The organism is Terrabacter sp. AAH1 (genome assembly GCF_054456855.1).
Genome location: NZ_JBTJJV010000008.1, coordinates 57,672 through 167,702, shown reverse-complemented (window position 1 = coordinate 167,702; position 110,031 = coordinate 57,672). Strand labels below are relative to the sequence as shown.

Annotated in this window: 113 protein-coding genes (2 of these 113 running past the window's edge); 68 read left to right on the top strand and 45 right to left on the bottom strand. The window is 72.0% G+C overall.

The genetic code is table 11. The features are described from left to right. Positions 1-191: the 5' end (the start) of a hemerythrin domain-containing protein gene (locus tag ACXR8F_RS14055; RefSeq protein WP_045192727.1), read on the bottom strand. The gene continues 442 nt to the left of window position 1, outside the view; only the first 191 of its 633 coding nucleotides appear in the window; its start codon is at positions 189-191; its stop codon lies off the left edge, out of view. Positions 192-362: 171 nt separating this feature from the next. Here ACXR8F_RS14055 and ACXR8F_RS14050 point away from each other — a divergent pair, with 171 nt between their 5' ends. The 3 genes from ACXR8F_RS14050 (at position 363) to ACXR8F_RS14040 (ending at position 3,755) form a co-directional block, all read left to right on the top strand. After that, positions 363-1,787: an esterase/lipase family protein gene (locus tag ACXR8F_RS14050; RefSeq protein WP_458801345.1), complete on the top strand. Its 1,425-nt coding sequence runs from the start codon at positions 363-365 to the stop codon at positions 1,785-1,787. 71 nt (positions 1,788-1,858) lie between these two features. Continuing rightward, a complete protein-coding gene (locus ACXR8F_RS14045; protein WP_458801343.1) occupies positions 1,859-3,277 on the top strand; it encodes an HNH endonuclease signature motif containing protein in 1,419 nt (472 codons plus the stop codon). 67 nt (positions 3,278-3,344) lie between these two features. Continuing rightward, on the top strand, positions 3,345-3,755 hold the full coding sequence (locus ACXR8F_RS14040; RefSeq protein WP_458801341.1) for a VOC family protein: 411 nt from the start codon (positions 3,345-3,347) through the stop codon (positions 3,753-3,755). Positions 3,756-3,788: 33 nt separating this feature from the next. On the opposite strand, the gene ACXR8F_RS14035 is transcribed toward ACXR8F_RS14040, so the two are convergent. Next, on the bottom strand, positions 3,789-4,592 hold the full coding sequence (locus tag ACXR8F_RS14035) for an arylamine N-acetyltransferase family protein (RefSeq protein WP_458801339.1): 804 nt from the start codon (positions 4,590-4,592) through the stop codon (positions 3,789-3,791). A 33-nt stretch (positions 4,593-4,625) separates the two neighbouring features. Next, positions 4,626-5,669 carry a Y-family DNA polymerase gene (locus ACXR8F_RS14030; protein WP_458801337.1) on the bottom strand — a complete coding sequence of 348 codons (1,044 nt, stop codon included), beginning with the start codon at positions 5,667-5,669 and terminating at the stop codon, positions 4,626-4,628. Between the two features lie 205 nt (positions 5,670-5,874). Between ACXR8F_RS14030 and ACXR8F_RS14025 the strand changes: the two genes are divergently transcribed. Continuing rightward, positions 5,875-6,645 (top strand): glycoside hydrolase family 16 protein, encoded by a 771-nt coding sequence (locus ACXR8F_RS14025; RefSeq protein ID WP_458801335.1) that lies wholly within the window; start codon positions 5,875-5,877, stop codon positions 6,643-6,645. Positions 6,646-6,675: 30 nt separating this feature from the next. Here the strand turns inward: ACXR8F_RS14025 and ACXR8F_RS14020 are convergent, their stop codons facing one another. Beyond that, positions 6,676-7,686: a patatin-like phospholipase family protein gene (locus ACXR8F_RS14020; RefSeq protein ID WP_458801334.1), complete on the bottom strand. Its 1,011-nt coding sequence runs from the start codon at positions 7,684-7,686 to the stop codon at positions 6,676-6,678. Between the two features lie 26 nt (positions 7,687-7,712). After that, complete coding sequence (locus ACXR8F_RS14015; protein ID WP_458801332.1) at positions 7,713-8,699, bottom strand: sigma-70 family RNA polymerase sigma factor; 987 nt, start codon at positions 8,697-8,699, stop codon at positions 7,713-7,715. A gap of 138 nt (positions 8,700-8,837) precedes the next feature. Here ACXR8F_RS14015 and ACXR8F_RS14010 point away from each other — a divergent pair, with 138 nt between their 5' ends. The 7 genes from ACXR8F_RS14010 (at position 8,838) to ACXR8F_RS13980 (ending at position 17,321) form a co-directional block, all read left to right on the top strand. Beyond that, on the top strand, positions 8,838-9,176 hold the full coding sequence (locus tag ACXR8F_RS14010) for a VOC family protein (protein ID WP_458801330.1): 339 nt from the start codon (positions 8,838-8,840) through the stop codon (positions 9,174-9,176). A gap of 259 nt (positions 9,177-9,435) precedes the next feature. After that, positions 9,436-10,527 (top strand): LacI family DNA-binding transcriptional regulator, encoded by a 1,092-nt coding sequence (locus ACXR8F_RS14005; RefSeq protein ID WP_458801328.1) that lies wholly within the window; start codon positions 9,436-9,438, stop codon positions 10,525-10,527. Positions 10,528-10,572: 45 nt separating this feature from the next. Next, positions 10,573-11,859: a sugar ABC transporter substrate-binding protein gene (locus tag ACXR8F_RS14000; protein ID WP_458801326.1), complete on the top strand. Its 1,287-nt coding sequence runs from the start codon at positions 10,573-10,575 to the stop codon at positions 11,857-11,859. A 4-nt stretch (positions 11,860-11,863) separates the two neighbouring features. Beyond that, complete coding sequence (locus tag ACXR8F_RS13995) at positions 11,864-12,871, top strand: carbohydrate ABC transporter permease (protein ID WP_458801324.1); 1,008 nt, start codon at positions 11,864-11,866, stop codon at positions 12,869-12,871. Between the two features lie 2 nt (positions 12,872-12,873). After that, entirely contained in the window at positions 12,874-13,794 is a 921-nt protein-coding gene (locus ACXR8F_RS13990) for a carbohydrate ABC transporter permease (protein ID WP_082080975.1), read from the top strand. Between the two features lie 35 nt (positions 13,795-13,829). Beyond that, positions 13,830-15,449: a glucoamylase family protein gene (locus ACXR8F_RS13985; protein ID WP_458801322.1), complete on the top strand. Its 1,620-nt coding sequence runs from the start codon at positions 13,830-13,832 to the stop codon at positions 15,447-15,449. A 45-nt stretch (positions 15,450-15,494) separates the two neighbouring features. Beyond that, the gene (locus ACXR8F_RS13980) at positions 15,495-17,321 is read left to right on the top strand and encodes a glycoside hydrolase family 3 protein (RefSeq protein WP_458801320.1); all 1,827 of its coding nucleotides are present in this window, start codon (positions 15,495-15,497) and stop codon (positions 17,319-17,321) included. A gap of 150 nt (positions 17,322-17,471) precedes the next feature. Here the strand turns inward: ACXR8F_RS13980 and ACXR8F_RS13975 are convergent, their stop codons facing one another. Then, positions 17,472-17,720, bottom strand: coding sequence for a DUF2630 family protein (locus ACXR8F_RS13975; protein ID WP_045191583.1), 249 nt, complete (start codon positions 17,718-17,720; stop codon positions 17,472-17,474). Between the two features lie 64 nt (positions 17,721-17,784). Here ACXR8F_RS13975 and ACXR8F_RS13970 point away from each other — a divergent pair, with 64 nt between their 5' ends. Both ACXR8F_RS13970 and ACXR8F_RS13965 read left to right on the top strand, forming a co-directional pair. Beyond that, on the top strand, positions 17,785-18,459 hold the full coding sequence (locus ACXR8F_RS13970; protein WP_458801318.1) for an alpha/beta fold hydrolase: 675 nt from the start codon (positions 17,785-17,787) through the stop codon (positions 18,457-18,459). Then, the gene (locus ACXR8F_RS13965; protein WP_458801316.1) at positions 18,456-19,139 is read left to right on the top strand and encodes a class I SAM-dependent methyltransferase; all 684 of its coding nucleotides are present in this window, start codon (positions 18,456-18,458) and stop codon (positions 19,137-19,139) included. The genes ACXR8F_RS13970 and ACXR8F_RS13965 overlap by 4 nt, the downstream gene beginning before the upstream one ends. A 10-nt stretch (positions 19,140-19,149) precedes the next feature. Here ACXR8F_RS13965 and ACXR8F_RS13960 read toward each other — a convergent pair whose 3' ends face one another. Next, the gene (locus ACXR8F_RS13960) at positions 19,150-20,184 is read right to left on the bottom strand and encodes a LacI family DNA-binding transcriptional regulator (RefSeq protein WP_458801314.1); all 1,035 of its coding nucleotides are present in this window, start codon (positions 20,182-20,184) and stop codon (positions 19,150-19,152) included. Between the two features lie 224 nt (positions 20,185-20,408). On the opposite strand from ACXR8F_RS13960, the gene arfA reads away from it, so the two are divergent. Genes arfA through ACXR8F_RS13930 form a run of 6 tightly spaced genes read left to right on the top strand, consistent with a single transcriptional unit; the run spans position 20,409 to position 28,447 of the window. Next, positions 20,409-21,935: an arabinosylfuranosidase ArfA gene (gene arfA / locus ACXR8F_RS13955; RefSeq protein ID WP_045191567.1), complete on the top strand. Its 1,527-nt coding sequence runs from the start codon at positions 20,409-20,411 to the stop codon at positions 21,933-21,935. Continuing rightward, the gene (locus ACXR8F_RS13950) at positions 21,932-23,296 is read left to right on the top strand and encodes an ABC transporter substrate-binding protein (RefSeq protein ID WP_045191568.1); all 1,365 of its coding nucleotides are present in this window, start codon (positions 21,932-21,934) and stop codon (positions 23,294-23,296) included. The genes arfA and ACXR8F_RS13950 overlap by 4 nt, the downstream gene beginning before the upstream one ends. Before the next feature lie 4 nt (positions 23,297-23,300). After that, entirely contained in the window at positions 23,301-24,272 is a 972-nt protein-coding gene (locus ACXR8F_RS13945) for a carbohydrate ABC transporter permease (protein ID WP_458801311.1), read from the top strand. Next, a complete protein-coding gene (locus ACXR8F_RS13940) occupies positions 24,269-25,096 on the top strand; it encodes a carbohydrate ABC transporter permease (protein ID WP_052677354.1) in 828 nt (275 codons plus the stop codon). The genes ACXR8F_RS13945 and ACXR8F_RS13940 overlap by 4 nt, the downstream gene beginning before the upstream one ends. Positions 25,097-25,106: 10 nt before the next feature. Beyond that, positions 25,107-27,410, top strand: a complete 2,304-nt coding sequence (locus tag ACXR8F_RS13935) for a family 43 glycosylhydrolase (RefSeq protein WP_458801309.1) — start codon at positions 25,107-25,109, stop codon at positions 27,408-27,410. Continuing rightward, entirely contained in the window at positions 27,407-28,447 is a 1,041-nt protein-coding gene (locus tag ACXR8F_RS13930; protein ID WP_458801307.1) for a glycoside hydrolase family 43 protein, read from the top strand. The genes ACXR8F_RS13935 and ACXR8F_RS13930 overlap by 4 nt, the downstream gene beginning before the upstream one ends. 254 nt (positions 28,448-28,701) lie before the next feature. Here ACXR8F_RS13930 and ACXR8F_RS13925 read toward each other — a convergent pair whose 3' ends face one another. Continuing rightward, entirely contained in the window at positions 28,702-29,391 is a 690-nt protein-coding gene (locus ACXR8F_RS13925) for a zf-HC2 domain-containing protein (RefSeq protein ID WP_052677355.1), read from the bottom strand. Continuing rightward, on the bottom strand, positions 29,388-29,876 hold the full coding sequence (locus ACXR8F_RS13920) for a sigma-70 family RNA polymerase sigma factor (RefSeq protein ID WP_045191572.1): 489 nt from the start codon (positions 29,874-29,876) through the stop codon (positions 29,388-29,390). Before ACXR8F_RS13920 ends, ACXR8F_RS13925 begins: the two co-directional genes overlap by 4 nt. A 167-nt stretch (positions 29,877-30,043) precedes the next feature. On the opposite strand from ACXR8F_RS13920, the gene ACXR8F_RS13915 reads away from it, so the two are divergent. The 6 genes from ACXR8F_RS13915 (at position 30,044) to ACXR8F_RS13890 (ending at position 34,552) form a co-directional block, all read left to right on the top strand. Next, on the top strand, positions 30,044-30,586 hold the full coding sequence (locus tag ACXR8F_RS13915) for a COG4315 family predicted lipoprotein (protein WP_458801304.1): 543 nt from the start codon (positions 30,044-30,046) through the stop codon (positions 30,584-30,586). 38 nt (positions 30,587-30,624) lie between these two features. Further along, complete coding sequence (locus ACXR8F_RS13910) at positions 30,625-31,464, top strand: uracil-DNA glycosylase (protein ID WP_458801302.1); 840 nt, start codon at positions 30,625-30,627, stop codon at positions 31,462-31,464. A 25-nt stretch (positions 31,465-31,489) separates the two neighbouring features. Beyond that, positions 31,490-31,930 carry a GNAT family N-acetyltransferase gene (locus ACXR8F_RS13905; protein ID WP_458801300.1) on the top strand — a complete coding sequence of 147 codons (441 nt, stop codon included), beginning with the start codon at positions 31,490-31,492 and terminating at the stop codon, positions 31,928-31,930. Between the two features lie 57 nt (positions 31,931-31,987). Next, a complete protein-coding gene (locus ACXR8F_RS13900; RefSeq protein WP_458801298.1) occupies positions 31,988-32,269 on the top strand; it encodes a hypothetical protein in 282 nt (93 codons plus the stop codon). Between the two features lie 10 nt (positions 32,270-32,279). Next, a complete protein-coding gene (locus ACXR8F_RS13895) occupies positions 32,280-32,786 on the top strand; it encodes a DnaJ family domain-containing protein (RefSeq protein WP_458801296.1) in 507 nt (168 codons plus the stop codon). A 128-nt stretch (positions 32,787-32,914) separates the two neighbouring features. Then, complete coding sequence (locus ACXR8F_RS13890) at positions 32,915-34,552, top strand: HAD family acid phosphatase (protein ID WP_458801294.1); 1,638 nt, start codon at positions 32,915-32,917, stop codon at positions 34,550-34,552. Positions 34,553-34,580: 28 nt separating this feature from the next. Here the strand turns inward: ACXR8F_RS13890 and ACXR8F_RS13885 are convergent, their stop codons facing one another. Further along, positions 34,581-35,384: an HAD-IIA family hydrolase gene (locus ACXR8F_RS13885; RefSeq protein ID WP_458801292.1), complete on the bottom strand. Its 804-nt coding sequence runs from the start codon at positions 35,382-35,384 to the stop codon at positions 34,581-34,583. A 140-nt stretch (positions 35,385-35,524) separates the two neighbouring features. On the opposite strand from ACXR8F_RS13885, the gene ACXR8F_RS13880 reads away from it, so the two are divergent. From ACXR8F_RS13880 to ACXR8F_RS13865, 4 genes are all read left to right on the top strand, one after another. Continuing rightward, positions 35,525-35,896, top strand: coding sequence for a VOC family protein (locus tag ACXR8F_RS13880; protein WP_458801291.1), 372 nt, complete (start codon positions 35,525-35,527; stop codon positions 35,894-35,896). Between the two features lie 133 nt (positions 35,897-36,029). Further along, positions 36,030-36,410, top strand: a complete 381-nt coding sequence (locus tag ACXR8F_RS13875) for a YciI family protein (RefSeq protein WP_458801289.1) — start codon at positions 36,030-36,032, stop codon at positions 36,408-36,410. Between the two features lies 1 nt (position 36,411). Next, positions 36,412-37,680, top strand: a complete 1,269-nt coding sequence (locus ACXR8F_RS13870) for an RNA polymerase sigma factor (RefSeq protein WP_458801287.1) — start codon at positions 36,412-36,414, stop codon at positions 37,678-37,680. A gap of 61 nt (positions 37,681-37,741) precedes the next feature. Then, entirely contained in the window at positions 37,742-38,683 is a 942-nt protein-coding gene (locus tag ACXR8F_RS13865; protein ID WP_458801285.1) for an alpha/beta fold hydrolase, read from the top strand. Between the two features lie 90 nt (positions 38,684-38,773). Here the strand turns inward: ACXR8F_RS13865 and ACXR8F_RS13860 are convergent, their stop codons facing one another. After that, the gene (locus tag ACXR8F_RS13860; RefSeq protein WP_458801283.1) at positions 38,774-39,226 is read right to left on the bottom strand and encodes a flavodoxin family protein; all 453 of its coding nucleotides are present in this window, start codon (positions 39,224-39,226) and stop codon (positions 38,774-38,776) included. A gap of 131 nt (positions 39,227-39,357) precedes the next feature. On the opposite strand from ACXR8F_RS13860, the gene ACXR8F_RS13855 reads away from it, so the two are divergent. After that, positions 39,358-39,978, top strand: coding sequence for a class I SAM-dependent methyltransferase (locus ACXR8F_RS13855; RefSeq protein ID WP_458801281.1), 621 nt, complete (start codon positions 39,358-39,360; stop codon positions 39,976-39,978). A gap of 5 nt (positions 39,979-39,983) precedes the next feature. Here the strand turns inward: ACXR8F_RS13855 and ACXR8F_RS13850 are convergent, their stop codons facing one another. Next, positions 39,984-40,199, bottom strand: coding sequence for a sigma factor-like helix-turn-helix DNA-binding protein (locus ACXR8F_RS13850; RefSeq protein ID WP_045192117.1), 216 nt, complete (start codon positions 40,197-40,199; stop codon positions 39,984-39,986). A gap of 147 nt (positions 40,200-40,346) precedes the next feature. On the opposite strand from ACXR8F_RS13850, the gene ACXR8F_RS13845 reads away from it, so the two are divergent. From ACXR8F_RS13845 to ACXR8F_RS13830, 4 genes are all read left to right on the top strand, one after another. After that, entirely contained in the window at positions 40,347-40,748 is a 402-nt protein-coding gene (locus ACXR8F_RS13845; RefSeq protein ID WP_045192116.1) for a VOC family protein, read from the top strand. Then, the gene (locus tag ACXR8F_RS13840) at positions 40,745-41,080 is read left to right on the top strand and encodes a YnfA family protein (protein ID WP_458801278.1); all 336 of its coding nucleotides are present in this window, start codon (positions 40,745-40,747) and stop codon (positions 41,078-41,080) included. Before ACXR8F_RS13845 ends, ACXR8F_RS13840 begins: the two co-directional genes overlap by 4 nt. A gap of 119 nt (positions 41,081-41,199) precedes the next feature. Continuing rightward, on the top strand, positions 41,200-41,460 hold the full coding sequence (locus ACXR8F_RS13835) for a metal-sensitive transcriptional regulator (protein ID WP_045192115.1): 261 nt from the start codon (positions 41,200-41,202) through the stop codon (positions 41,458-41,460). An 80-nt stretch (positions 41,461-41,540) separates the two neighbouring features. Continuing rightward, positions 41,541-42,053, top strand: coding sequence for a hypothetical protein (locus ACXR8F_RS13830; protein WP_045192114.1), 513 nt, complete (start codon positions 41,541-41,543; stop codon positions 42,051-42,053). Here the strand turns inward: ACXR8F_RS13830 and ACXR8F_RS13825 are convergent. From ACXR8F_RS13825 to ACXR8F_RS13815, 3 genes are read right to left on the bottom strand one after another with little or no spacing between them, the layout of a single operon-like run. Beyond that, on the bottom strand, positions 42,023-43,324 hold the full coding sequence (locus ACXR8F_RS13825; RefSeq protein WP_458801276.1) for a class I SAM-dependent methyltransferase: 1,302 nt from the start codon (positions 43,322-43,324) through the stop codon (positions 42,023-42,025). The two genes, ACXR8F_RS13830 and ACXR8F_RS13825, sit on opposite strands and share 31 nt — an antisense overlap. A gap of 2 nt (positions 43,325-43,326) precedes the next feature. Beyond that, entirely contained in the window at positions 43,327-44,760 is a 1,434-nt protein-coding gene (locus ACXR8F_RS13820; protein ID WP_458801274.1) for an FAD-binding oxidoreductase, read from the bottom strand. Positions 44,761-44,807: 47 nt separating this feature from the next. Further along, a complete protein-coding gene (locus tag ACXR8F_RS13815) occupies positions 44,808-45,434 on the bottom strand; it encodes a LysE family translocator (protein WP_045192110.1) in 627 nt (208 codons plus the stop codon). Positions 45,435-45,506: 72 nt separating this feature from the next. Between ACXR8F_RS13815 and ACXR8F_RS13810 the strand changes: the two genes are divergently transcribed. Further along, a complete protein-coding gene (locus tag ACXR8F_RS13810) occupies positions 45,507-46,049 on the top strand; it encodes a DinB family protein (protein WP_458801273.1) in 543 nt (180 codons plus the stop codon). Here the strand turns inward: ACXR8F_RS13810 and ACXR8F_RS13805 are convergent. From ACXR8F_RS13805 to ACXR8F_RS13795, 3 genes are all read right to left on the bottom strand, one after another. Then, positions 46,036-47,376 carry a DUF6596 domain-containing protein gene (locus tag ACXR8F_RS13805; RefSeq protein WP_458801271.1) on the bottom strand — a complete coding sequence of 447 codons (1,341 nt, stop codon included), beginning with the start codon at positions 47,374-47,376 and terminating at the stop codon, positions 46,036-46,038. The two genes, ACXR8F_RS13810 and ACXR8F_RS13805, sit on opposite strands and share 14 nt — an antisense overlap. Then, positions 47,377-47,778, bottom strand: coding sequence for a YciI family protein (locus ACXR8F_RS13800; RefSeq protein ID WP_458801269.1), 402 nt, complete (start codon positions 47,776-47,778; stop codon positions 47,377-47,379). It lies immediately after the preceding gene. Positions 47,779-47,900: 122 nt separating this feature from the next. Next, complete coding sequence (locus tag ACXR8F_RS13795) at positions 47,901-48,911, bottom strand: GTP pyrophosphokinase (protein ID WP_458801267.1); 1,011 nt, start codon at positions 48,909-48,911, stop codon at positions 47,901-47,903. 84 nt (positions 48,912-48,995) lie between these two features. Between ACXR8F_RS13795 and ACXR8F_RS13790 the strand changes: the two genes are divergently transcribed. Continuing rightward, positions 48,996-49,529, top strand: a complete 534-nt coding sequence (locus ACXR8F_RS13790) for a GNAT family N-acetyltransferase (RefSeq protein WP_458801265.1) — start codon at positions 48,996-48,998, stop codon at positions 49,527-49,529. A gap of 23 nt (positions 49,530-49,552) precedes the next feature. Here ACXR8F_RS13790 and ACXR8F_RS13785 read toward each other — a convergent pair whose 3' ends face one another. Together ACXR8F_RS13785 and ACXR8F_RS13780 are read right to left on the bottom strand one after the other, a co-directional pair. Further along, positions 49,553-51,472 (bottom strand): APC family permease, encoded by a 1,920-nt coding sequence (locus ACXR8F_RS13785; RefSeq protein WP_458801381.1) that lies wholly within the window; start codon positions 51,470-51,472, stop codon positions 49,553-49,555. A 44-nt stretch (positions 51,473-51,516) separates the two neighbouring features. Beyond that, complete coding sequence (locus tag ACXR8F_RS13780) at positions 51,517-52,818, bottom strand: APC family permease (protein WP_458801263.1); 1,302 nt, start codon at positions 52,816-52,818, stop codon at positions 51,517-51,519. A gap of 81 nt (positions 52,819-52,899) precedes the next feature. Here ACXR8F_RS13780 and pdxR point away from each other — a divergent pair, with 81 nt between their 5' ends. Further along, positions 52,900-54,375, top strand: coding sequence for a MocR-like pyridoxine biosynthesis transcription factor PdxR (pdxR, locus tag ACXR8F_RS13775; RefSeq protein WP_458801261.1), 1,476 nt, complete (start codon positions 52,900-52,902; stop codon positions 54,373-54,375). Here the strand turns inward: pdxR and ACXR8F_RS13770 are convergent. From ACXR8F_RS13770 to ACXR8F_RS13755, 4 genes are read right to left on the bottom strand one after another with little or no spacing between them, the layout of a single operon-like run. Then, on the bottom strand, positions 54,338-55,528 hold the full coding sequence (locus tag ACXR8F_RS13770; RefSeq protein WP_458801259.1) for an MFS transporter: 1,191 nt from the start codon (positions 55,526-55,528) through the stop codon (positions 54,338-54,340). The genes pdxR and ACXR8F_RS13770 overlap by 38 nt on opposite strands. Positions 55,529-55,580: 52 nt before the next feature. Then, on the bottom strand, positions 55,581-56,213 hold the full coding sequence (locus tag ACXR8F_RS13765; RefSeq protein WP_458801257.1) for a cation diffusion facilitator family transporter: 633 nt from the start codon (positions 56,211-56,213) through the stop codon (positions 55,581-55,583). Continuing rightward, positions 56,210-57,142 carry a cation diffusion facilitator family transporter gene (locus ACXR8F_RS13760; protein WP_458801256.1) on the bottom strand — a complete coding sequence of 311 codons (933 nt, stop codon included), beginning with the start codon at positions 57,140-57,142 and terminating at the stop codon, positions 56,210-56,212. The genes ACXR8F_RS13765 and ACXR8F_RS13760 overlap by 4 nt, the downstream gene beginning before the upstream one ends. Further along, positions 57,139-57,522, bottom strand: coding sequence for an ArsR/SmtB family transcription factor (locus ACXR8F_RS13755; protein ID WP_045192099.1), 384 nt, complete (start codon positions 57,520-57,522; stop codon positions 57,139-57,141). Before ACXR8F_RS13755 ends, ACXR8F_RS13760 begins: the two co-directional genes overlap by 4 nt. 121 nt (positions 57,523-57,643) lie before the next feature. Between ACXR8F_RS13755 and ACXR8F_RS13750 the strand changes: the two genes are divergently transcribed. After that, positions 57,644-58,627 (top strand): DUF389 domain-containing protein, encoded by a 984-nt coding sequence (locus ACXR8F_RS13750; RefSeq protein WP_458801254.1) that lies wholly within the window; start codon positions 57,644-57,646, stop codon positions 58,625-58,627. Between the two features lie 42 nt (positions 58,628-58,669). Here ACXR8F_RS13750 and ACXR8F_RS13745 read toward each other — a convergent pair whose 3' ends face one another. The 3 genes from ACXR8F_RS13745 to ACXR8F_RS13735 all read right to left on the bottom strand — a co-directional run bounded on the left by ACXR8F_RS13745 (position 58,670) and on the right by ACXR8F_RS13735 (position 60,647). After that, entirely contained in the window at positions 58,670-59,335 is a 666-nt protein-coding gene (locus tag ACXR8F_RS13745) for a hypothetical protein (protein ID WP_458801252.1), read from the bottom strand. A gap of 123 nt (positions 59,336-59,458) precedes the next feature. Continuing rightward, complete coding sequence (locus ACXR8F_RS13740) at positions 59,459-60,250, bottom strand: pentapeptide repeat-containing protein (protein WP_458801250.1); 792 nt, start codon at positions 60,248-60,250, stop codon at positions 59,459-59,461. Between the two features lies 1 nt (position 60,251). Then, on the bottom strand, positions 60,252-60,647 hold the full coding sequence (locus ACXR8F_RS13735; protein ID WP_045192096.1) for a DUF2237 family protein: 396 nt from the start codon (positions 60,645-60,647) through the stop codon (positions 60,252-60,254). A 51-nt stretch (positions 60,648-60,698) separates the two neighbouring features. Between ACXR8F_RS13735 and ACXR8F_RS13730 the strand changes: the two genes are divergently transcribed. Genes ACXR8F_RS13730 through ACXR8F_RS13720 form a run of 3 tightly spaced genes read left to right on the top strand, consistent with a single transcriptional unit; the run spans position 60,699 to position 63,717 of the window. Then, positions 60,699-61,145: a hypothetical protein gene (locus tag ACXR8F_RS13730; protein ID WP_045192094.1), complete on the top strand. Its 447-nt coding sequence runs from the start codon at positions 60,699-60,701 to the stop codon at positions 61,143-61,145. Continuing rightward, positions 61,142-61,570, top strand: coding sequence for a TIGR03618 family F420-dependent PPOX class oxidoreductase (locus ACXR8F_RS13725; protein ID WP_082081034.1), 429 nt, complete (start codon positions 61,142-61,144; stop codon positions 61,568-61,570). The genes ACXR8F_RS13730 and ACXR8F_RS13725 overlap by 4 nt, the downstream gene beginning before the upstream one ends. Beyond that, positions 61,567-63,717 (top strand): penicillin acylase family protein, encoded by a 2,151-nt coding sequence (locus tag ACXR8F_RS13720; RefSeq protein WP_458801248.1) that lies wholly within the window; start codon positions 61,567-61,569, stop codon positions 63,715-63,717. Before ACXR8F_RS13725 ends, ACXR8F_RS13720 begins: the two co-directional genes overlap by 4 nt. Here ACXR8F_RS13720 and ACXR8F_RS13715 read toward each other — a convergent pair. Then, positions 63,699-64,571: a glycosyl hydrolase gene (locus ACXR8F_RS13715; RefSeq protein ID WP_458801246.1), complete on the bottom strand. Its 873-nt coding sequence runs from the start codon at positions 64,569-64,571 to the stop codon at positions 63,699-63,701. The two genes, ACXR8F_RS13720 and ACXR8F_RS13715, sit on opposite strands and share 19 nt — an antisense overlap. 106 nt (positions 64,572-64,677) lie before the next feature. On the opposite strand from ACXR8F_RS13715, the gene ACXR8F_RS13710 reads away from it, so the two are divergent. The 3 genes from ACXR8F_RS13710 to ACXR8F_RS13700 all read left to right on the top strand — a co-directional run bounded on the left by ACXR8F_RS13710 (position 64,678) and on the right by ACXR8F_RS13700 (position 67,806). Further along, positions 64,678-66,093, top strand: a complete 1,416-nt coding sequence (locus ACXR8F_RS13710) for a hypothetical protein (RefSeq protein ID WP_458801244.1) — start codon at positions 64,678-64,680, stop codon at positions 66,091-66,093. A 104-nt stretch (positions 66,094-66,197) separates the two neighbouring features. Continuing rightward, positions 66,198-66,665, top strand: coding sequence for a hypothetical protein (locus tag ACXR8F_RS13705; RefSeq protein ID WP_458801242.1), 468 nt, complete (start codon positions 66,198-66,200; stop codon positions 66,663-66,665). 58 nt (positions 66,666-66,723) lie between these two features. Next, the gene (locus ACXR8F_RS13700; RefSeq protein WP_458801240.1) at positions 66,724-67,806 is read left to right on the top strand and encodes a DNA polymerase IV; all 1,083 of its coding nucleotides are present in this window, start codon (positions 66,724-66,726) and stop codon (positions 67,804-67,806) included. Between the two features lie 19 nt (positions 67,807-67,825). Here the strand turns inward: ACXR8F_RS13700 and ACXR8F_RS13695 are convergent, their stop codons facing one another. Further along, positions 67,826-68,263: a MarR family winged helix-turn-helix transcriptional regulator gene (locus tag ACXR8F_RS13695; protein ID WP_045192132.1), complete on the bottom strand. Its 438-nt coding sequence runs from the start codon at positions 68,261-68,263 to the stop codon at positions 67,826-67,828. Between the two features lie 143 nt (positions 68,264-68,406). Here ACXR8F_RS13695 and ACXR8F_RS13690 point away from each other — a divergent pair, with 143 nt between their 5' ends. Further along, complete coding sequence (locus ACXR8F_RS13690) at positions 68,407-69,645, top strand: MFS transporter (RefSeq protein ID WP_458801238.1); 1,239 nt, start codon at positions 68,407-68,409, stop codon at positions 69,643-69,645. A gap of 58 nt (positions 69,646-69,703) precedes the next feature. On the opposite strand, the gene ACXR8F_RS13685 is transcribed toward ACXR8F_RS13690, so the two are convergent. Together ACXR8F_RS13685 and ACXR8F_RS13680 are read right to left on the bottom strand one after the other, a co-directional pair. Continuing rightward, positions 69,704-70,192, bottom strand: a complete 489-nt coding sequence (locus ACXR8F_RS13685) for an Hsp20/alpha crystallin family protein (RefSeq protein WP_458801236.1) — start codon at positions 70,190-70,192, stop codon at positions 69,704-69,706. A gap of 135 nt (positions 70,193-70,327) precedes the next feature. After that, a complete protein-coding gene (locus ACXR8F_RS13680) occupies positions 70,328-71,974 on the bottom strand; it encodes an FAD-binding dehydrogenase (RefSeq protein ID WP_458801234.1) in 1,647 nt (548 codons plus the stop codon). A gap of 10 nt (positions 71,975-71,984) precedes the next feature. Here ACXR8F_RS13680 and ACXR8F_RS13675 point away from each other — a divergent pair, with 10 nt between their 5' ends. The 5 genes from ACXR8F_RS13675 to ACXR8F_RS13655 all read left to right on the top strand — a co-directional run bounded on the left by ACXR8F_RS13675 (position 71,985) and on the right by ACXR8F_RS13655 (position 76,271). Then, on the top strand, positions 71,985-73,235 hold the full coding sequence (locus ACXR8F_RS13675; protein ID WP_458801232.1) for a glycosyltransferase 87 family protein: 1,251 nt from the start codon (positions 71,985-71,987) through the stop codon (positions 73,233-73,235). Between the two features lie 15 nt (positions 73,236-73,250). Continuing rightward, positions 73,251-73,859, top strand: coding sequence for an ATP-dependent Clp protease proteolytic subunit (locus tag ACXR8F_RS13670; RefSeq protein WP_458801231.1), 609 nt, complete (start codon positions 73,251-73,253; stop codon positions 73,857-73,859). Next, positions 73,856-74,458 carry a ClpP family protease gene (locus ACXR8F_RS13665; protein WP_458801229.1) on the top strand — a complete coding sequence of 201 codons (603 nt, stop codon included), beginning with the start codon at positions 73,856-73,858 and terminating at the stop codon, positions 74,456-74,458. The genes ACXR8F_RS13670 and ACXR8F_RS13665 overlap by 4 nt, the downstream gene beginning before the upstream one ends. A 105-nt stretch (positions 74,459-74,563) precedes the next feature. Further along, complete coding sequence (locus ACXR8F_RS13660; protein ID WP_045192083.1) at positions 74,564-75,313, top strand: D-Ala-D-Ala carboxypeptidase family metallohydrolase; 750 nt, start codon at positions 74,564-74,566, stop codon at positions 75,311-75,313. 4 nt (positions 75,314-75,317) lie between these two features. After that, complete coding sequence (locus ACXR8F_RS13655; RefSeq protein ID WP_458801226.1) at positions 75,318-76,271, top strand: phage tail tip lysozyme; 954 nt, start codon at positions 75,318-75,320, stop codon at positions 76,269-76,271. Positions 76,272-76,286: 15 nt separating this feature from the next. Here ACXR8F_RS13655 and ACXR8F_RS13650 read toward each other — a convergent pair whose 3' ends face one another. Next, the gene (locus ACXR8F_RS13650) at positions 76,287-76,673 is read right to left on the bottom strand and encodes a helix-turn-helix domain-containing protein (RefSeq protein WP_045192082.1); all 387 of its coding nucleotides are present in this window, start codon (positions 76,671-76,673) and stop codon (positions 76,287-76,289) included. A 240-nt stretch (positions 76,674-76,913) separates the two neighbouring features. Here ACXR8F_RS13650 and ACXR8F_RS13645 point away from each other — a divergent pair, with 240 nt between their 5' ends. Next, entirely contained in the window at positions 76,914-77,927 is a 1,014-nt protein-coding gene (locus ACXR8F_RS13645) for an ATP-binding cassette domain-containing protein (protein ID WP_458801224.1), read from the top strand. Further along, positions 77,924-78,781, top strand: coding sequence for an ABC transporter permease (locus ACXR8F_RS13640; protein WP_045192080.1), 858 nt, complete (start codon positions 77,924-77,926; stop codon positions 78,779-78,781). The genes ACXR8F_RS13645 and ACXR8F_RS13640 overlap by 4 nt, the downstream gene beginning before the upstream one ends. Before the next feature lie 3 nt (positions 78,782-78,784). Here the strand turns inward: ACXR8F_RS13640 and ACXR8F_RS13635 are convergent, their stop codons facing one another. Further along, a complete protein-coding gene (locus ACXR8F_RS13635) occupies positions 78,785-79,816 on the bottom strand; it encodes a class I mannose-6-phosphate isomerase (protein WP_458801222.1) in 1,032 nt (343 codons plus the stop codon). Positions 79,817-79,875: 59 nt separating this feature from the next. Beyond that, entirely contained in the window at positions 79,876-80,907 is a 1,032-nt protein-coding gene (locus ACXR8F_RS13630; protein ID WP_458801220.1) for a LacI family DNA-binding transcriptional regulator, read from the bottom strand. Between the two features lie 191 nt (positions 80,908-81,098). Between ACXR8F_RS13630 and ACXR8F_RS13625 the strand changes: the two genes are divergently transcribed. Continuing rightward, positions 81,099-86,219 (top strand): GH92 family glycosyl hydrolase, encoded by a 5,121-nt coding sequence (locus ACXR8F_RS13625; RefSeq protein WP_458801219.1) that lies wholly within the window; start codon positions 81,099-81,101, stop codon positions 86,217-86,219. 74 nt (positions 86,220-86,293) lie between these two features. Here ACXR8F_RS13625 and ACXR8F_RS13620 read toward each other — a convergent pair whose 3' ends face one another. From ACXR8F_RS13620 to ACXR8F_RS13610, 3 genes are all read right to left on the bottom strand, one after another. Then, positions 86,294-86,695, bottom strand: coding sequence for a DUF3224 domain-containing protein (locus tag ACXR8F_RS13620; RefSeq protein ID WP_458801217.1), 402 nt, complete (start codon positions 86,693-86,695; stop codon positions 86,294-86,296). Between the two features lie 10 nt (positions 86,696-86,705). Further along, a complete protein-coding gene (locus ACXR8F_RS13615) occupies positions 86,706-87,650 on the bottom strand; it encodes an aminoglycoside phosphotransferase family protein (protein WP_458801215.1) in 945 nt (314 codons plus the stop codon). A gap of 217 nt (positions 87,651-87,867) precedes the next feature. Beyond that, positions 87,868-88,665: a deoxyribonuclease IV gene (locus ACXR8F_RS13610; protein WP_045192128.1), complete on the bottom strand. Its 798-nt coding sequence runs from the start codon at positions 88,663-88,665 to the stop codon at positions 87,868-87,870. Positions 88,666-88,756: 91 nt separating this feature from the next. Here ACXR8F_RS13610 and ACXR8F_RS13605 point away from each other — a divergent pair, with 91 nt between their 5' ends. The 3 genes from ACXR8F_RS13605 (at position 88,757) to ACXR8F_RS13595 (ending at position 91,706) form a co-directional block, all read left to right on the top strand. Further along, positions 88,757-90,307: an MFS transporter gene (locus tag ACXR8F_RS13605; RefSeq protein ID WP_045192073.1), complete on the top strand. Its 1,551-nt coding sequence runs from the start codon at positions 88,757-88,759 to the stop codon at positions 90,305-90,307. Between the two features lie 65 nt (positions 90,308-90,372). Continuing rightward, entirely contained in the window at positions 90,373-91,146 is a 774-nt protein-coding gene (locus tag ACXR8F_RS13600; RefSeq protein WP_458801212.1) for a DUF6498-containing protein, read from the top strand. Positions 91,147-91,175: 29 nt separating this feature from the next. Further along, complete coding sequence (locus tag ACXR8F_RS13595) at positions 91,176-91,706, top strand: DUF4395 domain-containing protein (RefSeq protein ID WP_458801210.1); 531 nt, start codon at positions 91,176-91,178, stop codon at positions 91,704-91,706. 19 nt (positions 91,707-91,725) lie between these two features. On the opposite strand, the gene ACXR8F_RS13590 is transcribed toward ACXR8F_RS13595, so the two are convergent. Both ACXR8F_RS13590 and ACXR8F_RS13585 read right to left on the bottom strand, forming a co-directional pair. Continuing rightward, positions 91,726-92,712, bottom strand: coding sequence for an LLM class F420-dependent oxidoreductase (locus ACXR8F_RS13590; protein ID WP_458801208.1), 987 nt, complete (start codon positions 92,710-92,712; stop codon positions 91,726-91,728). A 73-nt stretch (positions 92,713-92,785) separates the two neighbouring features. Continuing rightward, positions 92,786-93,505, bottom strand: coding sequence for an MBL fold metallo-hydrolase (locus ACXR8F_RS13585; RefSeq protein WP_458801207.1), 720 nt, complete (start codon positions 93,503-93,505; stop codon positions 92,786-92,788). Between the two features lie 146 nt (positions 93,506-93,651). Between ACXR8F_RS13585 and ACXR8F_RS13580 the strand changes: the two genes are divergently transcribed. Then, positions 93,652-94,200, top strand: coding sequence for a type 1 glutamine amidotransferase domain-containing protein (locus ACXR8F_RS13580; RefSeq protein ID WP_458801205.1), 549 nt, complete (start codon positions 93,652-93,654; stop codon positions 94,198-94,200). A gap of 26 nt (positions 94,201-94,226) precedes the next feature. On the opposite strand, the gene ACXR8F_RS13575 is transcribed toward ACXR8F_RS13580, so the two are convergent. Continuing rightward, positions 94,227-95,819 (bottom strand): LLM class flavin-dependent oxidoreductase, encoded by a 1,593-nt coding sequence (locus ACXR8F_RS13575; protein ID WP_458801203.1) that lies wholly within the window; start codon positions 95,817-95,819, stop codon positions 94,227-94,229. Positions 95,820-95,847: 28 nt separating this feature from the next. Here ACXR8F_RS13575 and ACXR8F_RS13570 point away from each other — a divergent pair, with 28 nt between their 5' ends. The 5 genes from ACXR8F_RS13570 to ACXR8F_RS13550 all read left to right on the top strand — a co-directional run bounded on the left by ACXR8F_RS13570 (position 95,848) and on the right by ACXR8F_RS13550 (position 100,444). Then, positions 95,848-97,182, top strand: a complete 1,335-nt coding sequence (locus tag ACXR8F_RS13570; RefSeq protein ID WP_458801201.1) for a M20/M25/M40 family metallo-hydrolase — start codon at positions 95,848-95,850, stop codon at positions 97,180-97,182. Positions 97,183-97,215: 33 nt separating this feature from the next. Then, positions 97,216-98,658 carry an MFS transporter gene (locus ACXR8F_RS13565; protein WP_458801199.1) on the top strand — a complete coding sequence of 481 codons (1,443 nt, stop codon included), beginning with the start codon at positions 97,216-97,218 and terminating at the stop codon, positions 98,656-98,658. 38 nt (positions 98,659-98,696) lie between these two features. Beyond that, entirely contained in the window at positions 98,697-99,047 is a 351-nt protein-coding gene (locus ACXR8F_RS13560) for a TfoX/Sxy family protein (RefSeq protein WP_458801197.1), read from the top strand. Between the two features lie 8 nt (positions 99,048-99,055). Beyond that, positions 99,056-99,382, top strand: a complete 327-nt coding sequence (locus ACXR8F_RS13555) for a TfoX/Sxy family protein (RefSeq protein WP_458801195.1) — start codon at positions 99,056-99,058, stop codon at positions 99,380-99,382. A gap of 378 nt (positions 99,383-99,760) precedes the next feature. Further along, complete coding sequence (locus ACXR8F_RS13550; protein WP_458801193.1) at positions 99,761-100,444, top strand: SPFH domain-containing protein; 684 nt, start codon at positions 99,761-99,763, stop codon at positions 100,442-100,444. A gap of 121 nt (positions 100,445-100,565) precedes the next feature. Here the strand turns inward: ACXR8F_RS13550 and ACXR8F_RS13545 are convergent, their stop codons facing one another. Then, complete coding sequence (locus ACXR8F_RS13545; RefSeq protein ID WP_458801191.1) at positions 100,566-102,167, bottom strand: 13E12 repeat family protein; 1,602 nt, start codon at positions 102,165-102,167, stop codon at positions 100,566-100,568. Positions 102,168-102,253: 86 nt separating this feature from the next. Between ACXR8F_RS13545 and ACXR8F_RS13540 the strand changes: the two genes are divergently transcribed. The 3 genes from ACXR8F_RS13540 (at position 102,254) to ACXR8F_RS13530 (ending at position 105,348) form a co-directional block, all read left to right on the top strand. Beyond that, positions 102,254-103,207, top strand: coding sequence for an IS1595 family transposase (locus ACXR8F_RS13540; protein WP_458801189.1), 954 nt, complete (start codon positions 102,254-102,256; stop codon positions 103,205-103,207). 157 nt (positions 103,208-103,364) lie between these two features. Continuing rightward, on the top strand, positions 103,365-104,102 hold the full coding sequence (locus ACXR8F_RS13535) for an alpha/beta hydrolase (RefSeq protein WP_458801187.1): 738 nt from the start codon (positions 103,365-103,367) through the stop codon (positions 104,100-104,102). Further along, a complete protein-coding gene (locus ACXR8F_RS13530; RefSeq protein ID WP_458801186.1) occupies positions 104,095-105,348 on the top strand; it encodes an ATP-grasp domain-containing protein in 1,254 nt (417 codons plus the stop codon). Before ACXR8F_RS13535 ends, ACXR8F_RS13530 begins: the two co-directional genes overlap by 8 nt. 6 nt (positions 105,349-105,354) lie before the next feature. Here the strand turns inward: ACXR8F_RS13530 and ACXR8F_RS13525 are convergent, their stop codons facing one another. Then, positions 105,355-106,014, bottom strand: coding sequence for a DUF1345 domain-containing protein (locus tag ACXR8F_RS13525; protein WP_458801184.1), 660 nt, complete (start codon positions 106,012-106,014; stop codon positions 105,355-105,357). A 137-nt stretch (positions 106,015-106,151) separates the two neighbouring features. Between ACXR8F_RS13525 and ACXR8F_RS13520 the strand changes: the two genes are divergently transcribed. Genes ACXR8F_RS13520 through ACXR8F_RS13510 form a run of 3 tightly spaced genes read left to right on the top strand, consistent with a single transcriptional unit; the run spans position 106,152 to position 108,614 of the window. Beyond that, positions 106,152-107,150 (top strand): diacylglycerol/lipid kinase family protein, encoded by a 999-nt coding sequence (locus ACXR8F_RS13520; protein WP_458801182.1) that lies wholly within the window; start codon positions 106,152-106,154, stop codon positions 107,148-107,150. Then, positions 107,143-107,886 (top strand): phosphatase PAP2 family protein, encoded by a 744-nt coding sequence (locus ACXR8F_RS13515; RefSeq protein WP_458801180.1) that lies wholly within the window; start codon positions 107,143-107,145, stop codon positions 107,884-107,886. Before ACXR8F_RS13520 ends, ACXR8F_RS13515 begins: the two co-directional genes overlap by 8 nt. Further along, the gene (locus ACXR8F_RS13510; protein WP_458801178.1) at positions 107,883-108,614 is read left to right on the top strand and encodes a phosphatase PAP2 family protein; all 732 of its coding nucleotides are present in this window, start codon (positions 107,883-107,885) and stop codon (positions 108,612-108,614) included. The genes ACXR8F_RS13515 and ACXR8F_RS13510 overlap by 4 nt, the downstream gene beginning before the upstream one ends. Here the strand turns inward: ACXR8F_RS13510 and ACXR8F_RS13505 are convergent. From ACXR8F_RS13505 to ACXR8F_RS13495, 3 genes are all read right to left on the bottom strand, one after another. Next, the gene (locus tag ACXR8F_RS13505; protein ID WP_458801176.1) at positions 108,606-108,779 is read right to left on the bottom strand and encodes a hypothetical protein; all 174 of its coding nucleotides are present in this window, start codon (positions 108,777-108,779) and stop codon (positions 108,606-108,608) included. The two genes, ACXR8F_RS13510 and ACXR8F_RS13505, sit on opposite strands and share 9 nt — an antisense overlap. 139 nt (positions 108,780-108,918) lie before the next feature. Then, positions 108,919-109,704, bottom strand: coding sequence for a DUF1206 domain-containing protein (locus tag ACXR8F_RS13500; protein ID WP_458801174.1), 786 nt, complete (start codon positions 109,702-109,704; stop codon positions 108,919-108,921). A gap of 80 nt (positions 109,705-109,784) precedes the next feature. Beyond that, positions 109,785-110,031, bottom strand: the end of a protein-coding gene (locus ACXR8F_RS13495) for an acyl-CoA thioester hydrolase/BAAT C-terminal domain-containing protein (protein WP_458801172.1). It continues 599 nt past the right edge of the window; only the last 247 of its 846 coding nucleotides appear in the window; the start codon falls outside the window, past its right edge; the stop codon is at positions 109,785-109,787.

Genomic DNA, 110,031 nt, shown 5'->3' with positions numbered 1-110,031 from the left:
CCCGTGCCGAGCCGCAGCAGCTCGGGGTAGAAGTACTTCTCCTCGGCCTCCGCGTGCACCTCGAGCAGGATCTCGAGCCGCTTCCACACGGCGGCGAGACCCTCGTGGTCGTCGCGCGGCCACTCCTCCAGCATCGAGAACATGCGGCGCTGCTCGTCGTGCTGTCGGAGGATGACGTCGGTGATGTCCACGGTTGGCCTCTCTGTCGTCCGGGGCGTGCCGGATCCACTCTGCTGCAGGTGCACTCGGTCCATACCCGCTGGCTGCGCCCGACCTGCCCGTTTCGTGTATCACCGGCGCCCGTCGGTGCCACCGTTGGTCGGAAGAGGACGCCGCACCGGGACGGACGGATGGTGGAACGCATGACGAGCAACGACCTGGTGGTCGTGCTGCCGGGCATCACGGGCAGCACTCTCGGCGTGAAGGGCGACGACGGCTCGCCCGCGAGCGACAACCTCATCTGGGCACCGAGCGCGGGGGCGGTGTGGAAGCTGCTGACCGGCGGGCCCTCGATCCTCGACAAGGTGCTGCCCGAGGGGATCGGCGACGAGCACCCGGGCGACGGCGTCGAGCCGGTCGCGCTCATGCCCGACGTCCACGTGCTCCCCGGCATCTGGACCCCGATCCGCGGCTACGACGTGCTCGTCAAGTCCCTTGAGATGCAGGGCTACTCGCGCGACGGAGCCGGCAGGGCCCCTTCCCTCATCACGTACGCGTACGACTGGCGCCTGTCCAACCGCTACAACGGGCAGCGGCTGAAGTCGGTCGTCGAGCCCGCCCTCGAGCGGCTCCGCGGGCAGGGCGGCGCGTACGCCGACGCGAAGGTCGTCTTCATCTGCCACTCCATGGGTGGTCTCGTCGCCCGCTGGTACATCGAGAAGTGCGGCGGAGCCGAGGTGACGCGCAAGCTCATCACCCTGGGCACGCCGTGGCGTGGCGCCACCGACGCCCTCGAGCAGCTCGTCAACGGCGTGAAGAAGGGCATCGGCCCACTCTCCCTCGACCTGACGGCGTTCTCGAGGAGCATGCCGTCGCTGTTCCAGCTGCTGCCGGAGTACGCGTGCATCGCCGCCGGCGACGGCTGGGCGAAGACGACCGAGGTGCCGGTGCCGAACGTCAGCACGGCGATGGTCACCGACGCGATGCTCTTCCACACCGACCTGCAGGCGGCCGAGACGGCTCGGGCCGCGAGCCGCACGACGACGCACATGGTCGTGGGCGTGCGGCAGCCCAGTCAGACGACGGTGACGCTGCGCGACGGCAAGGCGTACACGTCGCAGACCTTCGGAAGCGACAACGACTACGGGGACGGCACCGTGTCGCTCACCGGGGCGGTCGGGCTCGGGGAGGCACTCGACACCAACCTCGCGGTACGGGTCCCGGAGCAGCACACGAACCTCCAGTGCAACCAGGTCGTCCTCGACCAGATCCAGGAGATCCTCACGGCTAAGCCGGTGCGACGACGCGACGAGCTCAAGGACACGCGCGTGCGCGCCACGGTGCCCGACCTCGTGACCGGCGGGCGGGCGCTGAAGGTCACCTTCGACCTCGAGTCCGAGCTCGGTGGCGACGAGCCGCCGCGCAAGGCGATGGCGGTGACGGTGCGCAGCTCCCGCGGGACGGTGCTGGCGCGGGTCGAGCCGACGGTGCGCACGGGCCACGGGGTCGCTTCGTTCGCCGACCTGCCTCCCGGCACGCACACGGTCGTCGTGGAGGGCGCCGAGAAGAACTCCACCGTGCGGCCGGTCACGTCCACGACGGTGGTCTGGCCGAGGCCGTCGAGCTGACCCTGGGATCACTCCGGGCCCTGTGGACAACGGCCGGAGAGCTGTCGGGGGTCGAACATATGATCGACTGCATGACGACCGCCACGCTCAGGAGGCGCCCGAAGGGGCACGCTGAGTGCTGCGGCGCGCTGGACGTCGCGGTGGTGGCGGGCGCACCTGAACAAACCTCCGTGGTGCCGTTGGCGATGGTCGACGTCCAGCAGCTGGCCAGCCTGCGCGACCTGCCAGGGCTCGCAGCCCGACTGGCCTCGATGGCGGCAGAGCTGCGGCTCATCGCTCGCAACACGCCCGTCTGGACGATGCCCGAGGTGGGGCTCGGTGACGCGATCGAGCAGGCGCAGGCGGTCCGCGAGATGGCGCACAGCCTGTCGGCGGTGCTGGCGGCCGAGGTCACCTCACGCGGGCTGCCGGAGGCCTCGGGCCTGTCCCGCAACGACTGGGTGGCCGGTCACGCGCCGGGCCTCGCGGCCGGGGCATCTGCCGCCCTGACCGCCGTCGGCGCAGCCATGAACGACCCACGGTGGGCGCGCCTGGCCGGTGGCGTGCGGGACGGTGCGGTGTCCGTCGACAAGGCGGCGGTCATCGTGCGCTTCCGCGACGACGTCGCGTTCGCCGACCCCGACCAGGTCGAGCAGGTCGTCGACGCCATGATCGAGGCCGCCCCTCAGCTCGGCGTCCGCGAGCTGCGTCGGCTGGCATCGCACGGGCGTGCGAGCCTGCGCCCGCCGGAGAAGGTCGAGGACGAGGCGCAGCGGCTGCGCGCGGCACGGTCGCTCACCAAGATCGGCCGGTGCGCCGGCATGACCGAGTACCTCTGGCGCCTCGACCCCGAGGGGTCGGCCGTTCTTGATGCGGCCGTCGACGCGCTCGCGAGGCCGCGCCCCGACCTCGACTGGAGCCGCTGGCCCTCTAAGCAGCCCGACGGCAGCTCCGACGCCGGCAAGGGTGCTGCGACCGACCCGCGGTCGCCGGCGACGCGTCGGGCCGACGCTGCTCTCGAGCTGATCCAGCGAGCCGTCGCCGCGCCACAGGGTGTCACGCGCACGTCGCGCACCAAGCTCGTCGTGACGATGTCGCTGGAGGCGTTGCTCGACCGGCTGCGAGGGGCAGGCGTCGCCGACAACGACGAGGTGCTGTCGGCGTCGACGGTACGCCGTGTCGCCTGCGAGGCCGAGATCCTGCCGACGGTGCTCGGCGGCCCGTCGCAGGTGCTCGACATCGGCCGCGCCGACCGCTACTTCACGCCGGCCCAGCGGCTGGCGATGGCGCTGCGTGACCACGGGTGCAGCTATACGGGCTGCACGGTCCCACCGCAGTGGTGCGACGCCCACCATGTCGTGCACTGGCTCCACGGCGGCGCCACTGATCTGTGCAACGGGGCCCTGCTCTGCGGGCGGCACCACACGATCGTCCACCAGCTCGGTCTGACGGCGACGGTGCTGCCCGACGAGGTCATCTGGCACGTGCCGAGGGAGCACCGGCGAGAGTGAGCCCCGCGATGCTGGGGCTGCGGGTCACTGGAGAGCGGTGTCGTCCCGGGGTGGTTCAGTGGGTTGCATGACCACGACTGAGAACACCGCTTCGAAGATCGGCTGGGACTGCGTCGCGCTCGACTGCGCCGACGCCGCTGGTATCGCGCAGTTCTACGCCGACCTGCTCGGCGGGCGCGTCGAGGGCGACCCGGACGGCGACTGGTTCAACGTCCTCTGGGACGGTCCACGCATCGCTACCCAGCTCGCCCCGAACCACGAGTCACCGGACTGGCCGCGCGGCCACCAGCAGGTGCACCTCGACTTCGTCGTCGCCGACATCGCGGCTGCCCACGAGCGCGTGCTCGAGCTGGGCGGTGTGGCACTCGATCCGGAAGAGGCTCCGCGCCCGAAGCCCGAGCGCGGCTTCCGCGTCTACGCCGATCCGGCCGGCCACCCCTTCTGCCTCTGCCGCCCCACCCCGGACGCCTGGGACTGACCGTCCACGGCGAGGTCCAGCGCTGACGCGAGGTCAGACGGCCGGGAGCACGATGCCGAAGTGGTCTGCGAGCGCGTCGCGCACCGCTTCGTCGTCCGCGAGCTCCACCTCGTCACGCCGACCCTGGGTCGTCGTGATGAGCCGGTTGCCGCTCACGGTGACGCGACCCGTGGGGGTGAGCTGCGAAACCAGGCGCGACCGGGTGAAGTGGCTCTCGGGCGACGTCTGCTGCCAGATGTTCCGCTCGGCGAAGTCGTCGAGCGAGTGCGGAGTCGTCGAGAACACGAACCGGTCCCGCCAGTCCTCGCCGTCCCGCCGCTCGCGCGAGACCCAGAGCTCGCCGCGGCGCGCCACCCCGACAGCCAGACCGCGTTCGCGCCGCTCGAAGCCGTCGGCGAGTGGCAGGGGCTCGACGAATCCGTCGCCGAAGCCGACGTCTGCCAGCACCCTTCCCGCGAGGTCGGGCGACGTCACGACGAGCGCGAGGTGGTCGTACTCGGCTGTGAGGTCGCCGTCGCCCGTGGCCACCCGTGCGGAGACGAGGTCGACGGCATACCCGAGCCGGCGCAGCAGGAGCGCGAAGAGCCCGTTCAGCTCGTAGCAGTAGCCGCCCCGGCGCGCATCGACGATCTTCGCCATGAGAGCCGCGTGATCGAGGCGGATGGGTCGCCCGAGGCCGATGTCGAGGTTCTCGAACGGGACCGTGAGCAGGTGGGCCCGGTGCAGTGAGGCCAGGGCGCCCAGCGTCGGCGCCTCGGGGCGGGCCACGCCGAGGCGGCGCAGGTAGGCCGCGGCCTCGCTCGTGGTGAGGGCATCGGTCAGGGTCGGGGCGGTCACCTGAACATGCTGCGACCTCGAGCCCCCTTGAGGTCAAGTCGTCGTGTCCGGTGGGTTCACGCCGGGCATGGGGAGCGGCAGCGTCAGGCCGACCATCGTCACGCCGCGTCCGTCCCACTCGTAGCCGGTGCGGTCGAGCAGTGCGGCGGCGGCAGCGCCGATCACCTCCGAATCGAGCGACGGGTCCCCCAGGGGTCCGCGCTCGAGCACCTGCGTGCCGTCGTCATAACGGACGAACACTTCGAGCCGGGTGGGCAGGCGGGGCGGGGCGTCGAGGCCCGAGACCCGGGTGATCGCGCGACTCACGCACTCCTCGAGCACGGCGACGACCTTCGACCGCGTGCGAGTCGACGGCAGCGACCGGCTCGCGCTCACCGAGCGCCGTGGCCCAGGCAGCCGGATCGTCGCATCGTCGGTGCCGTGCGCGATGGACAGGAGGCGTCTGGCCATGGCAGTGGTGACGACGCGCTTGAGGTCGTCCTCGGTGAGGCCGTGCAGGTCGGAGACAACGAAGAGGCCTGCGGCGTGGAGCTTCTCGTAGGTCGTTGGCCCGACGCCCCACAGCTCCTCGAGACGCAGCCTGGGCCGCAGCCGCCCCTCGAGCTCGGCGTCGACGACGACGACGCCGTCGGGCTTCGCGCACCGGCTCGCCAGCTTGGCGATGAGCTTGGTGCTGCCTGCACCGACCGAGACCGGCAGCCCCACTTCCGACCGGGCGGCGGCCCGGAGGGCGTACGCCATGCCGGTGAGGTCGCCGCGGTCGCGACCGGTGACGTCGAGGAAGGCCTCTTCCATCGAGCCCGGCTCGACGAGCGGCGTGAACCGCCGGAAGAGGTCGAAGAGCAGCGTCGAAGCCTCCTCGTACGCCTCGGACCGGTAGCCCGTGACGAGCACGTCGGGCCAGCGACGCTGGACCTGGCGCAACGGCATACCGGCGTGGATGCCCAGAGCGCGCGCCTCGTAGGACGGGCAGGCGACGACCTCGTGCGCGACGACCATCGGCCGCCCGCGCAGGCGCGGGTCGTCGCGCTGCTCGACGGACGCGAAGAACGCGTCGGCGTCGGCATGGAGGATCACCCCTCCACTCTCGCGGTCGCCGCCGACAACGTCCCGAGGACGCTGTCGGCGACGTCGCGAGACAGGTGGGCGCGTCAGGCGCTGGCCACCTGGCGGCGGGGTTGGCCGAGGTGCACGATGAGGAACGCACCGAGCACGTCGAGGTCGAGCAGGATGGCGGCCCGGAGTCCTGACCGTCGTCGGTGGTCCGCGCGAGGATGTCGGCATGACCGACGACCGCGTACTCGTCTTCGAGGACCACTTCGACGGTGTCGACCTCGACCCGGCCACGTGGGTGCCGCACTACCTGCCCGCCTGGAGCTCGCGCGCCGACACGCTGGCCGCGTACGAGCTGCGCGACTCGTGCCTGCACCTGCGCGTCCCGCCCGACCACCCGGTCTGGTGCGAGGGCGACCACCTGCCTCCGATACGCGTCTCGGGCATCCAGTCGGGAAGCTGGTCGGGCCCGCGCGGCAGCACGAAGGGTCAGCAGCCGTTCCGTGACGGCCAGCTCGTGCGTGAGGAGCAGCCCGAGCATCGTGGCTGGCTGCCCGACGGCGGCTGGGTCGAGCTGCGGGCCCGAGCCGTGGTGTCACCGAGGTCGATGGTGGCGCTGTGGATGGTCGGCTTCGAGCAGGTGCCGGAGCAGTCGGCCGAAATCTGCGTGACCGAGATGTTCGGCGACGCGGTCGAGCCCGGCGTCTCGACAGCCGTGGGCATGGGGCTGCACCCGTTCCGCGACCCCGCGGTCACGGAGGACTTCGAGGCCGTTCGCCTCCCCATCGACGTCGCCGACTGGCACACGTATGCCGTCCGGTGGGACCGCGAGCGCGCCGACTTCCACGTCGACGGGTCTCTCGTGCGGTCGTGCTCTCGGCCGCCTGCCTATCCGCTGCAGCTCATGCTGGCGACCTTCGACTTCCCGGAACGGTCGGTGGGGGCCGACGACCACCTCGTCCCCGAGCTCGTCGTCGACTGGGTGCGCGGTTACGCCTAGATCGTCACCCGGCCGGCGGCCGAGCTCCGCTCAGTAGCCGGCGTGGTCGAGCGCCTCGGTCGTCAGCTGCCGGCCCAGCTCGATCATCTCGGCCGCGCGGTGGAAGTCGAGGGTGCGCACGGCGTTGGACGGCACCGTGACGAGCACGTCCGGTGGGTTGCTCGCCATGCGGTAGCGCGAGATGAGGGCGCTCATCGTGTCGAACGACATGTTGAGCAGGTCGACGAGCCCGACATCGGCCTGGCCGAGCACGTACGCCTCGGTCGGCGTCTGCGGCACCGTGACCCCGCCGTCCATCGTGGTGCCGACCACCGCGACGTCGCCCGTGTCAGCCTCGCGGGGATGACCGCCGAGGCGGCTCGTGATCGCGCGGAAGCGCTCCGACTCGAGCACCTCGGCCGCGCTGCGTCGCAGTCGGCTCGTCCACTCCTCGCGCGGGACCGGTGCGGACGACTCCTTCACGGGGGCGGCCCCGGAGACCGACCTCATGCCCGAAAGCGACACCGCGATCGTCACGTCCACCGACGCCGCGGCCGTCGGCTCGATCGGGATCGGGTTGATGAGGCCGCCGTCGACGAGCACCCGGCCGTTGATGACCGCCGGGGTGATGACGCCGGGGATGGCGATCGAGGCGCGGATCGCGTGCTCCACCGGCCCCCGCTGGAACCACACCTCACGCCGCGCGTTGATGTCGGTCGCGACAGCCGTGTAGGGGACCGAGAGCTTCTCGATGGTCGCCCCGTCGAGGATCTCGCCCACCTTGGCGATGATCCGCTCGGCCCGGATCGCGCCGCCGGCGCCGCTGAGGGTCAGGTCGAGCAGCCGCCACACCTCGCGCTGGGTGAGGCTGCGCGCCCACTCGGTGTACGCGTCGAGCTTGCCGGCCGCGGCGACCCCACCGACGAGCGCACCCATGGACGTCCCTGCGAGCGACACGACGTCGAAGCCGCGCTCGTCGAGCACCTCGAGCGCGCCGATGTGGGCGTAGCCGCGGGCTCCGCCCGAGCCGAGGACGACTGCTGCACGCAAACGGTCTGCCACGACCTCGACCCTACGACCGCCCCCCGTCAGTCGCGCAGGTAGTAGATCTCCAGCGACTCGAGCCACGCCTCGTCGCCGAGCAGGTGGATGGCCGTGACGTGGTCACCGGTGACGGTGAACCGGAACGCGACCTTGGGCTTGCCGCGCATCGCCCACACCAGGCCGATGCCGCCGTCGAACGCCGCGAGGCGCGCCGAGTGCGCGCCGCCGTTGAAGCGGCCGGCCACGGCCTCGGGCCCGACGAGCTGGGCGGGCGAGCCGAGGGCGGCGGCCGCGGCGTCGGAGGTGAGCACGACGTCGGGGTCGAGCAGCTCGAGCAGGGTCGAGAGGTCTCCGCCCCGCGCGGCGTGGAGGAAGGCGGTGACGACGGCGCGCTGTCGCCGGCCCTCGGGTCCGTCACCGGCGCCGGCGCTCTCCGCCTCGGCCTCGGAGTCGGCCGCCCGCACCCGGCGGCGGGCGCGGCTGGCGAGCTGGCGGGTGGCCGCGGGGGAGCGGTCGATGATGTCGGCGATCTGCTCGAATGGCATACCGAAGAGGTCGTGCAGCACGAAGGCGAGGCGCTCGGCCGGCCCGAGCGTGTCGAGCACCACGAGCAGCGCGACGCCGACGCTGTCGGCGAGCTCGGCCTCGTAGGCGGGGTCGGGCGTGCGCGCGGTCGGGTGCCCTGCTCGCTCGGTCTCGGTGAGCTCGGCCAGCCCGGCGTCCCAGCTGTCCTCGCGGCGCGAGGCGCGTGAGCGCAGCATGTCGAGGCTGATCCGGCCGACGACCGTGGTGAGCCAGCCGCCGAGGTTCGCGACGTCGGTCGTGTCGCTGCGGCGCAGGCGCAGCCACGCCTCCTGCACCGCGTCGTCGGCGTCGGCCGACGAGCCCAGGACCCGGTGCGCGACGGCGCGCAGCCGCGGCCGGTGCGCCTCGAAGTCGCGCGCCAGCCACTGCTCTCGCGTCAGGTTCTCGCCGGCCTTCTCGCCGGCCGTCTCGCCGGTCTGGTCGCTGCCGGTCATCTCGCTGTCCATCGCTGTCACATCCTCGCCTCGGGGTCCGTCATAGCACTGACGAGCCGGAGCCACCCGATGTGACACCGAGCAACCGAGCAACAGCGCAATCGAGCAACCGAACACCGAACAACCGAACACCGAAACAAGGAGAGACCGATGTCTGCCGTGAACACCCTCATCTACCCCGTCGCCGACCTCGACGCCGCCAAGCGTGTCTTCACCGCCCTGCTGGGCGTGCAGCCGCACACGGACGAGTCCTACTACGTCGGCTACAACGTCGACGGCCAGGAGCTCGCCCTCGACCCGAACGGCCACCGGAAGGGCATCAAGGGCGCCACGCCCTTCTGGTCGGTCGACGACCTGGAGGCGACGATCGCGGCCCTCACCGAGGCCGGCGCGACCGTGACCCAGCAGCCCACCGAGGTCGGCGGCGGCCGCCGCACGGCCTCGCTCACCGACGCCGACGGCAACATGATCGGACTCATGCAGGACTGATCCGTCCACTTTCCGGGCGCCCGTTCCCCCGCGCGTGTCGCGAGTGGACGGGCGCCCTGCCATGTCCGAATCCATCTGTGGGGCAGCGGGATTCGAGTTGATTGCGTATGCCGTCGCGTGGCCTCCTCCGGGGCCGCCGGGTCGGGCCGTGGTGGGGCGGCCCTTGCGCGGGCTGGGTTACCTGTGCAGTATGGAAGGGCAGATGTAAGCGCTTACAGAGCGCGAGCGGCTCAACGACGAGATGCGAGAGGTGGGACCAGTGGCGACAGCACGCAAGCCGGCCGCAGCCGGTTCCCTCAACGCATCGCACGTCGGGGCCACGATCTACTCCGTCGCCGAACGCGCCGGCGTCTCCATCGCCACCGTCTCGCGCGTGCTCCAGGGCGCGGGCACGGTCTCGGCCAAGACCACGCAGAAGGTGCTCGACGCCGTCGACGAGCTCGACTACGTGCCCCTCGGCGCCGCCCGCAGCCTCGCCGTGCGCCACCACGAGGCCCACGGCCTCGTGCTCCCCGAGCTCACCGGCCCCTACTACTCCGAGTTGCTCATGGGTTTCGAGTCCCGTGCCGCGGAGCTCGGCCAGAGCGTCACGCTCATGCTCACCGAGGGCAAGGCCGACATCGCCCGCGCCGTGCGCCAGCTCGCCACCCACGTCGACGCCATCGCCGTGCTCGGCTCGGCCGCCATGCCGCCCGCCGTCGCCAAGGCGCTGCACGGCAAGAAGCCGGTCATCATCATCGCCGGCTCGCCGCAGGAGGGCATCGAGAGCGTCGGCGCCGAGAACGTCCACAGCGCCCAGAAGCTGACCGAGCACGTGCTCGGCCACGGCCGCCGCCGGCTGCTCTTCGTCGGTGACCCCGACGGCGCCCCCGACATCAGCGAGCGCCACGCCGGCTTCGTCGCCGCCCACCTCGCCCGGGACCTCGAGCCGGCCGAGCCGGTGCGCGTCCCCTTCCGCGAGGGTGAGGGCGAGGCCGTCGCCGAGCGCATCCTCGCGGGCGAGGTCAGCGCCGACGCGCTCGTGTGCGCCAACGACGAGCTCGCCCTGTCGATCATGAGCCACCTGCAGGACGCCGGCCGAGACGTGCCCGGCGACATCGCGGTGGTCGGCTGGGACGACGTCATGACCTCCCGATACGTGCGCCCGGGTATGACCACCGTGCGCCAACCCGTCCGTGAGCTCGGGGCGCTCGCGGCCGAACGCCTTCACCAACGCGTCCACGGGGCCGAGCTGCTCGCTGCTCCGCGCATCCTGCCGACCCAGGTGATCATCCGAGGCTCGTGCGGCTGTGCGGCCCGCCTTCGCGACGCCCCACCCACCCGTCGCACCACCACCTCCACCACCCCCTGAAACCCCCGCTCGTCTCGAAGAGCACCACAAGGAAGTGAGACACCGATGAGACGCACCACTGCCATCACGGTCGCCTGCATGGCGGCCACCGCCCTCACCGTGACCGCCTGCGGTCGCGACGGCGAGAACGGCGGTTCCGGCGCGGCACAGACCGGCGCTGCCGTCAGCTCCGGCAAGGCCACCGGCGAGATCACCGTCTGGGCCATGGGCGCCGAGGGTGACAACCTCCCCAAGCTCACCAAGGACTTCGAGACCGCCAACCCCGGCGTCAAGGTCAAGGTCACGGCGATCCCGTGGGACGCCGCCCACGACAAGTTCACGGCCGCCATCGCCGCTGGCAAGACGCCGGACGTCGCGATGGTCGGCACGACGTGGATGGGCGAGTTCGCCGCGAGCGACGCGCTCGACCCGACGCCGGCACAGGTCGACAAGTCCGCCTTCTTCGAGGGCGCCCAGAAGACGACCGAGGTGAACGGCACCTCCTACGGCATCCCGTGGTACGTCGAGACCCGCGTGCTCTTCTACCGCACCGACCTCGCCAAGAAGGCCGGCTACGACGCCGCCCCCACCGACTGGCAGGGCCTGAAGGACATGGCCAAGGCCATGCAGACCAAGGCCGGCGCCAAGTGGGGCATCGGCCTGCAGGCCGGCGGCGAGGGCTCCTGGCAGACCCTCATGCCGTTCGCGTGGTCCGAGGGCGCCGACCTCACCAAGGACGGCGGCAAGGCCTACAACTTCGACAGCCCGCAGATCCTCAAGGCGGCGCAGTACTACCAGTCGTTCTTCACCGACGGCATCTCCAACAAGGCCGCCCCGGCGACCCCGACGACCGAGCCGGACTTTGCCAAGGGCACGGTCCCGATGTTCATCTCCGGTCCGTGGATGATGTCGGCCGTCGAGAAGGTCGGTGGCCCCGGCTTCAAGGACAAGTACAACGTCGCGCCGATCCCGGCCGGCTCGGCCGGCTCCTCGTCGTTCGTCGGCGGCTCGAACTTCGTCGTCTTCAAGAACACGAAGAACCGCGACACCTCGTGGAAGTTCGTCAACTGGCTGGCCGACCCCAAGGTGCAGGCCAAGTGGTACACGCTGTCGACCGACCTGCCGTCGGTCAAGAGCGCGTGGCAGGACCCGACCCTCGCCTCCGACAAGAAGCTCGCCGTCTTCGGCAAGCAGCTCGAGACCGCCAAGGCCCCGCCGTCGTTCCCGACGTGGGAGCAGGCCGTCAAGGCCCTCGACACCGAGCTCGAGAAGGTCACCAAGAGCGGCGAGGACCCGGCGACCGGCCTCAAGAACGCCCAGCAGCAGGCCGACTCCATCGGCACGGGCATGTGATCGCATGACCGCCCAGACCGGCACGACCGGGTCCCCCACCGGGCCCGTGACGCCAGCCCCGGCAGCCACCGCGGGGCGACCTGACGACAGGTCGCCCCGCGGGGCAGGGGAGGCAGGCGCCCAGCGCCGGGGAACGTCCCGCGCCCGGGAGGGCCGGGCGGCCTGGATCCTCGCGATCCCCTTCTGCCTGCTCTTCCTCGCCTTCACGGCCTGGCCGGTGCTCCAGTCGCTCTTCATGAGCATCACCGACACGAGGGCACGCGACCTGCGAAAGCCCTTCTCGGTCAACATCATCGGCTTCGACAACTTCGCCAAGGCGCTGTCCGACCCGATCTTCCGCAAGGCTGCTGCCAACACGGCGTACTTCGTGCTCGTCGGCGTGCCGCTGACGCTCGTGCTCGCCCTGGCCGCGGCCCTCGCGCTCGACAAGGGCATCACCCGGTTCCGTGCGATCTTCCGGCTCGGCTTCTACCTGCCGGTCATCACCTCGATCGTCGCGGTCGCCGTCGTGTGGCGTTTCCTGTTGCAGGACCCGGGCGGCCTCATCAACACCGTGCTCGGCTGGGTCGGCATCAGCGGCCCGAACTGGCTCGGCGACCCCGACTGGTCGATGCCGGCGCTCATCATCATGGCGGCGTGGCGCAACTTCGGCACGGCGATGATCATCTTCCTCGCCGGCCTGCAGGCGGTGCCGGCCGAGCTGCACGAGGCGGCGGCCATCGACGGCGCCAACGCGTGGAAGAGGTTCCGGCACGTCACGCTGCCGCTGCTGCGCCCGACGATGCTCTTCGTCATGGTGACCACCTCGATCGGCTACCTCCAGGTGTTCGAGGAGCCCTTCGTCATGACCAAGGGCGGCCCGCTCAACAGCACCATGACGGTGTCCTACTACACGTACCAGCAGTTCGGCTTCGGCAACTACGGCCTCGCGTCGGCGATGAGCTACCTCATCTTCGTCGTCATCGCGATCGTCACGGCGCTCCAGTTCCGGCTGCTCCGAGAGAGGACCTGACCATGTCCGTCGACACCGCACCCCGTCCTGTCGGCAAGCCCGGTCAGTCCGGCCCGTCCGGTCCCCGGAGCCGCGACAGCAAGCCGCGTCTCGGCATGGTCGGGTCGAGCCAAGGCAGCAAGTGGTGGCTCTACGTCATCCTCACCGTCGCCCTCGTGGCCGTGATCGCGCCGTTCATCTGGATGGTGCTCGGCAGCTTCAAGAACGAGGGCGAGCTGCGGCAGGTGCCCCCGACCTGGCTGCCCGAGAGCGCCTCGCTCGACAACTACACGCAGCTGTTCGACAAGCTGAGCTTCGGCCAGTTCTTCACCAACTCGATCGTCGTCGCGGTCGTCGTGACCATCGGCAACCTCGTGTTCTGCTCGATGCTCGGCTACGCCCTCGCCATGCTCGACTTCAAGGGCAAGCGCGTCATCTTCGTCGCCGTCATGACGACGCTGATGATCCCGGGTGTCGTCACGTTCGTGCCGCTCTTCGTGCTCGTCGCGAACGCCGGCCTCATCGACTCGCTGCCCGGTCTGTTCCTGCCGTTCCTCGTCAGCCCGTTCGGCGTCTTCCTCATGCGCCAGTTCATCCTGGGGCTGCCCAAGGACCTGCTCGACGCCGGCCGCGTCGACGGGGCGGGCGAGCTGCGGATCTTCTGGAAGATCATCCTGCCGCTCTGCGGGCCGGCGCTGGCAACGCTCGGCATCCTCACCTTCCTCGGCAGCTGGAACAACTTCCTGTGGCCGCTCGTCGTGGCGCAGTCGGAGGACAAGTACACGCTCCCCGTCGCGCTCGCCCTCTACTCGACCGGCCAGAACAGCACCAACTACGGCCTGCTGCTCGCCGGCGCCACGGTCGTCATCGTCCCGATCCTCGTGGTCTTCCTCGTCTTCCAGAAGCGCTTCATCGAGGGGATCGCCACCACCGGCCTCAAGTGACCCGAGTGTCCGACCCACTGAACGGAGCACCGCCCATGCAGTTCCCCGCCAAGCAGACCTCCGCCACCCGTCCGAGCCGCCGCTCGTTGCTCGTGGGCGGGGCGGCCTCGGTCGCAGCCCTCGCCCTCGCCCCCAGCCCGAGCGCGCGCGCTGCCGGCGCCCCCGCGTTCGTCCGGAGCGCCCCCACCCTCGCGCTCGACAAGGGGCGCGTGCACACGTGGGCCGCCGACACGTGGCGCAGCCTCGTGGCGATGACCGACCCGAAGACCGGGCTCCCGGCCGACAACATCCCCGAGTCGCTCGCCGCCGGTGACCGCTCCGGCTACACCTCGCCGACGAACATCGGCGGCTACCTGTGGTCGACGGTGGTCGCCCGTGAGCTCGGGATCATCACCCGCGGCGAGGCCTCGGCCCGCCTGGTGCGCACCCTCAAGACGGTCGAGCGCATGGAGCACCACACGCCGAGCGGCATGTACTTCAACTGGTACGACGAGGCCACCGCCACGACGCTCCACACGTGGCCCGGCTCGGGCGACAAGGTCGTCCCCTTCTGCTCGAGCGTCGACAACGGCTGGCTGGGCGCCGCCCTCCTCGTGGTCCAGCAGTCCGACGCGGCCGCCCGGCCCTGGGCCGAGCGGATCTTCGACCGCATGCGCTGGGACGCCTTCTACAACGACAACAGCGACCCCGCCCACCAGGTGCGCAACGGCGGCCTCATCCACGGCGGCTTCTACCCGTACGAGAACGGGCGCCCCGGCGGCACCTACCAGGGCACCCACATCGGCGGCGACCCCGTCTGGCTCACGACGCACCACTACGACACGACGGTGTCCGAGACCCGCATCACGAGCTACCTCGGGATCATCACCGGCCAGATCCCGCCCAAGCAGTACTTCGCGATGTGGCGCACCTTCCCGGCCTCGTGCGACTGGTCGTGGCACGAGATGCAGCCGGTCGGCGAGAACCGCACCTACTACGGCATCGACGTCTACGAGGGCGCCTACACCTACCGCGGAATGCACATCGTCCCGGGCTGGGGTGGCTCGATGTTCGAGGAGCTCATGCCCGACGTCTTCGTCGACGAGGCAGCCTGGGCGCCGCGGTCGTGGGGCCGCAACCACGTGCTGCACGTCCGGGCCCAGCGCGAGCACGGCCTCCTCGAGGCCGGCTACGGCTACTGGGGTTTCAGCCCGTCGAGCAACCCGGCCGGCGGCTACCGCGAGTACGGCGTCGACGCGCTCGGGCTCAACCCCACCGGCTACATGTCCGACCAGGAGAGCACCAACTACGACCCCGGCTTCGGCACGTGCCGGGCGGCGACGAACCCGAACCCGACGTACGGCGACGGCGTCGTGACGCCGCACGCGTCGTTCCTGGCCATGCAGCACGAGCCCGGCGAGGCCTTCACGAACCTCGCCGCCATCCAGGCCGACTTCGACTCCTACGGGCGGGGCGGCTTCTTCGACGCCATCGCGGTGAAGTCCGGCACGGTCGCGCGGCGCTACCTCTCCCTCGACCAGGCGATGATCATGGGCGCAGCCGGAAACGTGCTGGGCGACAACGTGATCCGCCGCGCGTTCTCCACCCCGGCGGTCCGCAACGCGCTGCAGCCGGTCATCGGCATCGAGGAGTTCGGCGCGAGCCCGGTCGGCTGACCGGCCCACGCCAGGACGAGAGACCCACTACGAAAGGCGGCACCCGTGCGCCCCGAGCTCAGCACCACGGACGACGGAGTGGAGTACCGCGACCTCAACGGCAACGGCCGGATGGATCCCTACGAGGACCCTCGGCTCGACGTCGAGTCGCGGGTCGAGGACCTGCTCGGGCGGCTCTCCCTCGAGGAGAAGGTCGGCCTGATGTTCCAGACGGTCATCGAAGCCGGCGCCGACGGCTCGCTGCTCGAACACCCCGGCAACATCAGCAAGTCGCCGACGAGCACCGTGGTGCTCGAGAAGCACCTGAGCCACTTCAACGTCCACGCGCTCGACGACCCCCGCATGGCGGCGCGCTGGAGCAACCAGCTCCAGGCGCTCGCCGAGCGCACACCGCACGGCATACCCGTGACGGTGTCGACCGACCCGCGGCACGCGTTCATCGAGAACGTGGGCGTCTCGTTCTCGGCAGGTGCGTTCTCGCAGTGGCCCGAGCCGCTCGGGCTCGCGGCCCTGCGTGACCCCGAGGCCGTATGCCGTTTCGCCGACGTCGCGCGCCAGGAGTACGTCGCGGTCGGCATCCGCGCGGCCCTGCACCCCACGCTCGACCTCGCGACCGAGCCGCGCTGGGCGCGCCAGGCCGGCACGTTCGGCCAGGACCCCGACCTCGTCACCGAGCTAGGCGTCGCGTATCTCAAGGGTTTCCAAGGGGATTCGCTCGGCTCGGACAGCGTCGCGTGCACGAGCAAGCACTTCCCCGGTGGCGGCCCGCAGAAGGACGGCGAGGACGCGCACTTCCCCTACGGGCGCGAGCAGGTCTATCCCGGTGGCCGCTTCGACGACCACCTCAAGCCGTTCCCGCCGATCATCGAGGCGGGCACGGCCGGGATCATGCCCTACTACGGCATGCCCATCGACCTCGAGGTCGACGGCGAGCCGATCGAGCCGATCGGCTTCGGCTACAACAAGCAGGTCGTGACCGGCCTGCTCCGCGAGAAGCTCGGCTACGACGGTGTCGTCGTCACCGACTGGGAGCTGGTCAACGACAACCACGTCGGCGACCAGGTGCTCCCGGCCCGCGCGTGGGGGGTCGAGCACCTCGACCCGCACGGTCGCATGGAGCTCATCCTCGAGGCCGGCGCCGACCAGTTCGGTGGCGAGGAGTGCGTCGACATCCTGCTCGACCTCGTCGCGCAGGGGCGCGTCACCGAGGCCCGAGTCGACGAGTCGGCGCGCCGGATCCTCGCCGTGAAGTTCCGGCTCGGCCTGTTCGACGACCCCTACGTCGACGAGGACGCTGCCGCTGAGACCGTCGGTCGCCAGGACTTCCGCGACGAGGGGTATGCCGCGCAGGCCCGTTCGGTGACCGTGCTGCACAACGAGGACGGCCGGCTGCCGCTCGAGCAGGGGCTGCGCATCTACGCCGAGCGTGTGTCGCCCGAGGCGGTCGTCAAGCACGGGAAGCTCGTCGACCGCCCGGAGGACGCCGACGTCGCCGTGGTGCGGCTGACGGCGCCCTTCGACCCGCGCTCGGACCTCTTCCTCGAGTCGTGGTTCCACCAGGGGTCGCTCGACTTCCCGCCGGGGCTCATCGCAAGGCTCGAGCGCATCGCGGCGGTGTGCCCGCTCGTCGTCGACGTCGTGCTCGACCGGCCCGCGGTCGTGACGCCGCTGCTGCGCATCGCGTCGGCCGTCGTCGGCAGCTACGGCAGCAGCGACGACGCGCTGCTCGACGCGGTCACGGGCACCATCGCGCCGGTCGGGCGGCTTCCCTTCGACCTGCCCCGGTCGATGGACCAGGTGCGGGCCCACGGCGAGGACGTGCCCGGCTACGACGACCCGCTGCTCCCGTTCGGCCACGGCCTGACCATCTGAGACCCCTCCCGAACGGGAGGTCCCCAGGCAGGCACTCACTCCCCCCAGGGTGTGACCCCCTCGCACCCCGAGTGCCCGGCGAGCCCCGGTCGCTACCCACCGCGACCGGGGCCTCGTCGTGCCTGCGCCGGTGCGTCGGTCGTGCGGGCGTCAGCCCGTGTAGCCCTCGACGGTGCGCTCGGACCGCACCTCGGCGGTGTCCGGGTCTTCGCCGAACTCGCGCTTGGCCCGGCGCTGGCGCAGCAGGTCCCAGCACTGGTCGAGCTCGACCTCGAGACTGCGCAGCCGGGCATGCTCCTCGTCGACGCTGATCGAGCCGGCCTGCAGCGCCGAGCGCAGCTGGTGCTCCTCGTCGATGAGCGACTTGATGTGGTGCTGGACGGAGACGTCGTCGGCCATGCGGCCACCTTCGCACGCGCCCGGCGCCCAGTCGAGAGTGCCGTCGAGGGCTAGCGTGGGGCGGGTGACCACGTACGCGCTCGTCCCCGGTGCCGGCGGCGCCGCCTGGTACTGGCATCGCGTCGCGCCGCTGCTCGAGCAGGCCGGACACGAGGCCGTCGCCGTCGACCTGCCCGGTGACGACCCCGCCGAGGGGCTGCCCGAGTATGCCGCCCGCGTCCTCAGCGCGGTCGACGGACGTGACGACGTGGTGCTCGTCGGGCAGTCGATGGGCGGCTTCACCGTGCCGCTGGTCGCGGAGCGGCGGCCGGTGTCGGCCGTCGTCCTGCTGAACGCGATGGTCCCGGTGCCGGGTGAGACCGCCGGCGCGTGGTGGGACGCGGTCGGCTCGGAGGCGGCGCGGGTCGCGGCCGCGCGCGACAGGGGCTATCCGGAGGAGTTCGACCTCGACACCTACTTCCTCCACGACGTCGATCCCGAGGTCGCGGCGTCCGGAGAGGAGCACCAGCGTCCGGAGGTCGACCGGGCGTTCGAGACCCCCTGCGATTTCGTGCGGTGGCCGGACGTGCCGATCCACGCCGTCGCGGGCGAGGGCGACCGCTTCTTCCCGGTCGACCTGCAGCGGCGGGTGGCCCGGGAGCGGCTGGGCGTCGACCTCGACCTCGTCCCCGGCGGCCACCTGGTCGCGCTGTCGCACCCGAGGGAGCTCACGGCATACCTCGTCGGGGTGGCGCGATGAGCGGCGCACCCGGCAGCGGCGACACCGACAGCGGCGACACAGACTGCAGTGAGTTCGACAGGGCGTACTGGGAGCAGCACTGGCAGGGGAGTCAGGGGGAGGCGTCCGCGCCGAACCCCCACCTCGTCCGTGAGGTCGGGGGCCTGACGCCGGGCACGGCGCTCGATGCCGGCTGCGGCGAGGGCGGTGAGGCGCGCTGGCTCGCCGGGCGGGGCTGGCACGTCACGGCCGTCGACATCTCGCGCGAGGCGCTCGCGCGGGCCGCGGCACTCGGAGGAGTCGACGATGGCGACGGCGACGCCGGCGACGCCGGGGGTCGGGTCGACTGGGTCGAGGCGGACCTCACGACGTGGACGCCCGACCGGCAGTACGACCTGGTGACGACGCACTACGCGCACCCGACGATGCCGCAGCTCGACTTCTACGACCGCGTCGCCGCCTGGGTCGCACCGGGTGGCTCGCTGCTCGTCGTCGGGCACCTGCACCGGGAGGGCGGTCACGGCCACGGAACCACCTCGACCGACGACCCGCCCGAGCACGCCACGGTGACGCTCGCCGACATCACGGAGCGTCTCGACCCCGGCGAGTGGGACGTGCAGACCGCCTCGGAGCACACGAGGTCCGCCGCGCACGGGAGCGCCATGCACGACGTCGTGGTGCGCGCGCGTCGGCGCGACTAGGACCTGTCGGTCAGGCGCTCGGCGCCCGGCGGCGTCGGCGACGGGGCACCCCGAGGGTCGTCTCGCGCGCCTCGAGGGTCCAGGCGACGGGGATCTCCTCGGCGGCGCCGGTGTAGCCGTCGATGCGGCGCGCGAGCATCTCGAGCGCGGACCGGGCCAGCCCCGTGAGGTCGGGGGAGATGGTCGAGACGGTGGGGTTGGAGTAGCGGGTCTCGGCGATGTCGTCGAAGCCCACGACCGCGACGTCGTCGGGCACCGCGACCCCGGACTCGACGCAGGCCCGCAGGGCCCCGATCGCCATGAGGTCGTTGAAGCAGAAGACCGCGTCGGGCGGCTCGGGCAGCTCGAGCAGGTGCCGCATCGCGGCGTGCCCGTCGGCGCGCTCGAAGTGGGGCACCTCGACGACGAGGCTCTTGTCGTAGGGGAGGTCTGCGGCGCGCAGCGCCTGCCGGTAGCCGCGCAGTCGCTCGGAGGCCGTGCCCTTCACGGTCTCGCGGCCGATGGCAGCGATGCGGCGGCGCCCCTGTGAGACAAGGTGTTCCGTGGCGGCACGCGCTGCCGCGACCGAGTCGACGGCGATGTGGTCGAAGCCGGTGGGGACGGGCCGCTCACCGAGCAGCACCATGGGCAGGCTGTCGGCCCGCCGGCTGATCTCGTCGGCCGAGAGGGCCAGCGGCGAGAAGATCACGCCGTCGATGACGTGCGAGCGCATGCCCTCGAGCACGACACGCTCGGCGTCGGCATCGCCTCCGGTCACGTCGAGCAGCACGATGAAGCCGAGGGCAGCGGCCTCCTCGGTGATGCGCGCGGCGAGCTCGGCGAAGTAGGGGGAGTCCATCGCCGGGACGGCCAGGGCGAGGAAGCCCGCCCGCCCGTGCTTGAGGCTGCGTGCCGAGAGGTTGGGCCGGTAATGCAGCTCGGCCATGGCGGCCTCGACCCGCTCACGCGTGCTGGCCTTGACGTGCGGGTGGTTGTTGAGCACGTTCGAGGCGGTCTTGACGGAGACGCCGGCGCGCTCTGCGACGTCACGAAGCCGTGCGGCCACCCGCGCCTCCTGTTCGACACTCGCCGTCGACGCTCGACGATCCAGCCGGGGAAAGCCCGACCGAGGAACAGGCTAGCGCCCGCACCCGACGGTCCGAGCCATCTTCGAACCGGTTCGGAACACCTCTGGACAGGTTTCGGTAACCGTTGTAATTTTCAGACCACACGCAAGTGGGTAACCGTTGTAAGAACGGTGTGCCCACTCCGACGGTCAAGGAGGACCGGATGGGACGAGCGACAGTGCGGCTGGACCCCGCGTTCACGGTGGGGCCGGTGCGGCCGAGGACCTTCGGGTCCTTCGTCGAGCACATGGGCCGGTGCGTCTACACCGGCATCTACGAGCCCGGTCACCCCGAGGCCGACGAGCTGGGCTTCCGCTCGGACGTCGCCGCCCTGGTGCGCGAGCTCGGCGTGACCACCGTCCGCTACCCGGGCGGCAACTTCGTGTCGAACTACCGCTGGGAGGACGGCATCGGCCCCAAGGCCGACCGCCCCACCCAGCTTGACCTGGCCTGGCGGTCGGTCGAGACGAACCAGGTCGGCACCGACGACTTCGTCGACTGGGCCCGCGGGGTGGGTGTCGAGCCGATGATGGCCGTCAACCTCGGCACCCGCGGCGTGCAGGAGGCCATCGACCTGCTGCTCTACTGCAACGCCGAGACCGGCACGTCGTGGCCCGACCTCCGGGCCAAGCACGGGCACCACGAGCCCCACGACGTACGCGTGTGGTGCCTCGGCAACGAGATGGACGGTCCGTGGCAGATGGGTCACAAGACCGCCGAGGAGTACGCCCGCGTCGCCGAGGAGACCGCCCGGGCCATGCGCCGCGTCGACCCGGGTCTCGAGCTCGTCGCCTGCGGCTCGTCGAACCGCGGCATGCCGACGTTCGGCACGTGGGAGCGCGTCGTGCTCGAGCGCTGCTTCGACCTCGTCGACCACATCTCGGCGCACGCGTACTACGAGCCCGTCGACGGCGACGTCGACTCCTTCCTCGCCAGCGGCGAGGACATGCACCGCTTCATCGAGTCGGTCGTGGCCACCGCCGACCACGTCGCCGCCGTCAAGGGGTCCGACAAGCGGATCACCGTCTCGTTCGACGAGTGGAACGTGTGGTTCCAGGAGCGTTTCCACGGCGAGAACTCCCTCGAGATCCGCGAGGCGCCCGAGCTCATCGAGGACGTCTACGACGTCACCGACGCGGTCGTCGTCGGGAGTCTGCTCATCACCCTGCTCCAACACACCGACCGCGTCGCGATGGCCTGCCAGGCACAGCTCGTCAACGTCATCGCCCCCATCGCCACACGCCCCGGGGGTGGCGCCTGGCGGCAGACGATCTTCCACCCCTTCGCCCTGACCGCCCAGCACGCCCGCGGCACCGTGCTGCGCCCCGCCGTCGCCTGCGACACGATCGACACGTCGGCCTACGGGCCCGTCGACCAGGTCGTCGTCACGGCCACCCACGACCCCGACACCGGCGACCTCGCCGTCTTCGTGGTCAACCGCAGCCGCACCGAGGCGGCCGAGCTCGTGCTCGACGTCGCGGACGCCGTGGGCGCCGGCCCGACGGCATACACCCTCGTGGAGCACCTCGCGCTCCACGACGACGACACCTCGGCGACGAACACCGAGGCGAACCCTGACCGTGTGACGCCGCGTCCGGGGGACGCGTCGGTAGACGGGCCCACCCTCACCGCAACCCTGCCGCCCACCTCCTGGCACTGCATCCGACTCACCGAAGGGACCGTTCGATGACGAACACCCAGCCCCACAGCCCCCTGACCCCCAACCCCGTCACGCGTCGCACGATCCTCTCCGGCGCCTTCGGCCTCGCCGGCCTCGCAGGCCTGGCCGCCTGCGGCTCCGGCTCCAGCGGCGTGCCCGGCCAGGCTCCCGCCGTCTCCGCCGGTGGCGGCGCGACCGGCTACTCCGGCCCGAAGGTCGCGCTCCAGTTCTGGAACGGCTTCACCGGCGGAGACGGGCCCTTCATGAAGCGACTCGTCGACCAGTTCAACTCCGAGCACCCGAACATCGCGGTGAGCATGAACACGATGCAGTGGGCTGACTACTACGCGAAGCTGCCCGCCGCCGTCACCGCGGGCAAGGGCCCCGACATCGGCATCATGCACGTCGACTCGGTCGCGACGAACGCCGCGCGCAACGTCATCCAGCCGCTCGACGACGTCGCCTCGGCGCTCAAGCTCAGCGAGAGCGACTTCGCCCCGGTGCCGTGGAAGGCCGGCATCTACAACGGCAAGCGCTACTCCATCCCCCTCGACGTGCACCCGCTCGGCTTCTTCTACAACAAGACCGTCATGGAGAAGGGCGGCCTCGACCCCGAGAAGCCGCCGATGACCGCGGACGACTACATGGCTGCGCTGGAGCAGCTGAAGTCCAAGGGCATCCAGGGGCACTGGGCGACGCCCTTCCCCTTCACCGGCAGCATGTCGGTGCAGTCGCTCATCTGGCAGTTCGGCGGCAACCTCTTCTCCGAGGACGCCAAGCAGGTCCTCTGGGCCGACGACCCCGGCGTCAAGGCGCTCACCTGGTTCCAGGACCTCGTCACCAAGGGCTACTCGCAGGGCAAGATCGCCCAGGACGCCGACATCATCGCCCTTCAGAACGGCAAGACCGCCTTCAACTGGAACGGCATCTGGACGATCAACACCCTCAAGGAGAAGTCCGGGCTCGACTGGGGCGTCGCGCCGCTGCCCAACATCGGTGGCACCAAGGCGGCCTGGGCCGGCTCGCACCAGTTCATCCTGCCCACCTCGCGCACGCCCGACGAGAACAAGCAGACCGCCGCGCGCGTCTTCCTCAACTGGATCAGCCAGAAGAGCCTCGAGTGGGCCAAGGGCGGTCAGGTGCCGGCCCGCAACTCGGTGCGCGAGTCGGCCGAGTTCAAGGCGCTCAAGGACCAGGAGACCTTGGCCACCCAGATCGACTACCTGCACTTCCCGCCGGCGGTCGCTGGTATCGGCGACGCGATCCCGGAGTTCGAGAAGGCCCTGAACCAGGCCGTCCTCGGCGGGCAGGACCCCAAGAAGGTGCTCTCCGACGCCGCCGGACGTGCCACGAAGATCCTCGAGGCCAACGCGAAGAAGTACGGCGGCTGACGTCATGGCTGTGACGACGGCACAGCCCACCAGACCCTCGTCGGGAGCGCCACCCACGCCGGGTGGGCGGCGCTCCCGGGGAGCCCGGTCCGGCATCCATGGCTCGGGGTGGACCCCCTACCTCTTCCTCGCCCCGTTCCTCGTCCTCTTCATCACGTTCGTCGCTGTGCCGGCCCTGCTCGGCATCTGGATCTCCCTGCACGACTGGGACTTCCTGCTGCCGAACAAGCCGTTCGTCGGCGCCCAGAACTACACCGACCTGCTCGACAGCGGGGCACCGCAGTTCCAGCCGTTCTGGAACGGCATGAAGGCGACCGGGATCTTCGTGCTCATCAGCGTGCCGTTCCTCGTGACGCTGCCGCTGCTGCTCGCGATCGTGCTCAACCGCAAGTTCCCGGGCCGCACGTTCTTCCGCGCCGTGTTCTTCGCGCCGTTCGTCCTCGGGGTCGCCGTCGTCGGCCTCATGTGGCGCTACCTGCTCGACCCGTCGTTCGGCATGGTCAACGGGCTGCTCGGCGCGCTGGGCCTGCCGAGCGACACCGCGTGGACGACGGAGCAGCCCTGGGCGTGGATCTCGCTCGCGGCCGTGACGATCTGGTGGACCATCGGCTTCAACGCCGTCATCTACCTCGCCGGGCTCGCCGACATCCCGGCCGAGCACTACGAGGCCGCCGACATCGACGGTGCGACCGCGTGGCAGAAGCTGCGCTACATCACCATCCCGGGGCTGCGGCCAGTGCTCATCTTCATCGTCGTCACGACGGTACTCGCCAGCGCGAACATGTTCGGGCAGAGCTACCTCATCACCAAGGGCGGGCCGGGCGACTCGACCCGCACGGCCATCATGGAGATCGCCGACCTCGGCCTGTCGCAGTACCGGATGGGCCAAGCCTCCGCGATGAGCTACGTGCTTGCGGTGTGCCTCGCCCTCATCGCGCTCGTCAACTTCTGGTTGCTGAGGGAGAAGAAGTCATGAAGCGCCGCAACGGGCCCCTCTTCTGGGTGGGCATGGGGCTGCTCTCGCTCGTCTTCATCGGGCCGCTGCTGCTCGTGCTGCTCACGGCCTTCAAGTCCCAGAGCGAGTCGCGCACCGTCCCGCCGACGTACTTCCCTTCGGAGCCGAGCCTGCGGGCCTTCGACGTGCTCTTCTTCCAGGACGCGGCAAGCCCGGTGGCCCGCTGGTTCCTCAATTCCCTCATGGCGGCCACGCTGCAGGCGCTGCTCGTGCTCGTCGTCTGCTCGCTCGCGGGCTACGCCTTGGCGCGCATGGAGTTCCGCGGCAAGAACGTCATCTTCACGGTCATCATCCTCACGCTGTTTCTCCCCGGCTTCATCTTCCTCATGCCGAACTTCCTCATCCTCGACAAGCTCGGCTGGCTCGACCAGATCTGGGCGCTCGTCGTGCCCGGTGCGGCCGGTGCGTTCGGCGTCTTCTTCATGCGGCAGTTCTTCATGGGGATGCCGAAGGAGCTCGAGGAGAGTGCCCGCCTGGACGGGGCGGGTCCGTTCCGCACGTGGTGGTCGATCGTGCTGCCCAACGCCAAACCCGCCCTGGTGACCCTCGGCGTGCTCAGCTACCTCAACAACTGGAACGACTTCATCTGGCCCATCTACGTGCTCTTCTCACCCGAGCGCCTCACTCTGCCTGCGGGACTCAGCCGCCTGCAGGGTGCCTATTCCATCGACTACCCCGTCGTCATGGCCGGCGCGATGCTGGCCGCGATCCCCGTCCTGGCGCTCTACGTCTTCGTGCAGCGCTACGTCATCGAGGGCGTCGCGAGCAGCGGCGTCAAGGGCTGAGGAGGCCACCGTGGCACGCTTGTCCCGCACGACCGTCAGGCGCGGGATCGCCTGCGCCGCTGCAGCGCTCGTCACCGCCGGAGTGGTGAGCGTGGCACCCGCCAGCGGGTCGGTGGTGGCCGCGGAGGCCCGCGACACGGCATACGAGAACGCCGTCTCCGACTCGTTCTCCGACACGTTCGCCGACCCGTCGGTCATCCGCGGGCGCGACGGCTGGTGGTACGCGTACGCCACGTCCGACCCGCTCAGGGCCGGCGACGCCCCCGGCGCCATGCACATGGCGCGCACGAAGGACTGGTCGAGCTGGGAGTACCTCGGCACTGTCTTCACCTCCGCCAACCGGCCAGCGTGGGCCACGGCGACCGCGGGCCTCTGGGCGCCCGACATCCGTTACGTCGCAGGGCGCTACGTCCTCTACTTCACCGTCACCGACACGACGCTGAACCCCGGCGACGACTCCGCGATCGGCGCCGCCACCGCTCCGACGCCGTCGGGGCCCTGGACCCCCGCCCCCGCGCCGGCCGTCCCACCACGGCCGGCGCCGGGTGGCGGGTTCCTCTGGACCTTCGACCCGGCCGGCTTCACCGACGTCGACGGCCAGCGCTACCTCTACTACGGCAGCTACTTCGGTGGCCTGTGGGCCACGAAGATGTCGGCCGACGGCCTGACCCCGGTCGGGCCGGCCACCCAGGTCGCCATCGACAACCGCTACGAGGGCTCGTTCGTCGTGCGCCACGGCGACTGGTACTACCTCATGGGCTCGGCCGCGAACTGCTGCGCGGGTCCGACGACCGGCTACTCCGTCTTCGCGGGCCGCGCCCGCTCGCCCCTCGGCCCCTTCGTCGACGCGGAAGGGACGTCGCTGCTCACGTCACGCGTCGGCGGCACGATCGTGCTGACCCAGAACGGCAACCGCTTCGTCGGCGCCGGCCACCACGCCGTCGTCACCGACTCCGAGGGCCGTGACTTCATCGCGTACCACGCCATCGACCGGAACCGGCCCTGGTTGACCGCCCCGTTCGGCATCAACCGCCGGCCGATGCTGCTCGACCGGCTCGACTGGGTCGACGGCTGGCCGCGCACCCGCGCCGGCGCCGGCCCGTCCGACACGCCCCAGCCGGCCCCGTCGCTCGACTCGGCGCTGGGGATCACGCCGACCGACCCGGCAGCGAGCGGCTTCAGCGGGCTCGCCGCGGGCCCGTCCGACCCGGTCGGTGGCGCCACGGCCGTCGTCCGCGGCAGGGCCTCCACCGTCGAGCCGGCCCCAGCGGGGTCACTGCACGTGCGGCTCGACCACCAGGGCACCGCGCCCCTGCGCGTCCTCGTCGGCCGCGACCCTGCGGTCAAGGTGACGCTCGACCCCGCCGGCCGCCGGCTCACGGCACAGGTCGACGACGGGGGCGTGGTGCGCTCGTCGACGGCCGCGCTGCCCGCTGCCGCCCCAGGCGCATGGCGCACCCTCACCGTCGAGGCGACCGCCGAGGGCGTCACGGCCGAGGTCTCCGAGAGCGACCTCGCCGACGTGACGTCTCGCGTGCACGTCGACGGCGCGGTCGATCCTCGCTCGGCGCCGGTTCGCCTGAGCAGCAGCGACGCCCGGGTCGACAACGTCGTCGTCAACGCGGCCGCCCGTGACGCAGCGGCCCTCGCTCCCGTGCCGCAGGCCGGGGCGCTCCTCACTGCCGAGGAGTTCGACGACCTGACGCTCGCCGGCTTCACCTGGGTGCGCCGCAACCCGGCGGTGACCGTCTCGGACGGCAGCCTCAACTGGCCCGTCGAGGGCAAGGACCTCGTCGGCGGCGGCAACGACGCCGGGGTGCTGCTCCACGACACCCCCGGTGACGGCGACTGGATCGCCGAGGCGAAGACCCGCCTCGACGTCGGCACCGACACGGTGCGCAACTACCAGCAGGTCGGCATCGTGGCCTACGAGAACGACGACGACTTCGCCCGTCTCTCCAACGTCGCGATCTGGAACACGCGCCAGACCGAGTTCGGCCGTGAGACCGCCGCCGACCCGGCGAACCCCGACGGCCGCACGAGCTACGGCGGCGCCATCGTCGGCACCTCCGCCCCGACGCTGTGGCTGCGGCTCGCGCACCACCGCACGGCCACCGGCGAGCACCTCTACCGCGCCGGCACCAGCCGCGACGGCGTCACCTGGACGTGGGGCGCGACGTGGACCTTCCGCCCGGGCACGTCCCCGCGCATCGGTCTCGTCGCCCACGGAGGGGCCTCGCCGGCCGTCACCGCGCACGTCGACCACCTGCGCTTCTACGCGTCGACGTGGCCCACCGACCCCGGAGCAGGATGAGCCGCGCCCGGGCCCGCACCCCGACCGCATCCCTCGTGGCTGCCGCCCTCGCTGCCGCCCTCCTCGGCGGCTGCGGAGGCGGCACGCCCACCACCACCACCGGAGACACCGTGACCACACCTGCCAGCAGCGCCACGGGCACAGCGACGAACCCCGTCTGGCCGAGCAACTTCCCCGATCCGCAGATCCTCCCCGACGGCGACGCCTGGGTGGCCATCGCCACGAACGGCAACGGGATGAACGTCCAGACCCTCACCTCCGACGACCTCGTCACGTGGACCCAGGGCGCCGACGCCCTCCCGCAGCTGCCCGCCTGGACGACGAAGGGCAAGGTGTGGGCGCCCGAGGCGCACCGCTTCGGCGACCGCTGGGTCATGTACTACACGACCATGGCGCCCGACCCCGCGATCCAGTGCGTCGGCGTCGCCGTCGCCGACGACCCCAAGGGTCCCTACCGCGACACCAGCCCCGGCCCTCTCGTCTGCGAGAAGGACCAGGGCGGGTCGATCGACGCGTCGCCCTTCGTCGCGAAGGACGGCACGGCATACCTCTACTGGAAGAACGACGGCAACGCCGTCGGCGTCGACACGTGGATCTCGGTGCAGCGTCTCTCCGCCGACGGGCTGAAGCTCGAGGGCCAGCCGAAACGCCTGATCCGACAGGACCTTCCGTGGGAGGGCAACCTCGTCGAAGCGCCCTTCGTGTGGGAACGCGACGGCGTCTTCCACCTCTTCTACTCGGCCAACGACTACGGCAGCGACAAGTACGCCGTCGGGCACGCGACCGCGGCGTCGCCCACCGGGCCCTTCGCCAAGGACCCCGAGCCGGTGCTCACGAGCACCGACGTCGCCGCCGGGCCGGGTCACTGCGCCCTGGTCGAGAAGGACGGCCGGGTGCTGATGGTCTACCACGCCTGGGACCCCGCCGCGATCGGCTCGGACGTGCCCGGGCGCACCATGTGGCTGAGCGAGGTCACCTTCGACGGGCGCAAGGTCTCGGTGACGCCGCCGAGCGCGAGGCTGCCCGCCGCACTCTGACCGGTTTGCGCCGTTGCGGGTGTATCAAGCCCCGCGCCCACGTCTCTGTCTGACAGGGGATGGGTGCGGGGCCAGAGGGGAACTCGGGGGAGGCCCCGCACCAGCCCGAAACGCTTGGGCGGCTGGCCCGTTGAGGTACGTTAACCGCCACCAGGGCCCGGATTCGCAGACCTGATCAGTCGCGAGCCGGGCCCTCGAGCGTGCCGCCGTATGCCGCCGTATGCCGCCGTATGCGTCCGTGCCGCCGGGTGCCGTCAGGTGCGTGCCGACGCCACGACCTTGCCCATGCTGGTGCGCACCTCGACCGACTTGATCTCGTAGGTGGGCACCGACGTCGAGCCGGTGAGCTTCGTGTAGCCCGAGCCGCCCGCGCGCCACGAGGCGGCGGCGTACTCCTTGCCGTAGTTGTCGACGACCCACAGGGTCAGGGGACTGTCGGTGGGCAGGCCTGAGCACTCGAGGTCGAGCTGCGTGCCCCACCCGCGGGTCACGAGGGCGACGTCGACCGAGGCCGCACTTCCCGGTGCGGATGCCGTGACGTGGGTCGTCGGCGGTTCGGGGGTCGTGGCCCGCAGGATCGACGGGCCGAGCCAGGCGCCACCGGCGAAGAGGGCGACCGCGGCGGCCGCACCGAGCACCGAGGCGAGGGTGCGGCGCCGGCGCCGCCGCCGGCCGACCTCGGTGAGCAGGGTGGACACGCGTTCGTCGTCGGGCTCCTTCATGAGCGGGATCGGGGCGCCGGGCGGGGGTGCGACGAGGTGCAGGCCACCCTCGGGCCCCGCGAGGTCGAGCAGTCGCGGCAGGCCGGAGACCTGGCCCAGCTCGGCCTGGCACTGGGTGCACGTGCGCAGGTGCTCGCTGTAGGCGCGGTGGTCGTCGTCGGACAGGCCACCGAGCACGTACGCGCCGAGCAGCACGTGCAGGTCGTCTGGTCCGGTGGTCATCTCGTCACTCCCATCTCGTCGAGGATGACGCGCAGGTTGCGCACGGCGTAGTAGGCCCGGGACTTGACGGTGCCCTCCGGCACGCCGAGCCGGAGCGATGCCTCGGCGACGGACAGTCGTTGGTAGTAGAGGCACCGTACGACGTCGCGGTGGTTGTCCTGGAGCCGGCCGAGGGCCTCCTCGACGAGCACCTGGTCGAGGGCCTGGTCGAGGGCCGAGTCGCGCTCGGCGATCTCGGTGAGGGTGGCTTCTTGCGGGCGGCGGCCCGCGGCGCGGTGCTGGTCGACGATGAGGTGCCGGGCCGTGGTGATGAGGTAGGCGCGGAGGTTGTCGGCCTGGGGGGCCTGCTTCCACACCCGCAGGATCACCTCCTGCACGATGTCCTCGACGCGGTTCGCGTCGTTCGTCGCCCGCCAGACGACGCGGCGCAGCATGGGGCCGTGCTCGCGGTAGATCTCCGCCACCGCCTCCTCGTCGAGCGGCACGTCACCCCACCTCCTCTCGCGGCGCCCACGGTGTCCTGTCGCCTGCCTCAGTCAAGGACGTCCGGACACCGTGAACCGTTCACGTGGCCTTCAGGTGAACCGTCTCACGAGAACAGGCGTTTTCGCGTTCGGACGTCACGTCCGGCGTCCCCCTCGAGGAGGTCAACATGATGCGAGCCCGATCCATCAGCACCGCGGCCCTCGCCGGCACGGTCCTTCTTCTCTCGGCGGCCTGCGGCTCGTCGACACCCGACACGTCGACCCCGGCCGCGTCCTCGCCGGCTGCGGCGTCGTCCTCGTCCTCGTCCTCGGCGTCGTCGAGCGCTCCGGCTGCGATGGTGCACCCCGACGTGACGGAGCTCAAGACGGCCAGCTCGTCGCTCGGCACCATCGTCACCGACAGCGACGGCATGACCCTCTACATGTTCGACAAGGACACGAAGGGCGCGACGAAGAGCGCCTGCGAGGGCAAGTGCCTGACCGCGTGGCCCCCGGCGATGATGGGTGCCTCGGAACCGAAGCTCACCGGTGTCACGGGCAAGGTGGCCGCGATCGACACCCCCGACGGCAAGAAGCAGCTCACCCTCGACGGCTGGCCGCTCTACTACTGGTTCAAGGACGCCAAGGCGGGCGACGTCAGCGGTCAGGCGGTGCAGGGCGTCTGGTGGGTGCTCGACCCCGCCGGCACGCCGATCAAGACCAAGCCCTGAGCAACCCTGAACGACCTCGGGACGCCTACCGTTGGCGCATGAGCGCCGACATGCCGGACCCGGCACAGCACCCGGTCACGGGTGGGCTCTTCCGCTCACCCGTGCCGCCGGGCACCGGTTGGCCCGGCGACCCGGCGACGGGGGACACGCCCGTCGCGACCACCGCGGCGCAGGTGCGGCGCCTCGCGAGCCAGGCGGACGGCATACGCGAGCTGGATGCGCGGGTCAGCGTGTGCCGCGCCTGCCCCCGCCTCGTCGCGTGGCGTGAGTCGGTCGCCGTGAGCGGCCGCCGGGCCGCGTTCGCCGACCAGCCGTACTGGGGACGCCCGGGCCCGTCGTTCGGCGACCCCGACGCGGAGGTGCTCGTCGTCGGGCTCGCTCCGGCGGCCAACGGCACCAACCGGACCGGGCGGATGTTCACCGGCGACCGCTCGGGCGACTGGCTGTACGCCGCGCTCCACCGCGCCGGCTACGCGAGCCAGCCGACGTCGGTGTCGTCGGGCGACGGGCTGACGCTGACCGGCCTGCGCATCGTCGCGACCGTGCGCTGCGCGCCGCCGGCCAACAAGCCGACGACCGAGGAGAAGGCGACGTGCGCGCCGTGGCTCGATCGCGACCTCGAGCTGTCGGAGCCGCGGCTGCGCTCGCTGCTCGCACTCGGCTCGATCGGGTGGGACGCGGCGCTCGGCGCGGCCCGGCGTCGCGGCTGGGCGGTGCCGGTGCCCAAGCCGCGGTTCGGTCACGGGGCGGAGGCGCTGCTCGTGACCGGGTCCGGTCGGCCGGTGCGGCTCGTCGGCAGCTACCACGTGAGCCAGCAGAACACCTTCACCGGCAAGCTCACCGAGGCGATGCTCGACGAGGTCATCGGGCGCCTCTGAGAGGGCCGTGGCAGGATCGCCCGTCATGACCGAGACCCAGCCCGACGCGTACTCCTCGGTCGTCGGCGAAGCCGACGCCGAGCTCGACCAGCGGCTCTCCGACGAGCTCGACGTCGTCAACGCCGCGGCGACCGTCGGCACCCCTGCTGCGCGAGAGCTCACCGTGCGCCTCACCGACAGCGACGGTCAGCTGGCCGCGGGCGTCAGCGGCTGGACGTGGGGCGTCGCGGCGGGCATCGGCATGACGTGGGTGCGGGCCGACATGCGTGGACAGGGCCTGGGGGAGCGGCTGCTCGCCGAGTTCGAGGCCGAGGCCAGGGCTCGTGGGTGCACGCACGTCTTCGTCACCTCGTTCACCTTCCAGGCGCCCGGCTTCTACGAGAAGCAGGGCTACCGAGAGATCTTCCGCTGGCAGGGCGTGCCCACCCCCGACGCCTCGGACGTGCACTTCCGCAAGGAGCTGTGAGACGCGCTGAGTACGCGTGCCGTTGCCGCACGGGGTGACGCGACGAAGGGTGTGGCCATGAGCCGGCACCCCTTCCGTCCGTATGCCGTCGCGCTGGGCCTGCTGTGGGGGTTGCCCCTGCTGCTCGTCGTCGTCCTCCACCTCACGCTCCCGACCCACGTCGCGGGCGGTGGCTGCGAGGGCATCGGCTTCGGGTGCTCGCTGGCGCCCGCCGACGCCGTGGTGCTGCTCGGGATGCTCGCTGCTCCGGTGCTCCTGCTCATCGGACTCGTCGTGTGCGTCGTCATCGCCGGTGTCGGCGCTCGCCGCGACCGGCGGGAGCGCGGGCCCGTCGGTTAGCGTGGTGGGCATGGCCGGCCAGCCGAACTGGGAGAGCCCCGTGGAGAAGCAGATCCGCGAGGCCCAGGAGCGTGGCGACTTCGACAACCTGCCGGGCGCGGGCAAGCCGCTCGACCTCAGCGACGCGGGCGACCCGGACTGGTGGCTCAAGCGTTTCACCGAGCGCGAGCAGCTCGACCTCGGCGCTGCGCTGCCCGGGCCGCTCGCCTTGCGCAAGGAGGCCGCCGGCTACCCCGAGTCCCTCGCCGACGTGCGCACCGAGGCTCAGGTGCGCGAGATCATCGAGGACTACAACAGGCGCGTCCTCGCCGACCGGCTCCGTCCGGTCGTGGGCAACCTGCCGCCGCTGCTGGCCAAGACGCTCGACGTCGACGAGATGGTCGAGCGCTGGCGGCCGCTGCGCGAGGAGCGGGAGGCGCAGCAGCGACGCGTGCGCGAGGAGCGCCAGGCGGCCGCAGCCGCGGCGCGGCAGAACGGCCCGTCGTGGTGGACCCGGATCTTCGGGCGCCGTTCCTGAGTGAAGTCTGGGAAAACCATGCCGGTTGCATGGGAACGGGAACTCGAGCCTGCCCGAAACCCCTACGGGGCCGGTGGTCGCACTACGGTCGAGCGGCCCACCCCGCACCGAGCACCTTGAGGTGACCCATGAGGCGTCCCACCCCCCGCACCGCGGGCCTCGCCCTCGCAGCAGCCGGCTCGATCGTCGGCTCGCTAATCGTCGGCAGCGCCGCACCGGCCCTGGCCCACGGAGACTCCGGCGGCCGTCACGACCAGACCCTGACCCCCCGCACCGAGTTCGTCATGGCGCCCGACGGCTCGAGCGGTGCCACCGAGGGGGGTGCCGGCATTCCCAACATCGACTCGGTCAAGAAGACCATCGCCGCCTACTACGGCGACCCCGGCACGGGCCTCGCCAACCGCACGGCCTCGCCGTACATCACCGAGATGCAGCACCTCACGAGCAGCGTCCGCGCGGGCCTGCAGGCGAAGTACGACGCCGCCGCCGCGATGGGCAAGAAGCCGGCCATCGTCTTCGACGCCGACGACACGACGCTGTGGACCTACGACATGGAGGTCGCGGACATGAAGTTCGTCTTCGACCCCGTGCGCCAGGACCACTGGGTCCAGAACAAGCTCTTCCCGGCCACGCCGTCGATGGTCTCGCTCGTCAACGACGCGCAGGCGATGGGCTTCACCGTCTTCGGCCTCACCGGCCGCGGCGCCGCCCAGAAGGACGCGACGATCGGCAACCTCAAGGACGTCGGCTACAACGCCTTCACCCCCGACACCTACTTCACCAAGTGGGCGGGCTCGACGCCTCCTGCGTACATCACGTGCGCGACGGCCAAGTGCACGACGGTGGAGTACAAGGCCGGCACCCGCAAGCACATCGAGCAGGACCTCGGCTACGACATCGTGCTCAACGTCGGCGACCAGTGGAGCGACCTGCAGGGCGGCTACGCCGACGCGTCGGTCAAGCTGCCCAACCCGACGTACTACCTGCCGTCGCCGAACCTCCCGGGGGTCGACGAGCCCGAGCTCGCGCCGCGCACGGCGTTCACGATGGCGCCCGACGGCTCCAGCGGCCGCACCGAGAGCGGGGAGGGCATCCCCAACATCGACTCGGTGAAGAAGACGATCGCCACCTACTACGGCGACCCCGGCACCGGCCTCGCGAACCGCACCTCCTCGCCCTACATCGCCGAGCTCGCCGCCCTCGAGCAGCGCAACACCCAGCGGCTCGAGAGCGAGTGCCGCCAGGGTGCCCGCAAGGGCACGAAGCCGGCCGTCGTCTTCGACGCCGACGACACGACCCTGTGGACCTACGACATGGAGGTCGCGGACATGAAGTTCGTCTTCAACCCGACCCGCCAGGACTACTGGGTGCAGAACAAGCGCTTCCCCGCGACGCCCGGAATGCCCTCTCTCGTCAAGGCGGTCGCCGACTCCGGCTGCACGGTCATCGGACTCACGGGCCGCAACACGGGTCAGAAGGTCGCGACCCTCGCCAACCTGCACGAGCAGGGCTACCCGCAGTTCACGAGCGACCTCTACTTCACGAAGTGGAAGAGCTCCGAGACCCCGCCCGCCTACATGCAGGGCCACTGCAAGGCCTACCCGACGTGCACGACGATCGAGTACAAGTCGACGACGCGCGCGCACATCGAGCGCGACCTCGGCTACGACGTCGTCGCGAACTTCGGCGACCAGTTCAGCGACCTCATCGGCGGCAGCGCCGACCGTGCGGTCAAGCTGCCGAACCCGACGTACTACCTGCCCTGACGGGTCCTACTCGGGTCTCACTCGGGCTTCACTCGGTACCCCCGGGTTCGTGGCCGACGAAGCGGACGAGGTCCGCGACGGAGTCCACGACCCGGGTGGGCCGGTAGGGAAAGTTCTCGATCTGGGCGCGTGACGTCGAGCCGGTGAGCACGAGCACGCTGCGCAGGCCCGCTTCCAGGCCCGAGATGATGTCGGTGTCCATGCGGTCGCCGACCATGATCGTCGTCTCGGAATGGGCGTCGAGCCGGTTGAGGGCGCTGCGCATCATGAGCGGGTTGGGCTTGCCGATGTAGTACGGCTGGCGGCCGGTCGCCGTGCTGATGAGCGCCGCGACCGAGCCCGTGGCCGGCAGCAGTCCCGCGGGGCTCGGGCCGCTCGGGTCGGGGTTGGTCGCGATGAAGCGGGCGCCGTTGTCGATCAAGCGGATCGCTCGGGTGATGGACTCGAACGAGTAGGTGCGCGTCTCGCCGAGCACCACGTAGTCGGGGTTGCGGTCGGTCATGACGTAGCCGACGTCGTGCATCGCCGTCAGGATGCCGGCCTCGCCGACGACGTATGCCGTGCCGCCGGGTCGCTGGTCGGCGAGGAACTGCGCGGTCGCCAGGGCGGAGGTCCAGATGGCGTCCTCCGGCACGTCGATGCCGCTGGCCAGCAGGCGGGCGCGCAGGTCGCGTGGGGTGAAGATCGAGTTGTTGGTGAGCACCAGGAAGCGCTTGCCGGAGGCCTTGAGCGCCTCGATGAAGTCGGAGGCGCCCGGGATCGCGTCCTCCTCGTGGACGAGCACGCCGTCCATGTCGGTGAGCCAGGTGTCCACGGGCCGGTGATCGGTCATGGGCCCATTGTGTCGACCCGCGAGGCTCGGTGCCGCCGGACCCGCTCAGTGACAGCGCATCACTGCGGCGCCACTGAGCGGGACCCACGTCGCTGAGCGTTGCCCCGGTCAGCGAGCCGCAGCGGGGCTACCGTCGGGGCATGGCACTCGTCCAGATCGCCCAGCACGCCGAGGACCTCGCGCGTGCGTCCGCCTTCTACTCCGACCTGCTCGGCGCCGAGCCGCTCGCGACCTACGACCCGCCGGGCCTCGTCTTCTTCGACGTCGGTGGCGTCCGGCTCCTGCTCGACATCGGCGCACCGAGCGCCCTGCACTACCTCGGCGTCGACGACCTCGGGGCGACCATCGAGCGGCTCCGCGCCGCCGGCGTCGAGGTGCGCAGCGAGCCGCACGTCATCTTCGGCCACGAGGACGACACGCTGGGGCCGGCGGGCACCGACGAGTGGATGGCCTTCGTCGTCGACTCCGAGGGCAACCTCGTGGGCCTCGTCGAGCAGCGCCCCCGCGGCTGAAGGACCGTCACGCGCCGACGTGTCGACGATGTCGATCGGGACCGGCCGCGTTCGTGTAGTCGGTGGAGGGAGCGCACAGGGCGCGCCCTCGGCCACCACGACCGGCCGGCTCGCCCGGCAGGAGGAGACGACCATGAAGACCTACCTGATCAGCCTGTTCTCGCCCGACGGCCCGCCGCCCGAGGACCTCGACCTCAGCCGCGTCATGGCCGACCTCGAGGTGGTCAACGCCGACATCCGGGCCGCGGGCGCCTGGGTGTTCGCCGGCGGCCTCGGTGACCAGGCGAGCGCCACGACGATCCGCAAGCCCGACGCGGTGGCGGACCCGGTGCTCACCGACGGCCCCTTCGCCGAGGCCAAGGAGCACCTGGGCGGCTTTACGATCGTGCGGTGCGACGACTACGACGCGGTGCTCGGGTGGGCCGAGCGCATCGCGGGGGCGACGGGGCTGCCCGTCGAGGTGCGTCCCTTCGTCGACCACGACGACCCCGGCCAGAAGCCGACCGACCGCTGACGTGGTCGACGACCCGGCCGGTGCAGCCGGTGCCCGAGGTGCCGTCACCGGTGCGGACATCGCGCGCGTCTTCCGTGCCGAGCACGGCCGCGCGGTCTCCGTCCTCATCCGCGCCCTCGGCGACATCGACCTCGCCGAGGACGCCGTGCAGGACGCGTTCGCCGTGGCGGTCGAGCGGTGGCCCCGAGAAGGTATGCCGCCGAGTCCGGCCGGCTGGATCATCACGACCGCGCGCCACCGGGCGATCGACCGCCTGCGGCGCGAGTCGACGCGCGAGGCCCGACACGCGGAGGCCCTCGTCGTCCACGCGCCGCCGGAGCCCCGGGAGGAGGGGCCGGTGAAGGACGAACGGCTGCGCCTCGTCTTCACCTGCTGCCACCCGGCGCTGTCGCCCGAGGCGCGCGTGGCCCTCACGCTGCGCCTCCTCGGTGGGCTCACCACCCCCGAGATCGCGCACGCCTTCCTCGTGCCCGAGGCGACGATGGCGCAGCGGATCGTGCGGGCCAAGAAGAAGATCCGCGACAACGGCATCCCCTACCGCGTGCCGCGTGACGCGGACCTGCCGGGCCGGCTCGCGGCGGTGCTCGCTGTCATCTACCTCGTCTTCAACGAGGGCCACACCGCGAGCTCGGGCGACGAGCTCGGCCGGCCCGACCTCGCCCTCGAGGCGATCCGGCTCGGGCGCGTGCTCGTCGAGCTGATGCCCGACGAGCCCGAGGCCATGGGCCTGCTCGCGCTGATGCTGCTCACCGAGGCGCGACGGCCGGCGCGCACAGACGCAGCGGGCGAGCTCGTGCTCCTCCCCGACCAGGACCGCTCGCGGTGGGACGCCGCGATGGTCGCGGAGGGTCACGACCTCGTGCGCCGGTGCCTGCGCCGGGGCGCTCCCGGGCCCTATCAGCTGCAGGCCGCCGTCAATGCCGTGCACACCGATGCGACCAGGGCGGCCGACACCGACTGGGCGCAGATCGTGCAGCTCTACGACCACCTGCTGCGCGTCGCGCCCACCGACGTCGTGCGCCTCAACCGCGTCGTCGCCGTGGCCGAGCTCGACGGGCCGCAGGCAGCGTTGTCGGACCTCCGGCGCCTCGGGCTGGAGGGCTACACGCCTTTCCACGTCGTCCGGGCCGAGCTGCTCGGGCGGGTGGGGCGCTGGGCCGACTCCGCGGCCGAGTGGTCGCGGGCCGCCGATCTCACCGGCAACGCGCCGGAGGCCAGGCACCTGAGGGCACGGGCCGCCCACGCGTCGGAGCGCGCAGCGGCGCGGTAGTGACCACGGGCACGGTCGGGACCGGTCGGCGGCGCCCGGCCGGAGGGGTTACCGTGCGGTCATGACGACGCTGCCGGCCACGGCACCCCTCGGTCTCGCCGCCCCGTGGGGCGGTCGCAGCCACACGCTCGACCTCGACGGGCCGGTGCACTGGGTCGACTTCGGCGGCCCTGACCAGGCACCCGACGGCTCCGCCGGCAATCCGCCGGTCGTGCTCGTCCACGGCCTCGGCGGCTCGCACCTCAACTGGGTCGGCATCGCGCCGGCGCTCGCCCGCTCGCGTCGCGTCGTCGCCCTCGACCTGCCCGGTTTCGGGCTGAGCCCCGCCGAGGGGCGGTCGACCACGGTGCACCACAACGCCGCGATGCTCAGCCGCTTCGTCCACGAGGTGCTCGGCCGCCCGGCCGTGCTCGTCGGCAACTCGATGGGCGGCATGGTGTCGCTCCTGCTCGCCCACCGTCGCCCCGAGCAGGTCGCCGGCCTGGCGCTGGTCGACCCGTCCCTGCCGACGCCCGGCCTGCGTCCCGACCCCCAGGTGGCGCTCACCTTCGGCCTGTATGCCGTGCCTCGGGTCGGCGAGCGCTTCGTCCGGAGCCTCAACACCCGCTACACCGACCGCGAGCGGGTGCTCGGCACCGTCGACCTCTGCTTCGCCGACCCGAAGCGGGCCGATCCCGACGTCGTCGACGCGGGCGTGCGCCTCGTCGCCTGGCGCCGCGAGCACGGCATCTCCGAGACGGAGTTCCTCGGCGCGGCGCGCTCGATCCTCGCGATGCTGCGCCGGCCCCGGCGCTACGACGCCCTCATCGCCGGCGTGCGCCAGCCGGTGCTGCTCGTGCACGGCACCCGCGACCGGCTCGTCCCTGTCGGAGCCGCCCAGCGCACCGCGCGGCTCAACCCGGCGTGGCGGACGGCATACCTCGACGGGATCGGGCACACGCCGCAGCTCGAGGCTCCCGAGGAGGTTCTCGGTCACCTCGAGCCGTGGCTCGGGTCGCTCTAGCGGATCGGTCGCAGGCGCCTCACGAGACGCCGTGCGAGACGCGCGCGGCGAGCTCGGCGCCCCAGCGTTCGGCGCGTTCGACCTCCCCGGTCACGACGGGTCCGGGCGTTCCCTCGACCCAGAACGTCTCGCCCTGCTCAGCCCGCTCGAAGCCCTTGTGGCGCAACGCTTGGCCGCTGAACGCGCGGCGGATCCGGGGAGCATCCGCACGTGGACCCGCGTGTCGAAGGTGACGACGGGAAGGTCCGCCCGTGGCGTCAGCGAGGCGATCCACTCGCGCAGGCCCTCGCGGGACGAGGTGGCGCCCTTCGTCGTGGCGTCCTGCCTCGTCTCCGGGCGCGTCATGCCGAAGGCGTGCGTGGGGCCCCCGACGAGCAGCAGGTCGACGTCGTCGTCGATGGTGACGGGCGCGTCGTCGACGTGGACGAGCCGCACGCTCCGGTCGTCCTCCGGTCTGCCGCGTCTCAGGCCGGCGGCGATGGCCGCCGCGATCTCCCGGGTGTTGCCGAACATGGACTCGTGGACGATGAGGACGTTCATCATGCGCACCCCTTCCACGCTCAACGCTACGCCGGGGCTGGGGTGGTGTCCGGGGATCGTGACGAACGAGACGGGCGGCGTCACAATGGGATTCGCGGCTGCCACCGGGTGGTCGACAAGCAGGAGGAGAGCCCGTGGACGCCAAGGCCTGGGACGAGCGGTATGCCGCCCACGACCTCGTGTGGTCGGTCGAGCCGAACCGGTTCGTCGCCGAGATCATCGGACCGATGACGCCGGGTCGTGCCCTCGACCTCGCTGCGGGGGAGGGGCGCAACGCGATCTGGATGGTCGAGCAGGGCTGGTCCGTCGTGGCTCTCGACTACTCGGCGGTGGCGGTGGAGCGGATGCGATCGCTCGCCGCCGACCGGCTCGGCCACGACGCCGACCGGCTGACCCCGGTCGTCGGTGACGCGACGGTGGCGCCGCCCGGCGACCCCGACTCGTACGACCTCGCCCTGCTCAGCTACCTGCAGCTGCCCGCCGACGAGTGGCGCAGTGCGCTGCGGGCCGCTGTCACCGCCGTGCGCCCTGGTGGGCGCGTGGTCGTCGTCGGGCACGCCGGCCGCAACCTCGCGGAGGGCTGGGGCGGTCCGAGCGACCCAGCGGTGCTCTACGACCCCGACGCGGTGCTCGACGCCGCGCAGGGGCTGCCCGTCACCGTCGAGCGGTCCGGCATCCGGGAGCGCCCGGTCGACTCCGACGAAGGACAGCGGGTCGCGCTCGACACCGTCGTCGTGCTGCGCCGGGAGGGTTAGGCCCGTCAGCGGCGGCCGTACTTCTTGTGCACCGCCTGCCGGCTCACGCCCAGGGCCTCGGCGATCTCGGCGAACGACAGACCCTGCAGGCGGGCCCGGCGCACGACGGTCGCCTCGGTGCGGTCGGCCTCGCGGCGCAGCTCGCGCGCGGCCGCGAGCGCCGCGCGCGGGTCGTCGTCGCCGGTCGCTCGCGCGAGCTTCAGCATCTCCTCGACCTCCATCGTCGGCTCCGGTCCTCACGCCCTCGTACCGTTGTCAACCTGTGTTGACAACGGTACGAGTCGCCCTCGGGTTCGTCAACCGGGGTTGACGCGTCCGGTGACGAACCCGGTGGTTGTGCCGACGGCGTCACCGGCAGGATGTGCGGCATGGCACTGGCCCTCTCGCACACGACGATCAACGCCCTCGACGCCTACGCGCAGTCGGTCTGGTGGGCCGACCTGCTCGGCTACCACGAGGACCCCGACGACCCCAACGAGCCCGGCCACCACGAGTGCCTGATCTTCTCGCCCGACGGGTCCCACCGGCTGCTGCTCATCCAGGTCGACGACGCCAAGGTGGTGCGCAACCGCGTGCACCTCGACCTGCGCCCCACCGACCGCCCCCGCGACGAGGAGGTCGAGCGCGTCCTGGCACTCGGCGCCACCGTCGACCAGGACTGCCGCACCGACGACGGCCGCGGCTGGGTGGTCATGGCCGACCCCGAGGGCAACGAGTTCTGCATCCTGCGCAGCGACGACGAGCGCCGCGCCGCCGGGGACATCCCGTGACCGTCGCCCGCTCCGTCGTCCTCTTCGTGGTCGCTGCCCTCGCCGAGATCGGTGGTGCCTGGCTCGTCTGGCAGGGCGTGCGCGAGCACCGGGGCTGGCTCTGGGCGGGAGCGGGTGTCATCGCCCTCGGCGCGTACGGCTTCGTGGCCACGCTGCAGCCCGACGCGAGCTTCGGGCGCATCCTCGCCGCCTACGGCGGGGTGTTCGTCGCCGGCTCGCTGGCCTGGGGCATGGTCGCCGACGGCTTCCGGCCCGACCGGTGGGACGTCGCCGGGGCGCTCGTCTGCCTCGTGGGCGTCGGCCTCATCATGTACGCGCCACGGCCTGGCTGACCTGCCGACGCGTCGTCTCCCTGCGGACCCGGGCGCACCCGTCGATTGGCCCGCACACGGCATACGACCCCGGGTACCATCGAGACGTCGCCGAGGGTTGCCTGCCATAGGAGCGTGCCGTGGAGCTCGACCTCGACGAGATGCAGTCCGTCATCCGCCGCCTCAACCGCGCCCGCGGTCAGATCGGTGGCATCGTCCGGATGATCGAGGAGGGGCGCGACTGCGCCGAGGTCGTCACCCAGCTGGCGGCGGTCTCCCGCGCACTCGACCGGGCCGGCTTCGCGGTCATCGCCTCCGGTCTGCGCGAGTGCCTCGCGAACCCCGACGGCGAGGGCGTCGACGTCGCGAAGATGGAGAAGCTCTTCCTCTCCCTCGCCTGACGGCCGCCCGTGAGGCGCCCGTGCGAGGTCTGGACGAACCGGGCACCCGGGGGGACCATGGAGGGCACGGAGGTGGCGCCATGAACCTGCAGCCGAACGCCCCCAGCCCGACCGTCGTCGACGACCATCCGGCCGTCGTGACGTCGGAAGACCTCGCGCGCCACCTCGAGCGGGTGCGCCTGCACCGCGCCGAGCTGCGTGAGTCCGTGGCCGCCGTCGACCTCGCCCTCGAGGCGCCGATCGCGCGTGGCGGCATGTTCCGCGAACGCGTGCGCGCCGCGCTCGCCGAGCTCGCCCACGACTTCGACGACCACGTCGCCCTCACCGAGAGCCCGGGCGGCATCTACGACCGAGCCACGCGCACGGCCCCACGTCTCATCGGCAAGGTCAACCGGCTGCTCGCCGAGCACCAGGACCTGCGCGAGGCGATCCACGGCTACCTCGCCGTCCTCGAGCACGGCGGCACGATGGCCGACCTGCCCGTCTTCCGCGAGGAGCTCACCGTGCTCATGGGCCGGCTCGTGCGCCACCGCCAGAAGGGCGGCGACCTCGTCTACGAGGCCTACGACGTCGACCTGGGCGGCTCCGGCTGACGCGTCGGCTCCACCTGGGGTCGGAGCGGGAAGCCCGAGACGCCCTCCGCGCTCGTGCGTGACGCCAGCACCTGGTGCAGCTGGATCCCGTTGTTCTCGAAGCCGAGTCGCGAACCGGCGAGGTAGAGACCCCACACGCGCGCGGTCCCGATGCCGGCCAGCTCGACGCACTCGTCCCAGTGCTTGCGCAGGTTCGCGTTCCACGCCGCGCACGTGCGGGCGTAGTGCTCGCGGAGGTTCTCGTGGTGGCGCACCTCGAAGCCCTCGTCCTCCATGACGCGCACGATGTGGCCGCTGCCGGTGAGCTCGCCGTCGGGGAACACGTAGCGGTTGATGAAGCCGCGTGACGGGAGGCCGTCGTGCCTGTTGTCGGGCCGGGTGATGCAGTGGTTGAGCAGGCGGCCCTCGTCGCGCAGGCGGTCCCGCAGGAACCGGAAGTACGCCGGGTAGTTGCCGACGCCGATGTGCTCGGTGAGCCCGATGGAGCTGATGGCGTCGAAGCCACGCTCCGTCACGTCGCGGTAGTCGCCGTGCCGCACCTCGGCCCGGTCGGCGATGCCGTCGGCCTCGATGGCGGCCCTGGCCCAGCTCGCCTGCTCGCGCGACAGCGTGACGCCGAGGGCGGTGACGCCGTAGTGCTTCACCGCGTGCCGCACCATCCCACCCCAGCCGCAGCCGACGTCGAGCAGGCGCATGCCCGGTCGGAGGCCGAGCTTCTGCGCGACGAGGTCGTACTTGTAGGCCTGGGCCTCCTCGAGCGAGGCGTTCTCGGTCGGGAAGCAGGCGCACGTGTAGGTCATCGACGGCCCGAGCACGCGCTCGTAGAAGGCGTTCGACACGTCGTAGTGGTGGCTGATGGCGGCGGCGTCGCGACCCTTCGCGTGCCGCAGCCCCTGCGCCATCCGGTGCAGCTGGCTGGGTGTCTCCTCGCGCGGCAGTCGAGGCGGGTGCGGCCGGTGCCGCGCCACGAACCGCGCCAGCTCAGCCGCCTCCGTCACGCTGGGCCGGCGCGGGGTGAGGCCGTCACCGATGAGCCGCAGCACCTCGTACGGGTCGGCCTCGTCGATGCCCTCGATGACGAGGTCGCCGAGCAGGTACGCGCGTGCCAGGCCCAGCTCGGAGCCGCCGGTCAGCAGGTGGTTGAGTCCCTCGGGGTTCGTCAGCCGCATGACGATCCCGTCGGGGCTGCCGCCCGCCGAGCCGTCCCACGCGACGAGCCGCACGGGGGCGTCGCTACCGAAAACGAGGTCGAAGGCCTGTCCCACCGTCATGGTCATCGAGCCTGCACCGCCTTCTCGTAGAGGGTGGGGAGACGTCCCCCCGGGTCGTAGCGGTCCTTGACGGGCGCGTACCCGTCGCCGCCATAGAGACGCGCGAACGTCGCCTCGTCGTAGTACGCGTCGGAGTAGAGCGACTTGTGGCCACCGAGCCGGGTCACCTCGGCCTCGATGCGCCGGTTCACGTCACCGTCGACGGCACCCGGCTCGATCGGCACCGACGACCAGAAGCCGACGTTGACGTAGCGCTCGTCGCGGGCCATCGGGTAGAGCGGCCAGGGCGTGCCGGTTCCCCTGTCGCGCAGCTGGATCGGGCACAGCCAGACCGGCTCGATGGGGACCTCGCGCAGGAACCAGTCGACGAACTCGGCCGTGCGCTCGAGCGGGATCTCGACGTCCTGCACGACGCGCTCACGGTCGGGCAGCCGGCGCAGCCGGTCGATGCGCGACATGACGTGGTGCCGGTTCTCGAAGGCGACGATCCTCCAGTAGACGTCGCTGCGCAGCAGGTGCTTGGGCCAGAGGCGCCGGATCGTCGGGTGCTGCGCGCCGAACGCGCGGCTGCACCAGAACCAGTCGGTGTCCCAGCGCCAGAGGTAGTCGTGGGCGGTGAGCACGTCGGTGCGGCGCTGCTGGATCGAGCGGTAGAACACCTGCTCGCCGGTGTAGTCGCTGGGCCGGCGCTGCCCCTCGAGGTGGTCGGTCCAGCGCCCGAGCGTCAGGTACGCCTCGGTCGGGCCGAAGACGACCCCGTCGACGAAGTCGACACGGTCCCCGTCCCAGGTGTGCGACTCCATGACGGGGCCGACCGCGTCGGTGAGGGCGGCGACGGAGTCGAAGCGCTCGTGCCGCAGGGCGACGTAGGGCCGGGCCGGCTCCAGCTCGATGACGAGGTCGAGGGCGTAGCCGAGGGAGCCGTAGGAGTTGGGGAAGGTGCGGAACAGGTCGGCGTGCTCGCCGTCAGGGGTCGCGGTGACGACCTCGCCCGCGCCCGTGAGCACTCGCATCTCGAGCACCGACTCGTGCGGCAGCCCGTTGCGGAAGGACGCGGCCTCGATGCCGAGGCCGGTGACGGCGCCGCCGATCGTGATGGTGCGCAGCTGCGGCACGACGAGCGGCACGTAGCCGTGCGGCAGCAGCTCGTCGACGAGCTGCTCGTAGGTCGTCACGCCGCCCACGCGTGCAGTGGCCGGCGCGCCGTCGACACCCGGCCGCACCTCCACGACGCCGCGCAGGGCCGACAGGTCGAGGCCCGGGGTGCCGGTGTCGCTGCGTACGCGGAAGAGGTTCGACGTGCGCTTCGCGAGCCGCACCGGCCGGTCGGGCGGGAGGGCGGCATACGCCCTCTGGACGGCGGCGACGGCACGCTCGTGCTCCCGAGCCCGAGTCGACGGGTTCGGGTCGGCTGCGGTGACTTGAGGGGTCGTCACGATGGCAGTCAAGCAGAGAAGTCTGGGAACGGCGCGTCTTCGTGCCGCTACTCTCGGGCGATCATGACGGCGCCGAGCCCGACCATCATGACGCCGCCCGTGGCGCCGAGCTTGTCGAGGCGAGCAGGCTTGCGCGCGAACCACTCCCGCGCTCGGGCCGCCAGCAGCGCCCAGACGCTGTCGCTGCAGATGGCGAGCGCGCCGAAGACCGCGCCGAGCACCGCCATCTGCACGGCGACGTGCCCCGCGGCCGCGTTGGTGAACTGCGGGAGGAAGGCGACGAAGAAGAGGATCGTCTTGGGGTTGGTGAGGCCCACAACCATGCCGATGCGCAGCGCGTGCCCCCGCTTGGCCGAGACCTGCTTCTCGAGCGCCTCTCGCGCCTCGTGCCGGTTGCGGACGGCCTGCACGCCGAGCCAGATGACGTATGCCGCACCGGCCACCTTGACGACGGTGTAGGCCGTGACGCTCGCGGCCACGACCGCGCCGAGGCCGACCGCGACGAGCACCGCCTGGGTCGTGACCCCGATGGCGTTGCCGACGACCGAGAGCAGCGCCTCGCGCCGCCCGACCGTGAGGGCACGGCCGATCGTGAAGAGCAGGCTGGGGCCCGGGACCTGGATGAAGAGGATCGACGCGACGAGGAAGGCGACCCACTGGCTCGACGTTGGCACGCGCCCAGTGTGCTCCCGCCTGCGCGTAAAGGGCAGGCGTTTTCCAGCCGGCGGACACTAGCGTCGGGCGCCATGACGACGCCTTCGAGCACCCAGCGCACCGACCCGCCCCTCGCCGCCGACGAGGCCACCACCCTCGTCGCGTTCCTCGACTACCACCGCGACACGCTCCGCATGAAGACGGAGGGGCTGACGGCCGAGCAGCTCCGGACGCGGCTGGCCCCCTCGACGCTGACCCTGGGCGCCCTGCTCAAGCACGTCGCGCTCAACGAGGCGAGCTGGTTCGGCCGGGTCCTGCACGGCCGTGAGATGCCCGAACCGTGGGCGAGCGCCGACTGGGAGGCCGACCGTGACTGGGAGCTGACCTCGGCCGCCGACGACAGCCCCGAGGAGCTGCGCCGGGTCATGGACGAGTCGGTCGAGCAGGCCCGTCGTGACATCGACGCGGCGCTCGAGGAGGGCGGCCTGGACTTCCGCTCGGCGACGCTGAGCCGCAAGGAGAACCAGGAGTTCACGCTGCGCTGGATCCTGCTGCACATGATCGAGGAGTACGCCCGCCACAACGGCCACGCCGACTTCTTGCGCGAGAACGTCGACGGCGTCACGGGGGAGTGAGTCCGGCTCTCCTCAGGCAGAACCGGCGCAGGGGCTCGACCGCGACGACCTCGGCGAGGTCGCGGTAGCGCGCCGCCGCGTGCTCCCGCCGTCCCGTGCGCCACTCGAGGTCGGCGAGAGCGAGGGAGGCGTCCCTGCTCGCGTATGCCGGAGCGTGCGACTCGAGGGACGCCAGCTCCCGCTCCACCTCCGCCAGCGCGACCAGGATGTCGTTGGGGGTGTCGTCGGCGCCGTCGTCGGCGGCGCCGTCGTCGTCCCGGGCGACGAGCAGCGCCTGGGCGGTCGCGACCAGACGCGCCACCCGCACCGAGGGCGAGGGCCACCGCTCCTCGAGCGCGCCGTAGAGCTGGACGATGCGGGGCCAGTCCGTGCTCGCGAACGTGGGCGCGCTCGAGTGCAGCCCCGCGATGGCCGCTTCGATGGCGAACCGGCCGTCACCCGCGGCCGCGACGGTGGCGTCGTCGAGCCCGGCGTTCAGGAGGGCGCGGTCCCACGTGCGGCGGTCGACCTCGTCGAGGGCGAGGCCGGTGCCGTCGGCCGCGACCCGGCCCGGACGGCGTGCGAGCCCGAGCCGGATGACGGCCCGCAGCCCACGCACCTCGGTGTCAGCGGGGTAGGCCGCCACGAGGGCATCGGCGATCGAGAGGGCCTGGCGCCCGGTGTCGGCCAGCGCGTCGGCCGGGTCGAGCACGGTGCGGTGCGCGACCGTGAACATGCCTGACACGCAGGCGAGCACGACGGGCAGTCGGCGCGCACGTTCGGTGGCGTCGGGCACGTGGAAGGTGCCTCGTGCCTCGGACAGGGCGCGCTTGGCGCGGGTGAGGCGCGCCGCGGCGGCGGTCTCCTGCACCCCGAGGTGGCCGGCGATCTCGGGGACGGTGAGCCCGCAGACGACGCGCAGGGCCAGCACCATCCGGGAGGCTGGGGAGATGGCCTCGTCGCAGGCGACGAAGAGCAGTGCGAGGCGGTCGTCCAGTCCCGCGAGGGCGTGGGCGGACAGGTCGTCGGCATCCATGGCGGTGCGGTCGTTGACGATGTGGTCGACAGGGTCGGACGAGGGGTCCGTGTCGGGACGGGCGAGCTCGGGGGCGAGCCGCCGCTCCACGGAGCGGCGGCGGGCGTCGTCGAGCCAGGCGCGCTTGGCGACGGACGTGCACCAGGCGGCATACGACTCGATGGCGGCCCCGCCGGCGCGCTCGTGGGCGGCGGCCCGGGCGACGGCCTCGGCGGCGTACTCCTCGGCGTCGTCGAGGCTCCCGGTGAAGGAGGCGAGGGCGCGCACGATGCGCGGCCACGCCTCCTCGAACTCACCCGGACCGAGCGGCACTCACATCCCCGTCGTCGGGAACACCTTGCGCCACTCGACGTGGCCGCCCGTCGGGACGAGCGCCGCGATGCGGCGGGCGGTGTCCTCGTCGTCGGCCTCGACCACGTAGAGACCGGAGATCACCTCGGACGTGTCGGTGAAGGGCCCGTCGGTGTAGACGGCGTCCTCGACCTTGCGGTCGCCGGCACCGGGAACCACCCGACCGCCGTGCTTCGAGTCCTGCAGTGCCTCCCCCGTCACGATGCGGGCCCCCATCTCGGCGACGGCCTTGGCGAAGGCCGCGTGGGCGGGGAAGCCGCCGTTCAGCGAGTTGGCGCCGTCGTCCGGTGCCGAGGCGCCGGGGAGGTAGGCGTCGGAGTTCCAGTCGCCTTCGTGGATGAGGTAGACGTACGTGTCGGCCATGGCCGGCTCCTTCTCTGCTCGGGTGCGCAGTCTGCGATGTGCTGCGCGCGGTGCGGCGACCCTCGCCACATCATCCTGACGAACTCGGCCCGCAGGAATCGACACGTGCGCGGGGTCTTTTCTCAGCCCCGGCCGAGCCGCTCGAGGCGGCCCTCGAGAGATGGCCTGCGGTGGGCGTTGCCCTCGAGGTCGAGGTAGCGCTCGCCGAACGTGGCGAGGAGGGCGTCGTCGAGCCGCCGCACCGCGCCGGGCGGGTACTTGTAGCCCATCCGTGCGATGAGGTCGACGTCGTCGATCGGCTCGATGACCTCGGCGAGGCGGTCGACCGAGGTGATGCCGAGCTCGAGGAGCAGACCGGACACCCAGGCGTAGTGGTCGGTGCGTGACCAGCCGGCGTCGGCGTACCTCGTGGCGAGGAACTTCGCGAGGTCCTGCGAGCTGATCCGCGGGTCCTGGACGGCGGCATCAGGCGGCGTGGCAGGCAGCGCCATCTGCAGCCGGTCGCGGATGGCCGAGAACTCCCGGTCGGCGAGCTCGATGAGTCCGGCAGCGAGGGTGAAGCGGCGGTCGAGGTCGTGGGCGTGCTCCTCGGGGACCGTGCCCTTGTAACGGATGTCGTGCTCGAACTCGGCCCACGCGTGCTGGAGCACCGTGCGGATCTGCACGGAGGCGCTGCGCCGGCGCAGCCCCTCGTAGGCGGCGGGAATGGTCCGGCTCGCGTCGACGGCGACGAGCAGGTGCCGGCTGGCGTAGCCGAAGCGGCCGGACCGTGCGGTCTCGAGGCCCATGTCGCGGTCGTCGAGGACGGCGAGCTCCTCGGCGAGCAGCTCGGCGACGGCGGCGACGTCGTCGTGGACGTAGGTGATGACGCGCACGCCGACCTGGTCGGTGATGTCGACCAGCGGGTCGGGGTAGAGCAGCTCGCCGTCGCGGCGGCGCTCGGCCTTGGCCGTGAAGGAGGCCACCGTCTTGGTGCGACCGCTCACCGTCAGGTAGTTGATGCCGGCCTCGTCGAGCAGGGCGCGCACCATCTCGACGAAGAGGGCGGTGTGGGCCTCGACCTCCGGGCGGACCGCGGCGTAGGCCGCGGCGATGTCATGGCCGGGCGTCGTCGCCGGCTGCGTGTCGGACATGCGGCCATCCTGCCTTGGAGTCGGCTCCGGCGTGCGCCGGGAAAGGCGTGGACTCGGCGGGCGCCGCGGTGCGAGCGTGGCGCCATGCACCTCGAGACGCCCCGCCTGAACATCCGACCCTGGTCGCACGACGAGGCGGACCGGGTGCTGGACATCCAGAGCCGGATGGAGGTCGTGAAATGGCTCGGCGACGCCGAGCCGGTGCTCATGAAGGACCTCGACGAGGCCCACGAACGGATCGACCGCTACCACCGCCGCAGCGAGGCACCCCCGCTCGGCTTCTGGGCCGTCGAGGTGCGCGAGACGGGGGTCGTGGCCGGCTCGGTGCTCCTGCTGACGCTTCCGAACGCCGACGACGGAGAGGTCGAGGTCGGCTGGCACCTGCACCCCGACTCGTGGGGGTACGGCTACGCCACCGAGGCCGCGACGGCCGTCATCACGCACGGCTTCGACGCGGGGCTTCCCGAGATCTACGCCATCACCCACACCACGAACGCCGCGAGCCAGGCCGTCTGCCGCCGTCTCGGGCTCGACGACCTCGGGGTCATGGAGAAGTGGTACGAGGGCGAGTCGCGGGTCTACCGGACCACGCCGGACGCGTGGAGGGAACGCGGCTGACGGGAGCCTGGCTGACGGGAGCCTCAGCCGCCGACGTGCACCTGCGGACGCCTGGTCGCATCCGGCTCGGCACGACGGATGATCTCGTGCGTGAGGGGTGGGATGTCGCCCTCACCGGCCAGCAGGAAGCGCAGCACGTTCTGCCCCGGGGCCTTCTCGCTCCACTCGAAGTAGACGTGCGGGGGCTTGGTCACCCGGTCGCGGACGTCGAGCAGCACGGCGGCGAGCACGTTCGGCACCGACGGCCCGGTCGCGCGGAGGATGTAGTGGCCGCCGACGACCGCGGAGCCGACGTGCACCGTCGTCGCGAAGTCGCTGGCGTCGCTGATCTCGACCTCGAGGAAGATCGCGCCCTGCCGGGCGTTGAGGTGGTTGTGCATGCGCACGTCGAGCGACTTCGCGCGGTACTCCTCGCGGTCGCCGGCGTTGATCTTGTTGGCGATGAACCGCAGCGGCTGCGGGCCGAGCGCCGCATCGTCGAGGATCGCCCTGGCCCCCTCGTCGTAGACCACCCGCTGCACGCGCAGCTCCGTCGAGCGGACGATCCGCGACCAGACGCTGATGACGACGATGAGGGCGATGAAGACGAGGGCGATGACGAGACCCTCGGGACGCTCCTCGATGGTGATCGTGATCGTGTAGACGAAGATCGCGCTCACGACGGCGAAGAAGCCGGCGGCCCCCCGGTGGCCGCGGCGCAGCTCGGTCAGGAACACGGCGATCGCGGCGGAGGTCATGAGCGCGAGCACGCCGGTGGCGTACGCCCCTGCCTGCTCGTCGACGTTGGCGCGGAACGCGAGCGTCACGACGGCGGCGATGAACGACAGGACGAGGACCAGCGGGCGCGTCGACCGGGCCCAGTCGGGGGCCATCCCGTAGCGCGGGAGGTAGCGCGGCACGATGTTGAGCAGACCCGCCATCGCCGAGGCGCCGGCGAACCAGAGGATGCCGATCGTCGACGCGTCGTAGAGCGTGCCGAAACCCTCGCCGAGCAGCTCGTGCGCGAGGTAGGCGAGGGCACGACCGTTCGCCTGCCCACCCGGCTCGAACTGCTCGTGCGGGATGAGCAGCGTCGTCACGAGCGAGGACCCGATGAGCAGCACGCTCATGATGAGGGCGGCGGTCGTCAGCAGCTTGCGGGCGTTGCGGATGCGGCCCAGCGGCTGCTCCGTCGTGTCGGTCGCGTCGCCCTTGACGAGCGGCATGACGACGACACCGGTCTCGAAGCCGGAGAGGCCCAGCGCGAGCGCCGGGAAGACGAGCAGGGCGGCGCCGATGACGCCGAACGGGGCGGAGTGTGCCGCGGTCATCGCGTCGACCCAGTCGCCGAACGCGCTCGGGTGGTCGCCGATCTCGACGATGCCCCGCACGAGCACGACGGCGCTCAGGCCGAGGTAGGCGACGACGAGCACGACGGCGAGCCCGATGGCCTCCTGGAACCCCTTGAGGAAGATGGCGGCGAGCAGCACGAGGAGCGTCAGCGTGACGCCCACCTGGTGACCGGTGAGGGTCGACTTGAGGTAGGGGTTCTCGATGAGGTGCGCGCTCGCGTCTGCGGCGGACAGCGTGATGGTGATGATGAAGCCGGTCGCGACGAAGCCGAGCAGGCTGAGCACGAGGATCTTGCTCGGCCAGTACGACAGGAGCCGTTCCAGCATCGACAGGCTGCCGTCGCCGTGCGGGCTCTCGGCCGCCACCCGGCGGTACATCGGCAGCGCACCGAAGAGCGTGATGAGCACGAGGACGAGGGTCGCGATCGGCGACAGCGCGCCGGCGGCGAGCGCGGCGATGCCCGGCTGGTAGCCGAGTGTCGAGAAGTAGTCGACACCGGTGAGGCACATGACGCGCCACCACGGCTGCACGTGCTGCTGCTCCTGCGCCTCCGACTCCCGCTCGTAGTAGCCGCCGGGATCGGCCTCCTCGGCGTCGAGGAACCACCGCATCAGGGGCGTGCGCTCAGCGCGCTGCGTCGTCACGGCGGCGAAGTCTAGGGGGCTGCGCTGGGAACCCCGGACCGGGTGAAGCGCTGGTAGGCGAGCGAGAGCGCGACGATGCCCAGCGCCCAGAGTGCGTGGGCCCCGTTCGCAACCAGCAGTGCGAGGACCGACACGAACGCGAGGAGCGCGGTCCACCACCCGGCGGTGCCGCGCGGAAGCAGGCGCAGCGCCGCACCCGTGCCGAGCACGTAGACGAGCGTGAAGCAGCCGGTGGCCAGCAGCATGAGCGGCGTCAGCCCGAGGTCCAGCGTGACCGAGGCCCCGACCGACAGCATCGACAGCAGCATGACGAGCACGATGCTGCGGCGCGGCACCTCTCCGGGGCCGCCGCCCCGGGCGAGCCACGCGGGCAGGGCGCCGTCCCGCGCGAGCGCCGCGCCGAGCCGCGACCCACCGGCGAAGTACGCGTTCATGGCGCCGACCGTCAGCAGCACGGCGACGACGGCGGTGACGACCCTCGCCTGCTCGCCCAGCGCGATCGCCATGAGGTCCGACAACGGCGCCTGGCTGCGGCCGGTCGCCGGTCCGAGCACGAGGAGGCTCGTCGTGGCCAGACCGAGGTAGAGGACACCGACCACGACGACCGCGACCGTCGTCGCCCTCGGCACGTCGCGGCGCGGGTCGCGGTAGTCGCCGGCGAGCGACGCGACGGCCTCCCAGCCGGCGAAGCCCCACACGAGGACAGCAGCCGCCGTCCCGACCGCGCCCCAGCCGTTCGGGGCGAAGGGGGTCAGCGAGGCGGTGCTGCCGTGGGGGAGCGCGAACGCGATCGTCGCCGTCATGAGCAGCGCGAGCACCGTGGCCAGGCCGAGCTGCACGCGTCCGGAGAAGCGCAGGCCCGCGAGGTTCATCAGCCCGGTGCCGACGATGAGGGCGCAGCCCACCGCGACGGTGGTCGCCCGCCCGCCACCGACGGCGTCGGCCACGTAGCCACCGGCCATCATCGACGCCGGCGGCGCCCCCACCGGCACGGCGAAGTAGAAGCACCAGCCGACCGCACCGGCGGCTCGCTCGCCGAAGGCTCGCCGCACGTACGTCGACACGCCACCGCCGTCCGGGTGTCGGGCGCCGAGGGCCGCGAACGTGCTGGCGAGCGGGACCGACAGCAGCACGAGGGCCGCCCACGCGACGAGCGACGCCGGGCCGGCGGCCTCCGCGGCGAGCGCGGGCAGGGTGATGACCCCGGTGCCGAGCACGGCGCCCACCGACAGCGCTGCACCCTGGGCGACGGTGAGGCCCCCCGCGCCCGGGAGGATCGGGGTCTGGGCTGCGGGCCGGACGGGTGCGGTCATGGTCCCAAGGATCCCGGTCGAGTGGACCGGTCAGAAGGTCCACTTCTTGCCCGTCGGTTTGGGCCACTCTAGGCTCGCCCCGTGGACCTGCACGTCACCCTCGCCGGCTCCGGCGACCTCACGGCCCAGATCTACGCGCAGCTGCGCGAGGCGGTGCTCGACGGTCGCCTCGCCGGTGGTGACCGCGTGCCGGCGACCCGTGAGCTCGCCACCAGCCTGCGGGTCTCGCGCGGCACGGTCACCGCCGCGTACGACCGGCTCCTCGCCGAGCAGCTCCTCGAGAGCAGGCGCGGGTCGGGCACCTTCGTCGCGGCGGGCTGCGTGCCGCCCGCTCGCTCGGGGACGGCGCGGGGACGGCGTACGCGACCCGGGGCCGTCACGCCGACGGCTGCCTGGCGCTCGCCCTCCGCCGCGCCACGGGTCCCGGGCGACGCGGCGTACGACTTCTCCGTCGGCGTGCCCGACGCGTCCCTCTTCCCGCTCGCGACGTGGCGGCGCATCGTGACCGGCACCCTGCGGCGCGGACGGCTCGCCCCGGACACGTACGACGAGCGCGGCGCCAGCCGGCTCGAGGGCGAGATCGCGCGGTATGCCGGGGTGTCGCGTTCCGTGGTCGCCTCCGCCGACGACGTGGTGACGACGGCAGGGGCGCAGCAGGCGCTCGACCTGGTCGCCCGGGTGCTCGTCGAGCCGGGCGACGTGGTCGCCGTCGAGGACCCCGGCTACACGGCGGCCGCGCGGCTCTTCAGCACCCACCGCGCGACGGTGCGCGGCGTGCCCGTCGACGGCGAGGGCCTCGTCGTCGACGCGCTGCCCGACGCGGCCCGTCTCGTCTACGTCACGCCCTCGCACCAGCACCCGACAGGTGTCGCGATGTCACGCGCGCGCCGGATCGCCCTGCTGGAGTGGGCGGTCCGGCACGACGCCGTGCTCGTGGAGGACGACTACGACAGCGAGTTCCGTTTCGCCGACCGGCCCCTGGAGCCCCTCCAGAGCCTCGACCGCGACGGTCGCGTCGTCTACGTCGGCTCGTTCTCGAAGTCGTTGCTGCCCGGCCTGCGGGTCGGCTACGCGATCGCGCCCAGCTCGCTCACCCCGGCGCTGCGCGAGGCGAAGCGGGTGACGGTGTGGGACGGCGACGCGGTGACGCAGCGCGCCCTCGCCGACTTCCTCGCCGAGGGCCACCACGCCGCGCACGTGAAGCGCGCGACGAAGGTCTACCGGGCCCGCCGCGACGAGCTGCTCCGCGGTCTGGCCGCTCTCGAGGACCGGCTCGAGGTCGTCCCGTCGGCCGCCGGGCTCCACGTGTGCACCTTCCTGCGCGACGGAGACCTCGACGACAGCGCGGTCGCCGACCGCGCCCTCGCAGCGGGCGTCTTCGTCGACCCCCTCTCGCCGAGGCACCTGGAACGACCGACCCGCCACGGGCTCGCGTTCGGTGTCGGCGGCATACGCGAGGAGGCGATCGGGCCCGGGCTCGCCGTGCTGCGCGACGTGATGCGCGGGGTGCGTGGTGAGGTCAGCGCGTCCCGACCACGGCGCCTCGCCGGCGGATGATCGCGAACTGCGACGCGAGCGGGACGATGCCGAGCACGAGGACCATCGGCACCGCGAAGCCCAGGCGCAGGTCGTCGGACCCCACGGCCCCGGTGAGCACGGCCCCGAGCAGCGCGCCGACGTAGTTGAACTGGTTGAAGCGCGCCACGACCTGGTCGGTGCGGTCGATGCGCTCGCCGGCAGAGTCCGACTCGCCACCGGCGATCGCCCCCGCCGCCGAGAAGCTGAGCGGCGCGATCGTCGCGACGGCTCCGCCGAGCACCGTGAAGCCGAGGACGGCGACGAGCCACGTCGGCGCGAAGACGATGACGGCCAGCGAGGCCGCGGCGACGACCCCGCTGACGCGCAGCAGCCACACCGCACCGTGGCGGTCGACGAGGCCGTCGCCGACCGCGCGGGCGAGCAGCGTCGCGACGAGGTAGGGGAGCGTCGCGAGCGCGGTGAGCCCGCTCGGGGCGTCGAGGGCGCCCTTGAGGTAGACCGGTCCCCACGTCGTGGCGGCCGTGTCGACCATGTAGAAGAGCACCATCGCGAGGCCGAGCAGCGCGATGCGTCGCCACGGCACGTCGATCGCCGCGTCGGACTGCGCCAGCTGGTCGCGGCGCACGAAGGGCGCCGCCAGGGCGGCGAGCGGCAGGACGAGCAGCGGGAGCAGGCCCGGGCCGAGGTCGACGTCCACGGTCGTGAGCGTCACGAGGGTGCCGAGGATGCCACCGGCCGTCCAGAACGCGTGGAACGACGGAAGGATCGGGCGGCGGTAGAGGTGCTCGACGGTGACTGCCTGCATGTTCGACGACGCGTCGACGAGACCGAGCGCGAGCCCGTAGACGGCCAGGCCGGCGACGAAGACCCAGAAGGCCGGCGCCAGCAGCAGCACCGCGAACCCGACGGTGGCGGCGACGAGGCCGGTGCGCACGACGACGGCGCTCGACGAGCGGGCCGCGACGACCTCGGCCACGACGGAGCCCGCGCCCGCGAGGAGCACGACCATGAGCAGCAGCCCGCTCACGGCGAGCTCGTCGAGGTCCCACTTCTCCTGGATCTGCGGCAGCCGCGTCGTCAGCGAGATGAAGAGCAGGCCCTGGACGAAGAAGGCGGTGCCGGCAGCGAGGCGCGCGCGGAGCAGGGGGGAGGACTCGGCCCGGAGTGTCACGGTTGGTCACCCTGTCGGCCAGGGGCCACGCCGTCAAGAGATCGCACGCGGGTCAGCAGCATGCGTCGCCGCGCCAGTTCGCGCGGCCCTCGCGGACGGCGACCCCGGCGATGACGAGGGCGGCGACCGCGTCGAGCCACCACCAGCCGAGCAGCGCGTTGGCGAGCAGGCCGACGAGCAGCACGGCCGAGAGGTAGGTGCACAGCAGGGTCTGGGTGCCGTCGGCGACGACCGCTCCCGAGCCGAGCTCGCGCCCGGTGCGTCGCTGCCAGTGCGACAGGATCGGCATGACGGCGAGCGAGAGGGCAGCGAGCCCGATGCCGACCACGGACGTGTCGGGCTGCTCCCGACCCACGAGGGCCCGCACCGACTCGAAGGCCACGTAGGCCGCGAGGGCGAAGAACGAGACGGCGATGAGGCGACGCGCCAGGTGCTCGCGCTCCTCGGGGACGGGGTGGCCGAACTGCCAGAGGATCACGAGGCCGCTCATCACCTCGACCGTCGAGTCGAGCCCGAACCCGACGAGCGCGGTCGAGTCGGCGATGCGGCCCGACGCGATGGCGACGACGGCCTCGACGACGTTGTAGGCGACCGAGGCGCCGGCGAGCAGCCGCGCCCGGCGCACGAGGGCCGCCCGCCGCGAGGGTGGCAGCAGCGAGAAGGTCGGCAGGGATGGGGTGCTCACCAGTCGGCTCCCTGGCACTGGCTGCGGTCGGTGGTCTCGATCTGGAGGGTCGCGTGTGCGACGTGGAAGCGCTCGCGCAGCATCCGGCTCGCGGCCTCGAGCACCTCCGCCCCGGCATCGGGTCGGGCGGTGACGAGGTGCGCCGTCGCGACGTCCATGCCGGAGGTGAGGGTCCAGACGTGGAGGTCGTGCACCTCGGTGACGCCGGGCACGTCGCACAGCGCGCGGAGGACCTCGGTCGGCTCCATGCCGGACGGGGCGTGCTGCCCGAGCACGGCGACCACCTCGCGGCCGAGCCCGACCGCCCGCACCGCGACGAAGACCGCGATGGCGAGGGCGGTCACCGTGTCCCACCAGGTGCTGCCCGTGGCCCGGACCAGCAGGGCCGCGACGACGACACCGATCGAGCCGACGGTGTCGGCGACCACCTCGAGGTAGGCGCCCTTGACGTTGAGGCTCTCGCCGGCGCCACCGCGGAGCAGCAGCAGCGAGGCGACGTTGACCGCGAGGCCGACGGCGCCGACCGCGAGCATCGTGCCCGAGGCGACCGATGCCGGCGACCCGATGCGGGCGAGGGCCTCGACGACGATGTAGACGGCCACCCCGAGCATGAGCAGCACCGCGAGCCCGGAGGCGAAGACCTCGGCGCGGTAGGAGCCGAAGGTGCGCCGCCCCGTCGTGTCGGCCCGGGTCGCGATGCGGGTCGCGACGAGCGCGGCTCCGAGCGTCACGACGTCGGCGGCCATGTGGCCGGCGTCGGAGAGCAGGGCGAGCGACCCGGACAGCAGGCCGGCGACGAGCTCGACGACGAAGAAGGCGCCGACGAGCCCGAAGGCGACGGCGAGCCGCCAGCGGTGCCGGCCGCCGGCGTGCGCCGCGAAGGAGCCGTGGGACCCGTGGGACCCGTGGGACCCGTGGTCGTGGCTCACGGCCGAGGACTCCCGTCGTGGAGGGCGTGCTCACGGGTGACGTCGAGCAGCAGACGCACGTGCGCGTCGCTGAGCCGGTAGTAGATGTTGCGTCCCTCGCGCCGACCGGTGACGACGGCGGAGGCGCGGAGCAGTCGCAGGGCCTGCGAGACGGTGGTCTCGGCGGTGGCGGTCGCAGCGGCCAGGTCGCAGACGCACAGCTCGCCGGCCTCGAGGAGGGCGTAGAGCAGGCGTGCCCGGGTGGGGTCGCCGAGCAGCTTGAAGACGCTGGTCACCCTGGCCAGCTCGTCGGGCCCAGGGGCGTTGTCGGTGGCCAGCGCCACCTTCTCGGGGTGCACGCAGGGCGTGGCGCAGGCGTCGAGGCCGGTGACGGTGCTCATGGTCTCCGCTTCGTCTGGCACGGTCCGGTCAGGCCGTTCATCTGAACGGATGTTCAGATGTCACTGTCGGGCCGTGCGCGCCGTCCTGTCAAACCGCCCCGCCGGCGGCAGACTGGCACGCATGCTCAGACTCACCGCGACGATCCCGAGCGAGCTGACCGAGGAGGTGACCCGGGTCCTCTCCGACTCCTCGGCGGTGAGCACCCTGGCCGTCATGCGAGGAGCCGCGCTGCGCCCGGTCGGCGACGTGGTCCAGGCCGACGTCGCCCGCGAGGGCGCCAACGCGATCGTCGAGAGCCTGCGCGATCTCGGGGTCCACGAGGGCGGCACGCTGCAGCTCGAGCCGGTCAGCACCTGGGTCTCGAGGGCCGGGTTCGAGGCCGACGAGGAGACGCCCGGCAGCAGCGCCGACGCCGTCGTGTGGGCCGAGGTCGCCCAGCGCTCCTACGAGGAGAGCGAGCTGAACTGGACGTTCCTCTCCTTCATGTCCCTCGCGACGCTCATCGCCGGCATCGCCATCGTCCTCGACACCCAGATCCTCGTCATCGGCGCGATGGTGCTCGGCCCCGAGTTCGGTGCCGTGGCAGCGCTCGGGGTCGCCCTGGTGCGGCGCCGGCCGCTGCTGCTCGCCGTGGCGGCGCGCGCCCTGGCGGTGGGCTTCGCCGTCGCGATCGCGGTCACCTGCGTGGCCGGGCTCATCGGGCGGGCACTCGGCTGGGTGACGCTCGAGGACATCACCGGCGAGCGGCCCGCGACGGGGTTCATCTACACGCCGGACAAGTGGTCGCTCATCGTCGCCGTGCTCGCCGCGGCCGCGGGCGTGCTGTCGCTGACGTCGGCCCGGGTCACCGGGCTCAGCGGCGTCTTCATCTCGGTCACGACGATTCCGGCAGCCGGCAACGTCGCCCTCGGCCTCGCCTTCGGGGCGTGGGGTGAGGTGCGCGGCAGCGGGCTGCAGCTCGTCGTCAACATCATCGGGATGGCGCTGGCGGGCTGGCTCACCCTCGCCCTGCAACGTGCGATCTGGTCGCGCGTGCCCGCGCCGCGGTCGCACTCGCGGCTGAACCGGCACGTCCACGCCGAACCGCCGCCACCCAGGCGGTGACGCTCAGCACTGACGCTCAGCACTGACGCTCAGCACTGACGCTCAGGGAGTGGCCGTCGACCGCGGCACGGGCGGCGGCAGCGTGAAGGTCGTCGACAGTGCGCCGTTGACGAGCGAGAGCAGCACGCCGGTCTCCTGGCGCACGACCGAGTAGCGGCTCGTCGCGACGGGCGACCCGGCCGCGGCCTCGTCGGCACCCGCGCGGGCGAAGAGCCCGAGCGAGAAGAGCCTGCCGTAGTAGCTGGGCGCGTCGAGCCCCGGCGGTGGCCCGTTGGCGCCGAGTCGCGCCAGGTGCTGGGTCATCGCGTCGAGCTGGACGGCGGCCGCGTTGCCCGACAAGGGGATCCGGTCCAGCACCCGGACGTCGTTGACGAGGTTGGCGTAGTCGGCGAGAGCTGTCGTGCGGTTGAAGACGGTGCTCGTGGTGAGGCTCGGGCGCGGCAGCGCCGTGACGGTGACGGTCGGCGTTGCCACCACGGTCGAGGTCGTCGAGTGCACGACGGTCGTCGTCGCGGTGACGGTGCGCGTGTCGATCTCGGTCACCGTGACGGTCTGCGTCGGCACGGGCGTGCCCGTGACCCCGGATCCGGCCACCTGGCTCAGCTCGACGCCGGGCTTGTCTGCGGTGCAGGCGGTCAGGGCAGCCGTCAGTCCCAGGACGAGGGCGGCCGGCAGTGCGGCGGCAGCTGCGGCTCTGGCTCGGCGCACGGTCGGCTCCGGTGCTCGACGGGACGGATGGTCACGATGGTCACGATGGTCACTGTGGCTCGATTGTGGGCTCTCGCCGCTCGCAGCGCGACCGAATGCGCCAACTGCGCAGTGCGCCCCCCGTCAGGTGCGTGCGGCCGCGAGCTGCGGCCGGGTGACGAAGAGCGCGCCGTCGACGACCGCGCCCCGCAGGTCGGCGTCGCGCAGGTCCGCCCCGAGCAGGTCTGCCCACCGCAGGTCTGCGCCCCGGAGGTCGGCGGCGATGAGCAGTGCGCCGCGGAGGTCCGTCGCCCGCAGGTCGAGCCCGCGCAGGTCGGCACCCACGAGGTCGGCGCCGGGGCCGACCCGCCGGGCCCTCCGTGACCGCCCGCGTATGCCGTCACGCCGCCGATGCCTCTCCCGCACGGTCGCGCTCACGGTCCGCAGCAGGTCGCCCACGCGCCCGCGAAGGGCGACGAGGTCGATGGCCAGGAGGGTGTCGGCATCGGCTGCGGTGGCGGCTCCCACCTCGTCGACGAGCCCGTCCAGCGCGGCGGCGGCGTCGGGGTCGGGCCCCAGCGCGACGGCCTCGAGGAGGTGGGCGAGCGTCTCGTGCAGCTGGCGCACGACGGGCAGGACGGCATACATCGTCGGGGCCGTCGTGGGCGCCTCGCGCCACGAGACGCCGCCGAAGGTCACCTGCGACACCTGCTGGCCCGCCCCGAAGCAGTCGAAGGTCACGCAGCCGCGCCAACCGCCCTCGAGGAGCCGGTCGTGGATGCCGCACCGGTGGTCGGCAAGCAGGTTGCGGCACGGATCGCCACCGGCCTTGTCGACGGGGAAGTCGGCCGACCGCGCGAAGGGCAGGGCGACGCAGCAGAGCCCGAAGCACTGTGAGCAGTCGGCCTCCAGAGGGGGGAGGGCGTGAGCCGTCATGTCAGAGAAGGGAGCTCGGGTCGTCGGGCACGTCGGCGGCATACGACTGGAGCAGCTGCAGCGGCACGACCTCGAGGGCCCGCTCGTGCGTGGCGGCGAGCACGACAGGTGCGCCCGCGCCGTCCTGGTGCGCCTGCAGCCACCGCACGGCGACGACGCACCACGTGTCTCCCGGCGTCAGGCCGGGGAAGCGCCACTCGGGGCGCGGCGTGACGAGGTCGTTGCCCACGCTGCGCTGGTGGGCGAGGAACTCGGGGGTGACGACGACGCAGATGGTGTGGCTGCCGCGGTCCTCCGGACCCGTCGTGCAGTAGCCGGTGCGGTAGAAGCCGGTCACCGGGTCGGTCCCGCACGGCTCGAGCTCACCGCCGAGCACGTTCCGTTCACGCGCTGCCATGGCCCAAACCTAGTCGCCGGAACGTGGCCGCTCGCTCGCTACGCTGAGCCCATGCTGGGGACGAAGGAGTACGAGCCCGACTACGTCGACGCCTGCCGCTCGCGGGTCGAGTCGCAGGTGGCGATGTTCCGTGAGGTGGCGCAGGCGGCCCGTGACCACGGCGACGCCGACGTCTCCGCGCTCGAGGGCGCCCTCGAGTCGCTCGAGTACGAGTACTTCAACAACATGCTCATCGTCCTCGAGGGCTGCTTCATCCACCGCTTGAGCGCCGCCGAGGGGCAGACCGGGAAGGCGCTGCACGAGGTGCGCGTGCTCGCCCGGTCGCTCGTCGAGAACGGCGGCACGGTGCTGGCCGACCCAGAGCTGGCGCTCGACCCCGAGCACACGGTCCTCGGGCTGTCGGCCGGCGACCCGATCACCCTGACGCTGCACCAGTTCCGTCGCATCTCCGACGCGTTCTTCCGAGAGATCCAGAGCAAGACGTCGGGCGACCGGTGACGGCCGGCCGACCCACGAGCGGGGCCGCTCTGCCCGCGGAGGTCGCCGAGTTCCTGCGCCGACCGAACTACGCGACGATCAGCTGCGTGCGCCCCGACGGCCAGCCCGTCTCGGTGCCCACCTGGTACCTCTTCGAGGACGGGAAGGTCGTCGTCAACATGGACGCCGGCCGCAAGCGCCTCGACTGGCTGCGGGCCGACCCCCGCGTGAGCCTCAGCGCCATGGACCCCGAGAACTGGATCACCCACGTCAGCCTCCAGGGCCGCGTCGTCGAGCTCTTCGACGACCGCGACCTCGGCGACATCGACCGCATCGCGTCGCACTACACGGGGCAGCCCTACCGGGTGCGCGACCGTGCCCGTGTCACGGCGATCATCGACGTCGACCGGTGGCACGGGTGGGGGCGCTTCAAGGACGCCACGTGACGCGCGAGCCCCTGGCCGGCCTGACCAGGGACGCCCTCGGTGTCCCGCACCTGCGCGCCGACGACGTGCTGGAGCTCGCCCGCCTCCAGGGCCGCGTCACCGCGCTCGACCGCGGCTGGCAGATCGAGCACCACCGCTGGCGCATGGAGGGGCGCACCGCCGAGTACGTCGGCGCGGACGGGGTGCCCTGGGACCGCTTCGCCCGCCAGGTGCGGCTCGAGGCCACCGTGCGACGCTGCTTCGAGCGGCTCGACGCCGAGACGCGGGCGTGGCTCACGGCATACGTCGACGGGGTGGACTCCGCCCTCGCCGAGGGGCTCACGGGCACACCGGAGGTCGAGGCGCTCGGGCTCGAGGCGTATGCCGCCGCGCCGCGCCCGTGGGCGCCGTGGACGCCGCTCGGCATCTTCTGGGGCATCCACCTGCTCTTCGGCACCTTCCCCGCCAAGCTCTTCAACGCCCACGTCGCCGACCGGCTCGGGGAGGACGCGCTGCCGCTGCTCCACGCCGAGGGTGTCGACCGCTCGGGGAGCAACGCGTGGGTCATCGGCGGCGCGCAGACCGCGAGCGGGCTGCCCCTCGTCGCGGGCGACCCGCACCGCACCATCGAGCTGCCCGGCTGCTACCAGCAGGTGGGGCTCGCGTGCCCCGAGTTCGACGTCGTCGGCTTCACGTTCCCGGGGGTGCCGGGCGTGCAGCACTTCGCCCACACGGGGTCGGTCGCCTGGGGCATCACGAACGCGATGGCCGACTACCAGGACCTCACGCTCGAGAGGCTTCGGTGCGACGGGTCGAGGGAGGACGGCGCCCCCGTGCTCGTGGCGCGCGGCCTCGACGGCTGGGAGCCGGTCGAGCACACGACCGAGACGGTGCGGGTGCGCGGCGAGGGCGAGCTGCACGTGCCCGTCGTCGTGACGGCGCGCGGCCCGGTCGTGACCGGGCTCGAGGCCGAGCTCGAGCGCGCCGCTGCGGTCACCGGCGACGGTGACGAGGCCGCGGCTGCGTGCGGACCGCCACCCTTCAGCCTGCGCACCCCGACCCAGGTCGAGAGCGACCTCGGCTTCGGCGCGCTGCTGCCCCTGTTGCGGGCCCGCACCGTCGACGACGTCGAGCGGGCGCTCGCGCGCTGGGTCGAGCCCGTGAACTCGGCGCTCGTCGCCGACACGAGCGGACGCATGCGCCACCTCGTCGTCGGACGGGTGCCGGACCGCGACGAGGCGGGCATGGTGCTGCCGCTGCCTGCCTGGGATTCCAGGCACACCTGGCACGGCTACCGCCGGGGTCCGGCCGTCGACGTGCCGGACGTCATGGTGAGCGCCAACGACCGGGCGAGCGGGGGAGGGCTCGGGGTCGAGTACGCGACGCCGTTCCGCGCCGAGCGCATCCGCTCGCTCATCGGGTCGCGCACCGGCCTGACCGTCGACGACTGCGCGGCGATCCACGTCGACTCCCGCAACGGCCAGGCCGACCTCATGCGCGAGCTGGTCGAGGCCGTCGAGGTGGGCGGCCGCGCGGCGCAGGTGCGCGAGGTGTTGCTCGCGTGGGACGGCCACAGCGACGCCGACAGTCACGGGGCCGCCGTCTTCGCGCGTTGGCGCACCGCCCTGGTGCGGTGGTTCTCGGACCACCCGAGCCTCGCGCCGATGCTCGAGCCGAGCGGCCACTCGCCGATCTTCGCCGCGTGGACCGGGGTGGTCGCGCAGATCGGTGCCGGCTGGCACTCCATGGCACGGCTCGCCCCCGAGCGCGGCATCGACGTCGCCGACGGGGTCCGCGCGGCCCTCGAGAGCGTGGCCGGACAGTACGACCCGGACGCCGCGTGGGGTGACCGGCACTGGCTCGACCCACTGCACGCGCTCGACGTCAGCGACCGGGCGCCGTCGGTGCCGCGCGACCCGGTCGGCGGCGACAAGGGCTGCGTGCTCGCCGCGGCGAGCGCGCCCGGGGTGACCGACCGCTGCTACGGCGGACCGGTCGCCCGCTACGTCTGGGACCTCGCCGACCGTGACGCGAGCCGGTGGGTGGTGCCCTTCGGGGCGAGCGGCGACGCCCGGGCCGACCACTTCGCCGACCAGACCCCGGCGTGGCTGGTGGGAGGGCTACATCCCGTGGAGGCCGGCCGGTCGGGTCAGGCGGGCACGAGGTAGCCCGCGGCGTCCAGCGTCACCGGCATCGGGTCACCGATCCAGAGCGACCCGTCCCGGCCGTCGTGGTGGAAGCCGAAGATCACGGTGCTGCCGTCGGGCCGGGTCACGACCGGGGCCGCGAAGAGCGTCGGGTCGGCCCGGAACGGCCGAGCCCGGGACAGGTCCCACGGGCCGAGCAGGCCCGGCGACGGCACCGACCACGTGCAGCACCCGTCGGCGTCGGCACGGCGCGCCGGGGTCATCTCTTCGGGGTGGCAGGTGAAGACGAGGACGGGCCGCCCGTCGATGACGAGGCTGCGCAGGACCTCGAGCTGCCCGAAGCCGGCGCCCGGCTCGCAGAGAGGCCCGCGCACCTCCCACGAGTCGAGGTCGGGACTCCAGGCGTGGGCGACGACACCGTCGTCGTTCTTCGCCGCGTCGCGGGCTCGGGCGGTGATGAGCAGGTGCCAGCCGTCACCCTCGGGGTCGCGCAGCACGAGCGGGTCGCGCCACGTCTCGCTGCTGCCCTCGAGGTCGGGCCCTTCGGTGGGGCCGGGGTGCGAGGCCAGCGTCTTGTAGTGCCGCGGGTCGATGCGGAGGGCCGGCTCGCTCGAGACCCGGGTCCAGTGCACGAGGTCGTCGGAGACCGCGGAGCCGATCCGCTGGTCGTAGATGTGGTGTCCCGCGCGAGAGACGGCCGTGTAGAACATCCGCCAGCGCTCGCCGTCGTGCACGGTCGACCCGGTCCAGATCGCGAGGTCGTCGAAGCCGCTGTCCGACGGGGTCAGGGCGTCCTCGACGACCTCCCAGTCGACGCAGTCGGTCGAGACGGCGTGCCCCACCGTGGCGTTGACGACACGGGCGACTTTGCCCAACTTTTACCATTTGCGGTACAAAACGTGACTCTGCACCGTACTGTTCTGCTATGAGAGGCCCTGCTCGACGGAGCGGGGCCGCGCTGACGCAGGAGAGGCGAGTTCGGTGACCACCCCCATGACGCCCACGCACGGTGCCCCGATGCGACCGGGACGGCCGGCCACGGCTGACGTCGACCGCTGGCTGCCCGACCCCTCCTGGCCGGTCCCGCCCCGCGGCTGGCAGCTCTGGGCCGCCGCCGGTGCGCCGACCCGCACCCTGCGTGACGAGTCCTCGCGCGGGGGCGACGGCGGCACCTCAGGAGGCGACAACGAGCCGGGACGTGACGCGGAGCCCCGCATCGTCCACACTGTCCCCGTGACGTCCGAAATGTCCGCTTTCGCCGCGCTCGAGGAGCCCTCGTTCACGCTGCCGGCCCGCCCGGGCCTGCTGGCCCCCGAGCCGGTCGACCTGCTCGCCGACCCCGAGCCGCGCCGCCTGCCCGAGGGCACCGTCTCCGGCTTCGCCGTCATCGGCGCCCTCGTCGCCTTCAGCTGCCTCGTGGGTGGCCTCACCGCAGGCTTCGTCGTCATCGGCGTCTCGCCGCTCCTCGCGGCCATCGCCGCGCTCGTCCGCGGGCGCGTGTCGCTCTCGTCCGTCGGTGGCCAGCGTGGTGCGGCGCTGCTGCTCGGCGCCGCCGTCGCGGCCCTCATCCTGCCGTCCGTCACGGCGCACGAGCGCCGTGCCGAGCCCGAGGCCGCCGGTGGTGTGCCCGTCAGCTCCCCGTTCTCCGTCGGCACCCAGACCGCGTATGCCGCCGTGCCCTCGGCACCCGAGTCCGCCGGGTCGGTCCAGGCGCCGGCCGCGACGCGTCCGGCCGAGGTGCCCGCTTCGGCGGCGCCGTCGGCACCGCCGGTTCCGCCGGCTCCACCCGTGCAGGCACCCCCGGCGGTCCCATCGGCCGTTGCCCCGGGACTCACGCTCGCGCTCGACGCCCTCGACCCGAGGCCCGGCAACGCCGAGGGCCCAGGGACTCCGGGGCAGCGCTCCGACGACAACTCGGGCAAGGGCTCCGACAACGGCCCGGCCAAGGCTGCCGACAAGGCGTCCGACAAGGCGTCCGACAAGGCGTCCAAGGCCGCGGACAAGGCGTCCAAGGCTGCTGCGGACAAGGCGTCCAAGGCTGCCGACAAGGCCGCGAAGAAGGCCGCCGACAAGACTGCCAAGGCCGCCAGGGCGAACGAGAAGGCAGCCAAGGCTGCCCTCGCCAAGGCCGCCAAGGCGGCTGCGGCGCAGGCCCGCCAGGCGCGCGCCCAGGCCCAGCCGGCAACGCAGGGCTTCGCACCCGACCCCACCTCGCGGGCGATCCTCGGGTCTTCGAAGAAGGCCGACCGGGCGTCCGGTGGCACGGCCGTCCCCACCGGTCAGGCCAGGGCCGACGTGATGGCCGCCACGAGGCTTGCGCGACAGGACGCCGAGAACGCCGCCAAGGCGGCGAAGACCGTTGCGGCCAAGGGTGTCTCGGCGACGTCCGGACACTGACAATCCACGCGACCCGCCCGTCAGCCGCCCGTCAGCCGCCCGTCCCTCGAGCCGAACCTGCAGGCCTCGGCGCCAACCCGGCTCGCGTGTGCCACAGTGACCTCGTGGCGCATTCAATGACCCGGGGCACGATCGTTTGGTTCGTCGGTTCCGCCGTCGTCGGTGCCGCCGCCGGCGGGCTGCACCTGCTCCGCTCCGAGCTCGGCGGCGCCCACACCGGAGTGCCGCTCGCCGTCGGCGCCTTCGGCCTCACGGTGCTGGCCGCCGCGATGCTCTTCCACGGTGTCGTCCTCGCGGCGCGTGAGCAGGACGCCGCCGCCGGCCCGGCGCCCGTCGACGACGACCCGACGGGCGGAGACACCCGGACCCGCAGCGCCCCCAGCGCCCCCAGCGCCCCGAGCGCCCCCAAGGCCGCCGGGGCCCCTCGACGCTCGGAGCCTGTCGATCGCTCCGACCCGACCGAGTCGTCCGGCACGCCCGAGCCGCCGGCCGTCTACACCTTCCGGGCCGGCAGGCAGGTCACCGACCAACCACGGCGGCCCGCCAAGCGCGACCGCCCGACGCGCGGCTGACGTCCGCCCGGCCACCGGCACCGCCAGCACTGTCGGTCCGCGCGGGCACAATGGCGTCATGAGCGCCGGGCCCGCCCGTTGGGTGCTGCACGTCGACCTCGACCAGTTCATCGCGGCGGTCGAGCTGCTGCGCCGACCCGAGCTCGTCGGCAAGCCCGTCATCGTCGGTGGGCGCGGCGACCCGACCGAGCGGGCCGTCGTGTCGACGGCGAGCTACGAGGCCCGCGAGTTCGGGGTCGGCTCGGGCATGCCGTTGCGTCTGGCCGCACGCAAGGCACCCGACGCGGTCATCCTGCCGGTCGACGCGCCGGCATACACCGAGGCGTCCGAGCGGGTCATGGAGACGTTGCGGTCCCTCGGCGTCGTCGTCGAGGTGCTCGGGTGGGACGAGGCGTTCCTCGGGGTGCAGACCGACGACCCCGAAGCCTTCGCGCATCGGGTCCGGGGCGCGGTGCTCGAGGCGACCGACCTGCACAGCTCGGTCGGCATCGGCGACAACAAGGTGCGGGCCAAGATCGCCACGGGCTTCGGCAAGCCGCGCGGTGTCTTCCGGCTGACGCGCCACAACTGGTTCGAGGTCATGGGCGACAGGCCGACGATCGACCTCTGGGGAGTCGGCTCCAAGGTCTCGAAGCGCCTCGCAGGTCACGGCATCGAGACGGTGCGCCAGCTCGCGGACGCCGACGAGGCCACGCTCGTCGGCGAGTTCGGGCCTCGCATGGGCGTCTGGTACTCCCGGCTGGGCCGGGGCATCGGCTCGGCCGTCGTCGACGACTCGCCCTGGATCGCGCGGGGGCACAGCCGCGAGACCACCTACCAGAGCAACCTGACGACGCCCGCCGAGGTGCGTGACGCGGTGCGCGACCTCGCCGAGCAGGCGTTCGACGACACCGCGAAGGAGGGCCGGCCGGTCTTCCGGGTCACCCTCAAGGTCCGTTACGCGCCGTTCTTCACCCAGACCAAGGCCCGCAAGCTGCGCGCCCCGACGTCCGACCGCGACGAGGTCGTCGCCGCGGCGGTGGAGCTGGCCGCGACGCTCGACCCGGAGCGCGAGGTGCGGCTGCTCGGCGTGCGCGCCGAGATGGTCATGCCCGAGGGCGGCGACCCGGTCGAACGCACCCCGGTCCGCGGGCGGCTCTGAACCGCCGCATCGGCAGTCGTCAGGAGCGGTGGAGGAACTCGACGAGGGCAGCGAGCTCGGGCACCTCACCGGCGCTGCCGAGTGACTCCTCCAGCACCTGGTCGTGGGTGGGGCTCGCCTCGGCGTGGAGTCGCCGCCCGGAGGGGGTGAGCTCGGTGTAGATGCCTCGCCGGTCGTCGGCGCAGAGCACCCGGGTGAGCAGGCCGCGGTCCTCGAGCCGGTTGACGAGCCGGGTCGTGGCCGACGAGGAGAGCGCGGCGGCCCGGGCGAGCTGGGACATCCGCATGTGCCAGCCGTCCTGACGTGACAGCGCGTCGAGAACGGTGAACTCGACGACCGACAGCCCGTGCCGGCGAACGAGCTCACGCTCGAGTGCGGCCTCGATGTGTCCGTGCAGCGCAGCGAGGGTGCGCCACCCGGAGGCGCGCACCTCGACGGCGGTGTCCGCGATTCCCATGCCCCCATCGTAGCGCGCGTTTGCAATATGCCGCGCGTGCAACTAGCGTCGCTCAGCGTCAAGTAGTTGCACACGCGGCATACCGGCGAAGGCAGAGAGGCTCGGCCCCGGCGTCCGCACCTGTTCGGAAGGACCAGGAACCCATGCCACTCGGTCTCATCGCCCTCGCTCTCGGGGGCTTCGGCATCGGCCTGACGGAGTTCGTCATCGCCGGCCTCCTCAGCACCGTCGCGGCCGACCTCGGGGTCGGCATCCCGACGGCCGGCTACCTCATCAGCGGCTATGCCCTCGCCGTCGTCCTCGGCGCGCTGGCGCTCCCGCCGCTGCTCGGGCGCTGGCGTCCCAAGCGGGCGCTGCTCGTGCTCATGGGACTCTTCGTCGCCGGCAACGCGCTCTCGGCCCTCGCCCCCGGGTATGCCGTCCTGCTCGGCGGTCGCGTCGTCGCCGCCCTCGCGCACGGGGCGTTCTTCGGCATCGGCGCCGTGCTGGCGGCCTCGCTCGTGGCCGCCGACCGCAAGGCGGGCGCGATCTCGATCATGTTCGGCGGCCTCACCCTCGCCAACGTGCTCGGCGTGCCGCTCGGCACCTTCGTCGGCCAGCAGTGGGGCTGGCGCGCGACCTTCGCCGTCATCGCCGCCGTCGGGGTCGTCGCGGCCGCCGGCATCGCTGCGCTGGTCCCCGACTCGGGCGACGTCGAGGCCGACGGCGAGGCTGGTCCCGGCTCCCGGTCGACCGTCGGCCTCCGGGCCGAGCTCGAGGCCTTTCGCAACGGCCAGGTGTGGCTCTCGCTCGGCATGACGGTGCTCGTCTTCGGCGGCATGTTCGGGGCGTTCATGTACGTCGAGCCGCTGCTCACGCGGGTCACCGGCTTCGACGAGTCGGCGGTGCCGTGGCTGCTCGTCCTCTTCGGCGTCGGGCTCTTCGTCGGCAACCTGCTCGGCGGGCGCTGGGCAGACCGGGCGCTCGCCCGCACCCTCGTGCTGCTCACCGTGGCGCTGGGCGTCTCGCTCGTCGGCTTCGCCCTGCTCGCGCACAGCCCACTGGGATCGGCGGCGATGCTGCTGGCGATGGGCTTCTTCGGCTTCGCGACCGTGCCGGGCCTGCAGATGCGGGTGCTCGCGCACGCGGCGGGCGCTCCGACGATGGCGTCGTCGGCCAACATCGCCGCGTTCAACCTCGGCAACTTCCTGGGCGTCTGGCTCTCGGGCCTGGCCCTGGCTGCCGGGCTCGGCTGGACGTCACCGCTCTGGGTGGGGGCAGGCTTCGCCGGCCTCGGCCTCGTCGTCATCCTCGCGGCCAACGCCGCCGAGCGCCGCGCGGCCGAGCGCCGCGCGGTCGTGGACGGTGAAGCGCTCGCCACCCCGGTCGGTGCGCCGGCCTGATCCGCACCCGGACAGGTGCAGGGGCTCGGCGGTCCACCGCCGAGCCCCCCGGTCCTGGTCAGGCGGACGCGTGTTCCTTCGTCGCCTCCGTGTCGGCCCCCTCGATCTCGCGGTGCGCGTCGGCCGACGAGCCTGCGTGCGACACGGTGATGCGGCGCGGCTTCGCCTCCTCGGCGACCGGGATGGTCAGCGACAGCACGCCGTCGCGGTAGTCCGCCTCGATGCGGTCGAGGGCGAGGCCGCGGCCGAGCGAGAGCTGGCGGGCGAAGGTGCCGGCGGGCCGCTCGCGCGAGAGCCACTGGGCGCCCTCGGCCTCGGGCGACCGGCGCTCGGCCCGGACGGTGAGCGTGCGGTCCTCGACGTCGATGTCGATGGTCGACGGGTCGACGCCGGGCAGGTCGATGTGGGCGATGAAGCTCTCGCCGGACCGGTAGAGGTCCATCGGCATGATCGACCCGGAGGCGGATGCCCCGCGCAGGCCCTCGCCCAGCAGGCGGTCGAACGTCCGGTCGATGGAGCGGAACGGGTCGAAGGTGGTGGTGCTCATGTCTACTCCTCGGAGAACGGGGCCGACCTGATCGGCCTCAGTGAACCTTTCTTGAGTGATAACCGCTCAACTTCGTGCTCTGTTCCCGTTGTAGACGATCCGCGCGGGTGTCGTCAAGACCCTCGCCCCCCAGCGTCAGAGGGCCGCCGCCACCGAGCGTCCGGCGGTGCGGCCGCTGAAGAGGCAGCCGCCGAGGAAGGTGCCCTCGAGCGAGTTGTAGCCGTGCATGCCGCCACCGCCGAAGCCGGCCACCTCGCCGGCCGCGTAGACGCCGGGGAGCGGGTCGCCGCCGGGCCGCAGCACCCGTCCCGCGAGATCCGTCTCGAGCCCGCCGAGGGTCTTGCGCGTGAGGATGTTGAGCCGCACCGCGACGAGCGGTCCCGCCTTGGGGTCGAGCAGCTTGTGCGGGCTCGCGACCCGGATCAGCCGGTCGCCGCGGTAGTGGCGGGCCCCACGCACGGCGGTGATCTGGGCGTCCTTCGTGAAGTCGTTGTCGATCTCGTTGTCGCGGGCCACGACCGTACGGCGGAGCGACTCGAGGTCGATGAGGTCGTCACCGGTGAGGGCGTTCATCCCCCGGACCAGCTCGTCGAGCGAGCGGGCGACGACGAAGTCCTCCCCGTTGCGCATGAACGCCTCCACGGGCGCGGGTGCGCCACTGCGCGCGCGACCCAGCACCTGGCGTACGTCCTTGCCGGTGAGGTCGGGGTTCTGCTCCGAGCCGGAGAGGGCGAACTCCTTCTCGATGATCTTCTGCGTCAGCACGAACCACGAGTAGTCGTAGCCGGTGCGCATGATGTGCCCCAGCGTGCCGAGCGTGTCGAAGCCGGGGAAGTAGGGGGCCGGGAAACGACGGCCGCGCGCGTCGAGCCACAGCGACGACGGGCCGGGCAGGATGCGGATGCCGTGGTTGTCCCAGACGGGGTCCCAGTTGCGCAGGCCCTCGGTGTAGTGCCACATGCGGTCGGGGTTGATGACGTTGCCGCCGGCCTGCTGGGTGATGCCGAGCATCCGGCCGTCGACGTGGGCGGGCACTCCGGCGACCATGCGCGCCGGGGGCGTGCCGAGCCGCTCGGGCCATGCCCGGCGCACGAGGTCGTGGTCGCCGCCGATGCCGCCACTCGTCACGACCACGGCCTGGGCCGCGATCTCGAAGTCCCCGACCTCCTCGCGACTGCTCGGGCGGCCGCGCTCGACGCCGTCGGGCGCCAGCACCCGTCCCCGTACGCCGGTCACCGTCCCGCCCGACAGCACGAGGTCGTCGACGCGGTGCCGGAACGCCAGGGTCACGAGGCCCTTCTCGACGGCGGCACGCACGCGCTTCTCGAACGGCTCGACGATGCCGGGGCCGGTTCCCCACGTGATGTGGAAGCGCGGCACGGAGTTGCCGTGCCCGTCGGCCCGGCCGTCGCCGCGCTCGGCCCAGCCGACGACGGGGAAGAGGCGGTGCCCCTGCTCGTGCAGCCACGAGCGCTTCTCGCCCGCGGCGAAGTGCAGGTACGCCTCCGCCCACTTGCGGGGCCAGAAGTCCTCGTCGCGGTCGAACTGTGCCGAGCCCATCCAGTCCTGCGTGGCGAGCTCGAGACTGTCGCGGATGCCCATCCGGCGCTGCTCGGGGCTGTCGACCAGGAAGAGCCCCCCGAAGCTCCAGAAGGCCTGTCCGCCGAGCGACTGCCCGCCCTCCTGGTCGACGAGCACCACCCGCTTGCCGCGGTCGGCGAGCTCGGCGGTGGCGACGAGGCCGGCGAGACCGGCTCCCACGACGACGGCGTCGGCATCCATGGCTCAGATCATGTCATCCGGTGCGGCCCGGTCCGCGCCCGTGGTCTGCGACGATGCGAAGGTGCTGGCTCCGGCCCGGGTGAGGTGGGTGCGCCTGCTGGCCGGACCCGCGCCGGTCGCAGCGGTGGTGCTCGTCGCTGCCGTCGCCGCCGCCGTGCTGACGAGCCTGCGTGGCGGCCTCACCGATCTCGGCGTCTACCAGGAGGCAGGTCGGGCCCTGGTCGCCGGGCCGCCCGCCACGGCGCCGCGCGACCCGGTGACCGGCTTGTCGTTCACCTACCCGCCGTTCGCGTCGGTCGTCATGGTGCCCCTGGCGTTCCTGCCGGCCTGGCTCGCGGCTGCCGTCTGGACCGGCGCGTCCACCGCGGCGCTCGCGGCGGCCGTCGTGCTGGTGCGACGCGCGCAGGACCGCCCGGCACCGGGCTGGCTCGCAGCCGCCGTCGCCGGGGGCGCCGTGGCTCTGGAGCCCGTGTGGCAGAACCTCGCCTTCGGGCAGGTCAACGTGCTCGTCATGACGGCCGTGCTCGTCGACCTGCTCCGGACCGAGCGGCGCTGGTCCGGCGTGCTGCTCGGGCTGGCCGCCGGGGTGAAGCTCACCCCGCTCGTCTTCGTCGTGCTGCTCGTCCTCGTCGGTCGTCGTGCGACCGCCCGGCGTGCGCTCGTGACCTTCGGTCTGACGGTCGCGGCGGGCTTCCTCGTGGCACCCCGCTGGGCCGTGTCCTACTGGACCGACGGCCTCGTCGACGCGGGCCGGGTGGGGCCGCCGTCGCTGACGCACAACCAGTCCGTGTACGGCGCCCTCACGCGGCTGCTCGACGCGCGGCCGTCCCTGCCGCTGTGGCTGGCAGTCGCCCTGCCCGTCGGCGTCGCGATCGTCGTCACCGCGCGGGCCCGGTGGCAACGCGGTGACGTGCTGCTCGCCACGTGCCTGGCGGCGCTCGCCGGGCTCGTCGTCTCGCCGATCTCGTGGTCGCACCACTGGGTGTGGGCGGTGCCGGTCGCCCTCGTGCTCTGGGAACGCAGCCGGTGGGCGGCAGCGTCCTGGACCGCGGTCTTCGTGGCCCGGCCGATCCTCTGGCCTCCGTGGGGCGGGCGCCGCGAGTACGCCTGGGGCCCTGTCGAGCACCTCGTCGGCAACGCCTACCTCCTCGCCGCCCTCGCCGTCTGCGTCTGGGCGGCGCTCCCGCTCACGCACCGACCGGCATACGCTGTCGGCGAATCTGCCCGTGGCAGAGAGAGATTCCGTATGCCGCAGCGCTGAGCAACGCTGGTTCGCATGACCGAGACACTCACGCCAACCCTGCTGGACGACCAGCTGTCGATGCAGCTGCTCCACCAGCGGATCATCGTCCTCGGGGCCGAGGTCGACGACCCGGTCGCCAACCGGGTCACCGCCCAGCTGCTGCTCCTCTCGGCCCGCGACCCGCGCGCCGACATCAGCCTCTACGTCAACAGCCCCGGCGGCTCGGTCACCGCGGGCCTCGCCATCTACGACACGATGCGCGTCATCCCCAACGACGTGTCAACTCTCGCAGTGGGATTCGCGGCCTCGATGGGCCAGTTCCTGCTCGGAGCCGGCACCCCGGGCAAGCGGTTCGCCCTCCCCAACGCGCGCATCATGATGCACCAGCCGTCGGCCGGGATCCAGGGCACGGCCGCAGACGTCGAGGTGCAGGCCAACAACCTCAAGGCGGTCAAGCGCCGCGTCAACGAGCTGCAGGCCGAGCACACCGGGCAGACGGTCGAGCAGATCACGCACGACAGTGAGCGCGACCGGTGGTTCAGCGCCGAGGAGGCGCAGGCGTACGGGATCGTCGACCACGTCGTCACCTCGCTCGCCGACGTGCGCCCGGTGGGCGTCGAGCGCAAGGTGGGCCTGCGATGAGCTACACGATCCCGTACGTCGTGGAGCGCACCCCGGCGGGCGAGCGCAGCTTCGACATCTACAGCCGGCTGCTGCAGGAGCGGATCATCTTCGTGGGCACCGAGATCGACGACGGCGTCGCCAACGTGGTCATGGCCCAGCTGCTCCACCTCGCCGACGTGGCGGCGGACCGTGAGGTGTCGCTCTACGTCAACAGCCCGGGTGGGTCCTTCACGGCGCTCATGGCGATCTACGACACGATGCAGTTCGTGCCGACACCCGTGGCGACGTACTGCCTCGGCCAGGCGGCCTCGGCGGCAGCAGTGCTGCTCGCGGCGGGGGAGTCGGGGCGACGGTTCGCCCTGCGGCACTCGCGGGTGCTGTTGCACCAGCCGTCCGCCGGCGGGCAGGGAACGGTGAGCGACCTCGCCCTGCAGGCCGACGAGCTGCTGCGCGTGCGGTCCCAGGTGGAGGAGGTGCTGAGCCGGCACACCGGCCGCAGCATCGAGCAGCTGCGTCTCGACACCGACCGCGACAAGGTGCTGACCGCCGAGCAAGCCGTCGACTTCGGCCTCGTCGACCACGTCGTCGAGCGCGCGTCGGAGGCCGCGAGGACCTGAGGCCCGTGCGGGATGGGGAGTTCTCCCCATCGGCTCGACGCGCGACATCCGCGAGGCTCGGCCAGTCTCTTCCGTACAGGCAGAAACCTCGCGAAAGGACCTGAAATGCGCAGGAGCAGGCTCACCCACGCCTTTGCAGCCGTCGCACTCGTGCTCGGCGGCCTCGGTGTCGCCACGGCGACGATGACCGTCTCGGCCCCCACCGCCCACGCCGACGAGTGCTACTCGTGGCCCCGCACGCTGAGCTCGGGTGCGTCCGGCAGCGACGTCACGCAGCTGCAGGTCCGCGTCGCCGGCTGGGTGCCCCGCGGACAGGTCATGGGCATCGACGGGTCCTACGGCTCGCAGACGACGACGGCCGTCACGAACTTCCAGCGCGCGTACGGCCTCACCGCCGACGGCGTGGCCGGCCCGGCGACCTTCGCGAAGATCTACGAGCTGCAGGACCCCGACTGCTCACCGGTCCACTTCACCTACGCCGAGGCGAGCTACAACTGCGGCAAGGGCTTCACGGGCGGGGCCACGGAGAAGGAGAACATGAAGCGGGCCCTGTGGCGCGCCGAGGCGCTGCGTCACCAGCTGGGCGACCACCCGCTGAAGGTCACGTCCGGCTACCGCGACTCGGCCTGCAACGCCTCGGTCGGCGGCGCGAGCAACAGCGTCCACCTCACCGGCGGGGCGCTCGACCTCGTCCCCGGTGACGGCGCGACGTCGATCTGCAGCATCGCCAAGCAGGCCCGCTACGCCGGCTTCGGCGGCATCTTCGGCCCCGGCTACCCGGCGCACGACGACCACGCCCACGTCGACATCCGCTCCAGCATCGCCTGGGACGCCGACGCGTGCGCGGGCTGGTGAACCCGTGAGCGCCACCAGGATCCGCCGCGGCATCGCGGGACTCGTCGCGGGCGTCGCGGTCGCCGTGCTCGGCGTCGTGGCGGCGCCGTCGGCGTCGGCCGCGTCGAACGACGAGATCGCCTTCGACTACTTCGTCGGCAAGGGCCTGACGGAGAAGCAGTCCGCGGGCATCGTCGGCAACCTCATCCAGGAGTCCGGCAGCCCGATCAACCCGTACGCCGACCAGCCCGGTGGCCCCGGGATGGGCATCGCCCAGTGGAGCGAGGGCGGCCGTTGGGACACCGACTCGCGCGACAACATGGTCTGGTACGCCGGGCTGTCGGGGCGCAGCCGCTACGCCCTGGCCGCCCAGCTCGACTTCACCTGGTACGAGCTGACGACCTTCTCGGGCTACGGCCTCGCCGAGCTGCGCGGCACGACGTCGGTGAGCAGCGCGACGACCGTCTTCATGCAGAAGTTCGAGCGGTGCGGCACGTGCGCGACCACCCAGCGCGTGGCGTACGCCGACGACGTCCTCGCGAAGTACGGCACCGGCGGCACCGGCGGGGGCACCACGGAGACAGCGCTCCCCGTGCTGCGCAACGGCAGCTCGGGCTCGGCGGTGCGCACGCTGCAGTACATGTTGCGGGCCTCGGGTCGGGCCGTGACGGCCGACGGCGTCTTCGGCTCGGGCACCGACTCGGCGGTGCGCAGCTACCAGTCGGCCCACGGGCTCACCGTCGACGGCATCGTCGGCGACAACACGTGGTACTCGATCCTGCCGGTGCTGCGTGAGGGCAGCAGCGGTGAGGCGGTGAAGGGCCTGCAGCGCGAGCTCGTCGACGCCGGCTACTCGCTGACCGTGGACGGCTCGTTCGGGCCCGCGACGACGACGGCGGTGCGGTCCTACCAGTCTCAGGTGGGCCTCGTCGTCGACGGCGTCGTCGGCAACAACACGTGGGGCAGCCTCGTCGACTGAGCCCCGTCCCGCAGGTCAGGCGGCGATGACGACCATGCCGGTCGTCATCGCCGCCCCGTGCGGTGCGGGTGCGTCGGCGGGTGCGGCGAGGCTCGAGCCGGCGCGCGACGTGAGGTCGAGCACCCGCCCGCCGACGGCGCCGTCGGCGGCGAGGTCGCGAAGGTCGCGGTGGGCGGCGCCGACGAGGCTCATGATGCTCGAGTCGAGCGAGATGCAGATCGCCTCGAGCACCTCGGACGACGGCTCCTTGAGCCCGCGCTCGACCTCGGAGAGGTAGGCGACCGAGATGCCGGCGCGTGCGGCAACCTCGGCGAGGGTGCGGCCCTGCCGGGTGCGCAGGCCGCGGAGCAGGCGGCCGTAGACCTCGCGCAGCAGCGGCGTCCGGGGAGCGATCTGGGTCATGGCCGTCTCCGATCTGGGGTGCGTCCGTCCAGCGTCGCACGCGCACAGCCGATCTCGTCCGCCCTGCGGGCGACGAGGCCGTACGCCGTGGGCGAACGTCCGTGGCCTCGTGGCCTCACCAAAGATGTTGACGCCGTTCACATGGATCGGTGACGCTGTCGGTGTCGCCACCTACCCTCGAAGGTGCGCATCCACGCACCGGCAGCTCACCTCTGCACACACCACTTGGGGAGCCCTCACATGACCATCACCTCCGACGTGCGCTCGGCGCACGACCGGTCGACGGGCCCGGCCATCGAGGCCGAGCACCTCGTCAAGCGCTTCGGCGACATGACCGCCGTCGACGACGTCTCCTTCTCCGTGCCCCGCGGCTCCGTGCTCGGCCTGCTCGGCCCCAACGGCGCCGGCAAGACGACCACCGTCCGCATGATGACCACCCTCACGACACCGACGAGCGGCACCGCGCGTGTGGCCGGCTTCGACGTCACCCGCGACCCCGAGTCCGTCCGGCGCAGCATGGGGCTCACCGGCCAGGCCGCCACCGTCGACGAGATGCTGACGGGCCGCGAGAACCTCCGGCTGATCGGCTCGCTCTACGGCCTGCCGGGTGCCGAGGTGCGTCGCCTGTCGGACGAGCTGCTCGAGCGCTTCTCACTCGCCGAGTCCGGCAACAAGGTGGCGAAGGAGTACAGCGGCGGAATGCGGCGCCGCCTCGACCTCGCGGTCAGCCTCATCGCGGCGCCACCCGTGCTCTTCCTCGACGAGCCGACGACGGGGCTCGACCCCCGCAGCCGCGTCGAGCTGTGGGAGGTGCTCCGCGGTCTCGTCCGTGACGGCACGACCCTCCTGCTGACGACGCAGTACCTCGAGGAGGCCGACCAGCTCGCCGACCGCATCGTCGTCATCGACCGCGGCCGGGTCATCGCCGAGGGCACCGCCCTCGAGCTCAAGGACCAGTCCGGCCAGGCCGCGATCGTCCTCACGGTGTCGCACCCCGAGCAGCTCGAGGAGGCGCGGGCCCTGCTCGCCTCGCACGTGCGTGAGGTCCACGTCGACGAGTCCGCCAGGCAGCTCACAGCGCCCGCCGAGGGCCTGTCCGACATGACGCGCGTCGCGGCCGTCTTCGACCGGTCCGAGATCGTCCTCGACGACCTCGGTCTCAAGCGCCCGAGCCTCGACGACGTGTTCCTGGGCCTCACCGGCCACCGGGCGGAGCAGGATGCCACCACCGAGCAGACGGGGGAGTCCCGATGACCCAGTCGTCCACGACCACCACCACGACCACCGAGCCGCGCGCCCAGGCGCCCGGCTACCCCACGCCGAGCCTCGCCCGCCAGGTCGCGATGATGGTGTGGCGCAACCTCAAGCACACGCGGCGACAGCCCGAGATGCTCACCGACGTCACGATCCAGCCGATCATGTTCGTCGTCCTCTTCGCCTTCGTCTTCGGCGGCTCCATCCAGACCGACAGCGCCTCGTACCGCGAGTGGCTGCTGCCGGGCATCATGGCCCAGACGATGGCGTTCTCGTCGTTCATCGTCGCCAACGGCCTCAACATGGACCTCGAGAAGGGCATCATCGACCGGTTCCGGTCGCTGCCGATCTCGCGTGGCGCCGTGCTCATCGGCCGCAGCTTCTACGGCATCATCCACTCGAGCATCGGCATCTTCGTCATGTCGATGACCGGCCTCGTCATCGGTTGGCGCATCCGCAACGGGTTCGGCAACGCGGTGCTCGCCTTCGCACTGCTCCTGCTCTTCGGGTTCGCCATGATCTGGGTCGGCATCCTCGTCGGGTCGGCGATGCGCTCCGTCGAGGCGGTCAACGGCCTGATGTTCACGACGATCTTCCCGGTGACCTTCCTCGCCAACACGTTCGCCCCGACCGAGGCGATGGCGCCGGTGCTGCGCACGATCGCCGAGTGGAACCCGGTCAGCGCCCTCGTCCAGGCGATGCGCGAGCTCTGGGGCAACGTGCCCGGCCCACGTGGCGACTCGGCGCTGCCGCTGCAGCATCCGGTGCTCGCGAGCATCGCCTGGTCGGTGCTCATCACCGCCGTCGTGGCACCCCTCGCGGTGCGGGCCTACATCCGCCGCACCACCGACTGACCCTCAGACGGGCGGCAGGCACCGCACGACGGTGACGTCACCGTCGAGCTCCACCTTCCCCGCCCCGTAGGGCACGAGCAGCACGTCGCCCCGTTCCACCTCGGTGGGGCGGGGCGACGTCGTCGCGCCGCCCGCCGTCGTCAACGTGCCGGATCCGGCCACGACGACGACGACGGCGAAGCCCGCGTCGCCGGTCGCGGGCGAGCCCGGCGTCGCGCGCAGCACCTCGGCCCGGAAGAACTCCGTCGCCTGCTCGGGCAGGGCGTGGCCCGTGCCGGTGACGTCGGTCCAGCGACGCCGCAGGCCGACCAGGTCCTCCTGCGTGAGGGGTCCGCGGTCGACGCTCTCCAGGGCACGCGCCGCGGTGAGGCCGAGGAACGCGTGCGCCTTCTCGAGGCCGAAGCGGCGGTGCTCGAGCATGACCGACAGGTCGGTCGGCTCCTGCAGCTCGAGCACGAAGACGCCCTCACCGATGGCGTGCGGCTGTCCACCGGGCACGAGCACGGTGTCGCCGGCCCGCACCTCGATGCGGTTGAGCGCCTCGAGGAGCCGCTCGTCCTGGGCCTCCACGAGCGCAGCGAGCTCGTCGGCGGGCAGCTCGTCGCGGAAGCCGAGCCAGACGCTGGCGCCGGGCTCGGCGTCGAGCACGATCCACGCCTCGGTCTTGCCGTGCTCGCAGTCGAGGTGGGCTGCGGCGAAGGCCCGGTCCGGGTGCGAGTGCACGGGGAGGCGCTCGCCGGCGTCGAGCAGCTTGGTCAGCAGACCCGGCTCGACGCCGTGCGCGGCGACGTGGTCGGCGCCGAGCCAGTGGTCCGGGTCGGCGGCCAGCGCCTCGGGCAGCGACGTGCCGTCGGGCAGGACGGTCACCCCGCCGCCGCCCTCGGCGAAGAGCCTCGTCGTCGAGGCGAGCCAGTCCTCGGGCCGGTGGCCGTCGAAGTCCGAGGGGGTCTCGAGCCCGCGGAACGCGAGGATCCGCTCCCCGCCGCGGTAGAAGCGGCGCGGGGTGTTGAGCGGGAGGCGGGTCGGTGCTGACACGTTCGGGGTGCTCCTCGACGGATCGGTGGGTGGGGCAGCGGGTCGGGCGCGTTGCAGCGTCATCGCGAGGCGGGGCTCCGTCGCAGGCCGGAGCCGCGCACGACGAGTCGGGTCGGCATGACGACGGTCTGCGCGGGCGACTCGTCACCGAGCAGCCGGGCGAAGAGCTGCTGGGCGGCCTTCTGCCCCATGGCTGCCGGGTCCTGGTGCACGACGGTGACGGGCGGGTCGACGAGGTCGGCGAGCTCGAAGTCGTCGTAGCCGACGAGCGACAGGGGCAGCCGGAGGTCGCGCAGGGCGAGCAGCAGCGCGATGGTGATGCGGTTGTTGCCGGTGATGACCGCCGTCGTGGGGTCGGCCGTCTGGGTCCAGCGGGTCAGGGTCTCGCGCACCGACGTGGGTGAGTGGGGTCCCATCGACACGCGCGCGCTGCCCGGCAGGCCGAGGGACTGGTGGGTCGCGACGAAGGCCTCGCGGCGCTGGCGCGCCGTCCAGAACGCGGGGTCGTCACCGAAGAGGGCGATGCTCCGGTGGCCGTGCGCCACGAGGTGCTCGACGGCGCTGCGGATGCCGCCGTGGTTGTCGCTGAGGACGGTGTCGCGCGGGGTGCCGCGCACAGGGCGATCCATGTAGACGATGGGCGTCTGGCTCGCCTCGACGGCGGCGTCCGAGGAGGCGCTCTCGTCGGCCGGCACGACGACAATGCCGTCGACCCGGCGGTTGATGAGCGCCTCGATGACAGCCCGCTCGCGCGTCGGGGAGCCCTCCGCCGACGCGGTGATGAGCTGGTGCTGGCGGATGCGCGCCTCGCGCTCGACCGCGGCCCCGATCTGCGAGTAGAAGGGGTTGGCGAGGTCCTCGACGACGAGGGCGATGGTGAAGGTGCGGCCCTGGCGCATCATCCGCGCGCCGTCGTGGCGCCGGAAGCCGAGACGCTCGATGACGGCGCGGACCCGCTCGGCGGTGTCCGGCCGCACGCCCGGCTCGTGGTTGACCACGCGCGAGACCGTCTTGACCGAGACGTGGGCCTCGGCGGCGACGTCGGCCATCGTCGGGCGGATGGCTGTCCGGTGGTCAGACAACGCTGTCATGCCTGACATCCGACCAGCGGGCGCCCGAAAAGGCAACGCGTGGTGCGGGCTCGGGCGCCCGCAGTGGCCGTTCTGTCCGATTCGATGTCTCGACCGGACAAGAACCCTTCGCCCTGTTGACGCCCTTTGTCGCCGGCGGCGAGTCTCGCCGGGTTGACAGCACGGCTCAACGACGAGCACGGAGGAACCCCATGCCCCACAGATCCGGGATCCGCAGAGGCGTCATCGCCCTGGCAGTCCTGGCCACCTCGACCACAGGAGTGGTCGCTGGTCCGTCCCAGGCGGGGGCGCTCGACGCGTCCGCCTCACCCTCTCTCATCACGCCTGCCGCGGACGCCGGGGCGGGCGACTTCTCGACGTCGTTCGAGTCGGGCCAGCCGCAGCCCGAGCTCTCGACCGTGGAGACCGGCGCCGACGGCGCGCGGCAGCAGAACGTCTCCGGGACCGCGAGCACCGACGGCAGCCTCCTCGGCTCGGTCACCGGCGTCACCGCGAGCGCCGAGAACGGCCCGGGCGAGGTGGCGGCGAACCTCGCGGACGCCAACCCCGACTCGAAGTGGCTCGCCTTCGCCTCGAGCGCGTGGGTGCGCTACCAGCTCAGCACGCCGGCCAAGGCGGTGCGCTACTCGCTCACGTCGGCCAACGACGCGCCCGAGCGGGACCCCAAGGACTTCACCCTCCAGGGCTCGACGGACGGCACGACGTGGACCGACCTCGACCGCCAGACCGGCATCGACTTCTCCGGCCGCTTCGCGACGCGCACGTTCACGGTGACGACACCGGGGACGTACGCGTACTACCGCCTCAACGTCACGGCCGTGCACTCCGGCGGCACCGTGCAGCTCGCCGACTGGGACCTCTCCGACGGCTCGACGGGCTCGGGCCCGGCCTCGCCGATGAAGACTGTCGTCGGCTCCGGCCCGATCTCGGGCTTCAACATCAAGCCCCTCGTCGGGTGGACCGGCGTCAAGGCGCTGCGCTACTCGGGCGGCCACACGGCCGACGGCCGGGGGTACGCGTGGAACCGCCTCTTCGACCTCGACCTGCCGGTCACCGCGAAGACGCAGCTGAGCTACAAGATCTTCCCCGACATGGTCGCCGGTGACCTGGAGTACCCGTCGACGTACGCGTCGCTCGACCTCAGGTTCACCGACGGCACCTACCTCTCGGACCTCGGAGCCGACGACCAGCACGGCGTCGCCGCGAGCCCGAGCGGGCAGGGCAAGGGCAAGATCCTCTACGCCAACCAGTGGAACGCCGTCTCGCTCGACGTCGGCAAGGTCGCCGCAGGCAAGACGATCGACCGCGTGCTCGTCGGCTACGACAACACGGGCGGCGCTACCAAGGACACGCGCTTCGGCGGCTGGATCGACGACATCTCCGTCCAGGGTGACCCGGCCGTCGTCGACGGCTCGGACCTCACGAACCACGTCGACGTGCGACGCGGCACCAACGCGTCGGGCGGCTTCTCCCGCGGCAACAACCTGCCGATCAGCGCGGTGCCGAACGGCTTCACGTTCTTCACGCCGGTGACCGACGCGAACTCGCAGTCGTGGGAGTACAACTACCAGTCGCAGAACAACTCGGCGAACCTGCCTGTGCTGCAAGGGCTTGCGATCTCGCACGAGCCCAGCCCGTGGATGGGCGACCGCAACCAGATGTCGGTGATGCCGTCCGCCACGACGGGCACGCCCACCGGCAGCGCATCCGGCCGAGGCCTCGCCTTCGACCACGCGACCGAGGTGGCCCGCCCCGACTACTACAAGGCGGTCCTCGCCGGCGGCCTCACCGCCGAGACGGCTCCCGCCGATCACGGCGGCGTCTACCGGTTCACGTTCCCGGCGTCCGCGGCCAAGGGCAGCCTCGTCGTCGACACCCGTGACGACAACGGCACCTTCAGCGTCGACGCCGCGACCGGCACGATGACCGGTTGGGTCGACAACGGAAGCGGCTTGTCGGCAGGCCGCAGCCGGATGTTCGTCTACGGCACGTTCGACCGCCCCGCCTCGGCCGTCGGCACCGCGCCGAACGGTCACGCCGGCACCCGCTACGCGAGCTTCGACACGAGCCGCGACAAGCAGGTCGTGCTCAAGCTCTCGACGTCGTTCATCTCCCTCGACCAGGCGAAGAAGAACCACGCGCTCGAGCTCGCCGACCGCGACTTCGACGCCGTACGCGCGTCCGCGAAGCAGGCGTGGAACGCCCGCCTCGGTGTCGTCGGCGTCAAGGGAGCCAACGACTCGGACCGCACGATCCTCTACTCGAACCTCTACCGGCTGAACCTCTACCCGAACAGCCAGTTCGAGAACACGGGCACGGCCGCGGCGCCGCGCTACCAGTACGCGAGTCCCGTTGCGGCCAAGTCGGGTTCGCCCACCGCGACGACGACGAACGCCGCTGTCAAGGACGGCAAGATCTACGTCAACAACGGCTTCTGGGACACCTACCGCACCGTGTGGCCGGCCTACAGCCTCCTCTACCCCGAGGTGGCGGCCGAGATCGCCGACGGCTTCGTCCAGCAGTACCGCGACGGCGGCTGGGTGGCGCGCTGGAGCTCGCCGGGCTACGCCGACCTCATGACGGGCACGAGCTCCGACGTGGCCTTCGCCGACGCGTACGTCAAGGGCGTCAAGCTGCCCGACCCGCTCGGCGCGTACGACGCCGCGGTCAAGAACGCGACGGTGCTGCCGACGTCGAGCGCCGTGGGCCGCAAGGGCCTCGACACCTCGACCTTCCTCGGCTACACGACCACCAACACCGGTGAGAGCGTGTCGTGGGGCCTCGAGGGGCTGATCAACGACTTCGGCATCGGCACGATGGCGGCCACGCTCGCGAAGGACCCGGCGACCCCGGCAGACCGTCGCGCGCAGCTCGCCGAGGAGTCGAAGTATTTCCTCGAGCGTTCGACCCACTACGGCAACCTCTTCAACCCGAAGGTCGGCTTCTTCCAGGGCCGCGCCGCCGACGGCAGCTACCCGACGGACTTCGACCCGGAGGACTGGGGCGGCGACTACACCGAGACGAACGCCTGGAACTTCGCCTTCCACGCACCGCACGACGGCAACGGCCTGGCGAACCTCTACGGCGGCCGCGACGCGCTCGCCAAGAAGCTCGACACGTTCTTCTCGACGCCCGAGACCGCGACGAAGCCCGGTGGCTACGGCGGCGTCATCCACGAGATGCTCGAGGCGCGTGACGTGCGCATGGGGCAGCTCGGCCAGAGCAACCAGGTCTCGCACCACATCGCGTACATGTACGACTGGACCGGCCAGCAGTGGAAGACGGCCGAGAAGGTGCGCGAGATCATGCGGCGCCTCTACGTCGGGTCCGAGATCGGCCAGGGCTACCCGGGCGACGAGGACAACGGCGAGATGTCGGCCTGGTACGTGCTCTCCTCGCTCGGCATCTACCCGCTCCAGGTCGGCTCGCCGAACTGGGCCATCGGGTCCCCGAAGTTCGACCAGGTGACGGTGAAGCGCACGCAGGGTGACCTCGTCGTCAACGCGCCGGGCAACTCGGAGAAGAACATCTACGTGCAGTCGGTCACCGTCAACGGCGCCAAGCACAAGAGCGTCTCGATCAACCAGAGCGAGATCGCCGGCCCGACCACGGTCGACTTCGCCATGGGCGACAAGCCGTCCGACTTCGGCTCGCGCGCCCAGGACGCCCCGCCGTCCCTCACGCAGGGCACCGAGGCGCCGAAGCCGCTCAAGGACGCGACCGGCCCGGGCCGCGGCACCGCGACGGCGACCGACCTGGCCTCTGGCCAGGACGCCAAGGCGCTCTTCGACAACACGTCGCGCACGTCGGCGACGTTCAGTTCGGCGACGCCGACCGTCGGCTTCACGCTCTCGGGCGTCGGCCAGCGGGCGACCTGGTACACGCTCACCTCGGGTCCGAAGGCCGGCGACCCGTCGGCGTGGCGCGTCGAGGGCAGCAAGGACGGCGGCGCCACGTGGCAGACGCTGGACACGCGTACGGGGCAGGTCTTCCCGTGGCGCCAGCAGACGCGTCCGTTCGAGATCCCGCACACGGGCACCTTCACGACCTACCGACTCGTCGTCACGGCGACGGTCGGCGGGGAGGCCGCGAACCTGTCGGAGGTCGAGCTGCTCACCGACGGCTCCAAGGCCCAGAACACCGGCATCAAGGTGTCGGCGGCCGAGGCGTTCGAGACCTCTGAGGACACGTCCTGGACCGGGACCGTCGCGACCTTCTCGGGTGGCGTCGGCCAGGGCCAGGACCCGTCGGCCACGGCCACGGCGACGATCGCCTGGGGCGACGGCACGACGTCGGAGGGCGCGATCGCAGCCGGTGACCTCGGCTCGTTCACGGTCCGCGGCACCCACACGTGGAGCAAGCCGGGCCCGTACCGGCCGAAGGTCACGGTGACGGCCGGGGGCGGCAGCGGGTCGGCCCTCGGCTCGGCGACCGTGCACCAGGCATCCGTGCCCGCGTACGCCGCGGGGTTCGACTCCGTGTGCTTCGGCAACGTGGGCGACTCCGTCCCCTGTGACGGCGACCGGGCGGGCCTGTCCCGTGAGGCGCTCGCCGCAGCGGGTGGGGTGCCGGGCAAGCTGCTCACCGTCCCTGGCACCGACCTGCGGTTCTCGATGCCGGGCATCCCGGTCGGCCAGAAGGACAACGCCACCGGCGCCGGCCAGACCCTGCCCGTGACACTGGCACCGGGCGCGACGCAGCTCTCGCTCATCGGCACGGCGACGCAGAAGAACCAGGACACGACCGCCACGGTCCGCTTCACCGACGGCTCCACGGCGAGCTACAAGGTGCAGTACGGCGACTGGTGCGGCTCGCCCCAGTTCGGCAACGTCGTCGCCCTCGAGATGGCCTACCGCCTCAACGGGACCGGCACCGACAGCTGCCGCGCCAAGCTCTTCGCGACCGCGCCGCTCACGGTGCCGGCCGGGAAGACGGTCGAGTCGATCACCCTCCCGACCCAGACGGGCGACCCCAAGTCGGCCGGCCGGATCCACGTGTTCGCGGTGGCCGACAACGGCTCGGCGCTCGGCGTCACGGCTGGCGGCGACGCCACAGCGACCGCAGGCCAGGCCGGTGACGTCACGCTGGGCACCGCCAAGGGCGGCGTCCCGGCGGCGGGCGGCTACACCGCCCGGGTCGAATGGGGCGACGGCACCGTGACCGAGGACGCCACGGTGACCACCGGGGCCGACGGCACGGCGACGGTCGAGGGCGCGCACACGTGGGCCGCGGCCGGCACCTACGCGGTGCGGGTCCTCGTCTCCGACTCGCGGTCCGACGTGCTCAGCACGCTGACCGTCACGGTCGGGTAGCCGAGCAGGCCGGAGAGGCAGCCAGCGCGGCGCGGGGAACACGCCTCCCCGCGCCGCTCTGCTGCGCCCGGGGATCAGCCGAGGTTGTGATCGAAGTCCATGTGGTGCGTGCCGTCGTCGTCGATGCGCAGGCGCACCGTGCCCTCGATGCCGACCAGCTCGTCGGTGCCGCTGCCTGGGACGATGAGGCCGTACTCGTTCGCACGGTCCACGCCGCTCGTCGAGGCGGCGTGGACGAAGTTGAAGGCGCCTCGGCGGCCGGCCACGGTCCCCTCGAACGACTCCATCGCGACGTAGGTGCCGACGCCCGCGGTCTGGTCGAAGGTCGACGTGAACTGCGTGACGCTGCGGCCGGCCACGTCGCCGGCATACGTCTTGCGCATCCGCAGGTGCCCGGTCGGGAGCGCGGTCGTCACGTCGGGTGCATAGTCGGTGACGTCGAAGTCGGACGTCGTGAAGGTCGAGGTGCTGAGCATGCGGCCGACGCTACCGAGCCGAATCGCGTTGCGATAGAACGTTCCCGACGTCCTCGACGTCCTCGACGTCCTCGACGACCATGGCGACCGTGCGCCTCGCCATGGCCGAGAACGCGGGGTTGGTGTGCTCGTAGTACGGGACGATCAGCGCAGCCTGGGTCAGGGCGTAGCCGCGCGCCCGCTCCCACGTGGCGTCGTCGACGCCGAGCGCCTCGCGGTATGCCGTGCGGCCGGGTCGGGTGAACATCGTCCACGCCGCGATGGTGTCGGCCGCCGGATCGCCGGCGCCGAGGCTGCCGAAGTCGAGCACGGCCGCGAGCTCGCCTCCGTCGACGAGGACGTTGGGCGGCAGCAGGTCACCGTGCAGCCAGACCCGGTGCTCGGCCTCGGCATCGAAGCCCGGGGCGTCGAGGGCACGGTCCCACGCCACGAGAGCGGCGTCCGTGTCGAGGAGGTGACGGGAGCGTTCGAGGGCGTCGCGGGTCGCGGCGTCGAGCTGCGCCAGTGGCGCGCGGCCACCGGGTGGGGCGCCGTCGGGAACGGGCACGCGGCGCAGAGCCGAGACGAAGCCGGCCAGACGGCGGGCCGCGCGCACCTCGTCGACCGACCCCACGGCATACGGCGACCCGGGCACCCAGCGGAAGACCGCCCAGGCGAGCGGGAAGGTGTCGCTCGGCCGACCGGCGGCGACGGGCTCGGGCACGGCGAGCGGCAGCGACGGGGCGAGGTGGGGGAGCCACTCGAGCTCCTTGACGAGGTCGTCGGCCCAGTAGGGCACGCGCGGTAGCCGCACGTAGAGGTCGTCCCCGAGGCGCACGATCGCGTTCACCGTGCCGGTGGACGGGAAACGCCGGACGGGCAGGTGGGCGAGGTGCGGCAGCTGCTCGCGGAGGAGCGCGCGCACGAGGTCCTCGTCGACCACGAGCTCGTCGTCGTGCATCCGTGCGTGAGGCATGCGGCCCTTTCTACCCGAGCCCGGAAGCACGAAAGCCGCGGCCCGCCACCGAGGAGGTGATGGCGGGACGCGGCACGCTTCACAGGAGAACGCGCGGACCGGCGTCATTGACGGACCGCGCGCAACCCTTGAAGAACCTAGGGGCCCACGGGGGCCCGTGGGGTAAAGAGTCGGTCAGGACTTCGGCTGCTGCGGGTCAGGGAGGTACGTCCGCCGGTCAGTCGACCTGCGACCGCAGCCAGGCGATGTCGCTCGCCTGCCCCTCGAGGCCGCCCGGGGTCTCGCAGACGACCGGCGCCTTGGCCGCCCGGATGACCCCGGCGAGCGCCTCGCCGGCGATGTGGCCCGAACCGAAGTTCGTGTGCCGGTCGGCGCCGGAGTCGAACTCGTCGCGGGAGTCGTTGGCGTGCACGAGGTCGATGCGCCCCGTGATGGCGAGCACCTCGTCGACGACGGTGCCGAGGTCGTTGCCGCCCGCGTGGGCGTGGCAGGTGTCGAGGCAGAAACCGACCTGGTCGCTGCCCGACGCCGACCCGATGGCGTCCCAGAGCCGAGCGATCGCCTCGAGGCGGCGCGCCATGGCGTTGTCGCCGCCGGCGGTGTTCTCGATGAGCAGCGGCACCGGCAGGTCGAGGCCGTCGATGCACTTGCGCCAGTTGTCGAAACCCTTGGCGGCGTCCTCGTCGACCCCGAGGTGGCCGCCGTGCACGATGACGCCCTTGGCGCCGATCTCGGCGGCCGCCGTCAGGTGCTGCTGGAGCAGCTTGCGGCCGGGGATGCGGATGCGGTTGTTGAGGCTGGCGACGTTGATCGGGTAGGGCGCGTGCACGTAGAGGTCGACGCCGGCCGCCTCGGCGTCGGCCTTGAGGCCCTCGGCGCCGCCGGCGTAGCGGACGACCGGCCCCTTGTAGCTCTGCGGGTCGCCGAGGAAGAGCTGCGAGAGCGAGGCCCCACGGGCCTTCGCCTCGGCGATGGGGTCCTCCTGGTCGACGTGCGCACCGATGTGTAGAGCCATGCCCCGAGCGTAGGCCGTGGCGCCGACAGGAATTCTCGCGACCGCAGTCGAGGCGGTGTCGATCCGGCGCCCGGCCGTTCGACGTAGGGGCATGACGACGAACACCGAGCCCCAGGCCCGCCCCACCACCACCGCCAGTACCGGCAGCACCTCCAGCACGCCGTCGCGCCGCCAGTGGCTCGCGCTCGGTGTCCTCGCCCTCACCGCGCTGCTGCTGTCGCTCGACGTCAGCGTGCTCTACCTCGCACTGCCCGAGCTGTCCGCAGACCTCGGGGCCAGCACGACCCAGCAGCTGTGGATGCTCGACATCTACAGCTTCGTGCTCGCCGGGTTCCTCGTGACGATGGGCGCCGTCGGCGACCGCATCGGCCGCAAGCGGCTCCTGCTCGCAGGCGCCGTCGCGTTCGGTGTCGCGAGCGCCGCGGCGGCCTACGCGAGCAGTCCGGGTCAGCTCGTCTTCTGGCGGGCCGTGCTCGGCATCGCCGGTGCCACGCTGATGCCGTCGACGATGGGCCTCATCCGCACGATCTTCAGCGACGAGAAGCAGATGATGACCGCGATCGGTGTCTGGTACTCGTGCTTCATGGGTGGCATGGCCGTGGGCCCCCTCGTCGGCGGCGTGCTGCTGGCCCACTTCTGGTGGGGCTCGGCCTTCCTGCTGGGCGTGCCGTTCATGGTTCTGCTCGTGGTCGTCGGCCGGCGCGTGCTGCCGGAGTCCGAGCGCCACGCCGGCACCAAGGTCGACGTCGCGAGCTCAATGCTCTCGCTCGCCACGACGCTGCCCGTCATCTACGGCTTCAAGGAGATCGCCCGCGGCGGCAACACGACCGTCGCGCTGACCACGGCGAGCGTCGGTCTCGCCATGGGCCTGGTCTTCGTGCGCCGCCAGCGCCGCATCGCCAACCCGCTCGTCGACCTGGCGCTCTTCCGCAGCCGCGCCTTCTCGACCGCGCTCGCGATCATGCTCGTCGGTGGCGTCGTCATGGCCGGCGTCTCGTTCCTCGGCTCGCAGTGGCTGCAGCTCGTCGCAGGCCTCTCGCCGCTCGGCGCCGGGCTGTGGATGTTGCCGGCGAACATCGCCCTCCTGCTCGGCTCGTCGACGTCGGCCCGGATCGCGGGACGCCTCGGCACCGCCCGCAGCATGGCGTCGGGCCTGCTCGTCTGCGCCGCCGGCCTCACGCTCTACACGCAGGTCGGCGCGGCAACCGGGCTCGGCCTGCTCGTCTTCGGGATGTGCCTGACCTCGTTCGGGATCATGGTCCCCTCGACCCTGACGATGGGCGTCATGATGCAGTCCGCCCCGCCGGAGCGCGCCGGCTCGGTCGCCTCGATGTCGGAGACGTCGGCGGAGTTCGGGATCGCCGTGGGCGTCGCGGGCCTGGGCTCCCTCGCGACGTTCGTCTACCGCGCTCAGCTCGAGCCGTATGCCGCCGCGCACGCGGGCGATGCGACGACCTCCGCGCTCGACTCGCTCGCCGGGGCCGTGCAGGCCGCTACGACCCTGCCGGCGACGGCCGCCCGTGAGCTCGTCGCCGCGGCCCAGGCCGCGTTCTCCACGAGCCTCGACGTCGTCGCCGGGGTCGGCGCCGTGATGTTCGTCGTCTGCGCCCTGGCCGCCCTCCGGGTGCTGCGCGACCGCTGAGGAGCGCAGCCGCCGCCGGTCACCCGGCAGGACGGGCGCCCCGTGCTCTGGCACGATGGGCGCCCGTGACTGCCCTCCTGCGCATCCTCGGTGTCGAGCTCATGGCCCAGCTGGGTCGACGGCTCCCGGCGCCGGCGGCCCGTCTCGTCAGCGGGCTCATGCTCGTCGGCGCCAACCTGCTGCCCGTCTGGGCCGTGCTCGAGGGCCGGCTCGGGATGGGCGACGTGCTGCTCGTCTACTGGTTCGAGAACGTCGTCATCTGGTTCGCGACGACGATGCGCATCCTCACCGCCCGGCGCCCCGCGCGGCGCCCGTTCCTGCGCGGCCCGGCCGGCCGCCGGGGCGACTTCGGCCGGCTCGAGTCGACGCTGGCGGCCAAGACGTGGGTGACCGGCGACCCGGCGCTCGCGCTCTTCTTTGCCCTGCACTTCGGCCTCTTCACGCTCGTGCACGGCGTCTTCGCGGCGGTGCTCGCCGGCCTGTCGGGGGTGCGTGGCGGGCTGCTCGACTGGGTCGCTGCCGGTGGGGCGATCCTGCTCAGCCACATGCTCTCGCTGGGCCTGCACTGGCTCGGCGGCGGAGAGCGCAGCGCCGTGAGCCCGGGCTGGGCCATGGCGGCGCCCTACCCGCGGATGATCGCGCTGCACGTCACGGTCATCGCCGGCTTCTTCCTGCTGGGCGGTCCGGACGGCCGCACCGCGGACGACCTCGGCGTGGTGGCCCTGCTCATGGGCCTCAAGACGCTGCTCGACCTGCTCTTCCACATCGGCGAGCACCTCGTCTACGCGCGGCGCACGCGAGCGGTGGAGTCGCGTCCGGATGCTGGCGCGCTTGCATAAGCAACCCTTATGCAGTCAATAATGTCTGCATGAGTTCCTCGCGCTTCCCCGCTGTGGTCGACGACGTCACCGTGCGGCTGATCGCGGCTGTCGTCCTCGTCGTCGGCGTGATCGCCCTGGCCACCTCGCAGTGGTGGCTCTACGCCGTCCTCGCCGTCGACTTCTCCCTGCGGGCAGCGCTCGGGCCCAAGGCCAGCCCGGTCGCCCGGCTCGTGCAGCGGTGGATCCGACCCGCCGTCGCCGCGCCGAAGCGCCCCACTGCTGGTCCGCCCAAGCGGTTCGCGGCGACCATCGGGGCTGTCATGACGGTCGCCGCGACCGTGCTCTGGCTCGTGAGCCTTGCCGGTGGGTCGTCCGTCGCCGGCGGCTGGGTGATCGGCATCGGCGTCGTCATGGTCGTCTTCCCGGCGCTGGAGTCGGTCTTCGGCATCTGCGTCGGGTGCCTGCTCTTCTCGGGGCTGATGCGCGTCGGACTCGTGCCCGAGGAGGTCTGCCTCGAGTGCGCCGACATCACGAAGCGGCGCGAGCGGCTGCTCGCCGAGCGGGCCGCCGCGGCCTGAGGCGGCTTGAGGCCACCCGTCAGCCGGCTGCCGCGCGCAGCTTCTCCAGCAGCGGACCCGCGGCCTCGTCGAGGAAGCGCTCCTGCGCGTCGCCGCCCACCTGGACGAGCGCGACGTCGGTGAACCCGGCCTCCCACCACGGGCGTACGGCCTCGACGATCGCGTCGAGATCGGGCCCGCACGGGATCGACGACGCGACGTCCTCGGGGCGCACGAACTGCGTGGCACCGGCGAAGCCCTTGGGCGTCGGCAGGTCGGCGTTGACCGACCAGCCGCCGCCGAACCACCGGAACTGCTCGTGGGCACGCTCGACCGCCGCGCTCTCGTCTGGGTCCCAGCAGATCGGGATCTGGCCGATGGCCCGGGCGTCCGCGCCGACCCGGGGTGCACCGTCGGTGCGGTTCCACTCCGACACGAGGTCCGCCGACGGCTCGACGGCGACCATGTGGTCGGCCAGCGGCGCGAGCCGCTCGATGGAGGCGTCACCGCTCACGGCGACCGCGATGGGCACGGTGAGGTCGGGCAGGTCCCAGATCCGCGCCGAGTCGACGTCGAAGTAGTCGCCGTGGTGGGTCACGAGGTCGCCCGAGTGCAGCCGGCGGATCACCTCGATCGCCTCGCGCAGCATCTCCTGGCGCGTGTCGACCCCCGGCCAGCCGTCGCCGACGACGTGCTCGTTGAGGCTCTCGCCGCTGCCGAGCCCGAGCGTGAAGCGCCCGTCGGCGAGCAGCTGCATCGTCGCGGCCTTCTGGGCCACGACGGCGGGGTGGTAGCGCATCGTCGGGCACGTCACGTAGGTCATGAGCTCGACGCGTTCGGTGGCCTGGGCGACGGCTCCGAGCACGGCCCACGCGTACGGGGCATGGCCCTGCTCGGTGAGCCAGGGTGAGAAGTGGTCGCTGCTCACCTCGAAGTCGAAGCCCGCCCGCTCGGCGCCCACGGCCCAGCGGACGAGGTCCTTGGGGCCGCTCTGCTCGGTCATGAGGGTGTATCCGAAGTTGGTCACCCTCCCGACGTACCCGCTCGCCCGCCCACGTCTCGTCCAACCTTTGTCCACAGTTGTGGAGAGGCTGTGGATCTCAGTCCGTGCGGTGCCGTGACAGGAAGCTCCGGATGGCCTCGCGGGGACGGTCGCGCAGCTCGGGCCCGTGCGTGAAGGCGGCGACGTCGTAGTCGAGCTCGCCGAGCACGTGGGCGGTGCGCTGGGTCATCCGGAAGTCCGTGCAGAACGCCTTGACCGGCCACCGCAGGCCACGCACGTTGAAGATCGCGTCGCCCGTGATGAGCAGGCGTGACTCCTCGTGCAGCAGGGAGACGTGCCCGGGGGAGTGCCCGGGCGTGTGCACGACCCGCAAGCCGCCGGCGACGGGGAGCACCTCCCCGTCGGTGAGCTCGCGCTCGACGGGCACCGGCTCGAAGTCGCGGCCGGGCCGCGAGAAACGGTCGACGAGCCGTCCCAGCAGGAAGCTGCGGTCACGCGGGGGCGAGGACCCCTCGCTCGCGTATGCCGCGTCGTCGTGGTGCAGCGTGAACGCGCGGCCGGTCTCGCGGGCCACGTGAGCAGCACCGCCCGCGTGGTCGGGATGGGCATGCGTCAGCACCAGGCGCGTCACGTCGGACGGGCCCGCGCCGATGAGCCCCAGCGCCGCGATGACCTTGGGCCCCGAGCGCTTGACGCCCATGTCGACGAGGGTCACCTGTCCGTCGTCGTCGCGCAGGACGAAGCCGTTGACGAAGTCGCGCACGAGCGGGATGCGCCAGACGTTCGGCGCGAGCTGGACGACCGGGGCCTGGGCCATGGGCCGACGATAGCCGGGCCGCCGGTCGCCGCGGCGTCCCACGGACAGGTGAGAGAACCGGGGTGCTGCGGGTAGGGGCCGAGGGTGGCGGTCGTATCGCCGTCACGACCCGGACGCCCGCCAACGAGGCGGCACAGGAGGACGACGTGAGCAAGCGAGTGGCATTCCTCGTCGCGAGCGAGGGCATCGAGCAGGTCGAGCTGACCGACCCGTGGAAGGCCGTGACCGACGCCGGTCACGAGGCGGTCCTCGTCAGCCCCGAGTCGGGCGAGGTGCAGATGTTCAACCATCTCGACAAGGCCGACACGAAGACCGTCGACGTGACCGTCGCGGACGCCAAGGCCGACGACTTCGACGCGCTGGTGCTGCCCGGCGGCGTCGCGAACCCCGACAACCTGCGCACGCAGCCCGACGCGGTCGCGTTCGCGCGCGACTTCGTGGCCTCCGGCAAGCCGGTCGCCGCCATCTGCCACGCGCCGTGGACGCTCGTCGAGGCCGACGTGCTCAAGGGGCGCCGGCTCACGTCGTGGCCGAGCCTGCAGACCGACATCCGCAACGCCGGGGGCGACTGGGTCGACGAGTCGCTCGTCGTCGACGGCAACCTCATCACGAGCCGCAAGCCCGACGACCTTCCCGACTTCTGCGGCGCCGTGGTGGAGGCGCTGGAGCACGGCGCGGCGGCCCGGTCCGCCTGACGCAGGCACACCCACCCCGTGGCGGCTCAGCCGAAACCGTGGCGCGCCAACGGGTGCAGCAGCTCGCGCTCCTCGTACGCCAGGTGTGACAGGAGCGTGTCGGTGAGCAGGTCGAGGGCGCGTTCGATCTCGTCGAGCGCGCCCTCGCCCGCGTGCCCGTAGCCGTCGGTGCCGACCAGCGCCACGAGCGCCTCGTCGACCTGCTCGAGCACGTCGGCGATCACGTGGTGCTCCTGCTCGAGCCGGTCGATCACCGGCCCGAGGTCGGGGTCGGCCCGGCGCAGGTGCACGAAGATGCTGCGGTCCTCGAGGGTGTGGTGCCCGGTGACGAGCCGGCAGTACGTCTCGCAGTAGGCACCGAGCGTCCAGTTGTTCTGCCGCATGGCCATCGTGCTCAGCACCGACCGTGCCGCTCCCGTCGACAGTGCCCCTCGACGCACCTGACCGACGACGTCGCGCAGCTGGGTGAGCTCGCCGCGGAGGTGGTCGTGCACGTCGACGAGGTGCTGCGGCACCGCCTGCTCGCCCGCCGTGTAGGTCGCGTCGTCGGGCTTCGCGGCGACGGGGCGGTCGTCCTCGCGCCAGGGAAGCCGCGCGCCGTGCCGCGGGCTGTCAGGCGTGGGGCGCACCTCGAGCGGGCGGCGGTCGGCGATGGCGGGCGCGGTGGCGGGCGCGGTGACAGGTGTGCCGGACGGCATACGCCGTGAGACGTCGCCCGCGCGACGAGCGCGTTCGGTGTCGACGAGCTCGCGCACGGCCGGGGCGACCTCACCGGCGAACCGTCGCAGCACGTCGGGGTCGTCGGTGCCGAGCACGTACGTGCTCATGCCTGTGGTCAGGGTCAGCTCGGTGAGCTGCTCGGCCCACTCGTCGGCCGTGCCGCGCAGGAAGCCGCCGGCGGTGCCGAAGCGGCCGGAGACGTTGTACATCCGGCGGACCGCCTGCGGGCCGCGGCCGGCCGCCACGGCGGCCTCGTCGATGACGGCGTTGAGTGCCGGCAGCGCGTCCGGCTCTGCGTAGCCCTGGCTCGGCAGCCAGCCGTCCGCGAGCCGCCCGGTGATGCGGAGCATGCGGGGCTTGTAGGCGCCGAGCCAGATCTCGACCGGGTGCACCGGGACGGGCCCGGCGTGCAGGCCTCGCACCGAATAGTGCTCCCCCTCCACGGTGACCGAGCGGGCGCCGGGGCGGTCCGGGTCCTGGCCCCACACGCCCCTGATGACGTGGACGGCCTCGACGAGCGCGTCGACGGCCTCCTTGGGCGAGCGGCGCTCGCCGCCGGCCGAGACGATGGCGTCCCAGAAGGCTCCGGTCCCGAGTCCCAGCTCGGCCCGGCCACCGCTGATCACGTCGAGCGTCGCCACCTGTTTGGCGATGCCTACCGGATGGCGCAGCGGCAGGTTGGCGACGTTGGCCGCCACGCGGATCGACGACGTGCGGGCGGCGACGGCCGTCAGCAGGGTCGGGGTGTCGAGGTGCGTGGCGTTGTACGGGTGGTCCTGGACGGTGAACAGGTCGAGCCCGAGCACGTCGGCGAGCTGGGCCAGCTCGAGCGTCTCGTGCACGCGTGACGCGTCCGGGCTCGCGAACACCCCGAACTGCAGCTCGTGCCCGTAGTCCATGCGGTCAGCGTGGCATACGCTCCGGTCCATGACCGGGGACGACGCCGACGACGCTGCCGTCGAGGCCCTTCGCGCCCTCATTCGCATCCCGACGGTCTCGGCCTGGAACCGTGACGAGGAGGACCGGGCGGCCTTCGAGTCCCTGCTGACAGAGCTGCGCGAACGCTTCCCGCGGCTGCACGCCGAGTGCGAGGTCGAGCGGATCAGTGGTGACGCGCTGCTCGTGCGGTGGCCCGGGCGCACGCGCGAGGCGCCGGTGGTGCTCATGGCGCACCTCGACGTCGTGCCGGTCGACGACGCCTCGGCGTGGACGCACCCGCCCTTCGCGGCCGAGCTCGTCGACGGGTTCGTCTGGGGCCGTGGGGCGCTCGACTGCAAGGGGTCCTTGGTCGCGACGTGTGCTGCCGTCGAGGCGCTCCTCGCCGCTGGCCTCGTGCCGGGACGCGACGTGTGGCTGTCGTTCGGCTGCAACGAGGAGGTGTCGGGGCGGGCGGCCAAGGACGCCGTGGCGCTGCTGCGCGAGCGGGGCGTCGAGCCGTGGTTCGTCGTGGACGAGGGCGGGGCGATCGTCCAGGGCGCGCTCCCGGGCGTCGACGCCCCGATGGCGGTGATCGGCGTCTCGGAGAAGGGCACGGTCGACGTCGACCTCGTCGCCCGCGGAGATGGCGGCCACGCGTCAGCGCCCCGCCGGATGGGCGCGACCGCCCGCCTCGCGCGGGCCATCCTGCGCCTCGAGCGCAAGCCGTTCCCCAGCCACCTGCCGGACGCCACTGTCGACATGCTCGAGCGCGCCGGCGCCCACGCCCGTATGCCGTATGCCGCGGTCTTCGGCAACGCGCGCCGCCTGCGTCCGCTGCTCTCGCGGGTGCTGCCGCGGCTCGGGCACGAGACCGCAGCCCTGACGCGCACGACGGTCGCGGTGACGCAGCTGAGCGGGTCACCGGGGGCGAACGTCATCGCTGCCACCGCACGGGCCCACGTCAACATGCGCGTCATGGTGGGCGAGACGGTCGACGGGGCTATCGAGCGGATCCGGCGGACGGTCGCCGACGACCACGTCGAGGTCTCGCTCGTCAGCGGCGACGAACCGAGCCCGGTGTCGCCGACGGACGACGCGGCATACGCCCTCCTCGAGTCGACGGTGGCCGACGTCTTCCCGGGCACCGTCGCGGTGCCGTACGTGATGCTCGCGGCGACGGACTCACGCCACTTCCACCGCGTGTGGCCGCGCGTCTACCGATTCACGCCGTTCCGGATGAGCGATGCCCAACGGGCGTCGATCCACGGCGTCGACGAGCGCATCGGCGTGCGTGACCTCCTCGACGGGGTTGCGTGGTACCGCCGCCTCATCGAGCAGCTCTGATCCTCGAAGTACCTGAGCGAGAACAGGATCCGCATGTCCGACAACACGGTCGTCTCCGACGCCGCACGGTCCGTCGCCCGCAGCCCGATCACCAAGGTGGTCGGCTTCCTCATCTGCGTAGAGCTCGCGAGCGGGGTGCTCCAGGGCTACTACACGCCGATCTTCACCGACATCGCGCGGCACCTGTCGATCAAGGACGCCGACGTCAACTGGTTCGAGGCGGCCCAGCTGATCGTGTCGGCGCTCGTCGTGCCCCTGCTCGCTCGGCTCGGTGACCTCATCGGGCACCGCAAGGTGCTGCTCCTGTCGACCGTCGTGACGGCGGTGGCGTCGTGGGGAGTGGCGTTCGCGCCGAACTTCGGGACCTTCCTCGTCGCGTGGGCGATCCAGGGCTTCTACGTCGTGTGGCTGCCGATGGAGGTCGCGATCATCCACCGCCGCACCGGGGGAGCCGAGAGCCGGGTGCGGGGTGCGGCCGGGCTGCTCGTCGCCGGTCTGGAGCTGGGGGTCATCGCCGGCGCGCTCACCAGCGGTGCCTTGTCCGAGTCCCTCGGCATGACAGGGCTGCTCGCCCTGCCGGCGGTCGTCGTCACACTGGCACTCGTCGCGATCTGGTTCGGCGTCGAGGAGTCGCCCGCGCTGGGGACGGGCGGGGTCGACTGGCGTGGATTCGGGCTGGTCACGTTGGCACTGGGTCTCGTGATGGGCGGTCTCGTCATGCTGCGGGTCGCGGGGCCGGGCAGCCCCTGGCCGTGGCTCGTCGTGCTGCTGGGCTTCGCCGCCTTCGTTCCCTTCGCCCGGGCTGAGCTCGCGCACCCCGAGCCACTCGTCGACCTTCGCATCCTCTCCGCCCGCGGGCAGTGGCCGGTGCAGGCGACCGCGTTCCTCTTCGGCGTCTCGGTGCTGGGGGCGCAGATCCCGCTGTCGACGTTCGCCCGCACCGACCCCGCGGTGACGGGCTACGGGCTCGGCGCGAGCGCTGGTCGGGTCTCGATCATCATCGGTGTCTACGTGCTGTCCCTCGCCGTCGGGGCGCTGCTGCTGCACGTGCTGGGTCGCCGCGTCGGGACTCGCATCGCGATGGTCGTCGCCGCGCTGCTCGTGGCGGTCGGCTACCTGCTCTTCCTGCCCTTCCACGACACGCTCGCGCAGACCCTGACGAACATGGTGGTCGCCGGCCTCGGCTCGGGAGCGCTCGTGGCGGGACTGCCCACGGCTGCTGCCGCCCAGGCGCCCCCGACGCACACGGGTCTGACGACGGGCATGACGAACACGACGAAGACGATCGGCGGCGCGTTCGCGTCGAGCGTCTTCGCCATCGCCCTGGCGTCGGCCGGGTCGGTGGACGCCGAGGCGACCGCGCACGCGTCGCTCTCGGGCTACCTGGCGGTCTGGGCGATCTGCGGGGTCACCGCGCTCGTGGCGGCCGTCTTCCTCCTCGTCGTGCACGTCTCGGAACGACCACTTCGTGCCTGACAGGTCACGCATCGGGTCGGGAGTGGTGTGATGGGGTGATGCAGATGCCGAAGCACAGTGACGAGGCCAAGGCGCACTTCCGGTCGCTCGTGAACGACGCTCCGGGCGTCGAGGTGAAGCCGATGTTCGGCAGCCTCGGTGCCTTCGTCAACGGCAACATGTTCGCGGGGCTCTTCGGTGAGAACGTCGGCGTCAAGCTCGACCCCGCAGGGCTCGACGAGCTTCGCGCGCTGCCCGGCAGCGGCCCGTTCGGCCCGGCTGAACGGCCGATGGGTGGCTACCTCTCGCTGCCGGCCGACCTCGACGACGCCGCCCGCGCCGCATGGGTCGACCGGGCGCGTGACCACGTCGCCACGTTGCCGCCCAAGGTCAAGAAGCCGAAGAAGTAGCGCGTCCCATGGCATCACCCGAGGGGGAGGTCGCGCGCGAGGAGCTGCGTGCGCTCGTCGGCGACGACGGCGCGGTCGAGCTGCGGCCGATGTTCGGCACGCTCGCCGCCCTCGTCGACGGCCACGTGTTCGCGGTCGCCATGGGCGACCGCATCGGGGTGAAGCTGGGCCCCGACGCGCTGGCCGAGCTCGACGCCGTGCCCGGCTCAGACGTGCTGACGATGGGCACCCGCCAGATGAAGGCGTACCGGAGCCTCCCCGCGGGGATGCCCGATGTCGAGCGTCGAGCGTGGCTCGCCCGAGCGCGCGAGCACGTTGCGGCCCGGCACCTCTGACAGAGGCACACGCCGCGGGCCCGGCGATGAGCGAAAACCGCTGGCGCGCAGCCGTGCCGAGGCGTCACTCTGGTGAGGCACGGGGCGGGCAAGCAGTCGCGGTGGCGTGCCACCAGCGGTCCTGCGCGTCGGACCTGCTCACGGATGCAGCGCTCTGTCCAAGCGCCCACTCCAGGTAACGGTGCTCAGCACCAGGGGTTCGAATCCCCAGGGCGTCGTCGCCCGTGAAGAGCCGTGCGCCGCCTTGCGGACCGGACCCGTGTCGTTCTCGTCGCGGCGACCGTTCCCCGCGGCGCACGTCGCACGGTCGGCGGCGCTCACCAGCCGATTCGCCACCGATGTGTCCAGCCGAGCCGACCCGCGAAGGAGGTCGCCCGAATGTCGATGTCCCTGATGAAGTTCACGATCGATCCGCGTCACTGTGCGCTGCGCTACCGCCACGGCGTCCTCGAGCAGGTGCTGCCCGCGGGCCGGCACCGTCGGCTGCGTGGTCAGCGTCTCGTGGTGCTCGACCTGCGGCAGCGGCTGCTCCAGCTGGCCCCTCAGGAGGTGCTCACGTCGGACGGCGTGTCGGTGCGGGTGTCCGCGGTGGTGCGCTGGTCGGTCGGCGACCCGGTCGCCTTCGCCGAGGTGTCCGACGACCCGAGTGCGACGGTCTACCTCGCGGCGCAGGTCGCCCTGCGGGACGCGCTCGCGACCCTGACCGCCGACGAGGTGGTCGGGCGTGGTTCCGCACTGCCGGCTGCGAGCATCACCGCTGCGACGGCAGAGGTGTCGCGCCGGGTCGGGGCCGACGTGGCGGAGGTCGTCGTCAAGGACGTCATCGTGCCGGTCGAGCTGCGGGCTGCCGCGGCCGAGCTCGCGACGGCGCGACGTCGTGGGGAGGCCCAGCTCGAGGCGGCTCGGGCAGAGACGGCTGCGCTGCGTTCGCTCGCCAACGGCGCCAAGCTGCTCGACGCCCACCCGGCCCTGGCCCGGCTGCGGCTCGTGCAGTCGGCGCCGCCCGGCACACGCATCGTGCTCGGTGTGCCGGACACGTCCGCGCCGGCCGACGGCGAATGAGCCCCAGCCATCCCAACCGATCGGGGAGTGGTCCGGGTATGCGTGAACGGGCGCGTGCGCTCCCGACCGGTTCGTGCGGTCGGGAGCGCGGCCCGGCCCGAAGGGCATCGCAGCGCGAACGTCAGAACGGCGGAGGATCGTCGTCGACCGGTGGGCGTCGTGGGCGGCTCGCGTCGCGTGGCGGGTCGAGTCCCTCGCGCCAGTCCTTGGGGTAGGTGGTGTAGCTGCGGCCGGTGAGGGTGGTCCACTGCAAGCCGCCGTCCGCGACGGGGGTGCTGGTCCAGATGCGGTGGGTCTTGAGGTTGTGGTGTCGACGTTCCTTGGCGTGGAAGTTCGTCACGGACGTCTCACCGGCGGGCCACGGCGTCTCGTGGTCGAGGTCGCAGCGGCTCGCGGGGACGTGGCAGTCGGGTCCGCGGCAGGTGCCGTCGACGGCCCGGACGTGCTCGACCATCGCCGGAGTCGGCCGGTAGCTCTTCGTGGGGCGGTTGATCGCGTGGCCGTCGCGCAGGTCGACCGGCAGGGTCTGCCACACCGACCCGGGGCGGGTCATGATCTCGCGGGCGTGGGCGGCGGTGACCCAGCCGTGCCCGGGCAGCTCGCACGCGGCGTCGCTCTGGCCGGTGGCGACCTCGAACGGCACGACCAGCCACACCCGCGCCGCCGCGTCACCGGTGAACGGCGTCGGCACAGCGGCCGGACCCGCGGCGCCGACCGCGGCGTCGGCCGCGCCCGTGGCCGTGGTCGGGGCGCCGCCGAACGGGCCGGCGTCGCCCGAGGTCAGCGCGTTGCGAAGCAGGGCTTCGGTGGCCAGGTCGCAGCGCAGCTGCTCCAGCGTCCGCGGGTCGCCAGTGCCGCGCAGGTTGCGGGCGGTGGTGTCGAGCCGGTCCATGACGGCCGCGACCGTGCCCGCGTCCGCGGTGATCGTCAGGCAGCCCATACCGTCCTCGACCATCCGCCCGAACACACCCCGCCGGGCCTTGGCCTCGTGGTGTCGCTCCTGGGCGCCGCGGGTGTCGACCGAGGCCACCGCCCGCCGCAACCGGGCCGAGAACGTCCGCTGCCCCACCGGCCGCCCGTCCCGAGACGGGGCGAGCACCGCCTCCTCCACCACCGCGACGTCCCCATCCGAGAGCTGCACCGTCTCGCACGCCACCTGCACCGCCCGGTAGAGCGACGTGCCGCCCTCACGCAGCGCCGCCAGCAGACGCCGGTGCCGCCGTGGGGCCGTCGCCAACGTCAGCCGCCGCCCCACCTCACCGGCGCCGACCCCCGTCGCCAGCGCGATCTCCTCCGCGACGACCCGCTCGGCCGACACCAGCCCCGCAGCCCGCCGCGACGACCCCGCCGGCAACGCCGCGATCTGCTGCTCCTGGATGGTGTGCAACGCCCCGTAGGCGGCGATCAGGTCCGCCTCGACGCGGGCCTTGGCCGCCTCGAGCGCCTCGACCCGCGCCATCACCCGCTCACCCGCCCGCAGCAGCGTCTCGGTCACCTCGACCGAACCAGCACGCGCGTCATCGACCCGGGGCGCGCCACGGTGACCCACCACGGCTGCGTCGTAGTCCACCTCGCCGACGAACCCGGCCGACAGGACCGAGACGACCGGCCGCAGTGAACCGCCGACACCCTCGGAGTCACGCATCCAGGTCACGTCCAGCACCCGAGGTAGTCCGCCACCGAGCAGGCCGGCGGAGGCTCGCGAGGACGCGATGTACGGCATACGGCCACCTCCCCTGTCTGCTCGTTGCCCTACCTCCAGTAGAACAAATGTTCTGCATATCTGCTTGGGTGAAGTAGAATTTGTGGATGACCGCGAATCCGGTTCGGGGCGTGGACTACCCGTCGACGTACCAGCAGCTGCTGGAGTGGTTCCCGGACAACCAGTCCTGCTTGGACTACCTCGCGGGTCTGCGGTGGCCGGATGGGTTCGTCTGCCCGAAGTGTGGGGCGCGGGAGTACTGGCGGACCGGCGCGGGGTTGTGGATGTGCCGCGCGTGTGGGCGGCGCACGTCGGTGACGGCCGGAACGATCTTCGACCGCACGCGCACGCCGCTGTCGACCTGGTTCGCTGCAATCTGGTTCCTGACCTCGCAGAAGAACGGAATGTCCGCGCTCGGGCTGCAGCGCGTCCTCGGGTTCGGCTCCTACGAGACCGCGTGGGCGTGGATGCACAAGCTGCGCCGCGCGATGGTCCGCCCGGAACGGGACAAGCTGTCCGGGATCGTCGAGCTCGACGAGACCATGATCGGCGGCGTCACCCGCGGCCGCGCCGGCTACGGCGACAAGGTCGCAGTCATGATCGCCATAGAACACAACGAAACCCGCCGCTTGGGCCGGGTCCGGCTCGCCGTCGCGGACCACCCCGGCACGACCCAGCTGGTCGACTTCGCCACCACCGTCATCGAGCCCGGATCCACGATCCGCACCGATGGTGCCCGCACCCTGCGCCGGCTCGCCGACCTCGGCTACCGCCATGAGTTCACCCTCGGCTACACGGCCATCGACAAGGCCAGCGTGCTGCCCGGCGTGCACCTGGTCGCCTCGCTGCTCAAGCGCTGGCTCATCGGCACCCTGCACTTCCGCGTCGAGGAAGCCCACCTGCCGTACTACCTCGACGAGTACACGTTCCGGTTCAACCGCCGCAACGCCAAGTCCCGCGGGCTGCTCTTCTACCGGCTGCTCGAGCAAGCCGTCGACACCAGCCCGCACCCACTCAAGGACCTCCTCAAGCCAGAAACCGGCATACCGGACTTCACCTAAGCAGATATGCAGAACAAATGTTCGACAACATGGCAAGGGCTGCGACCCATCTGGGGACAACGAATCACGCTGCCCGACAACCCATCTCGTGGGGAACGAAACGAGAGGACTGTCTGGTCGTCGCCGACCGTCTCTGCTTCGATCTAGGGTCACGCCCATGGCGCGGAACAAGCTGACAGTGACCGACACGCCGGTGGGAGACGTCGAGGTCGTCGTCGTCACGCCGGTGGGCACGCGCCGTCGGGACCCGCTGCCGCTGCTCGTCGCGCACGACGGTCCGGAGTACTCCCGCCGCGCGCACCTCGTCTCCACCCTCCGCGCCGCCACCGCGGCCGAACGCATCCCACCCACCCGCGTGGCGCTCCTCGAGCCCGGTCCGCGCAACGAGCGCTACGCAGCGAACCCCGACTGGGCCGACGCGCTCACCCAGCACGTGCTGCCGGCGGTCCACACGGCATACGCGAGCGCTGGCAGACCCACCCTCATGGGGGCGAGCCTCGGCGGGCTCGCCTCGCTTCAGGCCGAGTGGCGCCACCCGGGCACGTTCGGGGCGCTGTTCCTGCAGTCGGGCTCCTTCTTCCGCAAGCGGCTCGACGACGAGGAGGACTTCGAGTTCTGGGACCGTGTCACCGCCTTCGTCACGAGCGTGCGCCGCGCCCGCAGGCGCCGCACGAGCGCGCGCATCGTGATGACCTGCAACACCGACGAGGGCAACCTCACCAACAACCGGCAGATGGCCGAGGTGCTCGCGCGCACCGGCCACGACGTCGCCTTTCACGAGCTGCCGGGCCGGCACGACTGGCGCGACTGGGCGGCGGCGTTCAACCCCTTCCTGTTGACACTGCTGCAAGGATCGGGGCACCCGAAACCTCGACCTGGAGAGGCACATGGCTGAGACCCGAAACCACCTGATCGGACTGCTGCTGGGGGCTGAGGAGGACTGGCCGACCGCTTTCGAGGAGCTGCTGAAGCTCGTCGGGCCGATCACGACCGACGACGGGGTCACCCACGAGCTGACGAGCGAGCGGCTCACCATCGAGCCCTTCGACCTGCGCCAGCCGGTGCGCACCGAGCTGGTCATCGACCGCCTGGCCTACTGGTACTACCACCCGCGCGAGTGGCTCAAGAAGGCCGCGCTGATGAACGACACGTACCTGCTGAACAGCCCGTTCACGTTCCAGTCGATGGAGAAGCACAGCGCGTACGTCGCCCTGATGCGCCTGGGGCTCAAGGTCCCCGAGACCTGGCTGGTGCCCTACAAGAACCCGGTCGACAACGTCCGGTGGGCCTACACGAGCGCCAAGTACAACCGCCCGTTCGACCTCAAGCAGATCGCCCAGAAGCTCGGCTACCCGATGTACATGAAGCCGTTCGACGGCGGCGGCTGGCGCGGCGTCTCGCGCATCAACGACGAGAAGGACCTCGTCAAGGCCTACGACGAGTCCGGCGAGATGCTCATGCACCTCCAGTCGACCGTCGAGTACGACCACTTCGCGCGTGCGCTGTCGATCGGGCCCGAGACGATGGTCATGGACTTCCGCCCCGAGCAGCCGATGCACAACAGGTATGCCGTGAGCTACGACTTCCTGCAACCGTCGGCCGGGCGCCAGGCAGCCGCCATCAGCCGCATCGTCAACGCGATGTTCGGCTGGGAGTTCAACTCGTGCGAGATGCTCGTCAAGGGCGACGACGTCTACCCGATCGACTACGCCAACGCGTGCCCCGACGTCGCCGTCACCTCGCTGCACTACTACTTCCCGTGGGCGATCAAGGCGCTCGTGCGCTGGTCGGCCTACTGCGTCGTCACCGGCCGCAAGGGGCCGATGGACCTCGAGATGCGCCGCTACTTCGACGTCGCCGACCGCGACGACCTCAGCGACGAGCAGAAGCTCGACGCCTACCTCGCCATCGCCGACGAGTACTTCGAGACCGACAAGTACTGGGCGTGGTGCGAGAAGCACCTGCCGCACCTCGACTCGGCCGTGCTCGAGTGGGTCCAGTCGGACGCGTTCCGGAACCTGCTGCGCGCCACCGTGGTCACGACCTACCCGGCGCACGAGCGCGACACGTTCATGGCGCACTTCGGTGGGCTGATCGGTCTCTGGGTCAAGGACGAGAAGTCGCGGCTCGGGATGTCCTGAGCGCCTCTAGCCGATGCTCCCGCCGATCCCGGCGACGAGGTTGATCGTCGAGGCGATGACGACCGTGCCGAACAGGTACGCGAGCAGGCAGTGCCCGAGCACCACGCGGCGGATCCCGGAACCGCTCAGCCCCGTGTCGGACACCTGGTAGGTCATGCCGAGGTTGAACGAGAAGTAGGCGAAGTCGGAGAACGTCGGGTCGTCGTCCTGGTTGAAGTCGATCGGCGGGCGTGGGCTGGCGTAGTACACGCGCGCGTAGCGCAGCACGTAGACGGTGTGCACGCAGAGCCAGCCGACGGCGACCGCGCCGACTCCGACGAGCGCGTCGACGAGCGCCTCGCTGCCGCGCTGGCGCCCTCCGACGAGCAGGATGCCGACACCGGTGAGGCTGGCGAGGCCGACGAGGATGACGACGACGTCGTACCAGGCGGCGTCGCCGTCGCGGCCCTGGACCTTCTCGCGGGTGGCGGGCGCGTCGTGGCCGAGCACGTGGAGCAGCAGGGGCAACGCGAACGCGAGCCCACCGACGACGAAGCCGGCGAGGGCGTGCACGAGGAGGCCGCGTCCGGTGTCGGCGGCGCCGAGCGGGGCGAGGTCCCCGGCGAGGACCCCGGCGAGCACGCCGACGACCACGGCGATGGCGAGGCGACGCCGGATGGTGGGCACGATCCGGAGGCTACCGCCGACCGTCCGCCGCTTGCTGGAAGCTGGCTGGTGGTCCGCTGGGTGGGGGGTCGGGGTATGTCATCCACCGGTCGAGTTCGCGGCCGCCGCACCTCCGACCCGAGCCCTAGGATCCCTACATGTCAGACCTCTCCACCGCCCGGCGCAGTCTCACCGTGGTCTACCACCCGCACCGGGTCGACGACCTCGACGACGCCCGGACGACCGTGGCGAAGATCTGTGCCGACAACGGATGGGGCGAGCCGCGCTGGGTGCAGACCACCGCGGAGGAGACGGGCGAGAAGCAGGCGCGCGACGCGGTGCGTGACGGCGCGGACGTCGTCGCCTCGCTCGGTGGGGACGGTACCGTTCGCGCGGTCGCGTCGGCCCTGGTCGGCACGGACGTCGCTCTCGGCCTGCTGCCCGGCGGCACCGGGAACCTGCTCGCGCGCAACCTCGGACTCCCCGTCGGATCCCTCGACGAGGCGGCCCGGACCCTCGTCGAAGGACGCGACCGGCGGATCGACGTCGGCGCCGTGCGCCTCGCCGACGACCTGCCCGAGCCGGAGTCGAGCCGGGCGACCAAGGACAGCCCCGCAGGTGTCGCCGACGACGAGGAGGTCTTCCTCGTCATGACCGGCTTCGGACTCGACGGCGAGATCATGGCCGACACCGACGAGAAGGTGAAGGAGGCCGTCGGTTGGGTCGCGTACGTCCTGGCTGCCTTCAAGAAGGTGTCCGGTCGCGGCTTCACGGTCGACGTGAAGGCCCACGGGGGCGAGGGAGTCGTGGGCGCGACGGGCTCCGACGTCCGCAGGCACGCGGCGGCCGTCATCGTCGGCAACTGCGGAACCCTCCAGGGCGGGGTCGAGCTGATGCCCGACGCGAAGGTGGACGACGGTGTGCTCGACGCGGTCGTCCTGGCTCCTCGTGGGGCGCTCGGCTGGGCCTCGGTCGTGGCCGACGTCGCGACCCGTCACCGGGCCGGGCACCAGCGTCTCGACCGACTCGTCGCCGAGCGGCTGACCGTCGAGGCGCAGCGTCCGGTCGAGGCCGAGATCGACGGCGACCCGGTCGGCGCGCACCGCGCGCTCGCCGCACGGGTCATCCCTGACTCCCTGGTGGTACGCGTTGGCTGACCGGCACCGCATCTCGACGCGGCCGCCGGGCCGCGGCCGACGCCTGCTCAAGGCGGTCGGGTTCGGGCTGGCCTTCGCGGTGCCAGTGACGGCGCTGGCCTTCGTCGTGCGCGAGAAGTTCCTGCCGGTGATCGAGCTGGACGAGCGCCTCATCATCGGCGCCACCGACATCACCCGCGACAACCCCTGGTTCAAGACCGCCCTGCTGATCTGGCAGGAGGCGACCCAGCCGAAGTGGGTCTACATCGTCGCTTCCGGGGTCTGCCTCGTGCTGTGGCGCCGGCACCGCGACCTCGCGACCCGGTGCCTCTGGGCCTTCATCACGATGATGGTCGGCTGGAACCTCCAGCTCGTCCTCAAGGAGGTCGTCCGGCGCGCCCGTCCCGTCGTGAGCGACCCCGTCTCGCACGCCCCCGGCTACAGCTTCCCGTCGGGCCACGCTGCCAACGCGGCGGTCATCGCGACGGTGCTGACGCTGCTGCTCTGGCCGGTGCTGTCGGCGACCGCGCGGCGCTGGCTGGTGGCCGGCCTCACGGCATACGTCGTCATCACAGCGCTCGACCGGGTCTTCCTCGGCGTGCACTTCCCCTCAGACGTCCTGGCCGGTGTGCTCTTCGGCATCGGCCTGGGCTCGGCGTCCTACGTCGGATACCTCGGGTGGAACCCCCAGAGCCCGGACGACGCCCCTCCCCCAGAGGGACTGTCCGGGCCCGAGCAAGCGAAAGGCACCCCGTGAACAACACCTTCGTCCACCGTTACGAGATCGACTCGTCCAGGCCGACCCCCGGGTCGGCGTTGCGTGACGCCGCGCTGAGGGTGCTCGTCCCCGCGCTCGTCCTCTTCGCCCTGATCACGGGCTTCGGCTTCCTCATCACGGGCCCGTTCGGCGGGATGCCGTGGGAGGAGGACATCAGCAGGTCCGTGGCGTCCGGCCGCACCGAGCTGTGGAACTCCATCACCATGGTCTGGTCGCGCATCGGCAACACCGAGATCATCATCGGCGTCTGCGTCATCGCCGTCGCGCTGATCTGGTGGCGCACCAAGCAGTGGTGGTATGCCGTCGTGCCCGCCATCGCGATCGCCATGCAGGCCAGCGTGTTCGTCGCCGCGACGACGATCGCCGACCGGCCGCGCCCGAAGGTCGCGCACCTCGACCCCGCGCCGCCGACGTCGAGCTACCCCAGCGGCCACGTCGGTGCTGCCACGGCCCTCTACCTCACGTTCGCCCTCATGGCCCAGCGCATCGAGCGCGCGTGGCTGCGCCGGCTCGTCACCGCCGTCTGCGTCGTCATCCCGTTCCTCGTCGCCTACGCCCGGCTCTACCGGGGCATGCACCACCTCGTCGACATCCTCGTCGGCGCGGTCAACGGCATCGTCTGCTGTCTCCTCGCGTGGCACTACCTGCGCCGGCGCACCGACAGTGGCCGCGTGGGCGCGAAGGCCCGGGAGGCCGTGTCACGCTGAGCGGGGCACGGGCGACGGGCGTGTGAGCCACCCGAGAGCGAGGACGATCCCGCGGCGCGGAGTCGTCGGCGAGTCGACGACGGGTCGCTGGGCGCGGCGCGTCCGGCGGCTCAGGTCGGCGGTGCGCTGACGTGCGACGGCCTCGTTCAGGTAATGCGTGTTCATGGTGCTCCTCCTGCACTCGTGATGCGTGACCAGACAGAGCGCGCCGGATCCTTCCTGATGCACGACAGCGCGAAAAAGCCCGAAACCCGCCCTGATTGGGCGGGTTTCGGGCTTTTCGCAGATCCGGCGACCGCTTGGGTCAGACGCGTGCGTGGCGGGCCCGGCCGAAGCTGTAGACGCCGAACGCGATGAGGCCGAGGGCCACCAGTGCGAGCAGCACCGGACCGCCGGGCGCCCCGAGCAGGTTGCGCAGCGCGCCGTCGAGGCCGCGCGCCTCGCTCGGCTTGTGCCGCACGGCGGCGAGGATGAAGAGGCCGCCCACGATCGCGAGGGCGACGCCCTTGGCGATGTAACCGAAGCGGCCGGCCTTGACCGTCCAGGGGCTCGGGTGCGTCTCGAGGTCCTCGAGGAACTTCCGCTTCCAGCCCTTGACGACGTGATAGACGCCGACGCCGATGATGGCGAGACCGACCGCGCCGACGAGCCAGGTGCCGGCCGGCTGCTTCATCAGGCTGGCCGTGAAGTCGGCCGACTGGCTCTTGCTCGACCTGCCGCTGCCGCTCGCGAACGTGAAGGCGGTCCACGAGAGCGCCAGGTAGACGACGGCCTTGGCGGCCGCCTTGAGCCGGTCGCTCGTCTCGAGGCCGCCGGAGATCGCCTCGGTGACCTGCCAGATCGCGAGGCCCAGCCAGGCGACCACGGCGACCCAGAGAACGAAGACCCCGAAGCCGTTATCGGCCATCGAGCCGAGGGCGCCGGACTGGTCCGCGCTGGAGCTCTTCGACCCGAACGCGAGCCTCAGGGCGATCGCACCGATGACGATGTGGAGCACGCCGTTGACGGCGTAGCCGATGCGTGCGGTCGTCTCGAGGGCCGGGTGGTCACCGGCCCGCCGAGAGACGGCCTTGACGTCTGTGGAGTCCATGCACGTGTCCTGTCGATCGAGGGGTCCCCGTGAGCACTGGAGAACATACCCACGCGGGCGTCCTCAGCCGCGGTTCCGGTTCAGCGGACCAGGTCGAGAACCCTCAGGATGTCGGGCCACGCCAGCTCGCCCAGCTCGCGGTCGGCGGCGTCGGTGCCGCCCCGCGCCATCCGCTGCCCGCCGGCGGCCGGCTGCTCGCCGGGAAGGACGACCCGGTGGCCGGCGTCGGGGTGGGTCACGACGCTGGTCGGCAGCCCGTATGCCGTGCGCCGCGTCTCGATGGCGCGCGCGGACGCGACGGCAGGCCAGACCTGGTCGTCCCCTCCT

What these genes read in the sequence shown, in the direction of transcription:
- arfA (WP_045191567.1), top strand. Translation starts at nt 20,409, where the DNA reads ATGGGACGAGCGACAGTGCGGCTGGACCCCGCGTTCACGGTGGGGCCG.
- ACXR8F_RS13640 (WP_045192080.1), top strand. Translation starts at nt 77,924, where the DNA reads ATGACCCAGTCGTCCACGACCACCACCACGACCACCGAGCCGCGCGCC.
- ACXR8F_RS14045 (WP_458801343.1), top strand. Translation starts at nt 1,859, where the DNA reads ATGACGACCGCCACGCTCAGGAGGCGCCCGAAGGGGCACGCTGAGTGC.
- ACXR8F_RS13575 (WP_458801203.1), bottom strand. Translation starts at nt 95,819, where the DNA reads ATGGACTACGGGCACGAGCTGCAGTTCGGGGTGTTCGCGAGCCCGGAC.
- ACXR8F_RS13670 (WP_458801231.1), top strand. Translation starts at nt 73,251, where the DNA reads ATGACCGAGACACTCACGCCAACCCTGCTGGACGACCAGCTGTCGATG.
- ACXR8F_RS14050 (WP_458801345.1), top strand. Translation starts at nt 363, where the DNA reads ATGACGAGCAACGACCTGGTGGTCGTGCTGCCGGGCATCACGGGCAGC.
- ACXR8F_RS13660 (WP_045192083.1), top strand. Translation starts at nt 74,564, where the DNA reads ATGCGCAGGAGCAGGCTCACCCACGCCTTTGCAGCCGTCGCACTCGTG.
- ACXR8F_RS13825 (WP_458801276.1), bottom strand. Translation starts at nt 43,324, where the DNA reads ATGACGGTGGGACAGGCCTTCGACCTCGTTTTCGGTAGCGACGCCCCC.
- ACXR8F_RS13620 (WP_458801217.1), bottom strand. Translation starts at nt 86,695, where the DNA reads ATGCTCAGCACCTCGACCTTCACGACGTCCGACTTCGACGTCACCGAC.
- ACXR8F_RS13995 (WP_458801324.1), top strand. Translation starts at nt 11,864, where the DNA reads ATGACCGCCCAGACCGGCACGACCGGGTCCCCCACCGGGCCCGTGACG.
- ACXR8F_RS13860 (WP_458801283.1), bottom strand. Translation starts at nt 39,226, where the DNA reads ATGATGAACGTCCTCATCGTCCACGAGTCCATGTTCGGCAACACCCGG.
- ACXR8F_RS13865 (WP_458801285.1), top strand. Translation starts at nt 37,742, where the DNA reads ATGACGACGCTGCCGGCCACGGCACCCCTCGGTCTCGCCGCCCCGTGG.
- ACXR8F_RS13505 (WP_458801176.1), bottom strand. Translation starts at nt 108,779, where the DNA reads ATGAACACGCATTACCTGAACGAGGCCGTCGCACGTCAGCGCACCGCC.
- ACXR8F_RS13885 (WP_458801292.1), bottom strand. Translation starts at nt 35,384, where the DNA reads ATGACCGATCACCGGCCCGTGGACACCTGGCTCACCGACATGGACGGC.
- ACXR8F_RS13900 (WP_458801298.1), top strand. Translation starts at nt 31,988, where the DNA reads ATGAGCCGGCACCCCTTCCGTCCGTATGCCGTCGCGCTGGGCCTGCTG.
- ACXR8F_RS13750 (WP_458801254.1), top strand. Translation starts at nt 57,644, where the DNA reads ATGCTCAGACTCACCGCGACGATCCCGAGCGAGCTGACCGAGGAGGTG.
- ACXR8F_RS13755 (WP_045192099.1), bottom strand. Translation starts at nt 57,522, where the DNA reads ATGAGCACCGTCACCGGCCTCGACGCCTGCGCCACGCCCTGCGTGCAC.
- ACXR8F_RS13685 (WP_458801236.1), bottom strand. Translation starts at nt 70,192, where the DNA reads ATGAGCACCACCACCTTCGACCCGTTCCGCTCCATCGACCGGACGTTC.
- ACXR8F_RS13800 (WP_458801269.1), bottom strand. Translation starts at nt 47,778, where the DNA reads ATGGCCGACACGTACGTCTACCTCATCCACGAAGGCGACTGGAACTCC.
- ACXR8F_RS13555 (WP_458801195.1), top strand. Translation starts at nt 99,056, where the DNA reads ATGGCATCACCCGAGGGGGAGGTCGCGCGCGAGGAGCTGCGTGCGCTC.
- ACXR8F_RS13570 (WP_458801201.1), top strand. Translation starts at nt 95,848, where the DNA reads ATGACCGGGGACGACGCCGACGACGCTGCCGTCGAGGCCCTTCGCGCC.
- ACXR8F_RS13785 (WP_458801381.1), bottom strand. Translation starts at nt 51,472, where the DNA reads ATGCGGTGGTTCCTCGACGCCGAGGAGGCCGATCCCGGCGGCTACTAC.
- ACXR8F_RS13845 (WP_045192116.1), top strand. Translation starts at nt 40,347, where the DNA reads ATGGCACTGGCCCTCTCGCACACGACGATCAACGCCCTCGACGCCTAC.
- ACXR8F_RS13730 (WP_045192094.1), top strand. Translation starts at nt 60,699, where the DNA reads ATGCTGGGGACGAAGGAGTACGAGCCCGACTACGTCGACGCCTGCCGC.
- ACXR8F_RS13530 (WP_458801186.1), top strand. Translation starts at nt 104,095, where the DNA reads ATGGCTGAGACCCGAAACCACCTGATCGGACTGCTGCTGGGGGCTGAG.
- ACXR8F_RS13520 (WP_458801182.1), top strand. Translation starts at nt 106,152, where the DNA reads ATGTCAGACCTCTCCACCGCCCGGCGCAGTCTCACCGTGGTCTACCAC.
- ACXR8F_RS13560 (WP_458801197.1), top strand. Translation starts at nt 98,697, where the DNA reads ATGCAGATGCCGAAGCACAGTGACGAGGCCAAGGCGCACTTCCGGTCG.
- ACXR8F_RS13645 (WP_458801224.1), top strand. Translation starts at nt 76,914, where the DNA reads ATGACCATCACCTCCGACGTGCGCTCGGCGCACGACCGGTCGACGGGC.
- ACXR8F_RS13605 (WP_045192073.1), top strand. Translation starts at nt 88,757, where the DNA reads ATGACGACGAACACCGAGCCCCAGGCCCGCCCCACCACCACCGCCAGT.
- ACXR8F_RS13895 (WP_458801296.1), top strand. Translation starts at nt 32,280, where the DNA reads ATGGCCGGCCAGCCGAACTGGGAGAGCCCCGTGGAGAAGCAGATCCGC.
- ACXR8F_RS13880 (WP_458801291.1), top strand. Translation starts at nt 35,525, where the DNA reads ATGGCACTCGTCCAGATCGCCCAGCACGCCGAGGACCTCGCGCGTGCG.
- ACXR8F_RS13965 (WP_458801316.1), top strand. Translation starts at nt 18,456, where the DNA reads ATGAGCGGCGCACCCGGCAGCGGCGACACCGACAGCGGCGACACAGAC.
- ACXR8F_RS13665 (WP_458801229.1), top strand. Translation starts at nt 73,856, where the DNA reads ATGAGCTACACGATCCCGTACGTCGTGGAGCGCACCCCGGCGGGCGAG.
- ACXR8F_RS13810 (WP_458801273.1), top strand. Translation starts at nt 45,507, where the DNA reads ATGACGACGCCTTCGAGCACCCAGCGCACCGACCCGCCCCTCGCCGCC.
- ACXR8F_RS13925 (WP_052677355.1), bottom strand. Translation starts at nt 29,391, where the DNA reads ATGACCACCGGACCAGACGACCTGCACGTGCTGCTCGGCGCGTACGTG.
- ACXR8F_RS13595 (WP_458801210.1), top strand. Translation starts at nt 91,176, where the DNA reads ATGAGTTCCTCGCGCTTCCCCGCTGTGGTCGACGACGTCACCGTGCGG.
- ACXR8F_RS13975 (WP_045191583.1), bottom strand. Translation starts at nt 17,720, where the DNA reads ATGGCCGACGACGTCTCCGTCCAGCACCACATCAAGTCGCTCATCGAC.
- ACXR8F_RS13585 (WP_458801207.1), bottom strand. Translation starts at nt 93,505, where the DNA reads ATGGCCCAGGCCCCGGTCGTCCAGCTCGCGCCGAACGTCTGGCGCATC.
- ACXR8F_RS13945 (WP_458801311.1), top strand. Translation starts at nt 23,301, where the DNA reads ATGGCTGTGACGACGGCACAGCCCACCAGACCCTCGTCGGGAGCGCCA.
- ACXR8F_RS13565 (WP_458801199.1), top strand. Translation starts at nt 97,216, where the DNA reads ATGTCCGACAACACGGTCGTCTCCGACGCCGCACGGTCCGTCGCCCGC.
- ACXR8F_RS13850 (WP_045192117.1), bottom strand. Translation starts at nt 40,199, where the DNA reads ATGGAGGTCGAGGAGATGCTGAAGCTCGCGCGAGCGACCGGCGACGAC.
- ACXR8F_RS13615 (WP_458801215.1), bottom strand. Translation starts at nt 87,650, where the DNA reads ATGCCTCACGCACGGATGCACGACGACGAGCTCGTGGTCGACGAGGAC.
- ACXR8F_RS13740 (WP_458801250.1), bottom strand. Translation starts at nt 60,250, where the DNA reads ATGACGGCTCACGCCCTCCCCCCTCTGGAGGCCGACTGCTCACAGTGC.
- ACXR8F_RS13540 (WP_458801189.1), top strand. Translation starts at nt 102,254, where the DNA reads ATGACCGCGAATCCGGTTCGGGGCGTGGACTACCCGTCGACGTACCAG.
- ACXR8F_RS13990 (WP_082080975.1), top strand. Translation starts at nt 12,874, where the DNA reads ATGTCCGTCGACACCGCACCCCGTCCTGTCGGCAAGCCCGGTCAGTCC.
- ACXR8F_RS13695 (WP_045192132.1), bottom strand. Translation starts at nt 68,263, where the DNA reads ATGGGAATCGCGGACACCGCCGTCGAGGTGCGCGCCTCCGGGTGGCGC.
- ACXR8F_RS13625 (WP_458801219.1), top strand. Translation starts at nt 81,099, where the DNA reads ATGCCCCACAGATCCGGGATCCGCAGAGGCGTCATCGCCCTGGCAGTC.
- ACXR8F_RS13630 (WP_458801220.1), bottom strand. Translation starts at nt 80,907, where the DNA reads ATGACAGCGTTGTCTGACCACCGGACAGCCATCCGCCCGACGATGGCC.
- ACXR8F_RS13550 (WP_458801193.1), top strand. Translation starts at nt 99,761, where the DNA reads ATGTCGATGTCCCTGATGAAGTTCACGATCGATCCGCGTCACTGTGCG.
- ACXR8F_RS13985 (WP_458801322.1), top strand. Translation starts at nt 13,830, where the DNA reads ATGCAGTTCCCCGCCAAGCAGACCTCCGCCACCCGTCCGAGCCGCCGC.
- ACXR8F_RS14025 (WP_458801335.1), top strand. Translation starts at nt 5,875, where the DNA reads ATGACCGACGACCGCGTACTCGTCTTCGAGGACCACTTCGACGGTGTC.
- ACXR8F_RS13950 (WP_045191568.1), top strand. Translation starts at nt 21,932, where the DNA reads ATGACGAACACCCAGCCCCACAGCCCCCTGACCCCCAACCCCGTCACG.
- ACXR8F_RS13500 (WP_458801174.1), bottom strand. Translation starts at nt 109,704, where the DNA reads ATGGACTCCACAGACGTCAAGGCCGTCTCTCGGCGGGCCGGTGACCAC.
- ACXR8F_RS13680 (WP_458801234.1), bottom strand. Translation starts at nt 71,974, where the DNA reads ATGGATGCCGACGCCGTCGTCGTGGGAGCCGGTCTCGCCGGCCTCGTC.
- ACXR8F_RS14010 (WP_458801330.1), top strand. Translation starts at nt 8,838, where the DNA reads ATGTCTGCCGTGAACACCCTCATCTACCCCGTCGCCGACCTCGACGCC.
- ACXR8F_RS13545 (WP_458801191.1), bottom strand. Translation starts at nt 102,167, where the DNA reads ATGCCGTACATCGCGTCCTCGCGAGCCTCCGCCGGCCTGCTCGGTGGC.
- ACXR8F_RS14015 (WP_458801332.1), bottom strand. Translation starts at nt 8,699, where the DNA reads ATGGACAGCGAGATGACCGGCAGCGACCAGACCGGCGAGACGGCCGGC.
- ACXR8F_RS13905 (WP_458801300.1), top strand. Translation starts at nt 31,490, where the DNA reads ATGACCGAGACCCAGCCCGACGCGTACTCCTCGGTCGTCGGCGAAGCC.
- ACXR8F_RS14000 (WP_458801326.1), top strand. Translation starts at nt 10,573, where the DNA reads ATGAGACGCACCACTGCCATCACGGTCGCCTGCATGGCGGCCACCGCC.
- ACXR8F_RS13940 (WP_052677354.1), top strand. Translation starts at nt 24,269, where the DNA reads ATGAAGCGCCGCAACGGGCCCCTCTTCTGGGTGGGCATGGGGCTGCTC.
- ACXR8F_RS13650 (WP_045192082.1), bottom strand. Translation starts at nt 76,673, where the DNA reads ATGACCCAGATCGCTCCCCGGACGCCGCTGCTGCGCGAGGTCTACGGC.
- ACXR8F_RS13700 (WP_458801240.1), top strand. Translation starts at nt 66,724, where the DNA reads ATGAGCGCCGGGCCCGCCCGTTGGGTGCTGCACGTCGACCTCGACCAG.
- ACXR8F_RS13735 (WP_045192096.1), bottom strand. Translation starts at nt 60,647, where the DNA reads ATGGCAGCGCGTGAACGGAACGTGCTCGGCGGTGAGCTCGAGCCGTGC.
- ACXR8F_RS13790 (WP_458801265.1), top strand. Translation starts at nt 48,996, where the DNA reads ATGCACCTCGAGACGCCCCGCCTGAACATCCGACCCTGGTCGCACGAC.
- ACXR8F_RS13915 (WP_458801304.1), top strand. Translation starts at nt 30,044, where the DNA reads ATGATGCGAGCCCGATCCATCAGCACCGCGGCCCTCGCCGGCACGGTC.
- ACXR8F_RS13675 (WP_458801232.1), top strand. Translation starts at nt 71,985, where the DNA reads ATGTCATCCGGTGCGGCCCGGTCCGCGCCCGTGGTCTGCGACGATGCG.
- ACXR8F_RS13795 (WP_458801267.1), bottom strand. Translation starts at nt 48,911, where the DNA reads ATGTCCGACACGCAGCCGGCGACGACGCCCGGCCATGACATCGCCGCG.
- ACXR8F_RS13830 (WP_045192114.1), top strand. Translation starts at nt 41,541, where the DNA reads ATGAACCTGCAGCCGAACGCCCCCAGCCCGACCGTCGTCGACGACCAT.
- ACXR8F_RS13910 (WP_458801302.1), top strand. Translation starts at nt 30,625, where the DNA reads ATGAGCGCCGACATGCCGGACCCGGCACAGCACCCGGTCACGGGTGGG.
- ACXR8F_RS13690 (WP_458801238.1), top strand. Translation starts at nt 68,407, where the DNA reads ATGCCACTCGGTCTCATCGCCCTCGCTCTCGGGGGCTTCGGCATCGGC.
- ACXR8F_RS13875 (WP_458801289.1), top strand. Translation starts at nt 36,030, where the DNA reads ATGAAGACCTACCTGATCAGCCTGTTCTCGCCCGACGGCCCGCCGCCC.
- ACXR8F_RS14040 (WP_458801341.1), top strand. Translation starts at nt 3,345, where the DNA reads ATGACCACGACTGAGAACACCGCTTCGAAGATCGGCTGGGACTGCGTC.
- ACXR8F_RS13890 (WP_458801294.1), top strand. Translation starts at nt 32,915, where the DNA reads ATGAGGCGTCCCACCCCCCGCACCGCGGGCCTCGCCCTCGCAGCAGCC.
- ACXR8F_RS13930 (WP_458801307.1), top strand. Translation starts at nt 27,407, where the DNA reads ATGAGCCGCGCCCGGGCCCGCACCCCGACCGCATCCCTCGTGGCTGCC.
- ACXR8F_RS13610 (WP_045192128.1), bottom strand. Translation starts at nt 88,665, where the DNA reads ATGGCTCTACACATCGGTGCGCACGTCGACCAGGAGGACCCCATCGCC.
- ACXR8F_RS13535 (WP_458801187.1), top strand. Translation starts at nt 103,365, where the DNA reads ATGGCGCGGAACAAGCTGACAGTGACCGACACGCCGGTGGGAGACGTC.
- ACXR8F_RS13780 (WP_458801263.1), bottom strand. Translation starts at nt 52,818, where the DNA reads ATGACCGCACCCGTCCGGCCCGCAGCCCAGACCCCGATCCTCCCGGGC.